Source organism: Methylobacterium sp. Leaf102, from assembly GCF_001422425.1.
Classification (GTDB): Bacteria; Pseudomonadota; Alphaproteobacteria; order Rhizobiales; family Beijerinckiaceae; genus Methylobacterium.
In genome coordinates this window covers 111,000-220,460 of the sequence record NZ_LMMX01000038.1, presented here as the reverse complement: position 1 = coordinate 220,460, position 109,461 = coordinate 111,000, and the positions used below count along the sequence as shown (strand labels likewise).

Sequence of the window (109,461 nt, the reverse complement as noted above, 5' to 3'; positions counted from 1 at the left end):
GCTCCGCACCCGTCTTCTGACCTCGCCGCATGTCCAGCTCCTTCGGTCCTGGCTGATCCTCTCAATCAGCCCGGTCCAAAGCCAGCCAGTCACGTCAGGATCGAACGCGAGGTCATGGAAGGCCTCATGGAGGAGACCTACGCGACGTCTGAAGCCGTGGCCCGCGAGAACGAGGCGCTCAAGAAGCGCGAGGCCGAGCTGAAGGAACGGGTCCTGGATCTCGGGACGCAGGTCTCGGAACTCCGCAAGGATGTCACGAGGCTAGAGCGAGCGGAGTTCTGGGATCGGGTCATCCGCGAGATCGCCGACGTCATGCCCGAGGATCGTTGGCTCGATGCCACGGAGATCATGCGACTCCTGCCCCCGAGCCTGGCCATGGAGGCGATCGCGTTGGACCGGGCGCTGACACCGGGTCGGATCCGGCGGAAGATGCTCATCCGCGTGGAGTGGGAGCGGTATTTCGAGCTCCGCGTGGAAAGCGGGACACGCAAGGAAGCGTATCGGCGGCTAAAGGGGTGGACCGGTGCCCTGGGGCCGCCACGCAAAACCGACGGTGGCGCCTAACGTGATTGCCCTGATCGACCCTCACCCTTCGTGGGTCTCGATCGACCCCAATGACGAACAAGCATACCGGCCGTCGGTCATATGTAATATTTTTGTAACTAGCAGGTAGTGGATGGAGGGAAGTGTTTCCCCCTACCCGCTACCCGCTACCCGCTACCCGCTACCCGCGGAGTCGCAATCCCTTGCCCCGGGATCGCGTCCAGGGGATAAGGATCGCCTGACCCAGGAGCCACCCATGAAACGCATAGGCTGTCCTTCGCCCCCCTGAAACACGGAGCGCGAGCGACCCACGCGTCGAGCCTCCGCAACCGCGCGAGGCCCGAAATGCCATCCCGAATTCTGTTCACCGCCGACGATCATTTCGGCCATCAGGGCATCCTGAGCCCCCGGATGGCGCTCCGCCGCCCGTTCGCGACCATCGAGGAGCACGACGAGACCCTCATCGCGAATTGGAATGCCTCCGTCCGCCCCGAGGATACGGTCTGGCACCTCGGCGATTTCTGCTACCGCTGCCCCGAGGCCCACGCCCGCGCGATCTTCTCACGGCTACGCGGCCGGATCTTCATGGTGCGCGGCAACCACGACCGCGTCAGCGTCCGGCTGCCGTGGGCCGGGCCCGTCGTCGACGTGGCCCGCGTCGTCGTTCAGGATTTTGACGGCCAACCTCAAGGACTCTTCCTGAGCCACTATGCCCACCGGGTATGGCCGCGGATGCACCGCGGCGACATCCACCTCTACGGACATTCCCACGGCACCCTGCCGGGCACAGCCGCCAGCACTGACGTCGGCGTCGACTGCTTCGATTACCGTCCCGTCACCCTCGACGAGATCAGAGTGCGCCTCGCCGAGAACGCCGGCGGCCGGCCGGACGGTTCCGGCCACGGCGGGCCATCGATGGAGACGGCGCCATGATCCGCGTCCTCCACACCGGCGACTGGCACATCGGGCAGACCCTCCGGGGGTATTCGCGCGAGCACGAGCACGCCCTGGTGTTCGATGCCCTGGTCACGCTCGTCGCCGAACGGGAAGTGGACGCACTGGTGATGGCCGGCGACGTCTTCGACAGCCAGAACCCGTCCGGCGAGGCCCAGCGTCAGTTCTACGAGCTGCTCGTGCGCCTGCACCGGGCCCGGCCCGGGATGACGATCGTGGTCACCGCCGGCAACCACGACGCCGCCGGTCGCCTGGAGGCGCCGCGCGCCCTCCTCGATGCCATCGGCGTCCATGTCGTCGGCAACGTCAGGCGGCCCGGCGGCGCCATCGACCTCTCGCGGCACCTCGTCCCGATCCTCAAGGACGGCGTGGTGGCGGGCCACGTGCTCGGGGTCTCGTATCCCACCGCCGCCTGCCTTCCCGGCCTCGCCGCCGGCCGCGTGCGCGACGAGGCCGGGTCCCCCATCGTTCGTGCCGTGCGCGATCTTTACGCCGCACTGCACGAGGCCGCCCGGCCGGAATTGGCCGGGTTGCCGTACCTCGTCACCGGTCACCTCCATGTCGCCGGCGGCCTGGAATCGGAGGGCGCGGAACGCCGGATCCTGGTGGGGGGCGAGCACGCTGTGCCACCCGATGTCTTCCCCTCCGATGCCGACTACGTCGCCCTCGGCCATCTCCATCGGGCCCAGGGAGTGGGTCGCCCGATCGTGCGCTATTCCGGGTCCCTGATCCCGCTCTCGGCCACCGAGCTGGCCTACCGCCACGGGGTCAGCTTCGTCACCATCGGGGACGGCCCGGCACGGAGCGAACACGTCGTCATCGACCGCCCCGTGCCCTTCCTGCGTCTGCCCGACACGGGCGACATGCCGCTGGGCGAGCTCGGCGACCGCCTGGCGGCCCTCGACCTCGATCCCGAACTGCCGCTGGAGGCCCGACCCTTCCTCCAGATCCGCCTCTCAAGGGACGGCCTTGCCGCGAGCCATCGCGCCGAGGTGGACCGCATCGCCGAGGGGTTCCCGGTGCGGGTGGTCGACGTCCGGGTCGCGAGCGTCGAGGGGATCGTGCCGGACTTGGTCCAGGCGGGTGTCCCGACGGTCCGCCTCGTCGAGCGCGACCCGGAAGATCTGTTCCGTCTCGCGTTCGCCCGTGCCCACGGCATCGATCCCGGTCCGGCGCACCTCGACATCTTCCATCGTGCGAGGGCCGGCGCATGACCCGTCATCACCGCCCAAACCGGTCCTGACCCATGCGGATCCTCGCGATCCGCGGCGAGAACCTCGCGAGCCTCGCCGCGCCGTTCGACATCGATCTCGACCAAGACCCCCTCGGAGCCACCGGCATCTTCGCCATCACCGGCGAGACCGGCGCGGGCAAGTCGACGATCCTCGACGCCTTATGTCTTGCGCTTTACGGGCTGTTTCCCCGCGTGAGCGCCGCGCGGCGCGAGGACGTGCCCGACCCGGGCGGGCAGACCCTGAACTCGGGCGATCCGCGCGCCATCCTGCGGCGGGGGGCCGGCAAGGGCTTCGCCGAGGTCGATTTCATCGGCCGCGACGGCGTCGGGTATCGGGCGCGCTGGGCGGCGTACAGGGCCCGAGGGCGGGCGGACGGCCGGCTGCAGAACGAGGGCCGCAGCCTGTCCCGGATCGGAGACGGCACCGCCGTCGCCACCGGTAAGACCGCGGTGCTGGCGGCCGTCGAGGCGGCGACCGACCTGACCTTCGAGCAGTTCCGGCGCACGGTGGTCCTGGCGCAGGGCGAGTTCGACACCTTCCTCCTCGCGAGCGAGGCGGATCGGGCGGAGCTCCTGGAAAAGATCACGGGGACGGCCGTCTATTCCGAGATCTCGAAGCGGGTCCATGCCGGCACGGACGCGCAACGGGCCGTCCGCGCCGGACTGTTCGCGCGGCATGAAGCCATCGGCCTCCTCGATGCCGAGGCGCGGGACGCGAAGCTCACGGAGCGCGCGGCGATAGAGGACGGGATGCCTGGGCTCCTCGCCGATCAGGCGGCCCTGGCGGCCGGGCTCGCCCATGCCCGCAGCCTCGCCGCCGCCGAGGCCCGGCTCGTCACCGCCTCAGCGCAGGTCGCCGAGGCCGCCGCTGCCGTCCAGGCCGGCCAGGTCGATGCCGCGAGGGTCGAGGAGCTCGAAGCCGTCGCGCCCCTCAGGCGATGGGCCGATGCCGCCGCCGCGTCGGAGGACATCCTCGCCGCCGCCGAGGAGCTTCGCGAGAGGGCTAAGGCGGATATCGCGGCCGCAGACATCGAGGTCGCTAAGGTACGGGCGGGGCATGCGATCGCCCTGTCGGCGAACGAGGCGGGGGAGAACGACCTTCGCACCTTCACGCCGGTCTGGAGCGCGGCGGACGCCCTCGATGCGCGGATAACCGAACTCGCGACTCAAGCCGATGCGGCCGCTGTCCGGGCGAGGGAGACGACGACCGTCCTCGCCACGGCCCGCACCCGGCGAGAGGACCTCGATCGCGTTTACGAAACGACGATGGCCTCGCGCGATGCGGCGGCCCGGCGGATCGCGGAGGACGCAGCCATCGAGCCCCTCGCCGACAGGGCCGCGGAGATCGCCGGACTGTTCGAGAAGCGGACGACGTTCGCAGCCGGTTCCGATGCCGCCCGTACCGCACTTGCCGACGCGGAGACCAGGATCGCCACCGCGGACGCCGCCACCGCCACCGCCCGGGCGACGGTCATGTCGGCCCGCGAGACCCGAGCCCTCGAACTTGCCGCCCGCACCGCTCACGAGCAGGAACTCCATGGGCTCGACGTCGAGGCCGCGGAGGAAATGCATGCCCATCTCCGAGCTCTCACGGAGCGGCTGTCGGTCGCCTTGGACCTTGGCCGGCGGCACGACCGGTCCGAGGCCGAGGTACTGCGTGCTCGTGCCGTCCAGGCCGAGGCCGGATCGGCACGGGACACGGCCGCCTCGCGGCGCACGACCGCGGAAACGGCACGGGGCGAGGCGGCACGTGCGCGGACAGAAATCGCCGCGCTGGCGGATCTCGCCGAGCGCGGTGCATCCGCGGAGGCCGCCCACCTGCGTAGTTTCCTCGTTCCGGGCCAGCCGTGCCCCGTCTGCGGTTCCGGGGATCATCCCGTCGGGGAGCATGGACACGGAACCGATGCGATGACCCGCCTTGTGGAGACCATGCGTGGGCGCAGGGGCGAACTCAACGACGAGTTCGCCCGGGCGGACGACGACATCGCAATGGCCGTCTCCGCAGGGGCAGATGCGACGGCCCGGTTCGACGCCGCATGGCGCGAGGAGGCACAAGCCCGGGCATCCCTGTCGGGCGACAACGACGCCTACACCGAACTCCTTCAGGGGCTGACCTCGGCATGCGAACTCGCGGTCGTACCGGTGGGGCCTCCGCGTGCCTTGGGACCCGACGCCCTCGACCGCCTCGCGGCGATCTCCGCCGCGACCGGAACCGCCCGTTCGGCGATCGCGGGAACTTTGGACAGGGCACGGGCCCTATCCGGCGAGATACGCATCCGGGAGACGACCATCGCAGCCGCGGATGTCGAGATCGCCGCCGCCGAGGAGTTCATCCTGGCCGAGGCCGACCCCCGCCAGGTCGCTGCACTGGCCGCGCAGCACCAGCGTACTCTCATCGCCGGGTTGTCGGAAAGGCTGGAATCCCTCGTGCGGGTACTGGGACCGTTCCTCGCCGCGGGCGGCCTGTGCGAGGCGGATCTCACCCGCGATGCGGACGGTACGGCGAACCGCATCGCAGGGCTCGGCGCCGCCTACCGTGACGTCCGCCATCATCATCGCGACCTAGAGATCGCCCTGAACGACGTCCTGCCACGCCGGGCCGTGGCGATCGAGACCGAGATCATCGCGCAGGCTGCCATGGAGGGGGCGGTGCTGGCGGCGCGCGAACGGTCGACGGCGTTGGACGATGCGCGGCAAGCGCGCGCTGGGCTACTCGGGGGGGAACCGACCAGTATCCACCGCGCCCGCGTCACGGCAGCCAGGGAGGTCGCCCGCGACAACTTACGGATGGCCCAGGAGGCGGTCGGCATCGCCGTCGCCCGCCACGCCTCGGCACAGGGCTCGGCGAAGCACGCCGAGGCACAGCGGCAGCGAGCCAAGGATGCCCTGATTGAGGCCCGCGCGCGTTTCCTCACGGCCTGCGGCGCCCGGGCGCCGGACACGGTGCTCACCCTGCTCGCGATCCCTTCCGAGACGCTCGTTGCCCTCCGCGATGGACGGGATCGTCTGTTGCGCGCCCATGAAGCGGCCGAGGCGGCCCTGGTTCCCCGTCGGGCGGATCTCGAAGTCCTACGTGCGATCCCCGTCGTCGACGTGACCGAGACAGAAGCCGCCGCGGCCCATGTCGCGGAACTCATCGCGGCCGATCAACGACGTCGAGGGGCCCTGGATGCGGATCTCGCCCAGGACGATGCGGCCCGCGGTAAGGTATTGAATCTCGCCGGGGAGATCGAGGCAGTCAAGGAAAGCCTCGCGCAGTGGGAGATGGTCGATGCGGCGGTGGGTTCGGCCAACGGCGACCGGTTCCGGCGCTTCGCCCAAGGCGTGACCCTTGAGCACCTCGCACAGCTCGCCAACGAGCAGTTGCGCCTCTTGAGCCCACGCTACGCTCTCGTGCGCAGCGAGGCGGCCGACCTATCTCTCCAGATCCTCGACCGGGACATGGGCGACGAGCTGCGTGGCACCCGCAGCCTCTCGGGCGGCGAGCGCTTCCTCGTGGCGCTGGCCCTGGCGCTGGCGCTCTCGGGCCTGGAGGGGCGTCAAAATTTCGTCGATACCCTGTTCATCGATGAGGGCTTCGGCTCGCTGGATGCCGACACCCTAGACGTTGCTGTCGATGCCCTGGAGACCCTTCAGGGCCAGGGTCGCCGGGTCGGGGTCATCACCCATGTTGCGGCGATGATCGATCGCATCGCGGTGCAGGTGCGTGTCGAGCGACGTGGCAACGGTCGTTCTACGGTGAGGGTCTCAGACGGTTCCATGCCGGGATGATTGGGTTCGTTGGATACCAGAAATTCGCATCGGATGAGATATAGAGTAAATCCAAGGCTTTGCATCTGCTTTGAATTTACGATTTGGGTGCCCAGCAAAAGCTCTATCGTCGCTCAGTTTATTTCAGGCTTGCGCCCGAAGCAGAAGTCCAGAGGGCCTATTTCGACATGCATAAGCCGAACCGGTCGAATAGCCCCAATTTAAGTCTAACCGTATCGGCGCGCGTCAGTATGCGCATAGCCTAAAAAAAGCACTATGGAGGCAATGGGATGGCAATCGACGCCAAGATTTTTCAGGACCAGTTTGAGGTCTTCAAAGAGCGGGTACTACGGAAAAGCAAAGTGCCCTTCACGTCGTTCCGCGAAGGGTTCGCCTCGGCCTGGGAGGGATACAAGCTCCCGCTGCGGAAGCGGGCGCTGGAACGGCTTGGTGCATCCTCATGGCCCCAGGGTTCGATCGGCAACGGCCAAATACTCAAGAAACTGATCTCCGCCATTGAAATCGCAGAAGAGGGGGGAGCCGCGTCGAATAACCTCGTTCGGTGGCCGAATGAATATGGGCATCGAAATCGCTCGCATTTCGCGCTGCTCGATGCGTTGGATGATCAAACGGCCTGTCGTCGAATTGAGCAGTGGGCGTTCGACTTCTTTCGTGGAGAGCCGGACTACGGTGATGCGTTCGAGGAGCTGCGGGCCCTTGTCGGGTCGCGGTACGATTTGCTCGCCTATCTGTTCTTTCTGCGCGAACCTGAAAGGTTCATGCCGATTGGCTCGCAGACCTTCGATCGCGCATTCGGGACCCTTGAGATCGGCGTGCGCACCGCGTGGCGCTGCTCGTGGGAGAACTATGCGGACTATACTGGTGCCCTGCAGGAAATCCGGGCGGCGCTGACCGAAATTGCGGGCTTGTCTGACGTCCGCCTTGTAGATGCGCACTCGTTCTGCTGGTTGCTCGTGCGGCCGGAGCTGGAACGGCCTGACGTGCTGCTCGTGAACAGCGCCAAGGGCAAGGCGTCTAACGCCACCATCTATGGAGGCGAGGATATTGCCATTCGCAACATGATCGACTCCATCGCGAACACGGTCAAACACGCCAATGGGCAGAAGGTAGAGGTTACCAAGAAGCTTAAGGAGCTAGGGCTGTCGCGCGACGAGTTGGCTGCGCACCTACGGGAGCTAATGAATCTCCAGCAAGGCAAGTGCGCCCTGACGGGCATCACAATCGATCTCCGGAAGGAAGGGTTCGATCGCGCATTGAGAGCGTCGCCGGACAGGAAGAACAGCGACGGCCACTATGAGTTGGGCAACATTCAAATCGTATGCGCCTTTGTGAACGGCTGGAAGGGCGCGATGCCTGACGAGGAGTTTCGTAGGCTACTGGAGCTAGTACGACGCCCGTCGGATGCAAACTAACCCATTTGCACGCGGACGCAAAATATATTGGCCGAAACAAGTTCAAAGAAATCGTCCATGATGGCCGTATCCCGAGCTCAAATTCTGAGAAAAATTGGGATCGGACGTCGGTTTGTCCATCAGCATTTAAAATCCATCACGCCATTTGACGCTCGCGCATCTTGATACTTCCGCCAAAAATTCAGATTGGGATCATGTGCTCACGTTGATTGCACGAAATTCGCCGGTTTCATCATTAAACTCCGTAATTTTCATCAAGAGTTTTAGCTGAGGATTGTAATCGGCATTGCCATTGATTTTCTGCAGTTTATCTTTCGCGTGCCCTATGACAACCCGAAAAAGGGAGCCGCACTCGCTTATTGAATGCCGTAGGTGAGCTTTGCGCGCGGTGTTTCCAGCAAGTCTTCCCCATTCCGCGTAGTCAGGACGATCAAAACAGTCGTAACTAATCGGAATAGTTTTGTAGTTTAATTCATCTCCCCACAAAGCCAGAACGACGACTTTCCCATCCGAACTTATGCCCGACCAATGACCGCGTACACTTTTAAGCTTTACCCCAAATGCGCCGAACGATTTGACCTTATCGACCATGTCCACCTCCTATTTGTTTAAATTATACGCTGTGTGAGAGGTTCGCGCGAAAGATAAGAACGGGAACGTCCGGCCAGACGGTCCGGGATTAGATCTCAAACAGAGGAAATACCGGACCAGACCTTGCCTTGACTTGCCTTCGTACTTAGGCTCACGGCAGCGTCCACATCTCCCCATCGATGAGCCTTCGGACAGCGCCGAACCCCGTCGCCTCGACGTCCCAATTCTCGCCGTGCACGGGGACGACCGTCTTCGCCGACACCGCAGCAGCGAAGGCGCGTAGGTCTGTCGGTCCGGCATGCCCGCTGGTGTGGAGACATTCGATCGCGGCGCCGGCCGTCCTGCACCATTCGAGGGGCTCCGCATGGTGCGGCGTACCGAGATAGCCGCGCCACATCAAGTGGACGAAGGCGTCGTCCGACGTCGGGGTCAGCCCTGCTCGGGTGTAATCCCGGATGAGTGATCGACGCAGCATCACGACGGCGTCGGAAGGCACCGCACGGGCGGCAACGCCATGGCGGGCCATGCGGGCGACGAACGCATCACGGCCGCGCTTGGCGTAGAGGCCACGGAGGCCCGCCGTGACGACCACCTGCAACCCGGGGAAGCCGGCACGCGGCAGCCGCGTTCCCTCCGCGATGCGGTCCATCACATCCGCCACGTACAGGTCAACGACCAGGGTGCGTCCTGTTCGCTTGGCGGCTCGATAGAGCGTCACGGTCCTGTCGACGTTCTGCCCGGACCACGCCACGAAGACCCGGCCGACGGTGCGTTCGAACAGGGCGGTGAAGTCGTCTTCCAACGCGTCCTCGGTGATCACCGACTTGTCGGTGCCGAGATTGGTCCCCTCGATGACCAGGACGTCAACGCCCGAGGGTGGCCTCGCCATGAAGGCGTCGACGAGCTTGCCCTTTCGCCCATGCCTACGGAAATCCCCGGTGTAGAGGATGCGGCGTCCGGCACCCTCGACGAGCAGCATGTAGGCATCGAAGGCGCTGTGATCCGTCAATATCGGCGTTACCGTGAACGGTCCCATGGTGATGGGTCCGGTCCGGCTGGCCCACGTCGATAGCGGACGGTCGAGGGGCGACCCGGAAACCTCACCCGTGATTGCGATGAGTTCGGCCGAAGCGGCGCCGGTCCAGACCGGCCAGTCCGACGGCACCTCGGCGACCAAGCCATGATGGTCCTGGTGGGGATGGCCGATGAGCACGGTCGCCGGCCGCGAAAGGTCGAGGGTGGCCGGGAGCAGCCCCTGGGCGCCCGCCGGGGCGTCGAGAGGGCGTCCCGCATCGAGGACGAGGCGTGCGCCGTCCGGATGGGCGATCTCGATGCAGCTGCCTCCGATCTGCTGCGTCCCGCGGTGGACGGTGAGCGTAAGGGCCATCAGAGTCGGACCTTCGCGGGATCCCCGACGTACTTCGTTCGACCGATGTTGATCTCCAGCTTGGAGCGGTGCGCGATCCATCGCGTCTCGTCGCGCTGCCCGGCGTCGAAGCCAAACACAACGAGCCCGACCGCCGGATCGTCGCCAAGGTGCAGCCGGGCCTCACCCTTGCCGACGGCCTGGATGAGCGGGGATAGCGGGCGGGTCCATCCCATCGCCTTGAACGCGACGAGGTTTGCAGCGACCTTGGCGTAGCTCGCCTCGACGTCATCGCGGTGCTGCGTAAGAAGCATGCGATAGCGCGCGACCTGGGCGCAGACCGGGGCGGACACCTTCTCGCTTTTCGCACGCAACTCGCCGTTGTCGTAGGTCTTCGCCTCCCAGAACACGAGGCGGGCGTCGGTTCCGTCGGTCTCGACCGCGGCCAGGTCGACGCGCGGTGCGGCCGTTTCCTTCCCCTCGAAGACGTACTTGCCCGGGAAGGCGATCTCGACGTCTATGACGTTGGGATTGCGAACCGCGATCTCGTGGCAGCCGGCCTTCTCCGCGTCGGCGAACACCCCGGCCGCCGACTTCATCTTTTTCAGCGTTTCGGGTCCCTCGTACCGCCCGAGGAAACCCTTCTGGAGCAGGGCGGCGATGTCGAAGGTCCCATCGCTCCGGAGCGGCACCTGTGCCGCAAGAGCGGGATCGAGCAGGAATTTTTCGTGCGTCGTGACGCGCAGGGCGTCCTGGACGAAAGATGCTTTGAAGAGGGACTGGCCCTTCCAGTAGACGTTCAGGGAACGTCCCCGGGTGGCGACCACGAGGGTCGGGTCGGCGAGGACATCACGCCACCAACCTTCGCGGTCCACCTCCTTACGAAGGGCGTCGACGAAGGGCTGCGAGAGTGCGTGATCGAATATCGTCATGGGCGTGCTCCTGAAATGGATCGATGCGGCGATGCGATGCGAGATCGTCCCGCGGCAGGCGGCGAGCCGAGCGTTGTCGGCGTCGAAGAGGTCACCGGCCATTTGCTCGATCCGGCCGCGCCAAGCCAGCCGGGCGAGCCACTCCTCAGGGATGGCGCTGGCGCCATACAGGGCCCCGGCAATCTGTCCGGCTACCGCGGCGGTGGTGTCAGCGTCCTCACCGAGGTTGGCCGCAAGAAGCACGGCATCCCGGAAGGTCGTGGTTCGCGAGACCGCCCAGAGCGCCGCATGCAGGGAGGCGACCACGTACCCCGACCCACGGACCTCACTGCGAGGCTGACCTATCCGGAAGCCGCGCACCTGTCCGGCGGCCGGGGAGGCGACGAGGTCCGACAGGGTGGCCCCCTGGATGGCCGCAGCGATCAGGTCGGCGAGGGTCTCGCATCCGTCGACCGCCTCCGGTGCGGCATGGGTGGTACGGGACTGATCTCTTGCGATGCGCAGCATCTCCTCCCGGTCCCGCCAATGACGCACCGCGACGGGTGCCAGACGCATGATGGAACCGTTGCCGGCCGTATCGGGGGCGTTCGACCCGGCGAAAGGGTCACCGGTCCGTTGGAAGCGGCGGAGCGCCGAGGCGGTGGTACCGCCGATGTCAAAGCAATCGCCGGTGCAGGAGTAGGCGCCGTCCCGGTGCCAGGACACGAAGCGACGCATCAGGTCGGACGGATCGAGGTCGGGGTGGGCGATGAGGCTATCGGCGAGCGCGAGGGCCATGGCGGTGTCGTCGGTCCACTGCCCGGGCTTCAGGCCGAAGGGGCCACCGCCGACCATATCGTCGAGAACGGCGTGGGTGGGCTTGGCGGAGAACTCGATGGTGGTACCGACCGCGTCGCCGACCGCCAGGCCGAGCAGCGCGCCCAAGGCCCGGTCGCGAGCCCCGGCCTCGTTCGGGCGGTCGTGATCCCGAGCGTGACCCTTTCGCACCCATGCTTCCTGAGCGATCGTCTCGATGGCCCGCGGGTCGCGGACGCGGCGGACGGTATCGATGGCATCAACCGGTGCGGTACCCATCTCGACCAGAAGCCGGGCGGCGACCATGCCGGCGCGACCGAGCCCGCCGCGGCAATGGACGAGCACGCGGTTGCCCGCGGAGAGAAGGGCACGCAAGCGGACGGACTGTTCGGGCCACTCTGCTTCGAAGGAGGCATTCGGCACGTCGACGTCCCGGATAGGCAGATGATGCCATTCCATGAAGCGCTCGCGTACCGCCTTCCCGATGCCGACGATGCCATGGAGGGCAAGCTCGTCGGTTCCCATCAGGGTGACCACCGCTGAGGCACCCCAATCGGCGACGGCATCGAGGTCTGCGTCCAGGTCACGGTCGTGGCTGCCGGTCAAACCGGTCGCCTGCTTCTTGCCCGGGGCGAAAGTCACACCGATCATGCCGCCGAGGGTCCCGGTGGGCAGTTCGGCGATGCGGAGTTCGTTCGACATGGTGTGCTCCCGTCGGTTGATGACGAGTTCACGGTAGCTCGGGACTGTCATCCGGACGGGTCGCGTCGGAATTTTCCGGATTCTAGCTGTTGGGGTTCACATGGGTGCGTTCGTCGGGTTTTACTGGACGTTCCCGGTCCGCTGGGCCGGCTTCCTCGACCTTCCCGACGACGCGGCCCGGGCGGCCGAGGCGAGCCGCACGATCGCCTATCAGCGCGCCGTCGTGCGGAAACAGGTGGACTGGGAGAACGGCGCCCTGATCGGGGAGGTCGTGGCCATGGAGGTCAGCCCGGACCGTGGCACCTCGGCCATCGAGGGGGATGTCGCCAGGGCTGGCCGGCTCTGCAGGGAGGCCAAGGCGACCTTGCTGCACGTGGACTTCCATCAGAACGGTGGCTGGCGCCCTCACCCGATCCTCTCCGAAGCGATGTCGGCCCTAAGTCGGATCGCCATCCCAGTCCTCGGGCTGCCGGCGGACGAGATCATGCTGGATAGGCGCAGGTTCGACCCTGCGGAGCACTTTTCCATGCGGCGCGTCCAGGAGGTCGAGGAGCGCGAACGCAGGCGTAGGGACGTGCCAGCGGCGCTGGCGGTGGCTTTATCCGAGGTCCCGGACAAGCGCGGCCGGTGGAAGGCCGTTGCCTCCCTTCTCAACGGACGGAAAGTCCCGACCCTCGGTGGCGGGACCAGTTGGACGGCGGAGAACGTACGGAAGGCTGCCAAGGTCGTTAAAGGGACTCCGGACACCAGAATGGAATGAGCGCGGATAGCCAGAGCCGGGTCCCATATCAAAGATGCCAAGCCAACCCGGCGCGTGAAACGGCGCGGCAACACCCTGGAGCAGCCGGGTTTGCCCCGAGACGATCATGGTCGACCAAGTTCGAGATGCGGTCCCCTTGCTACGTCACGAGGCTCGACGAGCTGCCGGTGGTCGCCGCCGCCTGAGACTGGAGAGCGAGGAGGCAGAATGAACCTGTACGCCCCGCCCCGCTGCAGTTTGCTTCTAGGTAGCAAATCCCTACGCGATCTAGTTTTTGCGGGTGACCCTCGAATGCGAAGGATGTTCCTTCGCTTTTCCAGCTCGGCAGGAATGCTTTCGTCGATGGCCACCGGCGAAATTCAGTGACGGCCTGGAAGTGTCAGGAATGCTTTTCGAATGACGCTCGGTGCGGTCGAAAAGCGGTTCAACGAGCACGGCCAAGCATGCCCGCGCCGGCTCGTGGCTGCCAGGCAAAATCTGGTAGTGCAGCGATGGTCCCGGCTATCGCAGTCGCGGAGCACCGATAGCAGTGGGTCACCATCCTTCGGGATGTGTTGGAAGGATCGATCGGGCCGTCTTTTACCGTCACCGCCATACCGACGATAGCGATCATCACTAGGGTAGACCCGCCCTCAAGCGAAAGCGCCACCAAAGACCGACCTTCTCCCCTCATACGACGCTGAGGCCGTCCGAGTACCGTCCGACCTACCTATCCGAACGGGGCATAAAGCCCTGATCCGAAGGTGGAATTCAATTTAAATATGATTAGAGCAGAACGCTTAGAAGGCGGCTGCTCTATCCAGCTGAGCTACGGAGTCGGGAGTGCCAGCGCCCGTAGAAGCCATGGGTCTCGCGGTCGGTCAACCCCGAGCGCTCGGCCTTTCGGGATGCGTGCTGCCCAGCGTCGCGGCTACACGTACATTGCCGGGAATGGCGAGGAGGCTGCCGAAGTGACAAGGCTGTGGCGCCGAGCTTCCGATGAAATACCCGGGGCCCGAATTCGAACCCAGATCGACCGCGCTCATTCGCCCTCCAGGGATACGACCATTCCAAAGCTCTCTTTCGGCTCCGCGGCGCGCGCTTTCTTCTCAATGACGAGGCATCGACCGACCGGAGGTGACTAGAATTTCTGTTTGTTCGATTGAAGATCTTTACCCGCGTTGATGCGATATCCTGCGATACACTGCGTGACGAACGGCGCCCTTAGTTTGTGCCGCATCCCATTCTGCTGGGCACGTCGCTCGCACTTTTCCCGCCAATCCGACTTCTGCGTCATCGCGCCAGCCATCGAAGGGTTCGCGCGTGCTGGGAGCCACGTCAAGGATAGGATGCAGAGGCTCGATAGGATGGTCACGCGAATCCGTCGTCCTTGCGACTTCGACCCCATGAAGCTGGAATCCGTCCTGCCGATCCGATGGGGCATGCTCAGACTGGAACGCCGAAGCGCTGGCCGAACAAGTAGAGTGCCAAGAAAACGACGGCGATCAGTACCACCAAAATTCCCAGGATTAACAGCAAGTTTTTCGATTTTCTCTTTTCCGCCGAGCCGTATTGATTACCATTGAGTGACATTTGTATAAACCTCGCCAATGTTTATATCAGATGGATCAAATATTCGTCATCCAGATGGAAATATAAATTCCTGATATTCGGGCGAGCCCGAACCACAGTAGAACACGCAGCATCGGGATGGGCACCTCACTCGTGTCATGAGTTCGCCCGATTCTGGACCTCGACCGGGAAGCGCGTAGGCAAACGATCCAAAACAAATCTCAGAAATTCGTTCCGCGGTAGATTTCACATAAGATTGATGGATTAAAGCTCGAACCTCGGTAGAGCACCGAACCATCGTCACGCAGTGATCTATTGGTCGTTCGGCGCTAAACTATACTGAAACATCTATAGCCGGCACGTTGTGAAATCTGGATTGGACATCACCGAGCAGCGATCGCATCGTGCCGTCGCAGGCCACGACGGATCGGAACCCTCTTTTTCTTCACGAACGTGCCTATCGGGCGAGCCGCCGTCGTCTACGCCTTGCTCAGCGAATCACATCTCACGTCTCGCGCGCGAAGGCGTGATCGGTGAAGGGCAAGTTGAGGCTACAGCGCAGACCGTCCGCATCATAGCTCAGTATCGTCTCGGCCTGGAGTTCATCCGCGAGTGTACGGTTCAGCATCTCGGTACCGAAGCCAGTGACGAGCGGTGCCGCCGCGATCCTCGGACCGCCGCGCTCCTGCCACGTGACCGCGAGCCAATGCGCATCGTGGGATAGTTTCAGGCGCCATGTCACGGATACGTGGCCGCCCCGGGCCGACAGGGCTCCGTACTTGATCGCGTTCGTAGTCAGTTCCTGGAATGCCAATCCCAGGCTCATCGCGGCCCTTGGTGCCAGCCGAACCGATGGCCCATCGAGGGAAACCTGATCGTCTTCACGGGCTTGGCCGGCCATGAACTCCGTCGCCAGAAGGGTGGCAAGGTCCACGCCTCCATCCGACGCGCAATCGATCGCCGACTGCGTACGGGTGAGCGCGTCGAGGCGACCTTCGATATGCAGGGCGAAGTCTTCGAGCGTCTCACTCGACTCGACCGTACGCCGGATGACGGAACGCATCATGCCCAGGACGTTCCGGCTTCGGTGTGGAAGCGCGATCGGGTGCGCTTCAGGCTCGGACCAACGACCCGCCAGATTGCCGTCCGGGGAAGGAGACCAGTCGTCCCCGTCATCGCTGCTCATGGAATCCTCGCATGGCGTGAACCTTCGACGGCTCATCCTCGTGCCCGAGGTGTCGACAACCGGACGTGAACAGATCCTAAGCCCACACGACGCCGACCTTGTCCCGAGTGCCTAGTCCGACCCAGGCGCACCTCCAGGCCCACCTGCAGGCCCACCTGCAACATGCAAGCCCCCTCGCAGGGATGCAGGCCCCATGAACGGCCCAGCGGATCGTAGGTGCACAACGAGAAGCGCACACCACCTGAAACCTATGTTGATGAAGCTTTCCTTTCGATGTCCGACACGTGTCGGTGTCGATCGGAGGAGTCGTACCTCATGCTAAGAAATCGCGCGAAAACCCCGGAATTCTGGGATACGGTGATCACGCATGTCACGGCTAAAGTCGAGCCCGTGATCGGCCGCACCGACACCATTCGCGAACCTGTGATCATCTACCTGCGAGACCTCGAGGCCGTCGCCCGGCGGGAGTGCTCCAGCCGAGACGCATTGCAAGTCATCGGGTCCGGACGCAGACTCCTCGGCGATACCACAGACATCGGTCCGGACCGCCGATCCCTGACGCGGAGATAGCGCGTCGAGCGATGCATGCGACATCGGTCCAGATGGGGCCAGCGGGAAATCAAGGCGCGCCCGGTCTGCAGACATGGCAGGCGCCCCTTACCTCGGAATGCAGCAGCCCCGTCGGACCGGAACCTTTGTGGACTGCGCTGACCGAGCGCATGCCTGACCGCCGGTTGTCGAGCTGCGGTGGGCCTCGCGGGTCCCAAAACCCCATCCTGGGCTCGCGATCTGTTCGGAGGGGCACGCCGTCCCAAGCCTGCGGATAAAACCAGCATCCATCATCGGCTTATCCTGAGTTATCTCGCTTTATCATAGATTATATCGACATATTTTTGGTTCGATACCACGATTTTTCTTGGAACATTGTTTTTAAGTCTGGAGTTCCTGGATCTCATCTACCGAACAATCAGGAGGGTGAGATGACACAATCCAACGGCAATCAGGGTCAGTCCGAGCATCGCGGTGGATCCGGCAACTTCGCCGAAGATCGGGAACGTGCCTCGGAAGCCGGGCACAAGGGCGGACAAGCCAGTGGCGGCAACTTCGCCAACGACCCTGAGCGGGCTTCGGAGGCTGGCCACAAGGGCGGACAGGCCAGCGGTGGCAACTTTGCCAACGACCGCGAGCGGGCTTCGGAGGCCGGCAAAAAAGGCGGCGAGGCGAGCCACGGCGGTCGTGGTTCCTGACCACTGAAGTCACATCAGGACACGGGTCGGCAGGCTAAAGCGCGAGATCTGCCTTCCTGGTCCTGTATTCGAGTCGGCCACGTCCGTTTCGATAAGGAGGCATGAGTCAAGTCCAGTTCCGTTTTACGGCGTTGCACTCGGCCCACACCCCCAAGTCCTCTCCTGCCGCGCATGCCGTGCGGTGGGACCGCGGTTCACCATCCATGCCGTCCCGGGCCGCAAGCATGGGGCGGCGATGCATTGAGGTGGCTTAAACCATGTACTATCACGACAAGCGTCTCCAATATCCCGTCAAGGTCGATTCACCCGATCCGGTTTACGCGCGTATGCTGCAACAGGCGATCGGCGGCATCGAAGGTGAGATCCGCGTCTGCATGCAGTACTTCTTCCAGGGTTGGGGCGCACGGGGACCGACAACGAAGTATCGCGACATGCTTCTTCACACCGCGACCGAAGAGATCGGCCACATCGAGATGCTGGCGACCGCCGTCGCGATGAATCTGGAGACGGCCCCGACGAAGGTTCAGGAAGCCGGTGTGGCGGACGCCGTGGTGGGCGCCGTCATGGGTGGTGAGAACCCCCGGCATCTCGTCGAAGGAATGCTGCACCGACATCTGCTGTCCACGGGGATGGCTGCGTTTCCGGCCAATTGTGACGGCGCTCCGTTCGACATGTCACACATCTATGCCAGCGGGAATCTCGCCGCCGACATGTACTGTAACGTGGCGGCGGAGGCGACGGGGCGGACATTGGCCGTCCGCCTGTTCAACGCCACGAACGACCCTGGAATGCGCGACATGTGGAGCTTCCTCATCGCGCGCGACACGATGCACCAGCAACAATGGCTCGCCGTCGTCGAAGAATTGGGGGGCCACGAGGGCGCCCTGCCGATCCCCAACAGCTTCCCGCAAAGCAAGGAGCACGAGAAGTTCAGCTATAGCTTCTTCGGAACGGCCGCGGACGGCACGGTGCCGCCGGAAGGCCGTTGGACGAGCGGTCCGTCGCTGGACGGCAAGGGAACCTACAACGTGGTGCAGAACGTACCCATGGGCGAAGAGCCGGTTCTGGGGCCCGCACGCCCCGACAGCGGCGCGCAAAAGGAACAGATCGCCTGATTTGAGGCGTTCCGAACCGGCGGTGTCGGAGCGGCTCGGGTCTTCTCGAGGTCGCTTCGCCATCCCCGTTCCCCGCATACCCGTCACCGGTGAGGTCGCATCCACGATGCGGCCTCGGTCGGCACGCGATCTCCCGGGTCGACGGGTCCAGGGTCAGTTCTGCAAGTGAACTTGTTCGACAGAAAAATTCGGCAAGGAAACCTCGTTCGCCATGACGCAATTCCCAAAGCCGCCGTTCGAGAATCAGCGCCCCCTCACACCGCCGGGGCGCGATGTGGATATGGATCCGAAACCTGATTACGGCGAGGCGCATTACAAGGGCTCGGGACGCCTCGCGGGCCGGAGCACGATCATCACCGGCGCCGATAGTGGAATAGGCCGCGCCGTGGCCCTGGCCTATGCACGCGAAGGGGCGGACGTACTCGTGAGTTATTACGACGAGCACGACGACGCTGCGGAAACGTGCCGCCTGGTCCAGTCCGCAGGCCGCAAGGCGATCCGGATGGCGGGGGATGTGAAGGATTCCAGCCAATGCCGCGCCATCGTCGACAGGGCCGTGGTGGAGTTCGGGCGAGTCGATGTTCTGGTCAACAATGCCGCTCACCAGAAAACCTTCGCGAACCCGGAGGAGATCTCCGACGCTGAGTGGGAAATCACCTTCGCAACGAACATTCACGCAATGTTCTACCTTGTGAAGGCTGCGCTCCCATATATGAAACCCGGCAGCGCTATCATCAACACCACGTCGGTCAATGCCGACTCGCCGAGCCCCCACTTGCTCGCATACGCCACTACGAAGGGCGCCATTCAGAACTTCACCGGCGGACTCGCTCAGATGCTGGCGGAGCGCGAGATTCGGGTGAATTGCGTCGCGCCGGGCCCGATCTGGACACCGCTCATCCCGGCGACGATGCCCGAGGAAAAGGTCCGCAGCTTCGGCTCGCAAGTACCAATGAAACGTCCGGGGCAACCCTGCGAACTCGCACCGGTCTACGTGATGCTGGCGAGTTCCGAAGCGAGCTACGTCTCAGGCGCCACGGTCGCGGTGACGGGTGGCAAACCGATCATTTAGACGCTCATTCGTACGCGCCGCACCCCACTCGCCTTTAAGGCGGCGTGACACCCGGTCATCTTCCGAGAAGATCGAGGCTTTGGTCGACTTACCGGCCCGAATGGTGCCGATGACTTCCCGGACAGCAGCCAACCTCGAACAGCTGTCTTACCTCAAATCGATCCGACCACAGGAGCGTGCAATGAAATCTAAAACTTCGGCCTATGCTGCACTCTGCTTTTTGACCGCCACCGGATCATTGGCCCTGGCGCAGACTCCGATCGGGCGCGGGGACACGCTCCCACCCGGAACCATCGTGCAGCAACAACCGAACACCACCGGCAACGACATCGACCTGGTGATCTCGCGGGGCCCGACGGGAGCCGACACGGTGACCACGGACTCGGCAGCGGGCGGGAATGCGAGCCTCCCCGAGCGGGCGATTCCGAACGGAAGTGCCGGTGGCGGCAGCGGCGGTGGGCGGTAGAGCGAGCGGACGCCTATTTGTTTCGTACGCGCGCCCGGACCAACCGTGCTGGCGTCAGAACCACACGGTTCTTCTGTGCATCGGCGCGATCGCGGGCGATCACTCGACCGATCTCGGCCAGTTCCCTCCGTTGATGCCTCGCCGGACATCGTTGGGCTTCACGGTATGGCCGATATGTCTCCGACCGACCGCGCAGCGATCACGTGTGCATTCGACCACATCGCAGCATGATCCAACCACCGATCAGCATGACACCGCCCCAGATCAGGAAACCCAGATCCCAATAGATCCACTGTGCACGTGGAACCGTCTCGTTGACGTGGTGCAGGCCCAGAAGGTGATGGTTGATCGTGCCCTCCGCGAGATTGAAGAGTCCGAAGCCCATCAGGATGCCACCCGGCAGCAGCCAGCCCGACCAGCGCAGGTGGTTCCGGCGTGCGTGGCGCCACAAAACGACGAGCCCCCCGAGGACGAACAGGTAGGTGCTTGCGTGAAACAGCCCATCCCACAGGGTGTTTATTTGAAGATTCTCCACACTGTCGGGCGGGTACCCGGCGCTCGTGAGCATGTGGTGCCATTGCAAGACCTGGTGCAGCACGATCCCGTCAAAAAATCCGCCGATACCGAGTCCGAACAGAATCGCTGCCGAGGTCGGAAAGTCCGCGAGGTCACTTCGATCGATCGTCATTGACGCACCCTGACATGCATTGCCGGAAGTCTACCGTCCGCCATCAGGTCTGGAGCAGATGGAGGCTGAACAAGCCTTGCGGATCGAGCCATACCCGCTCCGGATACCATCCCGCTTCCCTCGCGAGGGCTTGGAACTCGTCCGGTGAATACTTGTAAGAGACGTCCGTCAGGATGCTTTCGCCGGCCCGAAATCGAATCGCGGTGCCGCCGAGGCGGTAGATCGCGCTCGTGCGCGCCACGAGGTGCGCTTCGACTCGAAACGGATCGTGGTGCACCTGCACCGTGTGGTGGAAATTGTCGCTGTCGAGATCGGCATCGAACTCGCGGTTCAGGCGCGTCAGAAGGTTGATGTGAAATGCCGGCATCAGGCCGTCGGCGTTCCCATAGGCGCGCATCAGGCTCGCAACGTCGCGCGTCGGATCGGCCCCCACGAGGAAACGGCTCGGTCCGAGGGTGGCGCGGGCTCGCTCGAGAAACCGCTTCGCATCGTCGGGCAGGAAATTGCCGATGCTCGTTCCGGGGAAGAACCCCAGCACCGTGGTCCCGGAGAGATCGACGGGCACGTGCACCGGCGTCGTGTAATCGGCGTGCACCGGGATCATGTGGACGCCGGGATAGGACGGCGCGAGACCCGCGATGGCGGCGTCGAGGTAATCCCCCGAGATATCGAGGGCGATGTAGCGCGCCGGCCGATCAAGGGCGTCGAGCAGCGTACGGATCTTGCGGCTCGCTCCACTGCCGAACTCGACGATCGTGACACAGGAGCCGATCGATGGAGCAATTTCGGCCGAAACCTGAGTCAGAAGAGCAATTTCGGTACGGGTCGGATAGTAATCGACGCTCGCGCAGATCCGCTCGAACAGATCCGAGCCGTTCTCGTCCCAGAGGAGTTTACCTGGGAGGCGCTTCTGCGCTTCGGACAATCCCTGCAGGATGTTCGACAACACATCGGCTTGGGCCATCGACACGTCGACCACGGTCTCTGTCATGAAGCGGATCTTTCGGAATTTTCGTTGGACGTCAGGACGTCACGCGGGACGGGTCGCCGTGAGCACCACCAGGGCGATGCGGTCCGCTTCCGCATAGGCCGGGTCGTCGAGTTCCTCGCCGTAGGCATCCGGGTCGAATTCGCGGTACTGGGCCTGCAGACCGGCCCGTTCACAGAGATCCAGCGCAGCGTCGCGGAAACCATCGGTGCCGCCCACGATGACTGATCCGGTGAACAGCACGAGGCTGCCGCCGGGGGCGAGGCGTTCGGCGGCAGCCTCGACCACGGCCAGGGACAAGCCTTCGCCGAAGGCACCGCCGCCGTGGCGATAGGTGCGCCCGCTCCGGTCGATCATGAACGGCGGGTTGGAGACGATGAGGTCGAACCGACCCTCGATCTCCAGTAGCAGATTGCTCTGCCGGGGTACGATGCCGCCGACACCGGCCGCTCTGGCATTGATCCGGCCGGCGCACAGGGCGGCCGGGTTGATGTCGACCAGGACCACCTCGGCGCCCGGTGCGCGCTTCGCGATGGCGATGCCCGCAGCCCCGGACCCCGCGCCGATATCGGCGGCGCGGTGAATAGGCCGGTCACGCTCGGAGAGATGCATGATCACCGCAGAGACGAAGCGCGTGGTATCGGGCCCGAAGAAGACCGCATCGGTGGCGCTTGGCGGGTAGGCCGAGTGCAGGAAGAGTTCCCCATCGAGGCTCGAGACCCGGATGGTCGCGCGCGCACCCCCCTCCACGGTCTCGATCACACCCGCCCGGTACATGGCGCCGAGGAGATCCGGCGGCACGACCCCCTCGCGGAACGGGCGGCTCCAGCCGAGGACGTCGCCGAGATCGCGTGCCCAGTCTGCGCCCGGTCGCGCGTTGACACGGGCATGGCTCGCCGGCGTCACCGTAGTGAAAGCGTAACCCGTTGCCCGCACCGCCTGGATCAGGCCGACGAGCGCGTCCTCCGTCTCACGCCGTATCGGGTTCATCTCGCTCGTCTCCCTGTGCGACAATCGGATTCGTTTCGGAAGGCGGCGTCAGACCGCGAAGGCACCGCTCCGTAGATCCTCCACGATGCGTATCCCGTCCTGAGCATCCGGCCGTGGACGGGTCTCCGGCTGACGCGTGAACGGACAGGCCCAGGTCTCCTGGACGTGACGCCCGCTGTATTGGCAGGCTTCCGAACGTTCACCGTGCCGCGCCAGCATCGGGTTGACCGAACCTGCAAGCGCGATGTCGCGCTGAAGGATGGCGTCGCGCAGACCTTCGTAGCGACCGGCGGTCCAGAGGCGCTCGAACTGGTCGTGCAAGTTGAAGACGAGTGCCGGCCGCTCGAAACGTCGCGCCGGCCGGCTCGCCCGTGGATTCAAACCAAGGATGAAAAACGCTTCTCCCCCGAGGCTGAGAGAGAAGTGCGGATCCTCCGGATCGGGGCTGACGCGGGAATCGTAGGCGTGCCCCAAGCCGCTGTCCTGGTTCGACAACGCTTGGGCCCGCGTCCAGAGAAAACGCTCGAAGGCCACTTCAGTGAGGGATGCCGGCTGTTCGAAAAGCACCGCGAAGCTCTGAAACTGGTCGGGCCGGGCGCGATAGCGACAAATGAAGGCAAGCACTGCCGTATAGATCCGCACGTCGTCTGCGTGTGCCGTAATATCGCGCGCAACGAGAATCTTGAGCTGACTGCGCGCGAGGGCGGACTTTGCGCCAACGCATGGGAACGACACATCGCGAATGAAAGAACGAAAGCGCTCGGCGAGGGGGTGACTGGCATCGTCCGTCGGAAAGAGCATGCGGATCCGGTGCTTCTTGGCGTGGTTCGTATTGGATTGCTGTCGCCCGAGCATAGAGCGATCCGGGCGCTGACTTTGCCCGCGGCAGCACGGATTCAGGGGCGCGCCAGCTTGAGCGATGATGTTGGATCGACAACGCATGTATGATTCTATTGTTCCGATGTGCGATGATAAACCTAAATTAAACTATGTTAATTCTTGATTTTTATGCTTGGATAGCTTCGCTCTAGGCTATCGACCTTTCCGATAACCTCTTCATGGCATACACAATGGCTTCTCCGGGCACCGTGGACACCGTCCGGGCACATCCGGGGCGGGCCGCCGAGCGATCGGCCGATGGCGGTGCATCGGACGCACGGGAAGGTTTGATCGATGAATGCTCAGACCGGCCGACATCGCACGCATGTGGACCGGTCCCGTGAGCTGACCCTTCGTGGTCTGTTGCTCGGGGCCGCCATCACGGTCGTGTTCATGGCAGCCAACGTCTACATGGGCCTCAAGACGGGAATGACGTTCTCGTCGTCGATCCCAGCCGCGATGCTATCGATGGGACTGCTGCGGTTGTTCGGCGACAGCTCCATCCTGGAGAACAACATCGTTCAGACCCAGGCCTCGGCGGCAGGGACGCTGTGCAACGTCATCCTGGTCTTGCCGGGCCTGATCTTGATCGGACATTGGAACGGATTTCCCTTGTGGCAGACGAGCGGCGTGTGTCTCCTCGGCGGACTGCTCGGCGTCGCCTACTCGATCCCCCTTCGGCGGGCGCTCGTGGCCGAAGCGGGATTGCCGTTCCCGGAAGGGGCCGCCGCTGCCGAGGTACTGAAAGCCGGTGACACATCGGGCGATCACGGCGCCGGGGGCTCCGGCCTGCGCGACCTGCTCGGCGCCGGCGGCGCGGCGGCCCTGATCGCGTTCGGGACGAGCGGCCTGCGCCTTCTCGGTGAGGGCCTGCACACGACCCTGCAGGCGGGCCACGCCTTGTTTCGCGTCGGGACCGGCTTCTCCCTCGCCCTCGTCGGGGTCGGCTATCTCGTCGGCATCGGCGCCTGCCTCGCCCTGCTCACCGGCGTGATCATCGCCTGGGGCCTGGCCGTCCCGTTCATGACGGCGTTCGCGCCCGAGGGCGGGCTCGCGCCCGATGCCGCGGCGGAAGCGGTCTGGTCGGGGCAGGTGCGCTTGATCGGGGCGGGCATCATCGCGGTCGGAGGCGCCTGGACCGTGGCGACCCTGGTGGGACCGATCCTCGCCAGCGTCCGGGCCGCCCTGAAGGCCGCGCGCGGTACCGGCCGAGGACTCAGCGAACTGCCGCGCCAGGAGCGGGACATTCCCATCACCTGGGTCGTCGGAGCGGCCGCCGCGCTGACCGTTCCACTGGCCCTGCTGTTCGGGCAGTTCTCGATGGGTGCCGAACTCGCCGGCCTGCTTCCGGTGCTGATCCTCGCCGCGACGGTGTTCACCGTGTCATTCGGCTTTCTCATGGCGGCGGCGTGCGGCTACCTTGCGGGTCTCCTCGGTTCGTCGTCGAGTCCGATCTCCGGCATCGGCATCCTCACCACGATGTTGGTGGCCCTGTTGCTGCCCCTCGTGGTTGGCCGCGCGGCGGGACCCGAGGGAGACCGGTTCGTCATCGGCCTCGCCCTTTTCATCGCGGCGGTGATCGTCACCATGGCGTCCATCGCCAACGACAACCTGCAGGACTTGAAGACGGGCCAGCTCGTCGACGCGACGCCCTGGCGACAGGAGTCGGTGCTGATCGTCGGTGTCAGCGTCGGATCCCTGGTCATCGCACCCTTGCTGGCGCTCCTTTACAACGCCTACGGCTTCGTCGGCGCCCTGCCGCGGGAAGGCATGGACGAAGCCGCGGCCCTGCCGGCGCCACAGGCAGCCCTGATGACGCAGATCGCCAGCGGCATCGTTCACGGCGAGCTGCCCTGGGCCATGGTGCTCACGGGCATGGGGCTCGGCGCCTTGCTCGTGGGTTTCGAGGCTTGGTTGCGCCGAAGCGGACGCGTCTTTCCCGCTCTGACGGTGGGAATCGGGATCTATCTTCCGCTGAACGTCGTCGTCACGATCGCCATCGGGGGTGTCATCGCCTGGTTGAGCGAGCGGGCCTTTCGAAGCGGGTTCGAGGGTCGCACGTCGGCCACGGACGACGCTTACGAGGCGGTGCGCCGTCGCGGCGTGCTCCTGTCCTCGGGCTTCCTCGTCGGGGAGAGCTTCATCGGCGTACTTCTGGCCGGTGCGGACACCCTCACCGGCCGCAGCGCCTCCCTGGCGATCACAGGTCCCGGGGTCACCCCCTTCACCCCCCTCATCGGTCTGGCCGTCTTTGTGGTCGCGATCGGGACATTCTATCGTCTGGTCTCCCGGGCGCCGGGAAAGGGATCGAGCATCGCCCCCTGATCGGCGGCACCAGACACCGCTACCGCTCGCGCCACGCCTTGGCGACCTGATCGGAGAACGGCTTGAGCAGGTAGCTCAACACCGAACGATCCCCGAGCTGCACGAAGCTCTCCACGGGCATTCCGGGCACGAGGCGCACGCTGCCGAGCCGCTGCCGCTGGTCCTCGGGCACACGGATCCGGGCGGTATAGTAGCTCGAACCCGTCTTCGGATCGACGCTGACATCCGCGGAGACCCGGCTCACCACGCCGCCGATCTCCGGCGTGGTGCGCTGGTTGAACGCGGGAAAGCGAAGGACGGCCGGCTGGTCGAGGCGGACGTTGTCGATGTCCTGCGGCTGGATCTTCACCTCGACCGCGAGTTGGTCGGCCTCTGGCACGATGAGCATGGCAGGCTCGGAGGGCGTCACCAGCCCGCCGATGGTGTGCACGGTCATCTGATGCACGATGCCGGATTGCGGTGCGCGGAGGTCGACGCGTTTGAGCTGATCCTCTGCCGCGACCCGCTTCTCGACGAATTCCGACCACTTGCCCCGAATCTCGGCGAGATCCCTTCCGGTCTCCGTCCGCATGTCGCCATCGATCTGCAGGATCTGCAACTCGGTCTCGGCGATCTTGCCACGCGCGGAGGCCGTCGCGGCGATGAGCTGTCCGCGCTCGCCATCGAGCCGGGTGGCATCCCGCTCAAGGGCATTGACGCGGGCGAGGGGCACCAGGTTCTTGCTGTAGAGTTCGCGCACGCTTTGCAGCTCGCCGGTGATGAACCCGACCTCGCGCGCCTTGGCCGCGATCTGCTCGGAAAGGCCCTTGATTTCTTCGCGAAGTTGCTGTGCTCGCTCGCGCAGCTGCGCCTTCTGACCCGCGCGCCCGGCGACGCGGGCACTGAACAGCCGGGTTTCCCCATCGATCAGGTGGGCTACAGCCCGGTCGCTGCCGGCGCGCGCCAGCAACTCGGGCGGGAAGGTGATGTGGGTGGCGCCGTCGCGCTCGGCTTCGTTGCGGGCGCGGCGGCCGGACAGCTCGTCCAGCGCCTTCAGGATGATGTCGAGGTTGGCCCGGACCTGGGTCTCGTCGAGGCGGATGAGGATGTCGCCGGCCTGGACCCGGGCGCCCTCGCGTACCCGCAACTCACCGACGACACCGCCCGTCGGGTGCTGCACCTTCTTCAGATCGGACTCGACCACGAGTTGACCTGGCGCGATCACCGCACCCGAGATCTCGGTGAACGTCGCCCAGCCGCCGACCCCCACCACCAGGAGCAGACTGAGGACGAGGCCGACGACGAGATGGCGGCGGATCGACTCCCGCGCGATCGACTCCTCGGTGGCGGCAGGCGGCCCCGGGGAGGCGGGACCCGTGGAGGGGAGCGCGAGATCCATCAGGCACGCTCCTGCAGGGCGCCGGCCTTGGCGCGGGTGTCGGCGGGACGCGTCTCCACGAGAACGGGCGCCGGGCGCAGCACGCGCTTCAGCACTTCGTCCTTGGGGCCGAAGGCCTGGGCTCGCCCCTCCGCCATCATCAGGATGAGGTCGACGGCGGCGAGCGCGCTCGGCCGGTGGGCGATGACGATGCAGAGACCGCCGCGCCGTCGAACGCCGAGGATCGCCTCGGTCAGGGCATTCTCGCCCTCGGCGTCGAGGTTGGCGTTGGGCTCGTCCAGGATCACCAGGAAGGGGTCGCCGTAGAGCGCACGCGCCAGCCCGATGCGCTGGCGCTGGCCCGCAGACAGGCCCGCCCCGCCATCGCCGATCCGGGTGTCGTAGCCTTCGGGAAGACGCAGGATCAGATCGTGCACGCCCGCCGCCTGCGCCGCGGCGATCACCGCCCCGGAGGGGGGCTGCGGGTCGAAGCGGGCGATGTTCTCGGCGATGGTGCCGGCGAACAGCTCCACCTCCTGGGGCAGGAAACCGAGATGGACTCCGAGGTCGTCGGCCGACCACTGGTCGAGCGCCGCCCCATCGAGGCGGACCTTGCCGCGCACCGCCGGCCAGACGCCCGCGAGGGCGCGGACCAGGCTCGACTTGCCCGAGGCGGACGGCCCGATGATGCCGAGCCCCTGGCCAGCCGGGCGTCTCGGTCGTCCGGGTGCACGGTCTCGATGACCTGGGCGAGGCTCAGGCCTTCGCGTCCCACGGTGGGATCGAGGCCGAAACTGCGGGCGAAGAGCTCCGACAGGCGCGCCCAGGATTGCCGGGCTTGGACGAAACCCTTCCAGTTGGCGATGGCGAGTTCGGCCGGAGCGAGCGCTCGCGCCACCAGGATCGAGCTCGCGATGATGATGCCCGCACTGGCCTGGCCGTTGATGACGAGATAGGCGCCGATCGCGAGCACGCCCGATTGCAGGGCCATGCGGAACACCTTGGACGCAGCCGCGAACCCGCCGGCGACGTCGGAGGCGTGCTGCTGGGCCCGCATGTAGTCGCGGTTGGCCCCGGTCCAGCGTGCAGCGAGGCGTCCCTGCATGCCCATGGCGGCCAGAACCTCGGCATTGCGGCGCCCGGCCTCCGCGAGGCCGTTGCGGCGCAGGCCGTGGCCGGTTGCCGTCTGCGCCGGATGCTTCGTCGCCCAATCCGTCAGGAGGCCGAAGGTCGCGAGCACGGCCCCTCCCACCACCGCGGCGACCCCGATGAGCGGATGGAACAGGAAGCAGATCAGCAGATAGATCGGCATCCAGGGCAGATCGAAGAAGGCGGACGGGCCGGACCCGCCGAGGAAGGCGCGCAGGGTATCGAGGTCGCGCAAGGGCAGGAGGCCATCGCCGGGGGTGGCGCCCTTGAGGGGCGCGCGCACGACGATGTCGAAGACGCGCGCGCTGAGAGCCTCGTCCAGGGCCGCGCCGATCCGGATCAGCACCCGGGCGCGCAGGGTCTCGAGGAGCCCCTGGAAGCCATAAAGCACGAGAACGAGGGCACAGAGGCCGACGAGAGTCGGCACGGATCGGCTGGGAATGACGCGATCATAGACTTCGAGCATGAAGAACGAGCCCGTCAGATAGAGCACGTTCACGAAACCGCTCATGGCGGCCACGCCGAGAAATGCCGTACGGCACCGCGACAGTGCCGAAACCAACTCGGCGGAGTCCTTCTGCATCGTCACGGTCTTTCGCGAGGGGGTTGCCATCAAATACGTTCGACAGCGCGAGGCATCGGCGGTGTGCCTCGGTCGAGCGGATTCGGGCGCAAGTCTGGTCCCGCAGCCGCGAGAGCTGCGGGACCGTCGTCTGCCTACTGAAGCAAAAGCTCGAGGTCAGACGTAGATGCCGACCCCGGCCGCCTGAGCGAAGGCCCCATCCCCCGCAACCACGGCACGACCTTCGCCGGCGCCGTACTCGAGGAAATGCTGAAGCGGATTGAGCCCGGCTGCAGCGACGTCGCCGTTCTGCGCAAGGTAAGCCTTGGTATCGAAGTTCGCGGACGGGTCACGTCCCTCCTTCCAGCCATAGGTCAGGTAATGTTCGAGGGGATTGATCCCCGCAGCGGCGACGTCGCCGTAGGCGGCGAGATACCCCTTGGTGTCGAAGAAGGCATTTGGATCGCGTCCCTCACGCCATCCGTACTCGGCGAAATGCGCATCGGCATCGAGACCGGCGTCAAACACATCGCCATTCCGGCTGAGGTAGAACAGATCGTCCACGCCGGGCTGCCCATCGGCCTGCACGATGGTCCTGTCCTGAAACTCGAAAGCCTCCGTATTCTTGACCGTGTCAGAGCTGCCGGTTCCGGAGATCTTCGCCAGCGACCCGGCGGAGTCGATGACGCCCGCATCCCTGAAGTTGAAATTGAAGACCGCCGTATCGTACCCGGCCGCACCGTCGAGCGTGTTGGTGCCGGAGCCGCCCGACATTCTGTCGTCGCCAAAGTCGCCGAAAACCGTATCGTTACCAGCGGACCCCAACAACGTGTCGTTGCCAAGATCGCCATCGACGTAGTCGTCGCCATCACCGCCATCGACGAGATCGTCATCGTCCCCGCCGGCAACGAGATCGTTGCCAGCCTCGCCGAAGACCTGGTCTCGTCCCGCCTCGCCAATAAGGAAGTCGTTGCCGGCGCCCCCATACAGGATGTCGTCACCAGGATTGCCGGCGGCGTAATCATTTCCATCATCGGTGTAGATGGTGTCGTTGCCAGCCTCACCGATGATCTGGTCCGAACCGGCGCCGCCCCGGATCAGGTCGTCGCCGGGACCGCCAGCGATGTAATCCACGTTCGGCCCGCCGAAGATCGAATCGTTGCCGTCTTGGCCGTCGATCCGGTTGAAGCCACCCGGATCGGTGATCGTATCGTTCCCCAGCAAACCGAGGATGATGTCGTCCTCGGCCGTTCCAGTGAGCTGGTCGCCGATATTCGTACCCGAAATGCTAGCCACTGCGTATCCTCACATTTGATGGACCTGCCCATCCACTGTAATTCGCCACAAAAGAACACGATTTCGCATATGTTAATCGGTGTTATTACTATGGGAAAAAGCGCATCGATAAGCTTTCCTGTCGGGAGGGGATAGAGCCGCGGATCCGAATGTCGAGTTGTGGCATCAAGCCGCAAGATACAGCCTTCCTTCGTGAGAAATCCTGACTTTCGATGTCCATTCGCGTGCGGTTGTCGATCGTCCAGGGTGTTCCAGGCGCTCGTTGGGATTCGATTTGGCCACGAAAGGGCCCCCGCGTCCTCAATCCGCGACGAGCGACACCACGGGCGTCGCATGGCGGTGACACGGCGGGGGTCCATGCCCGCAGCGAACTTCGGCAAGTCTCCCGGTCACAAGCCTACCGGTCACTTGTACTCGATCAAGGCTGCCGAGCGTCGGCTCATTCGATTTGCGTAGAACGTCGCGATTCCGAAGACTTCCGGGAGTTTACCCAGGAGCGTGAAGCCCGCATAGGCCCAAGCCCCCCGCCCGGCGACGCTCCGGCGGCGCGCGATGCGGCAGAGCTGGACCGGGTAGAGCAGCGTGAGCAGGGCCGCAGCGGGGTGGAGGAACACGCCGAGGCCGCTCAGAACCGGCAGGCCCACGCCCCAGAAGACCGCCCGCGGCACCGCCGCCCGCCAGATGGCGTGGGGCGAGCCGCGATGGACCTGTGCGACCTGGGCGAAGGCATGGCCGCTGCGGACCATGCGCCACCACCACTGACGCAGGCTCGTGATGTTGGCGTCGTGCAAGGTCATCTCGGCGTCGAGGCGCCAGATCCGCCAGCCTCGCGCGCGCAATCGGACGCAGAGTTCCGGCTCCTCGCCGGCGATGAGGCCACCGTCGAAGCCGCCCACCGCCGCGAAGGCCTCGGTGCGAACCAGGAAATCGCCACCGCATTCCAGGGCTTCCCCGGGGGCGGTGTCCCATTCGAGATCGCACAGGCGATTGAACACGGAACGCTCGGGGTGGCGTTCCCGCCGTCGCCCGCAGACGACGGCGACATCGCGGCGTGCCGAGAGAGAGGTGTGGGCCTCGCCGAGCCAGCCCGGCGCGAGGGCGCAATCGCCATCCATGAACTGCACGAAGGCGAGGCTTGGCGCGAGATCCCGCAGCCTCGCGAAACCGGCGTTGCGCGCCCGGGCCGCCGTGAAAGGCCGGGCCGTATCGAGAACAACGACGGCGACGTCGAGGTTCTCCGCGAGGGCGACGCTGCCATCGGTCGAGCCGGAATCGACGTAGACCACGGGACCAATGGTGCGGTCGATCGATTCGAAACAGGCTCGCAGCCGCTCCCCCTCGTTGCGCCCGATCACGACGACACCCAGGATCGGGGTCCGGCACGCAGGCTCGATCATCGCGGCCCCCTCACAGGTGCCACAGGCCGTCGAAGGCCGTTCCGAGGGACAGCCCCGCGCGCAGAGCGGTCAGCATCAACAGCGTTGCGAGGAGCACAGCGGTGGCGAGAAGATCCTGCGCGCCGAAGCTGACGCGCGTTCGGACCTGCGCGACGAGGAGTACCGCGTAACGGACCGCGTCGGCGGTCACCAGGATGAGGATCGCTCCGAGCATGCCGCCGGCCGCGAACGCGAGCGGCAAGCCGATCACCAGATAGGCGAGCTTCACGCTGCTCGCAGCGGTGCCGTATTGCGGTTTGCCGCGTCCGATCAGAACGTATTCGTTCGTGGTGCAAAGCACCGTTGCCCAGGTGCCGAGCAGCAGCAGCGGCAGCATGGCGGCCGCGAGCGCGTAACGCGTGTCGTAGATCGCCCAGATGGCGAAATCGCCGCCCGCCGCCGCGGCCCCGATCCCAACCGCAGCGGCGAGCAGGAAACAGAGGCGGATCGAGCCGATCTCCCGTCGCAGCCGCGCGGGTGGCATCTCTCCGGCCGCGGACACCAGGGGAAAGACGAGGGAGTGGCCGAGCCGTCCGGCGAGGAGCGCCGGCAATTCGGCCATGGTGCGGGCGATGCCGTAGATGCCGAGCAGCGCCAGGGGTGCGACGCTGCCGAGATACAGACGATCGAAGTTGAGACTGAAGAACCCGAGCATCGACCAGAGGAAGATCCACTTCCCGAACGAGAAGATCTCGCCCACATGACGTCGGTCGAGCATTGGGCGGTTGCCGCCCTCGGGGAGCAGAAAGCTGCCACCGACGCGCAGCAGCGCGCTCAACAGGTTTCCGAGCAAGATCGACCAGATCGTCGGGCTCCAATAGACCAGGAGCAGCATCAAGGCGGTGCCGATGGTATCCTGGAAGAAATCGAACAGGGTGAGGGTCTGAACGCGCAAGCGTTTTTGCAGAAGGAACTGCGAGGTCGAGGTTATGCCGAGGACGGCCAGGGTGAGTGCCCCGAACTGGATGGCCGCCGCCGGCACCCCGTAGAGCTCGGCGAGCGGGCCCGCGAAGGCGCAGCACAGCCCGCACAGCAGCAGCCCGCGCAGCACCTGCAGGGTCCAGACCGTGTTGTAGAAGGCCGGCTGATCACCGCGGGGATTGGTGACCACGTTCTGACCGAGGCCGACGTCGGACAGGAGTTCGGCCCCCATCCGGATCGCCAGGATCACCACCACCATCCCGAAGATCTCCGGCGCGATGAGCCTTGACAGCAGGACGTTGGAGGCGAAGCGCACGATCACGCTGACGCCGTAGATGCCGATGATCCACGCGCTGCCGCTGAGGATCGCGCCACGCGAGATCGTCAGTGTGCTCATCGGGTACGCTCCTGGAACAAGTCACTCGCCGGAAATCAGACAGAACGGCCGGCCGGCCGGGATCACGCGTGCCGAGGGATCACGTGTCGCCCTGCCCGCCTGATCCGTTCGCCAGCCGGCCTCGGCTGCTGCGGCGGTCAGCCTAGAAGGGGTCCGGCGCCCGCGAACGCCGCCATTCGCAGGACGGCTTCTCCGAACCCGCGCCGAAGGGCGTAGGGCCTACCGACCTCGGGTGAGCCGGCTCCTCAGAACGACGCAGGCACGCCCCGTGAGCGTGGGCCGCTATCGTCGCGTCACGAATGTCAGGCATTCGATGGCATGAACGGGAACGAGCGACCGTGGTGAAAGAGCTGATCCTCGCCACCGGCCTCGGCATGATGGTGCCGTTCGCCGTCTGGGTCCGCGGCGGTGCTGTGCTCGGCAAGCGGCTGTGGATTCTGATGGGCCTGCTGCCGTTCCTGCAGCCGGGGCTGCCACAGCTCGATTTCGCAGTGCTGAGCTGGGGGGCGGACTGGCCCGGCCTCGTCAGCGGAATCGAGGTCAGCGCCTTCGATCTCCTCGGTCTGGCGATCTATGTCGGGCTTGCGCGGCCGCCCTTGCGCTCGCCCTTCTCGATCATTCTGGCGCTCTACCTCGTCGCCGTCCTGCTCTCGATCGGCCAGGCGGCGGAGCCCACGGCGGCCTTCTTCTACTTCTGGCAGATCTGCCGCGCCGCGCTCTTGCTCATCGTCGTGGCACGGGCGAGCACCGATCCGAAGGTGGCGGGCAACCTGCTGACCGGGATGGCGCTCGGCGTCGTCCTCGAATGCGCCCTCACGGCCTACCAACGCTTCGGCCTCGGCATCGTGCAAACCAGCGGAACCTTCGCTCACCAGAACACCCTGGGCCTCGTCCTCCACCTCGCGGTGCTGCCTCAAGTCGCGCTCTTGCTCGCCGGCCGTCGAAGCTGGGCCACCATCCTGGTACCGCTTACCGGCATGGCGACCGTGGTGCTCACGACGTCGCGGGCCGCGCTGCTCTACGCGGCTCTCGGCCTCGTGCTGATCTACTTGCTGTCGAGCCTGCGCCATCTGACCCTGCGCAAGGGCTTGCTCGGCATCGCCGGCTGCTGCGTCGCCCTGAGCTTCGCACCGCTCGCCGTCACCTCGTTCGAGAAGCGCTTCGAACGCGATCCCCTACGCGAGGAGGAATACGACGAGCGGGCGGCCTTCGAGCGGGCAGCGACCGCCATCCTGCTCGGCAACCCGCTCGGAGTTGGCGCGAACCACTACGTCTATGTCGCCAAGAACTTCGGCTACTCGGAACGCGCCGGCGTCATCGCCAACGAGGGCAACCGGAACAACCTCGTCCACAACGCCTACCTGTTGGCCGCCTCCGAGACCGGCTGGTTCGGCCTCGTCGCCTTCGTGCTTCTGCTGGGCTACCCTCTCGTCACCACCTTCCGGATCGGTTGGCCGAGCCGAGCCGGCCCGGAGGGCGATCTGCTCATCGGCCTCGGCGTCGGCCTCCTGATGGTCTGTCTTCACTCGACCCTCGAATACATCCTGCTGTTGCGCGATAGTCTGTACCTCCTCGCGGTGGCGATCGGACTGATCCTCGGCGTGGCCTATCAAGTGCAAGTGCGGGCACACATGCCGGCGTCGATGCCGGCGTCCATGCGATCCTTGTCGCCAAGGCCCGAACGCAAGGCGCTCCGGCCCGCGACGTAACCCGTGCGACACGAGGGGAGCAGGGATTACTTCGCTTCCGGTTCGGCCGAGCAGGGCAGGAGCGCTCGGCGGCCGCGGCGAGGGCTCGACCGGACCACCGGCCATCGTACCACTTCGGGACGAGGCCATGCGGGCACCGCGTACAAAGAAGGTGTTGTGCCGATCCTTACGCGTTCCTAGCGTCGTCGAGCCGATCTCCACCGGCAGGCGAACCGCAGATGTCCCACCGATCGGATTCCACGATTCTCGCACGAGACCCGCTCGCCGTCGCAGCGCGATCGCACACGAACGGCGACGGAGGTTTCGGTACGCACGGCGAAGCGATCGCCCTCCCGGCCTCCGACCCGGTCCCGGACAGCGTGCTTCTCGTCACCCACGTGCCGTTGCGGCGGATCGGGGGGCGGCTGTGCCTCGACGATCAGACCTGCGCGGGCCTCGATCGCTGGGGCGAGAACTTCGCTCGGATCACCTATACGGGCATCGACGCGGGCGCGGGTCCGCCCGCCGTTGGTGAGGCTTCCACCGCCTGGCGTCCGGTCGACGATCTCGCCTGCGCGGATCGCCTGTCCGTCGTCGCCCTGCCGGAGGCCTACCGCATCGCGACGTTCGCGGCGCGGTACGCCGGGACGCGCCGCCGCTTGACGGACCTCGTCCGGAGAAGCCGCTATCTCTGCTACACCCTCGGCTCACTCGCCGGAGACTGGGGCGGCGTCGCCGCCCTCGAATCGATCCGCCGACGGCGGCCCTACGCCGTCTGGTTCGACCGGGTCGAGCACGAGGTGATCCGCCGGACAGGGACGGATGCACCGCTCCGCAGACGCATGAAGAACGCGCTCACGCTGCCACTGATGGTACGCTACCATCAGCACCTGATCGCGCGCAGCCATCTCGGCCTGTTCCAGGGGCAGGATACGTTCCGGACCTACGCCCCCCATGCGCGGAACCCGTTCTGTGTCTACGACACCCACACCACCCGCGACGACCTCGTCACGGAGACCGCGCTCGCGGACAAATGCCGCGCTCTCCTGAAGGGCGAGCCGCTGAAGATCGTCTATGTCGGCAGGGCCGACGCCATGAAGGGGCCGCTCGACTGGCTGGACGCGCTCCATCGGGCTCGGCAGAGCGGGATGCGGTTCACGGCGACCTGGTGGGGCGATGGCCCCCTGCGCGAGACCATGCAGGCACGGGCGGGCGAACTCGGCCTCGCCGATTGTGTGGCGCTGCCCGGCTTCGAGGGTGATCGCCAGAAGCTTCTGGCTGCCATGCGCGCGGCCCACCTGTTCCTGTTCTGCCATCGCACGCCCGAATCCCCGCGATGTCTCATCGAGTCCCTCGTCTGCGGCACGCCGCTCATCGGCTACGGCAGTCCCTACTCGGAGGACCTGATAGGCCAGGACGGAGGAGGGCGCCTCGTTCTGATGGACGATGGGAATGCGTTGGTTTCCGGGCTCACGGACCTCGACCGCGACCGCGCGGGTCTCGCGGGCCTGATACGGGCCGCGGCCCGCACCGGCACGCGGTTCGACGAGGATACGGTCTATCGCACCCGCGCCGAACTCCTGCGGCGGTATCTCTGAACCGTGCCCGGCCGCGTCGTCCTCGCGCGAGTCACCCGCGCTCGATACTGGATTGGCCGGAACATCGGCTCGGGTTCCGGATGGCCGATGAAAGTGGGTAGCGCACGACTCACCCGCTCGATCCTCGCCAGCCTGCTCCTCGCGGCGGCCCCGAGCGTTCAACCCGCCCGGACCGAACCGGCTCCCGGCCTGGTGAGCGTTCAGGAGATCACGGTCGCCACCCCGGACATCCTGGCGGTGGAGGTGCGCGACCCGCCATTCGTGCCGGGCCGCATCCTCGCCCTCGATGCGCCCCGATCCGAGGCGCCCGGCACCTGGGTCCGGCACGGGGACGCGTGGGCCCAGGTGATCGGCCCCAAGCGCGACCACCTGCGTTCGAGCGACGCGCCGCCGGGTCATCACCTCGATCGAGGGGCGATCGACGCCGCTGCGGGCTACGGCCGGATCGGCGGCCGCCGGGTGGTGGCCGTCTACCGCAAATCGATGCCCTACGAATCGGGGATCTTTTACGATGAGGGCGGCGCGACCCGGACGGGCGCGAGCTTCCGCCATCAGATCTATCTCAAGCTCGACGGCCCGGTTCCGCGCGGAACCCACACCCTCGCGTGGCCCGGCAACCTGCTGCCACCGACGGCCTTCACCTACGACGACCGCACCACCCGGGCCCTCGCCCTACGTGGCACCCAACTCGGGCACGCCCCGGCCGACATCGCCAAGACCGCCTACCTCGCCCTCTGGCTGCCGGGTGGCCCCGACCTGGGGGCCGTGGATTTTCGCCGCTACGGGGTGAAGCGCTTCGCAATCCTGGATGAGAATGGCGCGGCGGCCTTCTCCGGCGACATCGGCCTGCGGGCCACACCCGACACACCGGAGCCCACCAACGGCCTGCCCAAACCCTTGGCCGACAGCGTGGACGCCGACGGCCTCCGTCGACCCATCGGCACGTTCCGGGCCCGCGACGGACAGGTCTCGGCCCAAGCCCATGGCTTGCGGGACGGCCAGCGGATCGCCCTCGAAGGACTCGGCGGCGACCGGATTCCGATCTTCGCCACGGTGGCGCAGCCGACCCCGGACGGCTTCGTGGCGGCAAGGCCGGACCGACCGCTCCCGGTCTCCGACCGCACCGGCGGCACCGTCGCGCCGGCCCATGCGGCGAACCGCGCCGGCACGTTCGTGTTCGAACTCGACTACTCGGCCTGGCAGCCGAAGCGCCCCGGCCGCTACCGCCTCTGGATCCCCGGGCTCGGTGTTTCCGATCCCTTCCCGGTCGGAGACGAGGTCTGGCTCGGCGCGGCGCGGGTCGCGATCGGGGGGTTGTACAATCACCGCAGCGGGATCGCCCTCGACGGACGCTTCGGCTATCGCCGCCCCGCCGCCTTCCGGCCGACGCCCGAGGCCCCGGTCCGCCGGAGCCGGATGCCGCTTGCCTGGTCCACGGAGGGACTGGACGGGTTCGCCTCGTCGGAGGTGGGGGCCGAGCCGGCATGGCTCACCGGGGGGAATGCCCCGTCGAACGTCTGGGGCGGCTACATGGATGCGGGCGATTGGGACCGCCGGATCCAGCACGTCGATGTGGCGACGCTCCTCCTCGAGGTGTTCGAGGGCCTTCCGCCACACCTCCGGACCACCGATTTCGGCCTGCCCCGTTCGAGCGAGGTGCTGGACGATCCGATCTACGCCACCGCCGACGCCCTGCCCAATCTCCTGCACGAGCCGATCTGGCTCCTCGACTTCTTCCGCCGTCTCCAGGGGCCGGACGGCGGCGTGAGCGGCGGCATCGAGAGTGCCCGCTACCCGCTCCTCGGCGAGCCGAGCTTTCTCGAACACCACCGGGTCTTCGCCTACGCCCCCGATCCCCTCGCCACCTACCGTTACGCCGGCGCGGCCGCCGGCCTCGCGCGGGTCCTGCGCGAGGCCGGGCAGGCCGCGTTGGCGGAGTTGTTCCGCGAAAGCGCATTGCGGGCGTGGCGCTGGGCCGAGGCCGGTTTCAACGACCCCGACACGGCCTATGCGGATGCCCTCGCGGTGGCACGGCGCACCGACCTGTTCGCGGCGGTGCCCTGGGAAACACGCCGGGCGACGCTGCAGCGGCTGACGGGGGAATTCCGCGTCGCCGCCGCCGCGGCCCTGTTCCGGCTGGGCGAGGGACGGGCGTTCGGGCAGCTCTTCGAGGAGGCCTGGAGCACGGGGTTCGGGATCGCCGAGCGCGGGGCGGATGCGGCCTGGGATTACGCCCGGGCCGCGCAGGCCGAACCCGAGATCCGCACACGGATCGACGTAGGCCTGGTCCGCGAGGCGACCGGGTTCGCGGCCGTTCAGCGCGGCGGGACCTATCCCAGCATGAAGCACCCCTATGCGCCCGCGGGCTGGGGCCAGGGCACCGCGCCGGGCGAAGGAATGACCCGCCTGTTCCTCCGCGCTCACCGGTTGAGCGGGAACCCCGAGCTGCTAGGATTGATGATGCAGACCGCGCAAGGGCTGCTCGGCACCAACCAGCTGGGCTTGAGCCTGACGACGGGAATCGGGGTCCGGCAGGTCCGGCATCCGCTTCACGAGGACCATCGTGCCATGGGCGTGCCGGTGCCACCCGGCATCACGATCTACGGGTTCGGGCCTCAATCGGCCTTCTCTCCGGAATGGCTGTTCGGTCCGGCCTGGGCTATCTTCCCGGAGGGCGATTCGACCGCGCCGGCCCATCGGCGCATTCATCCCGCCCGCTTCGCGATGCCCTATTTCGAATACCTGATCGAACACCCCGGGATGGTGATGCAGCAGGAATACACCGTACAACAAACCATCGTCACCACCGCTGCGCTGTGGCTCCATCTCGCGGCGCAGGCCAAGCTCGCGACACAGGCCCGGAGCCCGGCTCGATGACGCGCGCCTCCGATTCCAGCCGTCGGCCCATGGCCGACCCCGGTACGGCGGCGGGCGCGAAACTGCGGCTGTACTTCGACCTGACCGATGGCCAGACCATCCTGCGCGACGAGGAGGGCGTCGAGGTCACCGATCTCGACCATGCCCTCGCGGAAGCCGACGCGGTACTGGGGGAGCTGCACGGTTATGAAGTCGGCTGGTCGCTGGTGATCCGGAACCAGGCCGGCGCGGTCCTCGCGCAGCTCCCGGTTCGACCCTGAGCTGCGGGGCGGCGCGTACCGTCGGCGGCCGTCGCGCGTGACATGGTCTGTCCCTGCGGTCCGCTTGGCGCGCGCCCAGGGGCAACCCGGAGGTTCGAGGCCCGCGAGGGGCTTCGACCCGAGCCCGCGTGATCGGGATCAGTAGGCGTTCTGCGGAGCGAGCACCGCCCGGCAGGTCCGGACCATGATCCACAGATCGAGCCAGAAGCTCCAACGCTCGATGTATTGCAGATCCAACGCGATCCGGCGGGCGAGGGCGTCCTCGGTCCGGGTCTCGCCGCGATAGCCGCAGACCTGAGCCCAGCCGGTGATGCCGGGCCTGACATGGTGGCGCAGGGCGTAATCGGCGACCCGGAGGGCGAAGTCCCGCTCCTGATCGACCGCGTGCGGCCGCGGGCCGATCATCGACATGTCGCCTTTCAGCACGTTGAAGAGCTGCGGCAGCTCGTCGAGGCTGCTGCTGCGCAGGAAGCGACCGAGCGGCGTCACCCGCGGGTCGCCCCGCCGGGCCTGGACCACCGCCGTGCCGTTCTCCTGAACCGTCATCGTCCGGAACTTGTAGATCTCGAACGGGCGCCCGTGCAGGCCGCCGCGCGTCTGCCGGAACAGCACCGGTCCCTCCGAAGTGAAGCGGATCAGGAGTGCGACGGCGACGAGGAGGGGCGCCAGCAGGAAGACCAGCAGCGCCGCGACCACGAGGTCGAAGCCGCGCTTGAGCGCCAGATCGGTCTCGTCGAGCGGCGAGCGCGGCAGGGTGAGCCCGCACGCCTCGCCGGCCCCGGCGTCGAACAGTGCGGCTGGTCCGGCACTGGCGGGAAGCGCGTCGAGGATGGCCGCCTCGAGCGCGACCATCGTGCCAACCGGCCGGTCGAGGCCTATCGCCTCGCCGGCGGTCGGAAGACCCATTTGCTCGGCCCCGAGCAGCCAGGGCTGCGCCAGCGATGCGATGCCCTGTGACGTTGCGGCAGCCTGCGCGCTCATGACCGGCCTCGTTGACAACGAATGGACGATGGACGTTGCGGGAACATAGAAATAAATTCTAAATAAATAATCGTCTCACGTCTGAATATTAGACAGCTTGTTATTTATACTTTCAGACATCGCAGCTATATATGAATACTTACTATCGAGGTGACATCGAATATTTCGATCGAAACCACGGACTCGGACGTCAAACCTGATCAGCCAGTCCGGCCGACGATATGGTGCTCGCACCCGCGCGTTCGTCGGCGAAAGCGGGGCGACGGATTGCGCCGGCCTCCTCGAACAGCCGCCACAGGGTTCGGGCGAGGGCGCGGCGATCGTGCAAGCGCGCGACGCGCTCCCGTCCCACCGCACCCTTGGCGGTGAGTTCGTCGGGCGTCGCGAGGAGGGCCGCTTCCATCGCCTGCGTCAGCGCTTCGACGTCGCCGGGCGGGATCAGCCAGCCGCACCGCGCATCGAGCAGCTCCGGAATGCCGGCGACATGGGTCGAGATGACCGGGCGACCGAGGGCGAAGGCCTCCATGATCACGACGGGCAGGCCTTCGGCGAAGCTTGGGAGCAGAAGGGCTCGACTCGCGGCGACGAGGGAGCGTACCTCCGCGTTGCTCGCCCAGCCGTGCAGGATCACCCGGTCCGCGACGCCGTGGCGGCGGCAGGCCGCCTCGATCTCGGCCCGGCGATCGCCGTCGCCGACCAGGACGACCTTGAGGTCGGGGAAGCGTCCGCGCAGGGCCGCGACCGCCGCCGGAATCATCACCTGGCCCTTGGCGGCGCAGAGGCGTCCGACACAGACGAGGGTCTGGGTGTCGGTCCAGCGCGGGCGCACCGCCGCGAACTCCTCGAGGGCGAGCCCGCAGCGCGCCACACGGATCTTCGGACCGTCCTCCGGGCGGGCAAGTCCGATGAGGCGATCCTGGCAGTACCGCGAGATCGCCACCGCGAAGCGGGCCTGCGCGATCTTGTCGGAGAAGCCCAGCCGTTCCGGATCTTCGAATTCGTCCGGGCCATGGGCGGTGAAGCTGTAGCTCGGCCCGCCCATGAGCCGCGCCAGCATCGCCACGGTGGTGGCATTCGTGGCGAAGTGCACGTGGATGTGGTCGATCCCCTCGGCCGCCGCGCGCTGGCGAAGGTAGGCCGCCTGCAGGAGGTAGGCGACCGGCCGCACCGGCCCGTTGCGAGCGGCGCGCGCGAGCGTCAGCCACGGTCCGAGGCTCCGGGCGAGGCCGCGCGGATTGCCCAGCATCTCGCGCACGGCCGCGCCCAGCAGACCACGCAGGTTGCGGGTGAGCAGGTAATGCGTCGCCGCCCGCTCGGCGCGATCTCGGGGATCGACCAGGGCCTGCGGCCAGGCACGCACGGCATAGCGCCGGATCCGGTGCCCGAGTCCCTCGATCGCCTCGATCTCCCTCCGGATGAAGGTCGTGCTCGGCAACGGATAGGTGTTCATCAGGTACGCGATCTTCATCGCCGGCACGTCCTTCGATCCGTGGTTCCGATGGGGAGCGTCGGGTGCTCAGGACTTGACCGTCCGGGGCGGCAGGGCGCGCCGGGACGGCAGCCGCGCGAGACCCTCCTTCAGCAGGAGGCGTCCGAACGGCAGCACCGCGAGAAGGTAGCGACGCCAGAGCCTGTGCGGCTCGCTGGCGAGGCGATGAAGCCATTCGATGCCCGTCCGCTGCATCCAGAGCGGAGCGCGGCGCTTGCGGCCGAGCAGGAATTCCAGCGCAGCGCCGATACACAGGGCGGTTCCGCACGCGTCGGGATCGAGGGAGGCCTGGAAGGCGATCCGCTCGGAGCGCGGCGCGCCGATGGCGATGAAGGTGAAGCGGGTGCGGCTGCGGGCGACGAAAGCGACGCAGGTCGCGAAGGCCGCCGGATCGCCGTCGATGTCGGGCGGTGCCGTGAGGATCGCGAGATCGAGGTCCGGGAAGGCAACCCGCATATCCGCCGCGATGGCGTCGCTGGCGACCACCAGGGCGATGCGATCCCCCGGGCGGATCACGGTCCGGAACAGGATCTCGGTGAGCGTCGAGCCCGGAAGGTGCAGAAATCCGCCGCGGGTCAGCAACCGCGACATCACCAGGATCGGCTTGCTGTCGCAGAGCGAGAGCCAGGCGGCCTCGTAGCAGGGGGCGAGGGACGGGTCCGCGCTCAGGCGGACCACGTGGTCGACATTGGGGGTGACGACGTAGCGGAACGATCGCGCCTCGAAGTCTCGCGGCGGATCCTGAGCGAGCAGCGAGAGAACTTCGGACCGATCGAGACCGTCGAAGGGTGCATTGAGGAAATGTTCGCGCAGGCTGACTGCGCCGGCCAGACCGATCGGCATGGTTCCGCTCCACGAAGGACTCGAACGCGGTGCATGCCGACCACCCGCGTCGCGTTGGCCGGCCCCGCACCGAAGACTTCGCTGGACACAGATGCACGCAGCCGCAGGGTCACAAACTACGCATATCGGGCGAACATTCGCGGAAAACCGATCGAAATCGTCGGTATTTTATTGGAACAACAGATCTCCACTTCACCGTACGACTTCCGAATACCTCGAATTCTCGATGCTCGACTCCGGACGGTTCCATCGGGCGCGTTGCTGAACGGCTTCGATGCGCCCTCCGGAGAGGCCCGTCCCCGGAAGGTGGGCGAAGGGGTCGATGCAGGCGAACGGTCTCACGCGAAGGCGGTAGGGACGCCTTCCTTTTGAGGCACGACGAAGCCTTGGAGCGCGATTCGGATCGGCAAACCCTGAGGCGGGGCGCCCGCTCGGGGGCCGAAACGATGCGAGGCTCCGATGACCGTGCCGCTCTTCCTGCTGTCAGGCCTCCTCGGTCTCGTGGCGGTGATCCTGGCCATTCCCGCCGCCCTGTTCTGCCTGGAGATCGCGGCCGCCCATCGGCCGCGATCTCGGCCTTCGCCCCTGCCTCCCTCGCGGGATCGGCGCTCGCTCGCAGTGGTCGTCCCGGCGCATGACGAGGAGCGGCACCTCGGCGCGACCCTGGACAGCGTCCGGGCACAGCTGCTGCCGGACGATCGGCTCGTCGTCGTGGCCGACAATTGTACCGACCGCACGGCGGAGGTCGCGGCAGCGGCCGGCGCCGAGGTGGTGGTGCGGCAGAACCCGTTCGCGCGCGGCAAGGGCTACGCCATGGATGCGGGAATCCGGCACCTGGAGGCTGCGGCGCCGCACGTGGTGGTGTTCGTCGATGCCGATTGCCATCTCGGCACCGGTGCCCTCGACGCCCTCGCGGGGCAAGCGCTGGCCCACGGGCGTCCCGTCCAGGCGCGCTACCTCTGCCTCGCCCCGCCCGGTGCCCGTCCGGGCCTCAAAGTGGCGGAGTTCGCCTTTTTCGTGAAGAACGCGCTCCGGCCGCGCGGACTCGCCGCCCTGGGCCTGCCCTGCCAGCTCACGGGCAGCGGCATGGCTTTCCCCTGGCCGATCATCGCGCAGGCCCAGCTCGACAGCGGCGAGATCGTCGAGGACCTGAAGCTCGGCCTCGACTGCGCCCTGGCGGGGCACGCCCCGATGCTGTGCGACGCGGCGCTCGTGACGAGCCGGTTTCCGACGGCGCAACCCGCCGTCGCGAGTCAACGCGAGCGTTGGCAGCGGGGGCATCTGGGACAGATCCGCACGGCGCTGCCGCAGCTCATCACCGGTCTGCGCCGCGGCGACCGCGCATGCGTGGCCCAGATGCTCGACGCGATGGTGCCGCCCCTGACGCTGCTGCTTCTGGCCAATGCCGCCCTCGTGGCGATCGCCGCCGCGGCGGCCGTGGCGGGCGCTTCGCCGGTGCCGTTCGCCATCGGTGCGGCGAGTGCGGCGTCCCTTATGGTCGCGATCGTCGCCGGCTGGCGACTGGCGGATGCCGAGGGCCATGGCGGCGGCGGGCCACGTGCGCTCATGGCCTACCTCGCGGGCAACGCCGTCCTCTACCAGCGGCTCCTGGCACGGACGCCGGTCGCCTGGACCAGGACCGATCGCAGTGGAACGCCGTGACCGTCCGGGCCGGCGTCCGCGCCGTCTCGCGGCCGCCGGCCTCGCCGCTCACCTCCTGGCCGTGAGCCATTTCGCTCCGAGCACCGGACCGGCCCGGGCGGACGAGGCGGCCGCTCCGGCGCGAATCTTCATCTCGGGACACAGCCTGACCGACCGGCCGATTCCCGACGATCTCGTACGGATCGCCGCAAGCCTGGGACAGCCGCTCGCCTGGGGCCGGCGCCACGGCTCCGGATCGACGATCCGGCAGCGTGCCTGCCGTGACGTCGCGTTCGTGACCGACGAGGCCTCGGACCCGGACGGGCCAGGCGGGCTCTACGACACCCTCGTGGTGACCGAGCAGCACGACCTCATGGGTGCCTTCCTGTGGAACGACACCATCGGCGCGCTCGGTCGGCTGCACGACTGCGCCTCGGCCGCCAATCCGGGGATCAAGACATGGTTCTACGTTCCGTGGATGTCCCTCGACGACAAGGATGAGCCGAGCGCCTGGATCGCCTACGAGCGCGCGGCGGCTCCGCTCTGGCACTGCCTCGTCGCGGCGGCCAACCGGCGCTCGGTGGCCGCCCGGCGGGGCAACCCCATCGCCATCCTCCCCGCCGCCACCGCCCTCGTCACGCTGATCGAGCGGGCGGCGAACGGGTCCGCGCCTCCGGGATGGCCGGAAAAGGATGCCGGCCGAACCACTGCGCTGCTCATCCAAGACCAAGTTCATCCGACGCGCCTCGGCCACTACGCCCTGGCCCTCGTCACCTATGCGGCGATGACCGGGCGTGCACCGATCGGCGCCTGGGCTCCCGAAGGGATCGACCCACAGACGGCGAGGGCGTTGCAGGACTTCGCCGGTACCGTCGCCGCAACCGCCGCGCGTGAGCCGGAACCCGATCCGGCGGCTTGCGCGGCACGCTTGCGGAGCCAGGCGACGGAGATCTTCTGGCCCTACATGGAGCGCGCGCACTGGCGCCCGCAGGCGGGCCTCCTCGGCGCCCGGGTCGAGCGGCTGAGCAAGGCCCTGCGCTGGCGCTGGAAACTGTGGCGCGCACCCGGCTGGACGCCGTTCGACCCATCCTCCGACGGCACGGGCTGAAGGCAGCCCATCGACGACCGACGCTAACGGGAGGCCGACCGTACGAAAGCCCGGCCGCCTGTCCGGCGGCCGGGCTTTCGACGCCGCATCGGGCGTGGCCGATCAGGCAAGGGCCGCGGCGGGCGCGGATCGGGAGGGGTCGAAGCGGGAGGGCTCGGCCGGGGCCGCCTCGGCATCGGCGAGATGGCGGCGCATCCGGGCGGCGAGCACCCGGACGTTGGGCTCCAGCACCATGCTGTCGTGGTTGCCGGCGACGTGAACGATATCGAGGTCCGGCACGTAGGGCGCCCAGCCGTTGTCCTCCAGGATGAGGGAGCGGTTCACATCCAATCGGCGTCCTCCCGAGAGGCGGTGGGCGACCTGGACCTCCGGCCGGTAGAGGACGACCCGTCCGGAATACGGCTCCAGCACGAGCCGATCGAGGGCACGACGGAAGGCGGCCTCGATGGCGCCGTCGTGGAACTGCTCGGTCCCGAGTGTTTCGGGCGCCTGCATCCGTTCGCGCAGGCGCATCGCCTCCCAGCGGGCGCGCCGCTTGATCCAAGCGCCGAGGAAGCTCCCCCCCTGCGACCGGAATTCCTGCACCTTCATCGCGAGGCGGTCGGAGAGGGAGAGCGTCACCTGCTGGGGAACCGGCGTATCGAGGAGCAGGACGACCGGCACCGCCTCGCCTTCCTCCGCCAAGCGCCGGGCCATCGCCAGGGCCGCGAGGCCGCCGCCGGAGAAGCCGCCGAGCAGATAGGGCCCCCGCGGCTGGACCGCGCGGATCTCCGCGCAATAGTCCCGTGCCATGTCCTCGAAGGTCTCGTGGGGAGCGTGCTCGCCGTAGAGCCCGCGGGCCTGCAGGCCGTAGACCGGCCGCTCGCTCCCGAGCTGGAGCGCGAGGTGGCGCAGGTTGAGCACGTTGCCGAACATGCCGGCACAGAGGAAGAACGGCGTGCGCGCATCGTCCGCCCGCACCCGCATCGGCACGACGTGCAGCCGTCTGGGCGCCGCCTCCGCCGGGGCCGGAACCGCGTCGCCCGTCCCGGAAAGTGCCGCCGCCTCGGGCCGGTCTCCGAGCAGGGCCGCGAAGGCCGCGATCGTCGGCGCCTCGAACAGAACCGAGATCGGCAGATCGGTGGCGAAGCGCGCGCGGATCTTGCGCAGGAGGCGCACGGCGATCAGGGAATGACCACCGACGTCGAAGAAGTTGTCCTCGATGCCGACCCGGCCGATGCCGAGGAGTTCCGTCCAGAAGCCGGCGAGCACCCGCTCGGTCTCGGAGCGGGGCGCCACGTAGGCGGCTTCGTTCCCGGACCGTTCGAAGAGTTCGGTCCGGGCGGCGGCCTCGGCGGGCGGCGCGGCGGCGCGGGCGCGCAGGGCCTCGAGATCCATCGAGCTGACGATGACCTGCGGCCGTCCGGCCCCGATCGCCCGGAACAGCGCCTCGACGCCCTCCTCGGGGCGGATGCCCTGGCGGACCATCGCGGCGAGGGCCTGCACCGCCGGCGACGACGCCTGCGATGGATCGGCGCGCGGGGCCGCGAACTCGATGCCGGCATCGGACGCGCCCAGGGTGACGCCGCCGTCGAGGCGCTTCACGGTGAAGCCCTCGATCTCCAGCACGGGTTCGCCCGCCGCATCGGTGATCACCACGTCGAAGCTCGCGAAGCCCTCGCCGCCCTCGGCGACGCCGAGCCGGATCCGGCTCGTCACCTCGGCGGGCATCGAGGCATGCACCCGTACGTGTCCGTAGGAGACGGGCACCCAGAGGGCCGCGCCCGCATCGTAGGCCGGCACGAGGGCCATGGCGCAGCCGGTGGCGATGTCGGTGAGCGCCGGATGCAGGCGGTAGCCCGTGTCGAGATCGGCCCGGAAGGCCGGATCGAGGGCGAGGCGCGCCGTCGCGGTACCGTCCGCGATGGCAAGGTCGCGCAGGACACGCCAGCGCGGCCCGAAGCGCAGATGCGCCTCCTGTACGGAGGGAATGGCCGACGGCAACGTCCCGGTGGCCTGTGGCGCATCTCCGCGCGGGGATGCGGCAGGGAGCAGACGGATCCGGGCGCGCGCGTGGCGGCGAAACCCCGTCCGGGCGCCCGCCGACACGAGGCTGCGCACGTCGAGGCGGAAACCGTCCTGGTCGGGCTCCAGGCGCACCTGAACCCGGCAGGCTTCACCGTCCGGCACGTGCAGCGGGCGGAGGAAGATCAGATCCTCGAGGGCGAACCCGCCCTCGATGCCGTGCTCGCGCAGGGCCTGGGCGGCGATTTCCAGATAGCCGGTCCCGGGCCAGATCGCCTCGCCCGTGGCCATCCGGTGCTCGTCGAGAATCCAATGGTCCGTCGCGCTCCAGTGCCCTTCCAGACAAGTGCCGCCGGCCCCGTCCTCGGCCCAGGTCGTGAACAGCGGACCGCGCGGTGCCGGCCGCACCGGCGGCGTCCGCGCGGGCGCGACGGAGCGGGCGGCGAGGCCGATCTGGTTCCAGATGCCCCAGTGGATCGCCACCGTCCGGCAGGTGCCGTGCCCGGCGGCCGCCTCCGCGAAGGCGTTGAGGTAGGCGTTGGCCGCCACGTAATCGACCTGACCGGCCGGCGCGGTGTCGGCGCTGGTGGAGGAGAACAGCACGAACAGATCGAGGGGGTCGTCGCGCAGCAGGGCGTGCAGATTCTGCGTGCCCTGAATCTTCGGGGCGAACACCGCCTCGATGTCGGCCTCGGACTTCATGGCGACGAGGCCGTCCCGCACCAGGCCGGCTGTATGGATCACGCCGTTGATCGGCCCGAACCTGGCGTGGGCCCGCGCGATGATCGCGTGCAGTTCCTCCGGATTGCTGACGTCGGCGCACCCGTAGAGCACCTCCGCCCCAAGGGCTTCCAGCTGGCGGATCCGCGCGATCGAGCGGCCGGTCCGCCCCTCGATGCCATGGACCCGCAGGAGATCGTCCCACAGGTCGCGCTCGGGCAGGATCGAGCGTCCGACCAGCACGAGGCGCGCCCGGTACTGCCGCGCCAGCGCCTCGCAGATCGTGCCCGCGATGTCGCCGAGGCCGCCGGTGACGAGGTAGACGCCACCCTCGCGCAGACGCGCGCGGCCCGCCTCCGCCGCGTCGAGGGCGAGGGGGGCGAAACCTTGCGTCCAGCGCCGCGCACGCTGGTAGGCCACCGTCTCGGTGCCGGGCTCGGCGGTGAGATCGTCCCACAGCCGTTCGAGGTCGCCGCCTTCCGGCGCTGCGGGGCGGGGCCGCCGGCCGAGGCGTGCCGGAGCGGCGGGTTCGGGCCAATCCATGTCGATGGTGCGGATGGTGACGCCCGCCATCTCCTTCGGAATGACCAGGGCGGGCCCGAGCACCGTCGCCTTGTCCGGATGGGCGGGCACACGACCGCCGACGGCCTGCATGCCGTTCGTCACCACGGTGACGTGGACCGGCGCGGCCTCGCCCAACGCCTGCATCAGCCCGACGAGGCAGGAGAAGCCGCGTTCCAGGGTGTGGTGGAAGGCGCTCGACCCGGGCCGGACCCGCTCTTCCCGGGTCAGCAGCCACAGGTGGAGGATCCGGTCGGGCCGGCGTCCATCCGCGTCGAGGGCCTGGACCAGGGCTTCGTAGGCGGGCCGGCCCTCTTCGGCGCAGAGTGCGTAAGAGTCGAGGCCACGGCGGCCGAACTGATCGCCCGGCACCACCTCGGTGACCCTATGGCCGGCGGTGCGCAGGCGGGCGATGAGATCCGGGCCGACGCCCTCCCCATCGTGGAACACCAGCCACGTGCGGGGCAGGGGATCGCACTGTGCCTCCAGGGGCGCCGCCGACTGGCGCCAGACCGGTCGGTAGCCCCATTCGGCGATATCGGGCCGGCGCGTCGGCACCGCCTCGGCCGGGTCGGACGCACGCCGTGCCACGGCATCGAGGAAGTAGCGCTTGTGCTGGAACGGGTAGGTCGGCAGCGCGACGCGCCGGCAACCGCGCCCGGCCCACAGCCGGCCCGGATCGAGCGTCAGGCCCGTCGCCCACGCCCGGCCGAACGCGGCGAGGAACGACAGGCGGACATCCGTCGCCTCGTCGGGATGCGGCAGCGTGTTGAGGATGGCATCGGCCGGGATCGTCCCCTGTGCTTTCACGAGGGACGACAGGGCGCGACCGGGGCCGACCTCGACGTAGACGCGTGCCCGGTCGGCGGCGAGGAGCGCGAGCCCGTCGGCGAAGCGCACCGTCCCGCGCAGGTGCGAGACCCAGTAGTGCGGATCGCGGGCCTGGGCATCGGTGAGCCATGTTCCGGTGAGGTTCGAGACCACCGGGATCATGGGCGTGCGCAGGTCCAGCGTGCGCAGGTAGGCTTCGAAGCGCGGCAGGATCGGGTCGAGCATCCGCGAATGCGCGGCGATGGCGATGGCGACGGGGGCCGCCTCGACGCCCTCGGCGGCGAGCGCCGCGGCGAACGCCGCGAGCGCGGCCTCGGGCCCCGAGACGACGCACAGCCCCGGCCCGTTCACGGAGGCGAGGTCGAGGTCCGCCGGCAGCCGGGTGCGCAAGAGGCTGGCGTCGAGGGCGACGCTGAGCATGCCGCCGCCCGTCACCGTATCGAACAATTCGCCGCGCAGGCGCACGAGACCGACCGCCTCGCGGAAGGTCATGACCCCGGCGACGCAGGCGGCGGCGTTCTCGCCCATGGAATGGCCGATCAGCGCCGCGGGCGTGAGGCCCCGGCTCGACCAGAGCCGGGCGAGGGCGACCTCGCAGATCAGGATCGCCGGAAGCTGGCGGGAGGGGCGCAGCAGCCACGCGGCGGCCTCCGCCCCGTGCGACGACGCGCCGAGCCAATGCGCTCGGATTTCGGAAGCGACCGCCGGCGGCAGGTAGCCGAGGCCCTCGTCGACGGCGGCACGGAAGACCGGCTCGCCGTCGTAGAGGCCGCGCGCCATGCCGGGGTGCTGCGCACCCCCGCCCGGAAACAGGAACACGGCGCCGGACGCCTCCGGCACCACCGTATGGGTGTGGCTGCGGCGGCTGTTCCCACCGGTCAGGAGCGCGATCGCCTCGGCCCGGTCGGCGACCGCCAGGACCCGGCGGTGCTCGAAGTGCCGGCGGCCCGAGAACAGCGTGTAGGCCGCGTCTCTGAGCAACAGTTCGGGCCGGCGTTCGAGCTCGGCCGCGAGGTCGCGGCCCGCCGCGTCGAGGGCAGCGCGGTTCCGGGCCGAGAGCAGGATCAGCTCCGGGCCGCCGGACCCGGCGGGTGACGCGGCGATCTTGGGAGGGGCTTCGAGGATCGCATGGGCGTTGGTGCCGCCGACGCCCAGGGCGTTCACGGCGGCCCGGCGCGGCCCCGTGATCCGCGGCCAGGGCGTCAACCGGTCGGCGACCGCGAACGGGCTGCCGGCGAAATCGATGGACGGGTTCGGCCGCTCGAAGCCGAGGCTCGCGGGGATCTCCCCGTGCTGCAGGGCGAGCAGGGCCTTGATCAGGCCGACGACACCCGCCGCCGTGTCGAGATGCCCGATATTGGTCTTGACCGAGCCGACGCGGCAGAAGCCGCTGCGCCCGGTGCTCTGGCGGAATGCCTGGGTGAGCGCCGCGATCTCGATGGGATCGCCCAAGTAGGTACCGGTGCCGTGGCACTCGACGTACTGGATCGCGTCGGCGCCGATCCCGGCGAGGCCCTGCGCCTCGACGATGGCGCGGGCCTGCCCGTCGATGCTGGGGGCGAGGTAGCCGGCTTTCTCGGCACCGTCGTTGTTGATCGCCGTCGCCTTGATGATGCCTTGGATCGGGTCCCCGTCGCGCAGGGCGTCGGCGAGCCGGCGCAGCACCACGACGCCGACGCCGGAGCCGAAGACGGTGCCGGCGGCCCGATGATCGAAGGCGCGACAGACACCGTCCGGAGCGAGGATCTCGCCGTCCTGATGGAGGTAGCCGCGCCGGTGCGGCAGCTCGATGGTGACGCCGCCGGCGAGCGCCATGTCGCATTCGCGGGCGAGCAGGCTCTGGCACGCGGCGTGGACCGCGACGAGAGAGGTCGAGCAGGCCGTCTGCACGCTCACGCTCGGCCCCTTCAGGTCGAACAGGAACGAGGCGCGCGTGGTGAGGAAGTCCTTGTCGTTGCCGGTGTGCCGCAGCAGGAACAGGCCGGTCTGCTCGACCAGATCGCGATGGCTGAGGACGTTGTCGTAGAAGTAGCTGCCCATGCCGCAGCCGGCGAAGGCGCCGACCGGCCCGGCCTCGCACTCCGGCGGTCGGGCGGCGCTCTCCATCGCCTCCCAGGCACATTCGAGGAAGTGGCGGTGCTGGGGGTCCATCACGGCGGCGTCCTTCGGGCTCATCCCGAAGAAGTCGGCGTCGAACATCTCCATGTCGGGCAAGTCGGCGGAGACCGGCACATAGTTCGGCAGGCTATAGCGGGCGGGCGATTCGCCGGCGGCGTCGAGCTCCTCCGTCGAGAGCCGGCGGATCGAGGAGACGCCGCCGCGCAGGTTCTCCCAGAATTCCCGCGTGTTGCGGGCCCCCGGGACCCGCAGCGCCATACCGATGACGGCGATGTCGGTCTCCGAGCTGTCGACGTCGTGGATTTCGGCTTCCGGTGCCTGCTGCGTGAACGCGGACATGGGACGTACGGGCTCCCTTGCGACGTGACCCTGGTTCCGGCTCCTCCTCGCGGCGGGGCACCGGGCATGGACCTCACGCTAGCGAGGCCGGCCCCATGGGCGGTCCGGCCAAAAAGGCGGCCTGCCCGTTCCCCATGCGGTGAATCCCCCTGTCCACAAGGCGTAGGCGTCGCCCGATTGAAGGCGTGGAGCCTCGCTCGGCCCCCGACCTAGACCGGAGGCGGCCCGGCTCGAAAAAGGCCCCGGACACGGGCCGCAGCCGTTTGGGCCAGCGCATTCCGAACCGAGGTGACGTGCGATGAGGGCTCCCTCCGAAATCCGGCTCGTTCTCATGGGCGACCAGTCGCTGCTCGTGCAGTGCGGCGCGATCGCGCTCCACCGCGGGTACCGCGTGATGGCGGTGGTCACGGGGAGCGATGCGGTCGCGCGCTGGGCCGAGGGCGTCGGGTTGAGCGTCGTCGGCGCCGAGGGCGAGGTCGCGGCCTCGCTGGCCGAGTTCGACTACGACTGGTTCCTCTCCATCGCGAACCTGCGCATCGTGCCCCGCAGCGTCTGGGGCAGAGCCCTGGAGGGAGCGGCGAACTTCCACGACGGTCCGCTACCGCGCTACGCCGGCGTCAACACACCGGCCTGGGCGATCCTGAACGGCGAGACGGCGCACGCGATCACTTGGCACGCCATGACCGACACGATCGATGCGGGCGGTATCTACGTCGCGCGCCACTTCGACATCGCCCCGGACGAGACCGGTTTCACCCTCAACAGCCGCTGCTTCGAGGCCGGGATCGAAGCTTTCGGCGAATTGCTCGACGGGATCGAGGCGGGCGGGCTCGTACCCCGGCCGCAGGATGCGGGCGCCCTCACGATGTACCGCCGGCATCGGCGCCCGGCCGCCGCCGGTCTGCTCCGGTTCGACCGGTCCGGAGCCGATCTCGCCAGGTTCGCCCGCGCCCTCGATTTCGGGCCCGGATACGCCAATCCCCTGGTTACTCCGAAGATCCGCATCGGCGCGGACGCCTACGCGGTCGCCTCCGTGGCGCCCACCGGCGCATTGACGCTGTCCCCCCCCGGGACGGTGCTGGGCGTCGATTCGGACGGGCTCACGGTGGCGGCCCTGGACCAGGCCATTCGGATCGAGGGTTTGACCGATGGGGACGGCGCACCCGTGAATCCAGACACACGGTGTGCCGTCGGCGATACCCTGGCGGTGCCGGATGCCGACGAACTCGAACGCCTCGCCGCCATGACCGAAGCGGCGGCCCGCAACGAGGCCTGGACGCGGGCACGCCTCGCCGGTCTGGCACCGCTGGCACTGCCGGAGATCCGGCCCCCGGGGACGGGAGCGGCGGTCATGCGGAGCCTGCCGCTCGCGCTGCCGCCGGAGCTGTCGGGCGTCCGCGCCATCGCGGCGCTCGCCGCCTATCTCGCCCGCGTCTCCGGGGAGCCCCGCTTCGACGTCGCCTACGCGGACGCGACGGTGGGGGCGGCCGGGCGCACCGATCCGGGGCTGTTCGCCGCCGTCCAGCCGATGCGGATCGAGGCCGAGGGCGTGTCCGGGGTGGCCCTGGAACGCGCGGTCGCGGCCGAGATCGCCTCCCTGCGGGCGCATGCCACCGCTTTCGCCGACCTGCCACGGCGTACCCCGGGGCTCTCCCCCTCGCGCTACGGGATCGGCCTCGTCGAGGCCACAGCCCCCGCGCCGGAGCACGCGCTCCCGGATTGTCCGCTCACCCTGGTGGCGGGCACGGGGGAGGCCTTGATCGTCTACGATGCCGGTCGCCTGCCGGCGGCGGAGGCCGAGGCCCTGGCCGAGCGTCTCGAGACATTGGCGGCCGCCTACGCGGCCGAACCCGATCGTCCGGTGGAGGACCTTCCGCTGATCTCGGAGGCGTTGCGCGAGCGGATGCTGTTCGACTGGAACAGCACCGGGACGGCGTACGACGAGACCGCCTGTCTCCACACGCTGATCGAGCGCCAGGTCGATCGCACGCCCGATGCCACCGCCCTCGTGTGCGGTACGCAGACCTTGCGCTACCGCGACCTCGACGCGCGCGCCAACCGGGTCGCCCACGCGCTTCGGGCCCACGGCGTCGGACCGGACCAGCCCGTCGGGCTCTACGTCGCCCGGGGGCTCGACCTCGTGGTCGGGGCGCTGGCGATCCAGAAGGCCGGCGGCGCCTACGTGCCCCTCGACCCCGACTACCCGCGCGAGCGCCTCGCCCTGATGATCGCGGATAGCGGCCTGTCCGTCGTCCTCACACAGGAGGCCCTCGCCGGTCTGGTGCCGGGCACGCCCGGGACGGTTCTGTCCATCGAGGACGCCGACGCGACGGATCTCCCGGAAACTCGCCCCGAATCCGGCGTCACGGCGGCGCACGCCGCCTATGTCATCTACACCTCGGGTTCGACGGGGCGTCCGAAGGGCGTGGTGATCGAGCATCGCAACGTCGCGAATTTCTTTACCGGCATGGATGCGCGGATCGCACACGACGAGGCTGAGCCGACTTGGCTCGCTGTGACGAGCCTGTCCTTCGACATCTCGGTGCTGGAATTGTTCTGGACCCTCGCGCGCGGCTTCAAGGTCGTCGTCGCCGCGGCCCCGACCGGTGCGGCACGGGCGCGAACTGCCGGTCCGATGGCCTTCAGCCTGTTCCACTGGGGCCAATCGGACCGGTCCGACGCGCAGATGTATCATCTGCTCCTGGAGAGCGCGCGCTTTGCCGACGCCCACGGCTTCACGGCGGTCTGGACCCCCGAGCGCCACTTCCACGATTTCGGTGCGCCCTACCCGAACCCGGCGGTGACCGGTGCGGCGGTGGCGGCGGTGACGCGGCGGGTCGAGATCCGGGGCGGCAGCTGCGTCCTGCCCCTGCATCATCCGGCCCGCGTCGCCGAGGAATGGGCGGTGGTGGACAACCTCAGCGGGGGACGTGCCGGCATCGCCTTCGCGTCCGGCTGGATGCCCGAGGATTTCGTGCTGCGGCCCGAGAATGCGCCGCCGCGCAACAAGGAGGCCCTCCTGCGCGATGTCGAGACCGTGCGGCGCCTGTGGCGCGGCGAGGCCGTGCCGTTCGAGGCGCCCGGCGGAGGAACGGTCGACGTGGTGACGCAGCCGCGCCCGGTCCGGAGAGAATTGCCGGTCTGGATCACCACCGCCGGCAACCCCGAGAGCTTTCGCGAGGCCGGACGCCTCGGCGCCAACCTGCTGACCCATCTGCTCGGGCAGTCCATCGACGAACTGGCCGAGAAGATCGCCCTCTATCGCGGCGCCCTGGTCGAGGCCGGCCACGACCCGGCCGCCCACACCGTCACGCTGATGCTCCACACGTTCCTCGGTGAGGACCGGGACGCCGTGCGGGCGCTGACGCGGGAACCGATGCGGGACTACCTGCGCAGTGCCGCGGCCCTCATCAAGCAGTACGCCTGGGCATTCCCGGCCTTCAAACGCCCGACCGGCATCACCCAGCCGATGGCCATAGACCTGCGGGCCGTCGCCCCGGAGGAGATGGACGCGATCCTCGATTTCGCCTTCGAACGCTACTTCGAGGACAGCGGCCTGTTCGGAACCGAGGCCGACGCCCTGGCGCGGGTGGCGCAGATCAAGGACGTCGGCGTCGACGAGATCGCCTGCCTCATCGATTTCGGCCTCCCGACCGCGACCGTGCTCGACGGCCTCCGCCCGCTCGCCGCCGTGGTGGCCGCCTGCAACGTCCCTTCCACGGCAACGAGCGAGCCCGAAGGGCTCGGCACACAGATCCGGCGGAACCGGGTCACGCACCTGCAATGCACGCCGTCCATGGCCGGCATGATGCTGATGGCGCCCGAGGACCGGGCGGCGCTGGCGGGCTTGTCCCACCTCTACGTCGGCGGCGAGGTGCTGTCCGGGGATCTGCTCGCCGATCTGCGGGCGGCGGGCATTGCCGAGATCACCAACATGTACGGCCCGACCGAGACGACGATCTGGTCCGCGACGCAGGAGGCCGTGGCCTGCGCCGGGACGGTGCCCCTCGGCCGCCCCATCGCCAACACGCGGCTCTACGTCCTCGACGCGCGGATGCGGCCCATGCCACCCCGCTGCCCGGGCGAACTCTACATCGGGGGCGCCGGGGTCGCGCGGGGCTACCTCGATCGCCCGGACCTCACGGCCGAGCGCTTCCTCGACGATCCCTTCGTGTCGGGCGGACGGCTCTACCGGACCGGCGATCTGGCGCAGTTCGAGGCGGACGGCACCCTGCATTTCCTCGGACGCCTCGACCATCAGGTGAAGCTGCGCGGCCACCGGATCGAACTCGGGGAGATCGAGGCGGCCCTGCGGGCCTGTCCGGGGGTGCGTGAGGCGGTTGTCACCGTGCGGGAGGACAGGCCGGGCGATCAGCGCCTCGTCGGCTACCTCGTCCCGGACGGGCCGGCCCCGGCGGCGGAGACGTTGCACACAGCGCTTGGCCGCACCCTGCCGGAGATCATGGTCCCGACCCATTTCGTCGCCCTCGACCGCCTTCCGCTGACGCCCAACGCCAAGATCGACCGCAAGGCGCTGCCGACGCCCGTCGCGGCGATGGTGGCGCCCGCGGTCGCGGAGGCCGGCGAGCCGGGCAACGCCCTCGAAGTCGCGATCGCCGAGATCTTCCGCCGGGTGCTCGGCCTGGAGCGGGTCGGTCCGGGCGACAGCTTCTTCGCCCTGGGCGGTCACTCGCTCCTCGCGGTTCAGGCCCATCGCGACCTGAAGGCCGGCCTCGCGCCCCGTCTCGCCATCACCGACCTGTTCCGCTTCCCCACGGCACGGGCGCTGGCTCGCCACCTCGCCGACGGCGCCGCCGCCGGAGCGGCGCTGGCGAGCGTCTCCGACCGTGCCGCCCAGCGGCGCAACGCGCTCCGGGCCCGCGCGGGTTCGGTGCGCGATACGGCATCCGGCTGAAGCGGCCGGACGCCGTATCGCCGAACCGGCGGAGCGTCCCAAATCACCGGGGCGTCTCAGGTCGGCGGCGTTCCCGAGCGAAGGGGGCACGCCGGGTTCCGACGACACCCGCGATGCCCATCGACGGCACGCGGACCGGCCATCACGGGGCCGGCTTCACGGCGAGCGATTCGCCGGGGGCCGGCCCTACGCCGTCCCGGAGATCCCGGCTGGAAGTCACCGTGCGACCGCCCCGCGCCGGGCCCTCAGTCCAAGGGGGTAGTCCCGGCCCCATTGGACGGATCCCTGTCCCACGGGTGATCCGTCCTTTGCGCTCCGATCCTCGAATGGCCGAGTCCGGGCCCGATCTTGGCCGCAGCTATGATCCTCCGGCGACCGGCAGCGATGGGTTGGCCATGTTCCCCTCAAGCATCACCTCGTCCGTCAATCACCTGCGCGCCGCCCTGTGCCTCGGGCTGTGCGTCATCGGATCGACCCCGCTTCGGGCCACCGATGCCGTGCAGTACCGGCTCGGCGCCCAGGACCGCCTGCGCATCCACGTCTACGAATGGCCGGCCCTCACCGGCGAATTCACCGTCGGCGCGGACGGGCTGATCTCGCTGCCGCTCATCGGCGACGTGCCGGTCTCCGGCCTCCAGCCGGCCGACCTCGCCCAGGAGATCTCGACGCGCCTCAGGACGCGAGCCGGCCTGTCGGAACCGCCGAACACCGCCGTCGGGGTGGCGCAGTACCGCCCCTACTACATCATCGGAAGCGTCGAGCGCTCGGGCGAGTACGCCTATCGGCCGGGCATGCTGGTGCTCAACGCCGTCAGCATCGCCGGGGGGGCCTACCGCCGGCCGGACGCAATGACCTTCTCGGTGGTCCAGGAGCGGCTGAAGACCGAGGGAGAGCTGCCGATCCTCGCCCAGAGGAGCCGGGAACTCGCCGCCCGCGAGACGCGGCTCAAGGCCGAGATCGCCTGGCTCGAGAAACCGGCCGCCGCCATCGGTGGGGCGGAAGCCGCGCCTGAGACCGCGCCGGGCCTTTCCGGCAGCGAACAGTCGATGCTGCGCGCTCAGCGCGGGCACCAGCAGAGCGAATTGCGGGCCCTGCAGCAGTCCATCACCCTGCATCAAGACGAGATCGTCTCCCTCAAGGGACAGCGCGAGGCGACGGAGAAGCTCCGGCAGTCGGTCCTGCGCGAGCTTGCCGAAGTGCGTGATCTCATCGTCCGCGGCCTGACCGCGACGTCGCGCGTCCTGCCGCTGGAGCGCACCCTGGCCCAGATCGAGCGCGAGCAGAAGGAGTTCGACACCCTGGCCCTGCGGGCCCGCCAGAACATCAACACCGCCGAGCGGACCCTCGCCACCGTTCGCTCCGAGCGTACGGTGGCCGCCCTGCGCGACCTTCTGGAAACCCAGACGCAGATCACCGAGACCAACGGCCGGATCGCCTCGGCGGAGCGCATCGTGCGCGAAAGCCTCGCTCAGGCCGGCGAAGGCACCTTGAGCGCTCGGGGCGAGCCCACCGTGCACTTCACGTTCTCGGTCGTGCGGGTCGAGGATGGCGAGACCCGGGAGTTCGAGGCGTTCGAGACGACGCCCGTGCTGCCCGGGGACATCCTCAAGGTGCAGCTGCAGCGCCGCGAGGGATCGACGCCCGCCATGGCTCAGACCCGCCCCCCGGTCCCGCGCGTCGCCGAGGAGGCGCGGGCGAAGCGCACCGCCGACGTGGTGCGCTGAAACCGCCGAGGGAGAGCCGGGCGCCGGACGCTCCGCGGCAGGTATTCATACGGGCAACCCGGGGCGAAACGGCCCTGACGCCCCCGACGAAACCCGCTTCAATCGAAGGCCGAGAACGATGCTGCACGTCAAGGGAAGTCCCGCCAGCCTCGTGGGCAACCCGCTCTTCCTCGGGGGGGAGGGCGAAACGATCGACTGGCGCTGGATGATGAGCGCGGTCCACCGCCGGCTCGGTCTCATCGTCAAGCTGGCGCTGGTCTGCGCGGCGCTGGCGGCGGTCTACGTCGTCATGCGACCGGTGATCTACAAGTCGCACACCCAACTCCTGCTGACGAACCTGAAGCTGACCTTCAGCCGGGACGACGCGCTCTTCGCCGAATCGCTGCCCGATCCGTCCTTCCTCGAGACGCAGATGCAGATCGTGCGCTCCGAGAGGATCGCCCTTGCGGTGGTCGATCGTCTGCGGCTCGCCGAGAGCAGCACGGAGATGCCCGGTCTCGTCGAGCGGCTCCGTGAAGGCGCCGCGAGCTGGGTCTCCGGGCTCATCCCCGAAGAACCGGACGGTGCGGCACGCAGCCCCCTCGACGGCGCATTGCGCGGCATCGCGGAGGCGCTCCAGCCCGCCGCGGCGGAGGGGCCCCGCAACCCGGGGGAGATGCGTCGCGCTGCCATGCGACGGCTGCAGCAGGATTACAGCGTCGAACGGGTCGGCATGAGCAACATCGTGATGATCGTCGCCACCGCCCCGGATCCCGAAGAGGCGGCGCGGATCGCCAACGAGATCGCCCGAGCCTATGTCGACGATCAGGTCGCCGCGCGGATCGAGGCGGCGCAATCGGCGAGCATCTGGCTGCGCGAGCGTCTGCGCGATGTCGGGCCGAAGACGCGCATCATCGCCCAGGGCGCCCCTCCCACCGACAAGAGCAACCCGCGCGGTCTCCTGATCGTCGCGCTCGCGGCCTTGGCCGGATGCGCCTTCGGGGTCACCTACGCCCTGCTGCGGCAGATGCTCGACCGCACCGTGCAGAGCCCCGAGCAGATCGTGCGGGCCACCGGGGCCGAATGTCTCGGCATCGTGCCGCGGCTGCACCGTGTCGCGCGGTTGCGCAGCTGGCGCGAGCGCCTGCGCCGCAAGGGCCCGTTGCTGCGGCAGCTTCCGCTCAGCGGCTACGCCGCGAAGCATCCGTTCTCGGCCTTCGCCCAGACGATGAGCCACGCCAAGGTCGCCATCGACGCGGGCCTCGCCGGCCGGGCTCCGCGCTGGATCGGTGTGACTTCGACCTTCCCGGGGGAGGGCGCCTCCACGGTGGCCGCCAACCTCGCGCACGTCATCGCGGCGTGCGGCGAGCGGGTGCTGCTCATCGACTGCAACGCCACGGATTCCGGGCTCACGAAGCGGCTGCTGCGCCAGTCGCAGGACGGCCTGATCGAATGCCTCGCCGTCGGCAAGGCGCGGCCCGCCGACCTCGTGCAGACCGACCCCGCGGACGGGCTCCACTTCCTGCCCATCGGCCACGCCGCGTCCCACTGCAGCGCGCCGATCTGGACCGAGGCGATGCACACCCTGCTCAAGGGGACGAAGAAGGATTACGATTACGTCATCTGCGACCTCGCCCCCCTCGCGTCCGGCGCCGAGGTGCGAGCGGCGGTACAGTATCTCGGCGGCGTCATCCTGGTCGCGGGCTGGGGACAGGTCGAGGCGGAGCATCTGGGTATCGGCGTCGCGCAAGCCGGCCTGCTTCGGGACAAGCTGCTGGGTACCGTCCTCAATCGGGTGAACGTCGCCGCACTCCGCCGTGCGGGCTCCCCGGCCGCCGCCTTCCTGTACCGCGCGAGCGGCCGGGCCGGTGCTCGCGCCTGATCGGTGCATTGGATCGGACCGGCGGACCCGGTCTCATTTCCCCGGTGCTTCCGGGGCAGCGGATTGCCGTCCATGCCGGGCGGTCAGGCGGATGCCCAGCGGTCAGGCGGATGCCGGGGCTCGGCCTGCCTGATGGGCGATGTCGCTCAGACCGGCACACGCTTCCTGACGATGCCGTCCGCGTCCCGGACGACGAGGAACCAGCCCCGGCCGGCCCCCTCCAATTCACCGGAGGCGCGCATCTCCTCGACGCCGGAAACGACCTGTTCGAGTGCGCACGCAAGATCGGCCGCCAGAACGCCCTCCTCGTCGCGGATCGCCTCACGCTTGTTCTCGAGGTCGAAGTGAAAGCGAGACTGCAATTCAACCTCCCATGGATGCAGGCTGCATCTCGACAACGGGAAGAATACCTTCGTATCCGGAGAAGACTCCCGTACCAAATCCGACCGATACTCATCAGATCATATAAATTAATTTACTGCCTGACATTGATCAGGCCGATATCATTGCAATATACTTCCGAGGCATGCACTTTGGAGGTACGGACCGGTATCACGGTCTCATCCCGATCGACGTGCGTCGGTAGGCCCACCCTGCACGATCCACGCGCAAGCTGCACCGGAGAACGCGCATCGAGATCGCGATGCACATCGGATCCCGTCGTTCCCCAAGGCGAGCCGCAGGCGGTTCGGCCCGAGTATGGACATCGATCCTGTCGCCCCGGAGGCGAGACTTATACGAGCCAGGCCAGTGCCTTCTACCCCGGAAAAGGGGCTCGAGTGCGCGATCTATTTGCGGAGATCCAGTGCCGTCGAGCGGCACAGGCGACGCGCCATGGCATCTAGGGCTGATTGTCGTTCGATTTCCCGCTCCGCGACAGGCGCTTCAAAATCTTGCGGAGATGCGCGCGCACCGCTTCCCGCTCATCGGCGATGGGGTCCGGTGTGGAACTACCATTGTCATGAACGAGGGCCCACATCGGCTCAGACCTCCCTTGAAATCTGTCGTCGGGATTAGAACACCCGGGATATCCGTACGTCCAAAAGCAGACATCAAATGCAGCGATGTTTCGCCGTAAGACGGACACTATCATCTCGCACCGGAGAATTTAAGTCTCAAGGCGAGCGAATCCCAAGCCCGCCGCCGGATGCGGCATGTTTCGGGTGCGGATGATTACTGACTTCGTCTCTGCATGCGGGCGATCGGCTGTTCAGCCCACGGTGACGCCGGCCACTGGGGCGCGGCGAAACCGGATGAGGCCCGCCGTCGACGGTGCCTCGGCGAAGCCTTGCGCGAACGTGGAGGCGATACGGCAGATGAGGACCGCCAGGGTGGCCCCCAGCCGTAGCGGTCGCTCGCGCCCACCGCCACGAGGGCGGCGAAGGCGAGATCGAGTATGAGGTTGTGGAGCAGGCAGAGAGCGTAGGAGCCGTCGCCGAAGGGCGGCAGGCGGTGCACGATGCGCGGCAGGTGCCCCCCCTGGCGCTCCCCAGGACCAGGACAGCCCTGGGGAGCGCCCTTCAGGCCCCCGTCGGGATGCCGGGGAAACCCAGCAACGCCCTACACAGGAAGCCGGCGATCGCGACGGTTGGAAGCGGGGGCGGCAGTGGACGACCCTTGCGTCATCAGTATCGCCGTCGACTGCCGCCCCCAGGAACTCGAACTGAAGCGTATGGGTCTGCCCCGCGAAGGACGATCCTTTTTCCCGATGATGAGAAACCGACAGAAGACATGGCTCCTACGAATGGGTTTGTCGTCCGCGGCTGGAGAAATGCGATAGGCACCATTCCATCGAAAACACGGCCGAGACTGCATTCGGTGATTCCATCCCAAGGCATTGGACCAGACGAACACCAGGACAAGGACGCGAATACGCCAAAAGGGGTAATGAGTTAGCTTGACAAATCCGTTAAGATTTCACTAACATCTCTCATCGCCGATGGCGTGTCGGACCGTGGAGATGGGTACGAGCGTCAAGGCTCGGGCAAAAAATAAAAATTGTTAGAAAATAATATTGGTATCTAAATCGATATTAAGAGAGGGGCTTTATCATGAGCAATATTGATATTGTGCGTGCCGGCCTCTCGTCCGGACAAAATTTCAAGTTCGAAAGTCACTTGAATCGTCATCATACGCTCCCCTCGGAGAATGACCTGACGGCGGCCGGCGTGGTTCTGGCCAACGCGATCGGCAACACGATCATTCTAATCGATCGCCGTCCTCTGGTCGGACAGTGCCTCCTCGCCTCGCTTCGCACTGCCGACAAGATCTCGACCTTCGAACTGTATCCGAGTCTCGACCAATGGAAGAGCGAGGTCTCGCGTCTGGCTGCCTGCCTCGTGGTGTTCTGCCTGCCTGGACACCAGGCGGCGGACGCGGACCTCGCCGCCATCAGCCACGACCTGGCCGAGCTCGGCGCCTGGAACGAGACGATCCCGACCATGGTGATGTCGGACAGCGAGAGCCCCGAAACCATCGTCAAGATTCTTCAGTTGGGCGTGAAGGGCTATATCCCGACGACCAGCTCCCTCGACGTTGCCGTGCAGGCCCTGCATCTCGTCCGTGCCGGCGGCGTCTATGTGCCCGCGGCCTGCATGCTGAACGCCCTGGCCAACGCTTCCGCGAAGCCACAACCGGTGAGGACGGACGATGAAGCGTTTTCCCCGCGACAGATGAGCGTCGCCCGCGCCCTGCGGAAAGGCACGCCGAACAAGATCATCGCCTACGAACTCAACATGTGCGAGAGTACCGTAAAGGTTCACGTTCGCAACATCATGAAGAAGCTCAAGGCCAAGAACCGCACCGAGGTCGCCTACCTCACGAACAAATACTTTACCAACGAATAGCTGTCGGTGACGATACCCTCCGGGTGTTCGTCTCGGAGCGTCCGAGGTCGTTGCGCGGTGCAAGAACCGGCTGCGGCGACGTTCGGCGCAGACACTTCGGGGTTTGGCCGCGCACCACCTCCGTCCGCCGGCAATTTCCGCGACGGCCCGGCGGACAGCGCGCTTGACTTTGCCGCAACGCAGCAATCCGGGAACGCGCGGCGATCCCGTACGGTTTGAAATCCCAGCAGAGGGATCAAGCCCATGAAGATCGTCACCGTCGCAGACCTTATCGTCGAGACCCTCGAGCAGGCGGGCGTCGCCCGGATCTACGGCCTCGTCGGCGACAGCCTGAACGCCCTGACGGAATCCCTGCGGGCCCGCGACACCATCGAGTGGGTGCATGTGCGCCACGAGGAGGTCGCGGCTTTCGCGGCCGGAGCCGAGAGCCAGATCACCGGCGCACTCTCCGTTTGTGCCGGCTCGTGCGGCCCGGGCAACCTGCACCTCATCAACGGCCTGTTCGATTGCCATCGCTCGCGGACGCCGGTGCTTGCCATCGCGGCCCACATCCCGTCTGCCGAGATCGGCTCCGGGTACTTCCAGGAGACCCACCCCGAAAACCTGTTCCGCGAATGCAGCCATTACTGCGAGATGGTCTCGGACCCCTCGCAACTGCCACAGGTTCTGGAGAACGCCATGCGGGCGGCCATCGGGCTGTCCGGCGTCGCCGTGGTGGTGATCCCGGGCGATGTCACCCTGAAGGACGCGCCGGAGCGGGACATCGCGCCGAATGCCGGCCTGATTCCGAGAAAGCCGATGGTGCGCCCCGCCACCCGGGAACTCGACGCCTTGGCCGACCTCCTCAACGGTTCGCGCCGCGTCACACTCCTGTGCGGTCGGGGCTGCGCCGGAGCGCATGCCGAGTTGCTGCAGCTCGCCGAGACCCTGAAGAGCCCCATCGTCCACGCGCTCGGCGGCAAGGAGTTCGTCGAGTACGACAACCCCTACGATGTCGGCATGACGGGCCTCATCGGCTTCTCGTCGGGCTACGCCGCCATCATGGGCTGCGATACCCTGCTGATGCTCGGCACCGACTTTCCCTACCGGCAGTTCTACCCGACGGATGCGAAGATCGCCCAGGTGGATCTCCGCCCCGAACAGCTCGGCCGCCGGTGCAAGCTCGATCTCGGCCTCGTCGGCGACGTGAAGGACACGATCGCGGCCCTGATGCCGAAGCTCGCCCCGAAGGACGACCGCAAGCACCTCGACGCGGCGCTCAAGCACTACGCCAAGGCCCGCGAGGACTTGGACGACCTCGCCACCGGCGCCCCGAAGAAGGGCTGGTTCGGACTGAAGGCCGGAACGAACCACATCCACCCGCAATACCTCACCAAGCTCCTGAGCGAAGCGGCCGCCGAGGACGCGGTCTTCACCGCCGATGTCGGCACGCCGACGATCTGGGCGGCGCGCTACCTCAAGATGAACGGCAAGCGCCGCCTGCTGGGCTCGTGGGTCCACGGCTCCATGGCCAACGCCATGGCGCAGGGCATCGGTGCGCAGGCGGCGCAGCCGGGGCGGCAGGTGGTCTCGCTCTCGGGCGACGGCGGCTTCACCATGCTGATGGGCGACCTGCTGACGCTGCGACAGGAGAAGCTCCCCCTGAAGGTGGTGGTGTTCAACAACGGCACGCTGGGCTTCGTCGAGATGGAGATGAAGGCTGCCGGTTACATCGAGACCGGGGTCGCCCTCGACAATCCGGACTTTGCCGCCATGGCCCGGGGTGCGGGCATCCATGCCGTGCGGGTCGAGGACCCGGCCGAACTGGAGGGCGCCTTGCGGGAGGTGCTGGCCCATGACGGCCCCGCGCTCCTCGATGTGGTGGTGGCCCGCCAGGAGCTGTCGATGCCGCCCAAGATCGACGGTCAGCAGGTCAAGGGGTTCAGCCTCTACGTCATGCGTGCGGTCATGAGCGGGCGCGGCGATTCCGTCCTCGACCTCGCCAAGACGAACTTGCTTCGCTAGAACCGGAACCATCGTTTCGAATGTTTCCAGGGTGGGCGGCGCTCCGGCGCCGCCCACGAAATGAAGAAAAACGCCATGCGCATCGGACTGTTCGTGCCGTGCTACGTCGATGCCTTCGAGCCGGAGGTGGGCATCGCCACCCTCGAACTGCTCGAACGCTTCGGCCTCGACGTCCATTACCCGTTCGACCAGACCTGCTGCGGCCAGCCGATGACCAACACCGGCTGCCATGCCGAGGCGGCCGCCACCGAAGCCTTGTTCGTGAAGAACTTCACCGGGTTCGACTATGTCGTCACGCCGTCGGGCTCGTGCGCGCATCAGGTCCGCGAGCACCTGACCGCCATCCCGCAGACGGACGACGTGAAGGATGTCCGGGCAAAGACCTTCGAACTGGTGGAATTCCTGCACGACATCCTGAAGGTCGAGGAATTCCCCTGGGCCTCCTTCCCGCACAAGGTCGGCTACCACTCGAACTGCAACGCCCTGCGGGGCATCCACCACGCCCGGCCGTCCGAGCTGAACAAGCCCTACTACTCCAAGCCCCTCGACCTCCTCAGCAAGGTCAAGGGCATCGAGATCGTCACGCCCGCCCGCCCCGACGAGTGCTGCGGCTTCGGCGGCACCTTCTCGGTGTTCGAGCCGGCCGTCTCGGCCAAGATGGGCTACGACAAGGTGACCGACCACGCCCAGGCCGGCGCCGCCTACGTGGTCTCGGCCGATTCCTCCTGCATGATGCACCAGAAGGGCTGCGCCGCCCGGCTCGGCACGCCCCTGAAGTTCATCCACATCGCCCGCATCCTCAACGGAGCCGCCGCATGAGCATCGAGGATCAGGGCCTGCGCGAGACGGCTCCCGAGAGCGACCACGGCCAGGACGGCCGGCGCCTCCAGCACGCGGAAGCCGCGACGAAGCCTGTGGCGGTGAAGGCGCCCCGCGAACCGCAGCCCCGCGGCGCGAAGATCCGCGGCGACCGGCCCATCGACCAGGCCGAGGCCGCCGAGCGCTTTCTGGCCGCCCCCCTGCACCAGAAGGCGCACGATGCCCGCCTGTGGGACCTGCGCGGCAAGCGCGATGTCGCGGCCTTCGGCATTCCCGAATGGGAGGAGCTTCGCGAACTCGCCTCCCAGATCAAGACCCACACCCTGTCGAACCTCGACAGATACCTCGAGGAGTTCGAGGCGAACGCCCGGGCCAACGGTGTTCACGTCCACTGGGCGGCGGACGGGGCCGACCACAACCGCATCGTCCACGGCATTCTCAAGGATCACGGCGCGAAGACGCTGATCAAGTCCAAATCCATGCTCACGGAGGAGTGCGGCTTTCGCCATTACATGGCCGGCACCGGCATCGAAGTGATCGAGACCGATCTCGGCGAGCGCATCCAGCAACTCGACAACGAGGAGCCGAGCCACGTCGTCGTGCCGGCGGTGCACAAGACCCGGTTCGACGTGGCGGAAGTCTTCGCCCGGACCATGGGCACCGACCCGGAGAACGACGACGCTCACTACCTGGCCGAGAGCCAGCGCATGCACACGCGTCCCCTCATCCTGGAGGCGGATGCGGGAATGACCGGCTGCAACTTCGCCATCGCGGAAACCGGCACCGTCGTCACCTGCACCAACGAGGGCAATGCCGACCTCTCGGGCAACGTGCCCAAGCTTCAGATCCACTCCATCGGCATCGAGAAGCTGATCCCGCGCATCGAGCATCTCGGCGTGTTCATCCGCCTGCTGTCGCGCTCGGCGCTGGGCTCGCCGATCACCCAGTACACTTCGCATTTCAGGGGGCCGCGTGAAGGCACCGAAATGCACATGGTGCTGGTCGACAACGGCCGTTCCGAGCGCCTCGGGATGGAGGAGTTCTGGACATCGCTCAAATGCATCCGCTGCGGCGCCTGCATGAACACCTGTCCGGTCTACCGGCGCTCGGGCGGCCTGTCCTACGGCGCCACCTATTCGGGACCCATCGGGCTCATCATCGACCCGACCTTCAACAAGCGCAAGTATTCGACCCTGCCGTTCTCCTCGACCATGAACGGCTCCTGCACCAACGTCTGCCCGGTGAAGATCAACATTCACGAGCAGATCTTCGCGTGGCGCAAGGTCCTGGCCGAGGAGCACCAGATTCCGCTCCTGAAGCAGGGAATGATGAAGGCGGCGGGTCAGGTGTTGAGCCGGCCGGCCGCCTACCGCGCCGCCATCGGGGCGGCCGATTCCGCCCTCAGGGCCCTGCCGCGCTTCGCCGTCTACAACCCGCTCAACACCTGGGGGAAGGGCCGCGAGATGCCCGAGACCCCGCGCCAGAGCTTCCATAGCTGGTACAAGCAGAACCGGATGACCAAGCAGGACGGCGCCAAATGAGCGCCCGTGACGACACCCTGGCCCGCATCCGGAAGAACCGCCCGGCGGGCGACCATCCCCTGCCGGAGGTGCCGGTGTTTCCCCCCCTCGTGGGCGACGACCACGTGGCGGAGTTCGGCGAGCGCCTGAAGCGCATGGGCGGCCGCATCGCCGCCCCGGTCCCAGGCGCCGATCCGTTCGCCGCCGTGCGCGAGCGTCTCGACACGGCGGCCGTCATCGCCTCCGCCGTGCCGGAGATCACGGGAAACCGTGATCTCGGAGCGGTCGCCCGCCCGCAGGACCTCGCCGACGTCGATGTCGCCATCGTGCGCGCGGTGTTCGGTGTCGCCGAGACCGGCTCGGTGCTGTTCACCCAGGACGAGTTGCAGGTGAACGCCGTGGCCTACCTCGCCCAGCACCTCGTGGTGTTGCTCGATCCGGCCGATATCCTGGTCAACATCCAGGCGGCCTATCGCCGGCCCGATTTCGGCCGCGCCGCCTACGCCGTGCTCCATACCGGCCCTTCGGCCACCGCCGATATCGAGGGTGTGCTGATCCATGGGGCGCAGGGCGTGCGCTCCCTCACGGTGATCCTGCTGCCCCGGGCCTGAGCGATCCGCGCATGGCGCGCGGGAAGGGCAGCGGTGGCTCGATCGCGGAGCTTTTCCGTCCGAACGGGCGTAAACCTTGCACCCGTGCGGGCACAAAGGCTTGCACCCGTGCGGGCACAAAGGAAGGAGCTTCCATGCGCTACACCCTCGGCTGCAGCCTGTCGTACAACATCCTCTCGGACACGACCTTCATCTTCAACCTGGAAGTCGCCAAGCTGCGGAGCCTGGAGATCCTCAGTGAATCCCTGGTGCTGACCCCCAATCTCAAGCGCGACATCTACACGACGCCCGATCTCCTGAACCGCTATCTCGGCGTCAACGTGCCGATGGGGCAGTTCGCGCTGGAATACAACGCCGAGGTCGAACTCACCGTCCACCGGGCCGACCCGGCCACCATCAACGAGACGCCGATCGGCCAACTGCCCCTCGACATCCTGCCCTTCCTGCTGCCGAGCCGCTTCGTCTCGTCGGACCGCCTGACACCCTTCGCCCAGGCCGAGTTCGGCGCCCTGCCCAAGGGCCATGCCCGCGTGAACCAGATCTGCAACTGGATCCACGACCACCTGACCTACCAGCCCGGCACCAGCGACGGCGAGACCACCGCAGACGAGAGCCTGCTGAAGCGCGCCGGCGTCTGCCGCGACTTCGCACATATCGGCACGGCGTTCTGCCGGGCGCTCGGCATCCCCGCCCGCTTCGTGAGCTGCTACGCCCACGGCCTCGTGCCGAGCGACTTCCACGCGGTTTTCGAGGCCTATCTCGACGGGCGCTGGTGGCTGTTCGACGCGACGCGACAGGCCGACCTCGACGGTCTCGTCCGCATCGGCGTCGGCCGGGATGCCGCCGAGATCGCATTCTCGACGCCCTACGGCAACATGCAGCCCATCAACCAGCAGATCCGCATCGTCCGCTCGGACGGCCTGGGCAGCCCGCCCCAGCGAACGGTGGACGCCATCTCGACGGAGGTGCCGGCGCCGCATGCGGGTGCCGCCTGACGTTCATCGGAGCGCCGACGCGGCTGGTCGCCCCGCCGGAGCGTGACCGAGCCACAGATTCAGTACCGGCCGAAATCCCGATCGCGCCGGGGACGCTCGTAGGCATCCGAGCCGCGCCGGTCGTAGCCGTCCGACCGGCGCTCGGAATCGCCCCGCCCGCGGACGCGATCATCACGGTCGTCGTCGCGCTCGTCCCGGCGATTGTCGCGGCGGCCACGCCCGTCGTCATCGCGAAGATCCCGTCCCCGGGGCTCCTCGCGACGGCCGGAGGCGGCCAGCGGCGCGTACCAGCACATCTTGCTGAGGCCCGGAGCCGGATCGCCGAAGGTCGAGACGGCGCACAGGATCGAGCCGCCCTGCGGGAAGGGGCGCCCGTTCGTGCGGCCGGTGACGCCGAAATAGACGTTGGTCGCGTGGGGCATGCGGCAGACCTGCCCTTCCTGCGCGCAGGGAACGAGATCGTCGATATCGAGCTGCGCCCGGGCCGGAACCGAACCGAGGAGGGCCGCCCCGAGGAGGGCGCCGAGGAAGACGGCAAGTCCAGAACGCACGATCTCGATCCTTTCCGATGGTGCCGATCGCCGACATGGATCGGCCGCACCTGCGCAACGCGGGCAGCACTCCGCCGCCGACGTGCCGATGTCCTATCACGTCCGCCGGCCCGCGCCAGCGATCCGCCGAGGGCCCACGCAAAGCAGCGGCACGGCCCGTTTCACGGACTCTTAAAGGCCTATCGGCAAGGGTCGGCGCACGATGACGGGGTTCGGCTCGCCGCCGGTCCCAACCGAGACGAAGATCATGCGCACTGCCCTGGCCGGAGCCTCCGACGATCCGGCCGTCGCCCGATCCGTCGCGGGTCCGATCCGGTCGCCCCTGCTGCAAAGGGTGATCTTCTCTCTCCTCTTCGTGCTGCTGGTCACGAAGGCGATCGAGCTCACCTGGCCACCGCTCGGGCGGATCACGGTGCTCATCGATTTCGACGCGTTCCTGATCGCGGGCCGCCTAGTCTGGCGCGGAGAGGTCGAACAGGCGTACCATTTCACGACGCTGCTTCTGGCACAGCGCACCCTCGGGGCGCCCGATACCTTCCTGCCCTGGACCTACCCGCCCGTCTTCAACCTGGTGGTGGCGCCCTTCGCGCTCCTCCCCCGTGGACTGGCCTACCTGCTGTTCACGGGCGGCACCCTGGCGGCCTATCTGATGGTCCTGCGGCGTCTGGCCCCACAGCATCTCGGCGCGCTCCTCGCCCTCGTGTTTCCCACCTTGATCGTCACCATCGCCTGCGGCCAGAACGGGTTCCTAAGCGGCAGCCTCATCGGCCTGGCCTGCCTCCATCTCGCGCGCCACGACCCGCGCGCCGGGCTGCCCCTGGGCCTGATGGCGATCAAGCCGCATCTCGCCGTCGGCTTCGCGCTCCAGGCCGCGATGACCCGCGACTGGCGCACGGCACTCATCGCCGCAGGCGTGGCGGGCGCATCGGCCGCGCTCGCCACCCTGGTGCTCGGCCCGTCCGTCTGGAGGGCGTTCCTCGGTGGTGTCGCCGAGGCAGGGGCCTTCTTGGAACAGGGGCTCTATCCCCTGTTCCGGATGATCTCGGCCTATGCCGTCGTGCGGACCCTCGGCGCGTCCGCCGCGGTGGCCATGGCGGTTCAGGCCTGCGTCGCATTCCTCGCCCTCGGTCTCGTGGCCCTCGCCATCCGCCGCCGGATGCCGACCCGCCAGGTGATCGGGCTCACTGCCGTCGCGAGCCTTCTGGTGAGCCCCTACGCCTACGATTACGATCTTCCGATCCTCGGTGTCGGCTTGGCGCTCCTCGCCCCCGATCTCATGGCGCGCACGACGGCGCGCGAACGGACGGCCGTCTTCACCCTCGCCTGGATCGCCTCCGGATGGGGCTTGGCCATGACGGGTGCGTTGCGTGTCAGGTACGGCGAAGAAGGCCTCGCCCTCGGGGCGATGCCCCTGTCTCTGGCCGGTGTTGGACTGGTGGGACTGGTGGGACTGATCTGGCGGGTGCTCCAGCGCCCGCCCGCACAGGCCGTACCGGAGATGTTGTGAGACCGGCGCTGCGGTTCACGCGGCCCGGGAACCGGAGCGGTCGGATATGCCGAGCCTTCGCGCGTGAGGCGTGCCGTCTTCGCTGTAGAGCGCTTCGACGATGCGAAGGCCGGTTGTTCGGAAGGCGCGTGACCCACATCCCCGATCCGGCTCGAAACGAGCGGGCAGAAGCCTAGAACGCCGAGATACCGCGTGCGCGCCGAAGGCCCCCGGACGAGGGCGTGCTCTGCGGCTCGTTCACGGGCGGGGTAGGGGTAAGCACCGGCGCCTCCACCGGGGCGGCCGGCGTCGGCACCTTGCCGACACGCTCGATCCGCACGCCGACGTAATCACCCCGGCGCCAGGCCAGACGGACGAGGCAGAGGAAATCGCGGCCGATGATCCGCAGCATGAAGACATCCGGCAACGCCAAACTCGCCGGAACGCCGATCCTCGCACCCGATTTCGATACGTCCTTTACGGTGCACGGAACCTCTGTGCCGTCGCGAAACCGAATCGTCGCGATCCAGTTCGTTTCGCTGCGCACTTCGCGCCGCGCCAATTCCGTCGCGCTCTCGGCACTCGCTGTCACGCGCATCGTCCTTCGCTGAACTCCTCACCAAGCACAGTGAGCGGGAGAGATTTACGAAGCGATACCGTACAAACGCCTCGCGATCACAGACCCGTGATCGCAAACAAGTTCGATGGAATTCCACCCCCAGCCGCCGTCGCGAGTCTAGTTCGGACGGGGCACTCCGGGAGAAATCGGTCCAGGGGTCGAAGCCTGCTTCTCTGGATTCTTGATCTGACTATAGGCGACATTCGAAAAACTTCCGATGACTGCATGCCAGCCGGTTTTCCGGTAGGCCGGATCGTCACGGCTCGCCTTGCAGAAGGCCGTGGTGACCGCGTTGACGATGTCGTCGTCCTTGGCTCCCGGGGCCGCCGCCTTGATGCGGGGCAAGAGAGCGTCGAGACGCGGAATGAAGTCGGCCGGCGTCAGGCCTTTCAGAGCTTCGTCAGCCCCGGCTTCGTCGAGGGCCTTGGCGACCTCGGGCTGTGCGACCTCGGCGCATGGCGCGCTTCCGGCCAGCATGGTCTGCGTCTTCTCCCGCGCCGCGGCCACCACGCCGCGTTCGGTGATGACGGGGGCGCTGTTGCCCCAGGCATTGCGGATGTAATCGGTGACGTCGGCCACCTCCGCATCGGTCATGCCGGCGCCGATGGCGGGCATCGGGGCGTAATCGTTCTGGGCGGCGAGGCCGCCCAGGATGACGCGGATCACCGTCTCGGGCCCTTGTGCCTGAACCGAGGTGTTGCCGGCAAGAGCCGGAATCGCGCCCTCGACACCCTTGCCGTCCGGTTTATGACACGAGGAACAGTAGCTCAGGTAAGTCCCGGCGCCCGGCGCTCCAGCCGCGTTGAAAGCCTGGAGATCCTTGGTCTTGTAGGTTTCCTTGGCCTTCTGTGTGCGCAGATACGCGACCATCGCCTTAAGGTCGGCATCGGTCATCTTGGACAGGGATTCCTGGATCGTCTGGCGCATGGGGCCAGCGGCGACGCCGGGGCGGTCACCCGGAGCGGTTCCGGTCTTGAGATAGGTCACCACCTGCTCATCGGTCCAGGCGCCGATGCCCGTGTGGTCGTCGGGCGTGATGTTGGGCGCATACCAGCCGTCGATGACGCCACCGCCGAGCTTGCCCGCCAAGCCGCTGTTGCCGACGATCTTGTTGGCGTTGTGACACATGCCGCAATGGCCCAACCCTTCCACGAGGTAGCCGCCCCGGTTCACTTCGGCGGACGATTCAGGGTCGGGCTTGAACTCCCCCGGCGTGAAGAACGCCGTGCGCCACGTGATCAGAGCCGTGCGGATGTTGAACGGAAACGGGATCTCGGAAGGCTTGCGGACCTCGCGCACGGCTTCGAGGGACTGGAGGTAGGCGAAGATCGCGTCGGCATCCTCCCGGGTGACCTTCGTGTACCAGGCGAAGGGGAACGCCGGGTAGAGATACGATCCGTCCTTGGTGATGCCGTCGTGGAAGGCGCGGTAGAACTCGTCGGCACTCCAATTGCCGAGCCCCGTCTCCTTGTCGGGTGTCAGGTTGGGCGTGCGGATCTTGCCGATGGGCGTATCGAGGACGTAGTTGCCGGCGAACGGCTTGCCGCCGGGAGCGGTATGACAGGCGACGCAATCGCCCGCGGTGGTGAGATACTCGCCGCGCTTAATCAACGCGGCCTGGGCGTCCTGGGCGGCTGCCGGCTCGATCGCGGAGCATAGGAGAAGGCCAGGGCCGAGGCCGAGGGCGACGAGGCGATGCATCACACCTGTTCTCCACACGATCAGAAATCTGGAACTATATTAACTCATGGCTCGGGAACGCGACGGTTTTCGGCATTGTTCCGCCAGCCGATCCGGGTGCGTTGCCGCAGGCGGCGCACGCTTTGGTGGCAGTTCGCAGACGCAGTCCGAGCTCCGTCGCGTGCGCCAGGAACGAGAGGAACAGGCACGCGGCAGTCGTCCACCACGGGCCGCCCGTCAGCGCCGTCCGGACGGCGAGCATCAGGGCCGCGCCCGAGGCGAGGTTGAACAGGAGGGGGCGCAGGGCGAGCCGGCGCCCCCATGCCACGAGGACGAGGGCTTCGCAGGCGACGAGGACGAGGATGGCGTCGACGACGTGCCCGGAAGCGAACAGCCAAGCCATCGCCTCACGCCGCCCCGAACGGGCCGTTGAGGCGCACGATGGCGCGGTTGAGCACGGCCGCGATGCCGACCCAGGCGAGGTAGGGCAGGAGGAGCACAGCCCCGAGGGTGGAGACCCGCAATGTCACGAGGATCAGGGCGAGGATCGACAGCCACAGCAGCACCACCTCGGCGAGCGCCCAGTCGGGTCGGCGCATCCGGAAGAAGATCGCGCTCCAGGCGATGTTCAGGACGGCATTGACCGCGTAGGCGACCAGGAGCGCGCTGCGCCGCTCCGGGCTCGCATCGGCGTTCCAGGCCAGGACGGCCGAGATCGCCGCGAGGGTGAAGATCGTGGTCCAGATCGGCCCGAACGCCCAATCCGGCGGTTTCCAGTCCGGGCGGCGCAGGCTTTGGTACCAGGGACCGATGGTGGTGAGCACGCCGCCGGCCACCGCGACCACGAGGGCGATGCCCGCCGCCACGGCGATCGGCGTCCAGTTCCACTGGCCGGATTCCATCACGGTGAAACCCACCGGAACAGATGGGCGAGGTCCTTGAAGAAGATCCGCACGTGGGCGACGGGCTTGGCGCGGACCAGCTCCTTGTTCATGTAGGAATCCCAGGTCAGCTGCTGGACGTCCTTGTCGCGGCAGATGGCGACGAAGCGCTCGCGCAGGGAATCGTTGCGATACCAGACGCCCTGCATGATGCGCAGGATGAAGAAGATGCGGCCATGCAGGCGCATGAACCGCTTACGGGCCAGGGCCAGGGCCGAGGCCTTGCCGGTGACGAGGAAACGCTCGGCGGCCTCCGCCGCCAGCCGCCCGCCGAGCATCGCGTAGTAGATGCCCTCGCCCGAGGCCGGGGCGACGATGCCCGCGGCATCCCCCGTCAGCAGCACGTCGCGACCATTGTCCCATTTGCGCAGGGGCTTGAGGGGCAGCGGGGCTCCCTCGCGGCGCACGGTCTGCCCGGCATCGAGACCCGTGGACGCCCGCAATTCGCGGATGGCGCCGCGCAGGGAGAACCCCTTGCGGGCGCTGCCCGTACCGATGCTGATGGTATCGCCGTGGGGAAAGACCCAGGCATAGAAGTCGGGCGAGAGCTTCCCCTGATAATAGACGTCGCAGCGCGTCGCCTCGACGTCGCCGCCCTCGGGCGGCAGGCGGACGATCTCGTGATAGGCGAAGACCTGTTTCATGGCGGCGTGACCGGGGATCTCGGCCCGCCCCACCGTGGAACTCGCCCCGTCCGCCCCGATCACGAGGCGGGCTCGCACCCGGCGCGGCGCGTTGCCCTGCCGGTAATGGACCGTCGCCAGCCCTTCGGCATCGCGGTCGATCCGGTCGAACGTTGCCGCGCGCAGGTCCGCCCCGGCGAGGACGGCGCGATTGCGCAGCCAGGGATCGAAATGCTCGCGATCGACCATGCCGACGAAGCCGTCGCCGATCGGCATGTCCACCCGCTGGTCCTTCGGCGAGATCATCCGGGCGGAGCGGACCTTGGCCACCAGCAGATCGTCGGGGATCGCGAAGTCGCGGATCAGGCGCGGCGGGATCGCACCGCCGCACGGCTTGATCCGGCCCGGCTTGTCGAGAAGGAGGACCCGCCGTCCCGCCCGGGCGAGATCGGTGGCGGCCGTGGCCCCGGCGGGACCGCCGCCCACCACCACCACGTCGAAGGTTTCCGGCTCGGACATGCTGAACATGGACGTCACCTCGTGGACAGGCTCGGCGCGAAGGGAGCGTGATCGGAGCGGGGCGCGCGGCGCGCGGCCGGGGTGTGGGCGACGCGCAGGGCGAGGGCTGCGCCGACGAGGAACAGTGCGGCCTCGGCCGCGAACACGCCGGCATAGGCCTGAACCGGCGGCAGGACGAGGCGGGCTGCGTCCACCGCCACGGTGCCGAGAAAGCCACCGGCACCGAAGGCGACGCCTTGCGCGGCGCCCCACACGCCCATCCGGGTGCCGCGCTCGGCCTCGCCGCCGGCTCCGGCGAGCCCCATCATCGACCCGATGGCAGCCACCGCGAAGACGCCGTTGGCGAGCCCGAGGGCGAACACGGCGGCGCGCAGCGGGAAGTCCGGGCCGACGAGACCGCCGCCCGCGATGGCGAGGAGCGCCGCCGCCGAGCCGACGCACCCGAGCGTCGTCCAAACCTTGAGGGAGCCGAGGACGGGGCCGCCGATCCCCATGGTGAGCCCGGCCACCAGCAGCATGCCGGCGAGCACGCCGCCGTGCTGGAGCCCCGCGAGTTTGGTGGTTCCCCCAGGCGTCATCGCGAACACGTGGCCGGCGAAGGGTTCGAGGATGAGTTCCTGCGCGCTGTAGGCGAGCATGGCCACGAAGATGAACACCGTGAAGCGCCGCGAGGCCGGCTCGGCCCACACCTGGGCGAGCACCGCCCGGAACGGCTTCTTCGTCGTGGCGTCCCGCGTGTCGCGGGCCGCTCCGACGGGCTCGACACCGCGCACGGCCAGGGCCGCGACGCAGAAGGCGATGGCCGAAACCGTGCCGGAAACGGCGACGAGGCGCGCACCGGAGAACGGATCGAGGAAATGGCCGGCGAGCGGTGCGGTGATGGCGAAGCCCGCGATCATCATCACCCAGACGACGGTGGCGGCCGCCCCCCGGCGCCGGTCCTCGACCCCGGTGGCGAGGAGAACGAGAAGCGAGGTGCCGGCCGCGCCCGCCCCCATGCCGACGGTGAGGAAGGACAGCACCGCGAGGGCGAGACCGGCCGTCTGATGCGTCTCGGCGAGGGCCGTGGCCACGGCGGCGCCGAATCCGCCGAGTGCCAGGGCGGCCATGCCGCCGACGATCCATGGGGTACGACGGCCGTGCACATCGGAACCGTAGCCCCAGCGCGGCCGGAGAATCTGGACGGCGTAGTGGAGGGCGACGAGGCCGCCGGGGACGATGGCCGGCAGGGCGAGTTCCACCACCATCACGCGGTTGATGGTCGAGGTCATCAGGACGACCACCGAACCGAGCGCAGTCTGGACCAAGCCCAGGCGAACGATCTGCCACCAACTGAATGCGAACGGTGCCATCCACCGGCCTCCCTGGCGCCATCGGCACTTCGGCCGAGGCCGACACCACCCGGGAACGCTAGTGACCGACACCGATCGGTGTCAAGTTTGATTTACACACTCGGCATCACGATTCCGGTGCCGGAGCGCTCACGCCTCGTCGGTGGTATCCGGTCCGTCGAGGTCCCCGATCCCGTAGCGGCGCAGCTTGGCGTAGAGGCCCTGCCGGCTGAGGCCGAGCATCTCCGCCGCGGAGGCGCGATTGTCGCGTGTGATGCGCAGGGCCGCTTCGATGCACAGACGCTCGATGAGATCGGTGGATTCCCGCACGAGGTTCTTCATCGAGACCCGCCCGACGAGTTCGGTCATCTGCTCGACGGAGCGCGGCAGTTCGCGGCCACCGGACGCCACCGGCGTCGTGCGTCGCGGGGCGCTGCGAATGGTGAAACCGAGGCAGGGCTGCGCACCACCCGGGACCGAGACGGCGGCCACCTCGACATCCTCCACGGCCCCGTACTCGCCACGAAAGCTCGTCGCATAGTGCCGGACGGAGCCGTGTTGGACCAGCGTCGCGAACAGGGCGGCGGCCTCGGTCTCCTCGCGCCCGAGCCAGCGGTCGAGGGGCTCGCCCCGCACCTGCTCCTCCGTGGCGAGCTGCGCCAGATCGAGGAATGCCGGATTGGCCGCGAGGATGCGCCGCGCCGGATCCGTGACCACGAACCCCTCGGGCAGGTTGTGGAGAACGTCGAGGGTGCCGGCACTGGAGCGGCTCGGTCCGGCCTCGGAGGCATGATTCGCGTCGGGCGTGAGACGCAGGAGGACGCTCGTCGCACTCTCCTGCCGGAACAGGGAGGCGGAGAGCCGCACGGCGCCGCGCGCATTGCCCAAACGGGCATCGAGATCGCCCGCCTGGCCCGTGACCCGCAGGCCGGCGAACAGCGATTCGAGGTCGCGGGTGCTGGTCGCGTCGAACAAGTCCACGGCATCGTGGCCGACGATGCGCTTGTCGGCCTTGCCGAGCAGGCGTGCGGCGGCCGGATTGACCTCGGTGACCCGACGGGTCGACGCATCGACCACCAGGACCGGTTCGGCGCCGAGTTGGAACAGCAGTCGGTAGCGCGTCTCGGCTCCGCGCATGCGCAGGTAGTCGCGTTCGAGGGCCTGCTGGGTCTCGGCCAGGGTGCGCTGGAGCGAGGCCATCGCCCGCAGGTTCCGCCCGATGACGATGACCGGGCCGTCGCTCTTCAGGCGCATGGCGGCGTAGCGCACGGGCAGATCGATGCCCTTGGCCGACATGTGATTGACCTGCCGCCAGCGGGTCACGGAACCCGGTTGCGCATCCTTCAGCAAGGCGGCGATCTTGGGCCGACTCTCGATGGTGACGGTATCGGCCCAGCGCTGGCCGAGCCAGGTCTCGCAGCCCTCGCCCACGAGATCGCTACTGCCGAAGGCCGCGTCGCAGATCACGCCTTCACCGTCGACGACGAGGGACAGATCCGTCGCGGCCGCGACGAGGAGCCCGGCGGCTTGAGCGTCGAGGGGGCCGAGGGTTTTGTGAAGCGCCGCGAACGCGTCGCTCGCGGCTGGAAGCGCCAGGCTATTCAAGGTGCACCACGTGGTAATGTGGTCGGGCGGGTCTTTCAGCAGGGTCTGGCCGGAAGATCAAGCAAGCTTTCGGCGATGCTGATCGCTTGGCGAGCGTCACCTGCGGTTGCATCCGCACCAACGCATTTGCAGGAATCCGGAGCGGCCGTGAAGACCGGTCCACCGACCATGACACGAACCCCACGATTCTGCGAATTCCGCCGCAGGCCGGCGACGGCGTCGTTCAGACTCGGCAGCAGCGCCTCGCAGGCCAGGGACAGGCCGATGACATCGAACCATGTGGTCCGCACCCGCGCGAAGGGGTCGCCCTCAGGATCGCGCGCGGTGCTGGTGACGTCCCAGCCGGCATCGCGGAAGAACTGCTCGACCACGGCGAGACCGAAGCTGTGCATCTCGCCCGGGCACGGCAACAGAAGGATGCTGCGCCCGTGCCGATGCTGCGGGGTCTCGCCGCCGAAGCGCCGGGTGACTTCGTGCATGATCCGCTGCAGCCGGCCCATGGCCACGGTCACTTCGGCGAAATCGCACAGGTCCTCTTCCCAGAGGACGCCGAGGTGGCGTGCGGTCGGCGCCAGGAGGTCGAGGAGTAGGCTTTCGGGCGTGAGCCCCTCTTCGATCAGCGCTGCGATCCGAGCCTCCACGGCGTCGCCCGCGGGTGCGAGCATGAGCGTGCTGAAGGTCTCGATCTGCTCAGCGCTAGGCAATATACTACATACTTCACCGCGCGGCTCGGGCCGGTGAACGATCATCAGGCGGGGAATGATCTCCGCTTCGACGAGGCGTGCGAGCTCATCGCCCCAGTGTCCCCCTTGGGCGACGCGGCTGAGCCTGGACTCGAGGCTCGATCGACAGAGATCCGGCATGTCGCCGCCAGATCCCTCGTAAGCGAAGCCCTCAACGGACTGCCTCATCTCATCCATTGGAATCTCCCAATGTCGCTGACGGCATTCTTGCTTCGCTACGATCTTGATCGTCGAGCTTCCGCGTCCTCAAGCACGTCTTTTCGGGGGCTTCTCAAACCCTCGACAGCGACCGTGGCCGTGTCGGTGCAGGCCGCGACGATACGCTTCGGAACCATTTTGACAATCCCAAAGCTGTAACTATTCTGCATTCAATCAGTAAATCTCCATTGACGTAAAGCCAGCTTGACACTCGTCCTGGCCGTTCCTAACCTCCCCTCAGCGACCCCCCTGTGAGGGGTCGGACGGGTGGAACAGGGGTGCGGGCGATGAGCCAGAGAGAGGGCCGGCACAGAAAGCCTCTCTACGACGCCCAGCAAAGGGCGCGCCGCGACGCCACGGCCTGGACCCTTGTCCAAGGCATTCTGGCCCCGCTTCAATTTCTCGTGTTCCTGGTCAGCCTCGCCCTCGTCCTGCGCACCCTGGCCACGGGCGAGGGGGCTTTTGCGGCCAATGTCTCGATCGTCGCCAAGACGGGGCTCCTCTACGCGATCATGGTCACGGGCTCGATCTGGGAGAAAGTCGTCTTCGGACGCTACCTGTTCGCCCCGGCCTTCTACTGGGAAGACATGGTCAGCATGCTGGTGCTGGCCCTGCACAGCGCCTACCTCGTGGCCCTGGCGACGGGCTGGATCGAGACCAACGGCCTGATGCTCCTGGCGCTTGCCGCCTATGGCTCCTACGCGATCAACGCGACGCAGTTCCTCCTGAAGCTGCGGGCCGCGCGTCTCGATGCCGGACCCGCCTCCCGCCTCGCCGCGGAGGGCGCCCGATGAACGCCCACGCTCCGATCCCCACGGCCGATGCGGGCTGCGGCGTCACCATCCGCCAGGAACGCGGGCAGCGCGCGGTGTTCTGCGGGCTCACGGGTATCGTCTGGCTGCACCGCAAGATCCAGGACGCGTTCTTCCTCGTGGTCGGCTCGCGCACCTGCGCCCACCTCATCCAGTCGGCCGCAGGCGTCATGATCTTCGCCGAGCCGCGCTTCGCCACCGCCATCATCGACGAGCGCGATCTCGCCGGCCTCGCCGACATGAACGAGGAGCTCGACCGGGTCACCCGCCGCCTCATCGAGCGCCGGCCGGACATCCGGCTCCTGTTCCTCGTGGGCTCGTGCCCCTCCGAGGTGATCAAGCTCGATCTGCCCCGCGCCGCCCAGCGCCTGTCGCAGAGCCTCAGTCCGGACGTGCGGGTGCTGAGCTATTCCGGCAGCGGCATCGAGACGACGTTCACGCAGGGCGAGGATGCGTGCCTCGCAGCCCTCGTCCCCGAACTGCCGCGTACGGAGGCCGAGGCCGTCCCCTCGCTCCTCGTCGTCGGCGCCCTCGCGGATGTGGTGGAGGACCAGTTCGCTCGCCTGTTCGCCGAGATGGGCCTGGAGCACGTCGCCTTCCTGCCCGCGCGGCGGGCGGGCGCGATGCCGGCCGTTGGGCCGAACACCCGCATCCTGCTGGCCCAGCCCTTCCTTGCCGACACCGCACGGGCGCTCGAAGCGCGCGGCGCGACCCGGCTGCCCGCCCCGTTCCCCCTCGGGGCCGAGGGCACCACCGCATGGCTGCGGGCCGCGGCCGACGCGTTCGGAGTCGATCCCCGGCGCTTCGCCGAAGCCACGGCGCCGGGCCTGCGCCGGGCCGAGCGGGCGCTCGCGCCCTATCGAGCGCTGCTCGGGGGCCGCCGGGTGTTCTTCTTCCCCGATTCCCAGCTCGAGCTACCGCTCGCCCGCTTCCTGTCGCGGGAAATGGGCGCCACGCTCATCGAGGTCGGAACGCCCTACCTGCATCGCGGCCACATGGCCCCGGAACTCGCCCTGCTGCCGGCGGGCACCGAGGTCGTGGAGGGTCAGAGCCTCGACGCGCAGATGGACCGCTGTCGCGCGGCCCGGCCGGACCTCACCGTGTGCGGCCTCGGCCTCGCCAACCCGCTGGAGGCCGAGGGGCTCGCCACCAAGTGGTCCATCGAGCTGCTGTTCACCCCGATCCAGGGCTACGACCAGGCCGGTGACCTCGCCGAGCTGTTCGCCCGCCCCCTCGTTCGCCGCACCCGGCTGGAGGTCTAGGACCATGCAGCTGACGCTCTGGACCTACGAGGGACCGCCCCATATCGGCGCCATGCGGGTCGCCACCGCCATGCGGGGCCTGCACTACGTGCTGCACGCCCCCCAGGGCGACACCTACGCCGACCTCTTGTTCACCATGATCGAGCGGCGCGACGCCCGCCCGCCGGTGACCTACACCACCTTCCAGGCGCGCGATCTGGGCGCCGACACCGCCGCGATCTTCCAGAACGCCGTGTCGGAGGCCTATGCCCGGTTCCAGCCCGAGGCGATGATCGTCGGCGCCTCGTGCACGGCCGAACTGATCCAGGACGATCCGGGCGGCCTTGCCCGTGCCCTCGACCTGCCGATCCCGGTGATCCCCCTCGAGCTGCCGGCCTACCAGAAGAAGGAGAACTGGGGCGCCTCCGAGACCTTCTATCGGCTGGTGCGGGCGCTCGCCGGCCCCAAGGCCGAGCCCGCACCGCGCGCGGGCCGGCGCCCGCTCTGCAATATCCTGGGTCCGACGGCGCTCGGCTTCCGCCATCGCGACGACCTCGTCGAGATCGAGAAGCTCCTGGGCGCCCTCGGCATCGACGTGAACGTCGTCGCCCCGTGGGGCGCCAGCCCGGCCGATCTCGGACGCCTGTCGGCGGCGGACTTCAACGTGGTGCTCTATCCCGAGATCGCCCGCGCGGCGGCCCAGCACCTCCAGAAGACCTTCGGCCAGCCCCTGGTCGAGACCGTGCCCATCGGGGTCGGGGCCACGATCCGATTCGTCGAGGAGGTGGCGGCGCTGGCGAACGTCGATCCGGCCCCTGTCCTTGCCGGCGCCCCCTCGCGCCTGCCGTGGTACTCGCGCTCCGTCGATTCGACCTACCTCACCGGCAAGCGGGTCTTCATCTTCGGCGATGCCACCCACGCGCTGGCCATCGCGCGGGTCGCGGCGGCGGAACTCGGCTTCAAGGTCGTGGGACTCGGCACCTACACCCGCGAATTCGCCCGGGAGGTACGGGCGGAAGCCGCACTCCACGGCATCGAGGCGACGATCACCGACGACTACCTCGACGTCGAGGCGGCGATCCAGGCCGCCCAGGCCGAACTGGTCCTGGGCACCCAGATGGAGCGCCATATCGCCAAGCGCTTGGGCGTGCCCTGCGCGGTGATCTCGGCCCCGATCCACGTACAGGACTTTCCCGCCCGGCACTCGCCGCAGATGGGGTTCGAGGGCGCCAACGTCCTGTTCGACACCCTCGTCCACCCCCTGATGATGGGACTGGAGGAGCACCTCCTCGGCATGTTCCGCGAGGATGCCGAGTTCCACGACGGCGCCGCGCCCTCGCATCTCACACGACACGGAACGGCCCCCTCCGTGCCCGAGGCACCGGAGCCCGCCGCCCCGGTGATCGACACGCCACCGCAGACCTCGGTTCCCGACGACGCACCGGCCGCCTGGGAGGCTTCGGCCGAGAAGGAACTGAAGAAGATCCCGTTCTTCGTGCGCGGCAAGGCCCGCGCCAACACCGAGCGGTTCGCCCGCGAGCGCGCCCTGTCCCGCATCACCGTCGAGACGTTGTACGATGCAAAAGCGCATTTCGGCCGCTGAGGCCATTCCCATGCGTGTCGTCATCGTGACGATGGACACGCATCTCGCCAGTTCCGTCGAGCGGGCGGGCAGGATCCTGCGCCGCGAGGCCCCGGGCCTCTCCATCGTCCTGCACGCGGCCACCGAGTTCAGCACCGACCCCGAGAAGCTCGCGCGCTGCCGGGCCGACATCGCCACGGCCGACATCCTGCTCTGCGCAATGCTGTTCATGGAGGACCATTTCCAGCCGGTCCTGGCCAATCTCGCGGCCCGGCGTGCCAACTGCGACGCCCTCGTCTGCATGATGAGCGCGACACCGGCCACCCGGCTCACCCGCATCGGCGCCTTCAGCATGGACGGCAGCCAGACCGGGCCGATGGCGCTGCTGAAGCGCCTGCGCGGCTCGCCGAAGACGCGTGCCGCCAGTTCGGGCGCCGAGCAGATGAAGATGCTCAAGCGCCTGCCCAAGATCCTGCGCTTCATCCCCGGCACCGCCCAGGACGTGCGGGCCTACTTCCTCACCCTGCAATACTGGCTCGCGGGCTCGGACGAGAACGTCCTCAACATGATCCGCGCCCTGGTGGACCGCTACGCCGACGGTCCGCGCCGGATCTATCGCGGCACCCTCAAGGCCAGCCCGCCCGTCGAGTACCCCGAGGTCGGCGTCTACCATCCGCGCCTGCCCGGCCGGATGGGCGAGGATGCCGGCGCGCTGCCGGGTCACCAGGGTCGGGGGAACCGCGGCACCGTCGGCGTGCTCGGCCTACGCTCGTACATGCTGGCGGACAACGCCGCCCATTACGACGGGGTCATCGCCGCCCTGGAGGCACGCGGCCTCGCGGTGATCCCCGCCTTCGCCAGCGGCCTCGACGCGCGCCCGGCCATCGAGCGCTACTTCCTGAAGGATGGCGTGCCGGCCATCGACGCCCTTGTCTCGCTCACCGGCTTCTCCCTCGTCGGCGGCCCGGCCTACAACGACGCGGCCGCCGCCCAGGACATCCTGGCCCGCCTCGACGTGCCCTACATCGCCGCCCATCCGGCCGAATTGCAGACCCTGGAGCAATGGGGCGCCTCCGACCGCGGGCTGCTGCCGGTGGAATCCACCATCATGGTGGCGATCCCCGAACTCGACGGCGCCACCGGACCGATGGTGTTCGGCGGCCGGTCCGACAAATCGGGCGCGCCCTGCCAGGGCTGCCACGTCGCCTGCGTCTTCCCCGTGGGCGAGGACGACCGGGACATGCATTCCTGCGTCGAGCGCGCCGGGATGCTCGCCGCCCGCGTCGAACGCCTCGTGCGCCTGCGCCGCTCCGAGCGGGCGGAACGCAAGATCGGCCTCGTGCTGTTCAATTTTCCGCCCAACGCCGGCAACACCGGCACCGCCGCCTACCTGTCGGTGTTCGAATCCCTTCACCACACCCTCGTGGCCATGAAGGCGGCGGGCTACGACGTCGCGGTGCCGGGCGGCGTCGCGGCGCTCCGCGAAGCCGTGGTCACGGGAAACGCGGCCCGGTTCGGGGCCACCGCCAATGTCCACACCCGCATCCCCACCGACACCCATGTGCGGCGCGAGCGCCACCTCGCCGAGATCGAGGCACAGTGGGGGCCGGCTCCGGGCCGGCAGCAATCGGACGGCGCCTCGATCTTCGTGCTCGGCGCCCAGTTCGGCAACGTCTTCGTCGGCATCCAGCCCGCCTTCGGCTACGAGGGCGATCCGATGCGGCTCCTGTTCGAGAAGGGGTTCGCGCCGACCCACGCGTTCTGCGCCTTCTACCGCTGGCTGCGCGAGGACTTCAAAGCCCACGCCCTGATCCATTTCGGCACCCACGGCGCGCTCGAATTCATGCCCGGCCGCCAGACCGGCCTCTCGGCCGCCGACTGGCCCGACCGCCTCATCGGCGACGTGCCCAACATCTACCTCTACGCCGCCAACAACCCCTCCGAGGGAGCACTCGCCAAGCGCCGCTCGGCCGCGACCCTGGTCAGCTACCTCACTCCGCCCATCGCCCATGCGGGGCTCTATCGCGGCCTCGTCGACCTCAAGGGCTCCATCGAGCGCTGGCGCGGCCTGGATCCGGAATCAAACCGTGAGCGCGGCGACCTCGCCACCCTGATCCAGGCGCAGGCCGCCCTGGTGGAACTCTCCCCGGCCGAACCGGCCTGGACCGACTCCAGGGCCGAGATCGCCCGCATCGGCCGCGCGGTGCTGGACCTCGAATACACCCTGATCCCCCACGGCCTCCACGTGGTCGGCGCGCCGCTCTCGACGGAAGCGCGGGTCGACATGCTCATCGCCATGGCGGATTCCATCCACGGGGTCCGGCTGGAGCGCGCCAGCATCGCCGCCCTGGTGGCGGGGGCGAGCCCGGAGGCCGCCCTAAGGGCCGGCAGTCCGATCCCGCGGGCGGCCGACCTCGCCATCCTTCGCGAGCTCGGGGCCACCGACGCGCTGCTCGGGCAGGACCACGAGATCCCCGCCCTCCTGCGGGCGCTCGATGCCCGCTTCATCCGCCCCGCCCCCGGCGGCGACCTCCTGCGTACCCCGGCGATCCTGCCGACGGGGCGCAACCTCCACGGCTTCGATCCTTTCCGCATCCCCAGCGCCTTCGCGGTCCAGGACGGCGCCGCCCAAGCCGAGCGCCTCCTCGACCGCCACCGCGCCGACGGCCTGCCCCTGCCGCGCTCCATCGCCATCGTGCTGTGGGGCACGGACAACCTCAAGAACGAGGGCGGCCCCATCGCCCAGGTCCTGGCGCTGCTCGGCACCCGGCCCCGCTTCGACGGCTACGGCCGGCTCGCCGGCGCCGAACTCATCCCCCTCGAAGAGCTCGGCCGACCGCGCATCGACGTGGTGGTCACCCTCTCGGGCATCTTTCGCGACCTGCTGCCCCTGCAGATCAAGTTGCTGGCCGAGGCCTGCCTGCTCGCGGCCTCGGCCGACGAGCCGGTGGAGCGGAACTTCGTCCGCCTCCACACCCTCGAATACCAGCGCGTCCACGGCGGCGACTTCGAGACGGCCGCACTCCGGGTCTTCGGCAACGCCGAGGGCGCCTACGGCTCCAACGTCAACCACCTCGTCGAGAACGGCCGCTGGGACGCGGAAGACGAACTCGCCGAGACCTACTCCCGGCGCAAGGGCTTCGCCTATGGCCGCGACGGGCGCCCGGTGCAGCATTCCGCGCTCCTGAAGAGCGTGCTCGCCGACGTCGATCTCGCCTATCAGAACCTCGATTCCGTGGAACTCGGCGTCACCACCGTGGACCATTACTTCGATACGCTCGGCGGCATCAGCCGGGCGGTGAAGCGGGCGAAAGGCGGGGTCGAGGCACCGGTCTATATCGGCGACCAGACCCGGGGCGAGGGCTGCGTCCGCTCCCTCAACGAGCAGGTCGCCATCGAGACCCGCACCCGCATCCTCAACCCGAAATGGTACGAGGGCATGCTCGCCCACGGCTACGAGGGCGTGCGCCAGATCGAGACCCACGTCACCAACACCATGGGCTGGTCGGCCACCACCGCGCAGGTCGACCCGTGGGTCTACCGCGAGATCACCGCCACCTTCGTCCTCGATCCGGCCATGCGCGAACGCATGGCGGCCCTCAATCCGACCGCGTCGGCCAAGGTCGCCAACCGCCTGATCGAGGCACACGAACGCGGCTTCTGGAAGCCCGACGCCGCCATGCTCGATGCCTTGCGCGAGGCCGGCGACGAGCTCGAAGACCGTCTCGAAGGCATCACCGCAGGGGTCGCAGCATGAACATCGCCATCCGCAATCCGGTCGCGTCGCGGCAACCTGAAGGAAGCGTTCAGGTCGAACTCGACCCGAACCTCAAGATCGGCACCGCCAAGGTGTTCGCCGTCTACGGCAAGGGCGGCATCGGCAAGTCCACCACCTCGTCGAACCTCTCGGTGGCGTTCTCGAAGCTCGGAAAACGCGTCCTGCAGATCGGGTGCGACCCGAAGCACGATTCGACCTTCACGCTGACGAAGCGGTTGGCCCCGACCGTGATCGACGCCCTCGAGGCCGTGCAGTTCCACTCCGAGGAGCTGCGCATCGAGGACTTCGTGGCGGAGGGCTACAACGGCGTGATGTGCGTCGAGGCGGGGGGGCCCCCCGCCGGCACGGGCTGCGGCGGCTACGTCGTCGGCCAGACGGTCAAGCTTCTCAAGGAGCATCGCCTTCTCGAGGACACCGACGTCGTGATCTTCGACGTGCTCGGCGACGTGGTCTGCGGCGGCTTCGCCTCGCCGCTCCAGCACGCCGACCAGGCCCTCATCGTCACCGCCAACGACTTCGACTCGATCTTCGCCATGAACCGCATCGTCGCGGCGATCCACGCGAAATCGAAGAACTACCCCGTGCGGCTCGGCGGCGTCATCGCCAACCGCTCGGCCAAGACCGACGAGATCGACCGCTTCAACGCCGCGGTGGGCCTGGAGCGCATCGCGCACTTTCCCGACCTCGACGTGGTGCGCCGCTCGCGCCTCAAGAAGTCGACCCTGTTCGAGATGGAGCCGACGCCCGAACTCATCGCCGTCACCGACGAGTACATGCGGCTGGCCGCCCATCTCTGGGCTGGCGGCAAGCCGCTGGCCGCGATCCCGATGAAGGACCGCGACCTGTTCGAATTCCTCGGCTTCGATTGAGGGGAGGGCGCGCCATGACCAGCTACGCGACCCGCCGCTCGCAGCTCACCACCTACTTCGACCGCACGGCGGTCGACGCCTGGGCGCGCCTGACCTCCGACGCGCCGGTGTCGAAGATCCGCGCCACGGTGCGCGCCGGGCGCGACGCCATGCGGGCGAACCTCCTGTCGTGGCTGCCGGAGGATCTCACCGGCCGGCGCGTCCTCGATGCCGGCTGCGGCACCGGGGCGCTCAGCCTCGAGGCGGCGCGGCGCGGCGCCGCGGTGGTGGCCATCGACGTCTCGCCGACCCTCGTCGGCCTCGCCCGCGAGCGCCTCGCCGAGCACCCCGAAGCCGCCCGCATCGACTTTCGCGTCGGCGATATGCTCGACCCCTGGCTCGGGCGCTTCGACCACGTTGTGGCGATGGATTCCCTGATCCACTACGCCACTCCCGACATCGTCCGGGCGCTCGCCGAACTCGCCCTGCGTACCGACGGCTCCGTGGTCTTCACCGTGGCGCCGCGCACGCCGCTCCTCACCCTGATGCACTGGACAGGCCGGGCCTTCCCCCGTGCCGACCGGGCCCCGGCCATCGTGCCGGTGGCGGAGGCGACCCTGCGCCGCCGCGTGGCGGCCGAACCGGTCCTGTCCGGTTTCGGCCTCGCGCGGACGCACCGGGTCAACAGCGGCTTCTACCTGTCGCAGGCCTTCGAGCTCGCCCGCACGCCCGCCGCCGGGACGGCGGCACGGTGACCCGCCTCGGTGACACCATGGCCCGGGGCCTCATGCGGCTCGGACCCGGCATCCTGCCGTTCGCGGATGCGGCCACCGCCGAGCTGCCCCTGGGGCGCCTGCTCCGGCTCGCCCTGTTCCAGGTCACCGTCGGCATGGCCGCCGTGCTGCTCATCGGCACGCTGAATCGCGTGATGATCGTCGAGCTCGACGTGCCGGCCTGGATCGTCGCCGTGATGCTGTCGCTGCCCCTGATCTTCGCGCCGTTCCGGGCGCTGGTGGGCTTCCGCTCCGATACGCACCGCTCGGTCCTGGGCTGGCGCCGGGTCCCCTACATCTGGTTCGGCACCCTGCTGCAGTTCGGCGGGCTCGCCATCATGCCGTTCGCCCTCCTGATCCTGTCGGGCGACACCACGGGGCCGACCTGGCCGGGGCATGTGGCGGCCGCGCTCGCGTTCGTCCTCGTGGGCGCCGGCCTCCACACCACCCAGACCGTGGGTCTGGCCCTGGCCACCGACCTCGCGCCCGCCCACGTCCGCCCGAAGGTGGTGGCGCTCCTCTGCGTGATGCTGCTCCTCGGCATGCTGGTCAGCGCCGTGGTGTTCGGCCTGCTGCTCGCCGACTTCTCGGCCTTGCGCCTCATCAAGGTGATCCAGGGCGCGGCGGTGGTCACCATCGTGCTCAACGGCATCGCCCTGTGGAAGCAGGAGGCGCGCGATCCGTCGCGCACCGACAGGCACGCCCCGCGCCAGACCTTCTCGGAGTCCTGGGCGGCCTACGCCAACAGCGGCCTCGCCCGCCGGCGCCTCGTCGCCACGGGGCTGGGCACCGCCGCCTTCTCCATGCAGGACATCCTGCTCGAACCCTACGGCGGGCAGATCCTGCACCTGCCGGTGGCGGCGACCACGGCGCTCACCGCGATGCTGGCGGCCGGCGGCGGCCTCGGCCTTCTGCTCGCCGCGCGCTGGCTCGGCCGGGGCGGCGACCCCTTCCGGGTGGCGGCGGCCGGCACCGGCATCGGCATCCTCGCCTTCTGCGCGGTGATCTTCGCCGCGCCCCTCGGTTCCATCCCGCTCTTCGCGCTCGGCGTCACCCTCATCGGCCTGGGCGGCGGCCTGTTCGCCCACGGCACCCTCACGGCCTCCATGGCCAAGGCCGGGCCGGAGGAGACGGGTCTCGCGCTCGGCGCCTGGGGCGCCGTGCAGGCGAGTGCCGCCGGCGTCGCCATCGCGGCGAGCGGCATCCTGCGCGACCTCGGCTCCTATCTCGCCACCTCGGGCGCCCTGGGGGAGGGGATGAACCAGGCCTCCACCGGCTACCTCATGGTCTACCACCTCGAGATCGCCCTGCTGTTCGCGACCCTCGTCGCCATCGGCCCCCTCGTGCGCGATCCCGACGCCCGACGCCGCGCGGACCGTTCCGCCACGGCCGAAACCCCGTCCGCCCTGCCCAATCCATCCGTCTGAGAACCGGGAGACACGCCATGTCGAGAGGTGAGATCACAGGCTATGTCGACGTCGCGCAGGTGGTCCTCTACGCGTTCTGGATCTTCTTCGCCGGCCTGATCTTCTACCTGCGCCGCGAGGATCGGCGCGAGGGCTACCCCCTGGAGGCCGAGGGGCTGCCGGGCCGGCGCGCCACCCCGGACCCCATCCTGATCCCGACGCCGAAATTCTTCCACCTCTCCAACGGCGAGGTGAAGACCGCTCCGCCGCACGAGGGTCCCAACACCTGGAACTACCGCGGCCACAAGCACGAGGTCTGGCCGGGCGCCCCCCTGGAGCCCGACACCGACGGTCTGCACGACCAGATCGGCCCCGGCTCGTTCGCCGACCGAGACGATTCCCACGACCGCACCTGGGACGGCGACAAGCGGATCGTTCCCCTGCGGGTGGCCGAGCATTTCGTCGTCCACGAGGACGGCCCCAACCCCATCGGCATGACCGTGTTCGGCGCCGACCGGCAACCCGCCGGCACCGTCTCCGACCTCTGGGTCGATCGGGGAGAATCCATGGTGCGCTACTACGAGGTGGAACTCGGTGCCGGCGGTCGGCGCGTGCTGATGCCCAACACCTTCTGCCGCACGGGCCGCTTCTCGCGCACCGTGAAGACCGAGGCGCTGCTGGCCCACCAGTTCGCCGACATCCCCGCCCACAGGGACCCGGATTCGGTGACCCTTTACGAGGAGGAGCGGATCATGGCCTTCTTCGGTGCCGGCACCCTCTACGCGACCCCCGGACGACAGGAGGCCTTCCTGTGACCCGAGCCCTCAGCCAGACCCACGGCGTCCCCGCCAACCGCTTCGACGCGCCGCCCGGCCTGCCGGCCCCGCTGCCCGCTGGCGAACACATCCTCTGGCAGGGCCGCCCCGGCGGCCTCGCCATCGGACTGCGCGCCCTGCACATCCGCCTCGTGGCCCTGTGGTTTTTCGGATTGGCCCTCTGGGCGGCCGTCCCCCTCGCGGCGGAGGGCCGGCTCGTCGAGGCCGCGATCGCCGCCGGGCCGACGCTCGCCATCGGCACCGGCGCCGTGGCGCTCCTCGGCTTCCTCGGCTGGCTCTCGGCGCGCTCGACCACCTACACCATCACCAACCGCCGGGTGGTGATGCGGGTCGGCATCGCCCTGCCCATGACCCTGAACCTGCCCTTCGGCCTCGTGGACGGCGCCGGCTGCCGGCACTTCTCCGACGGCACCGGCGACCTCGCCCTGCGGGTGAAGCCCGGCAACCGCATCGCCTATCTCCACCTCTGGCCCCATGCCCGACCGTGGCACGTGACGGCCCCCGAGCCGATGATGCGCTCGGTGCCCGACGCGGCCGATGTCTCGGCCATCCTCGCCCGCGCCCTCGCGGCGGCCCGGGAGGTCGAAGAGGAGGCCGCCACCCCAGTGATCCGGCCCCGCGCCCGCGGCCCCCGTCTCGCCACCGCCAGCTGAAGGAGCCATCCCGTGAGTGGACGCACTCTGAACGCCCCCATGGGCCGAGCGAGCTGGTTCCCCGTCGGCGCCGGCCTTCTCCTCGCCTTCGCCCTCGGGACCATCGGCATCGCCCGGTACGAAGGGGTCGGCCTGACGCGAATGCCCCCGGCACAGCCTGTCCGTACCCTGCGCCTGACCGCCGAGGACCGGGCGGACGGGGCGATCCTCCTGCGCGACGCGGTGAAGGGCACCCTCGTCGCCACCGTGGAGCCGGGCCAGGACAACTTCATGCGCGCCACCCTGAGGGGCTTCGGCCAGGCTCGCCTGCGTGCCGGGTTCGGCCGTGAGGCACCGTTCCGCCTCACCCATTTCGACGACGGCAGCCTTGCCCTCGACGACGAGCTCACCGGCCGCGCGGTCAATCTCGGCGCCTTCGGTCCGTCGAACTTCGTCGCGTTCGCCCGCCTGCTGCCCGAGCCCGGAGCCCCCCGATGATCGCCTGGCTGAACGGCCGCCGCACCGTCGAGGTGCCCTGTACCGTGGAGATCGAGCAGACGCCCGAGAGCCTCCATGCCCACGTGACCCTCGACGCCGACTTCGACATCGAGCCCGGCGACGAGGTCCTCGTCCACGATTCCCCCGTGAGCGTCCCCTACGGCGAGCGTCTCACGGTCCGCCGCACCGCCACGGTGATCCGGGCCGGACGCCTGGAGCGGTTCTGGACCAAGCTCGCCGGGCACCTCGAACTCACCGAACTCTACGAAGTCAGCTTTTCCGAGAGGAGGCGCCTGTGACCGTCTCGATCCAGCACCAGACCGTGAAGCCCAAGCTGCCCATGAATGAGGGCACCAAGGCCGCGCACGAGACCACCTTCCTGTCGCCGCGCTTCTACACCACGGACTTCGAGGAGCTCGACCGCACCGACGTCGAGCCCGTGCGCGCGGATTGGGACAAGCTCATCGCCGAGCTGCGCGAGGACCCGAACAAGCGCCACTTCACCCGCAATTCCGACTTCGACGCCGACATGTCCGGCCTCGATCCGGACCTGCGTAAGGAGTTCATGGACTTCCTCGTGTCGTCCATCACCGCCGAGTTTTCCGGCTGCGTGCTCTACGCGGAGATGCGCAAGCGCGCCAAGAACCCCGATATCCGCGAACTGTTCGGCTTCATGAGCCGCGACGAGGCTCGCCACGCCGGGTTCATCAACGACGTGTTGAAGGATTTCGGTATCGGCGTAGACCTGGGCTTCCTGACCAAGTCCAAGAAATACACTTTCTTTCGCCCAAAATTCATCTTCTACGCCACCTACCTCTCCGAGAAGATCGGCTACGCCCGCTACATCACCATTTTTCGCGAATTGGAGCGCCATCCCGAGCGGCGCTTCCACCCGATCTTCAAGTGGTTCGAGAAGTGGTGCAACGACGAGTTCCGCCACGGCGAAGCCTTCGCCCTGCTGATGCGCGCCAACCCGAAGTTGACCACGGGCGTGAACCGCTACTGGATCAAGTTCTTCCTGCTCGCCGTGTTCGCGACCATGTATGTGCGTGACCATTGCCGCCCGGCCTTCCACAAGGCGCTCGGCGTCGATCCGACCGATTACGATTTCAAGGTGTTCCGCATCACCTCGGAAATCTCGAAGCAGACCTTCCCGCTCACCCTCGATCTCGAGAGCCCGAAGTTCAAGCGGGCCCTCGACCGGCTGCTCGCCTGCTCCAACGGCATCGCCGACGCCAAGGCGCAGGGCGGACTGATGGGCAAGCTCAAGCACGGCGCCTGGATCGCGGCCTCGGCGGTGAACTTCGCCCGGCTCTACGCACTGCCGACCCTCGACAATCCGATGCCGGCCGAAATCCGCCTCGAGCCGGTCTGGTAGGGCGATGGCCGCCTACGCCGTCCCCGCCCTCTACGCGGTGGTGATCTGGTGGTTCTCCACCGGGCTCATCATCCTGCTCGATCACCGCCCGCGCTCCACCCATCCCTGGAGCATGGCGGGCGGCACCCTGGTGCTCGCCGGAGCCCTGTGGGCCATCGGCACCAGCGCGGCGGACACCACCGAAGCGGGGGCCTACACCGCCTTCACCGGCGCGCTGCTCGTCTGGGGCTGGCAGGAGATGAGCTACTACATGGGCTTCGTCTCCGGGCCACGCACGGTGGCGTGCCCACCGGGCGCACGCGGGTTCGCCCGCTTCCGGGCGGCGCTGGCCACCAGCCTCTGGCACGAAGTCGCCATCATCGCCGGCGGCCTGGCGATCCTGTGGCTGACCTGGGGCGGCCCCAACCGCTTCGCGCTGTGGACCTACCTCATCCTCGCGGCCATGAACCTCTCGGCCCGGCTCAACATGTTTCTCGGCGTGCGCAACCTCAACGCCGAGTTCCTGCCCGCCCACCTCGCCTATCTCGCCGGCTTCCTGCGCAACCGGGCGATGAACCCGCTGTTCCCGCTCTCCGTCGCGGCGGCCGCGTCCGGCACCCTCTGGCTGGCCGCCGCCGCCCTGGGGGAGGGCATCGGCGCCCACGAGCTCGTCGGCTTCACCGTCGTCACGACGCTCATGGCACTCGCCACCCTGGAGCACGGCTTCCTCATGCTGCCGCTGCCCTCGGCCGCCCTGTGGCAGTGGAGCCTGCCGGGGAAGAACGCCGCCCCGCGCGCAGCCCCCATGGGCGGTGGGGCGGATTACGGCGCGGTCGCTACGCCACCCCTCACGGCCCGGAGCCGGGAGGCGCACGAAACCGTCGGCTGAGCGTCGCCTCGCGACCTTCGCCACAAGAACGGGCAAAGACCACTGCAGAGAACGGGAAGGGGACAGGCCATGAACTACGAAAACTTCTTCGCCGCCGAACTCGACGGCCTCCACCGCGAGGGCCGCTACCGGGTGTTCACGGACCTGGAGCGGCACAACGGCCGCTTCCCCCACGCCACGCATCACACCCCCGGCGGCACCCGCCCGGTCACCGTGTGGTGCTCCAACGACTATCTCGGCATGGGCCAGCACCCGGTTGTGCTCGATGCCATGCACGAGGCCCTCGACCGCTGCGGCGCCGGGGCCGGCGGCACCCGCAACATCTCGGGCACCAACCATTATCACGTGCTGCTGGAGCAGGAGCTCGCCGACCTCCACGGCAAGGAGGCCGCGCTCCTGTTCACCTCCGGCTACGTCTCCAACTGGGCGGCGCTCGGCACCCTCGCGGGCAAGCTCCCGAACTGCGCGGTGTTTTCCGACGCCGAGAATCACGCCTCGATGATCGAGGGCATCAAGGCGAGCCGGGCCGAGCGCCACATCTTCCGCCACAACGACCCGGAGGATCTCGACCGCAAGCTGCGTCTGGTCGACCCCTCCCGCCCGAAGCTCGTGGCCTTCGAGTCCGTCTACTCCATGGACGGCGACATCGCCCCCATCGCGGAGATCTGCGACGTGGCGGAAGCCCACGGCGCGCTCACCTACCTCGACGAGGTCCACGCGGTCGGCCTCTACGGGCAACGCGGCGGCGGCATCTCCGAGCGCGACGGCCTCGCCCACCGCCTCGACGTCATCGAGGGGACGCTGGGCAAGGCGTTCGCGGTGCATGGCGGCTACATCACCGCCTCGGCGAAGCTCTGCGATTTCGTCCGCAGCTTCGCCTCGGGTTTCATCTTCACCACCTCGCTGCCGCCCGCCGTGGCGGCGGGCGCGGCGGCCAGCATCCGTCACCTCAAGGCCAGTGGATCGGAGCGCACCCGGCATCAGGAGCGGGTCGCCACCGTCCGCGCGCGCCTCGACGCGGCCGGCATCCCGTACCTGCCCAACGACAGCCACATCGTGCCGGTGATGGTCTGCGACCCCGTGCTGTGCAAGGCGATCAGCGACACCCTGCTCGACACGTTCGGCATCTACGTCCAGCCGATCAACTATCCCACGGTCCCGCGCGGCACCGAGCGCCTGCGCATCACCCCGTCCCCGCTCCACACGGATGCCGACATCGACCACCTGGTGAATGCGCTCAGCACCATCTGGGGCCGGATGGGCGTCGAGCGCGCGGCAGCCGAGTAGACCCTGCTCCCCATCACACGGGGAGATGCGAACGACGCGTCGAGACAAGGTGAAATCGGCCCCATGATCGTCAACGGATCGACCCACGCGGTGCATCGTAAACCGGCCTCCGTCGCACCCCCGAACGCGGAGACCGGCGTGATCCGGGCGGCGGGACGGGCGAAGCCGGCGCGTCCGGACACGGCGCCGTACGCGCCAGCCCCGAGCTTCCCGTTCTCGGCCATCGTCGGCCAGGACGAGATGCGCCAGGCGCTCCTCATCGCGGCCGTGGACCCGTCCGTCGGCGGCGTCCTCGTCTTCGGCGATCGCGGCACGGGCAAATCCACGGCGATCCGGGGGCTCGCCGCCCTCCTGCCGCCCATGCGGGCGGTGGCCGGGTGCCCCTATGCCTGCGATCCCGCACGGCCGGGCGATCTGTGCCACGTCTGCCGCGACCACGCCGGCGGCCTGAAGGTCCACACCGTCCCGGTGCCGGTGGTGGACCTGCCGCTCGGCGCCACCGAGGACCGGGTGGTGGGCGCCCTCGACCTCGAACGGGCGCTCGCCCACGGGCAGAAGGCGTTCGAGCCGGGGTTGCTGGCGCGGGCCAACCGGGGCTTCCTCTACATCGACGAGGTCAATCTCCTAGACGATCACCTCGTCGACCTCCTCCTCGATGTCGCAGCGTCGGGGATCAACACCGTGGAGCGCGAGGGCCTGAGCATCCGCCATCCCGCCCGCTTCGTGCTGGTGGGCAGCGGCAACCCGGAGGAGGGCGAGTTGCGCCCACAGCTCCTCGACCGCTTCGGCCTCGCCGTCGAGGTGACGACGCCGACGGACCTGCCGACCCGCATCGACGTAGTGCGTCGCCGCGACGCCTACGAGCGCGATCCGGAGGCGTTCTGCGCCGCCCATGCCGGGGCGGACGCGGCGATCCGCGAGACCCTCACCCGCGCCCGCGCGCACCTGCCGTCGCTCACCGTGCCCGACGCCACCCTGGAGGCGGCCGCCCGGCTCTGCCTCGCACTCGGGACCGACGGACTGCGGGGCGAACTCACCCTCATGCGCACGGCCCGGGCGCTCGCGGCCCTGGAGGCGGCCGACACCGTCGGCGTCGATCACCTCGCCCGCATCGCCCCGGCGGCCCTGCGCCATCGCCTGCGCCGCAATCCGCTCGACGAATCCGGGTCCACCGCCCGCGTCACCCGGGCCGTGGCGGAGGTTTTCGCCCCGTGACCACCTGGGCCGACGCGGTGCTGGTGGCGCGCCTCGCGGCGGCCGATCCACACGGGGTCGGCGGCGTGGTCGTGCGTGCCGGCGCGGGCCCCGTACGCGAGGCCTGGCTCGCAGCCCTGCGCGTAGCCCTTCCGAGCGACAGGCCGATGAGGCGGATGCCCGGCAGCATCACCGATGCGCGCCTGCTCGGCGGCCTCGATCTACCCGCCACCCTCGCGGCCGGACGTCCCGTGGCGGAGACCGGGCTTCTGGCCGAGACCGATGGCGGCCTCCTCGTCGTTCCCATGGCCGAACGCCTGTCACCCGGGCAGGCGGCCCGTCTCGCCGCGATCCTCGACACCGGCACCGTACGGGTGGAGCGCGACGGCCTCGGACGATGCCACCCGGCACGCCTCGGGGTGATCCTTCTCGATGAGGGTCAGGGCGACGACGAGGCCGTGCCGGACGCCCTGGCCGACCGCCTCGCCCTGCACATCGATCTCACGGACGTCCCCTGGCGCGATGCGGTCCCGGTGGACGACCCGTCCCACGCCGAAGCGTCCGATCCGGGGGCAGAGGACGTTCTCGGCGCCCTGTGCCGGGCCGCCGACGCCCTCGGGGTGGTGTCGCTCCGCGGTCCGCTCCTGGCCGCCCGAGTCGCGCGGCTGCTCGCCCGTCTCGAGGGGCGTGCGGTTCCGGGCGAGAACGATACGATCCGGGCCGCACGCCTCGTCCTCGGCCCGAGGGCGACGCGGATGCCCACAGCCGAACCGACGCCCGGGGCCGCCGTGCCCGAGGAGTCCGCGCCGGAGGAGACCACGCCCGAACCGGATACCCCCACCGAGCACGAGGAGACCTCCGCCTCCCTCGACCAGCGCATGGTCGAGGCCGCGCGCAGCGCCCTTCCGCGCGATCTTCTCGCCGGGCTCATCGCGGCGGGAGCACGCCCGCGCCAACCGCGGGCCGGCAAAGCGGGGGCCGCCGCCGCGTCGCCGCGCGCCGGACGGCCCCTGGGCGCGCGCGCCGGCGATCCGCGCCAGGGACGCCTCTCCCTCATCGACACCTTGCGCGCCGCCGCACCCTGGCAGCGTTTGCGCCGGACGGCGGGCGAGCCCCAGGGCATCCGGATCCGCCCGGAGGATCTACGCGTCACGCGCTTCGTCCAGCGCACGCAGACCACGACGATCTTCGCCGTCGATGCCTCGGGTTCGGCCGCCCTCGAACGCCTCGCCGAGGCCAAGGGCGCCGTGGAGCTGCTCCTGGCCGAAGCCTATACTCGCCGGGACCGCGTCGCCGTCCTGGCGTTTCGCGGGCTCGGGGCCGAGTTGATCCTACCACCCACCCGCGCCCTGGCGCGGGCGCGGCGGGGTTTGAGCGCGCTGCCCGGAGGCGGGGGCACGCCGCTGGCTGCGGGCCTCGATGCAGCGGCGGCACTCGCCCGGAGCGTGCACCGGGGCGGGGGAACGCCGGTGGTGGTGGTGCTCACGGACGGACGCGCCAACATCACGCGCGCGGGTGCGGCCGGCCGTACGCAGGCAGGCGCCGACGCCCTCGCGGCAGCCACGGCCCTGCGGGCCGACGGGGTCCGCACCATCCTCATCGACACGGCGGCCCGGCCGCAGGACACCGCCCGCCGCATCGCCGAGGCCATGGGTGCGCGCTATCTCCCCTTGCCCTACGCCGATGCGGGGGCGATGCGTGCCGCCATCCGGGCGGCGACCTGAGGGAGCGATCATGTCCGCGCCGAGCGATCGACCCGCCTGGGAGCGCGAAGGCGCGGATTGGCCCCACCGCGAGGCCAGCCGTTTCGTCGAAGCCTCTGGCCTGACCTGGCACGTCCAGACCTTCGGCGACGCCGCTGCTCCGGTGCTCCTGCTCCTGCACGGCACCGGCGCGGCCACCCATTCGTGGCGCGGCCTCGCTCCCCTGCTGGCGCAGGATTTCTTCGTCGTGGCGCCGGATCTCCCCGGCCACGCCTTCACCGATCCGCTGCCCGCGAACCGCCTGTCCCTGCCCGGCATGGCGGCGGCGATCCGTGATCTCCTCTCCGCCCTCGGGGTGGTCCCGGAGGTGATGGTCGGCCACTCTGCCGGCGCCGCGCTCCTCGTCCGGCTCTGCCTCGACGGCCTCGCCCCCCGCCACCTCGTCGCCCTCAACGGGGCGTTGACGCCGTTTCCCGGCCTCGCATCCGTGCTGTTCCCGAGTCTCGCCCGGATGCTGTTCCTCAATTCGGTGACGCCGCGAATCTTCGCCTGGACCGCCGACCGCCCGGCGGTGGAGCGCCTCATCCGCGGCACCGGCTCGCGTCTCGATGCCGGGGGGCTCGATCTCTATCGGCGCCTGTTCCGCTGCCCCGGCCACGTCGCCGGAGCACTCGGCATGATGGCGAACTGGGATCTGGCGGCGCTGGACCGCGCCATCACCCGGCTCACCGTGCCGACGACCCTGGTGGTGGGCGGCGACGACCGGGCGATCTCGCCCGACACCGCCTTCGCCCTGCAGAAGCGCCTGCCCCATGCGCGGGTCGAATTGCTGCGCAACCTCGGCCACCTCGCCCACGAGGAGGCGCCCGCGGCGGTCGCCGGGATCATCCGCCAGCTCAGCCCGGCACGGGCCGCGGCAGAGGCGTAAAACAGCGCTTGCGTCCCGTCGCGGACGCGGATTAGTGTCACCTTATGTTGACACTCGCCGACATGCCGAACCCTGTGACGAGCTCCGATCCGCGCGCCCACGCGGTGGTGATCGGCTCCGGCTTCGGCGGTCTGGCGGCGGCGATCCGCCTCGGCGCCCGGGGTTACCGGGTCACGGTGCTGGAGCGCCTGGAGCAGCCCGGCGGTCGCGCCCGCGTCCACCGCCAGGACGGATTCACCTTCGACGCCGGCCCGACCATCGTCACGGCGCCGTTCCTGTTCGAGGAGCTGTGGCGCCTGTGCGGCCGGCGCATGGACGACGATGTGACGCTCGTGCCCATGCGGCCGTTCTACCGCATCCGCTTCGACGACGGCGCCACCTTCGACTACAGCGGCGACATCGCCGCCATGCGGGCCGAAGTCGCGAAGTTCTCATCCGCCGATGTCGCCGGATACGAGGCCTTCATGGCCCGCTCCGAGGCGATCTGCCGGGTCGGGTTCGAGGAACTCGGCCACGTGCCGTTCTCGTCGGTCACCGACATGCTGCGGATCATGCCGAGCCTGCTGCGCCTCGGTGGTCACCGCTCGGTCTACGACCTCGTCGCCAGCTACATCCGCGACGAGCGCCTGCGGACGATCTTCTCCTTCCACCCGCTGCTCATCGGCGGAAGCCCGTTCCGGGCGAGCGCGATCTACTGCCTCATCGCCCATCTCGAGCGGCGCTGGGGCGTCCACTTCGCCATGGGCGGCACTGGACGCCTCGTCGACGGCCTATGCGACCTCATCCGGGGGCAGGGCGGGGCGCTACGCTGTGGCGCCGACGTCGCCCGCATCACCGTGGCGGGTGGAAAAGCCACGGGCGTCACCCTGGCGAATGGCGAAGCGATCCCGGCCGAGATCGTGGTGTCGAACGCCGATTCGGCCTTCACCTACGGGACTTTGCTCGGCGGCACCGCCAAACGCTGGAATGCCCGGCGCCTCGGGCGCGCGCATTCCTCCATGGGCCTGTTCGTCTGGTACTTCGGCACCAGCAAGAAATTTCCCGATGTCGCCCACCACACCATCCTGATGGGCCCGCGCTATCGCGGCCTCATCGAGGACATCTTCACCAAGAAGCGTCTGGCGAAGGATTTCAGCCTCTACCTGCATCGGCCCACCGCCACCGACCCGATGCTGGCCCCGCCCGGACACGACGCGTTCTACGTGCTGTCGCCGGTGCCGAACCTAGACGGCGGCCAGGATTGGGCGGCGCTCGCCGAACCCTACCGGGAGGCCATCGCGCGGCATCTGGAAGCCACGGTGATGCCGGGGCTCTCCGAGAGCCTCGTTACGTCGAAAGTCACGACCCCCAACGACTTCGCCAGCGATTTCCTGAGCTATCGCGGATCCGGCTTCGGCCTCGAACCCGTGCTGACGCAATCGGCGTGGTTCCGGCCGCACAATGCGTCCGAGAACGTGCGCAACCTCTACCTCGTCGGGGCCGGCACCCATCCGGGCGCCGGACTGCCCGGCGTCCTCTCCTCTGCCCGAGTCCTCGATTCCGTGGTGCCGGATGCGCGCGTCTTCGCCTGAGGCCGTCAGGCCGTCCTTCTGGGCAACCCCCGAGCCCGACAGGCCGCCCCTCTGGGCGACGCCGCACGCCGACGCCGCCGACCGGGCCGCGTGCCGGAACGCGATCCGGGCGGGCTCGCGCAGCTTCTTTGCCGCCTCCGCCCTTCTGCCGGCCCATGTCCGGCGCCCGGCCTACGGGCTCTACGCGTTCTGCCGCCTGTCCGACGACGCCGTCGACGACGTGGCGCCCGTCGCCCGGACAGCGGCCGCGGCCCGCCTGTCCGCCCGCCTGACCCGCGCCTATGACGGGCGCCCCGCCGACGCCCCCGCCGACCGGGCGCTCGCCGACCTCGTCGTCGCCCACGCCATCCCGCAGGCCCTGCCCATGGCGCTCATCGAGGGGCTGGCCTGGGATGGGGAGGGCCGGCGCTACGCGACGCTCTCCGACCTCACCGCCTACGCCGCCCGGGTCGCCGCCAGCGTCGGCGTGATGATGACCCTGATAATGGGGTCACGCGATCCGGCCGTCCTCGCCCGGGCCTGCGACCTCGGAATCGCCATGCAGTTCACCAATATCGCCCGCGACGTCGGTGAGGATGCCCGTGCGGGCCGGCTCTACCTGCCCGTCGACTGGCTGAGAGAAGCCGGGATCGATCCGGAGGCCTTCCTGACCGACCCGCACCCGAGCCCGGCCCTGGCGGGCGTCGTCGCCCGGCTGCTCGCGGCGGCGGACCTCCTCTACATCCGCTCGGAAGCGGGCCTCTCCGGCCTGCCGCGCGCCTGCCGGCCGGCGATCCGCGCGGCCCGGCTCATCTACGCCGAGATCGGACGGGAGTTGGAGCGCCAGGACCTCGATCCGGTGACCACCCGGGCTCGCGTCGATGGCCGGCGCAAGGCGGCGCTCCTGGCCCGCGCCACCCTGACGCCCACCTTCGCGCCCGCGCAGGATCGCCATGCGCCGCCCCTGGCCGAGGTCGCGTTCCTCGTCGCGGCCGTGGCCGCACAGCCGGTGCCCGCCGGTCCGGCCTGGTGGGACGTGCCCGGCCAGATGGCCCGGGTCCTCGACCTCGTCGAGACCCTGCGCGAGCGCGAGACCTTTGCGGGACCCGCCTTCGCGCCCGAGGGGTCCTCGCACGCCGTCCCGTGAGCGACCCGTTCTTCGCCGCCCTCGACATCGGCCTCGTGTTCGGCCTGGCGCTCGGTCTCGCCCTCTGGCAGCTCGTGGCGCTCAAGCGCGGCATCCGCCGCGACCGGGAGGCGGCCGCCCGCGCGAAGGCCGAGGCCGGCGATTCGTGAGCGCGACCGACCATCCGTCGGACACGAAGGCCCGCCTCACCCGAGCGGACGCGGCATCCGGAACGGCAGCATCCAGCGCACCAGGGGGTTCTTGAACCGGTCGAGCGACAGGCTCTCGTGGACCGGGCGCACCCGTTGCCCGCAGAGGGTCGTCTCCAGCAGGGAGCGGGCATAGAACGGCGTGTCCTCGAAGGTCCGCACCACCCGGGCCGTGCCATCGTCGCTGCGGGTCGAGCGGGGAATGCGCCACAGGCGAGTCGCCGGCAGGGCGGCGGGGCGGGGTGGATCGATGTCGCGCGGCGCGCCGGTGGCGTCGAAGCGCAGGGACAGGTTCTGAACGGTGCCGTCGCGGCGCCGCACGTCGTAGAGAATCGCGGCGCCGTCCGTGAGATCGGCCCGGCACCAGGTCCAATCCGTGAAGGCGTCCTCAAGGGGCGTATCGCCGTGGTTGGTGTCGAAGTAGGCCGTCCCGGTCCAGGTCAGCGACGGCTCGGTGAGGGCGACCTCCACGGGCGAGGACGGCGCCATCGGCCACCAGCGATGCCGGCCCTGTCCATCGAGGCTGAACGGGCCGGGGGTGAGGCCGGTGGGGCGAACCCGCACGGTGCCGCGGACCCGTGAGGGGATCGGTGCCGTCACCTCGTCGAGGTTGATGGTGAGGGTGGTGCCGTCCCAGGCGAGATCGCTCGGACCGATGGCGAGATGCGTCGCGTCCCGCGACACGGCCCGGCGCCCGCGCTCGGTCATGCAGAAGCGGTTCGACCGCTCCCCGTAGAGCACCACGTTGACGGCGCAGTGCCGGAACGGGTCGCGGCTCCTGTCCCAGGCGTAGTAGGGCGAGAACACCGAGCCGATGAAGGCGATGATGGTCAGCCCCTGGCGCCCATCGGCACTCAGGGCATCGACGTACCACCAGACGTAGCCGCCGCGGCCGACCGGCGTATCGAAGCGCGGGCGGTGCTCCGGTCCGCCAGCAGGCTGTCCGCCGCGAGCCGGCCCGATTGCGCCGCCATCGGCACCCCCGGCCCCGGATGGACGCTGCCCCCGGCGAGGTACAGCCCCGGAATCGCCGTCCGTGCCCCCGGACGCTGGAACGAGGCCATCCAGCCGTGCGAGGCCCGCCCGTAGAGGGCGCCCCCCGTCCCCGGAAACAGCGCCCCGAACCCCGCCGGCTCCGTCGTCACCGTCGCGGGCGTATCCGTCAGTGTCAGCCCGGAGGCCCCCAGGCGGCGATGAAGGGCGCTCGTGCATGTGGCGATCTCCGTAGGCGTGAAGGTGCCGCCCGCAGGCGCGTTGACGAGGCAGAGCAGGCGCTCGGCCCCGGACACGTCAGGGGCCGTGTCGCCCCGGTCCTGGGCGCAGACATAGACCGTGGGGTCGGTGGGCAGCCGCCCCCGGGCGATGGCGTCGAACTCGGCGGCATAGTCGCCGGAGAAGAACACCGTGTGGCGCAGGAGCGGGAAGCCTTCGGCGCGGGCGTTCATGCACAGGGTCACGGCCGAGAGCGAGCGCTCGGCTCCTGGAACCCGCTCGGCCCCCCGGGCGACATCCGCACCGAAGAGCCCATCGCCCAGCGCCGCCGCATCGGCGTTGCAGACCACCGCGTCCGCCGGGATGCGCTCGCCATCGGCGAGGTCCACGCCGGTGACGCCGGTGCGGTCGGTGACGATGCGTGCCACGTGGGCGCCATAGCGCAGGCGCGCACCGCGCTCGGCGGCCAGATCCGCCACCGCCCGGGCGAGGGCGCTGAGGCCGCCCGCGACATGCCAGACCCCTTGCGATTCGACATGGGCGACGAGCATCAGGGTGGCGGGCGCCCGGTAGGGCGAGGCGCCGCAATAGGTGGCATAGCGCCCGAAAAGCTGGCGCAGGCGCGGATCGGCGAAATAATCCCCCAGCGCCGACCACAGGGTGGTGAAGGGCTGGATGCGCCAGAGATCGCCGAGCCCCGACAGACCGGCGCGGCGGGTGAGGGCGAGGGGACTCGGCCGCTGCCCCCGGATGAACGGGCCTTCGAGGGTCCGGTAGACCGCCTCGGCGCGGGCGCGGAAGCGGTCGTAGCCCTCGGCCTCGCGGGCGCCGGCAAACGCCCCGATGGCGTCGCGGGAGGCGCGCGGGTCGGCGAACAGGTCGAGGTGGCCGTCCGGCCCCCAGGTATGCCGCGCCAGGATCGCCGCCGGGCTGAGCGCGACGCGCCCCTCGAGGCTCGCGCCGCATTCCGAAAAGATCTCGTCGAGGACCCAGCGCATGGTGAAGACCGTGGGGCCGGCCTCCACGGCTTGGCCGTCGACGGGGACGCTGCGCATCTTGCCGCCCGGGTGCGCGGCGCGTTCGAGCACGGTCACGTCGAGGCCCGCATGGGCCAGCCGGAGGGCCGCCACCAATCCACCGATCCCCGCTCCGATGACCACGACCCGCACGCGCCGACTCCTCCGCCACCCAAACCAATCCTTGACGAGTGTCAATATTATCTGACACTTTCAGTTGGCAAGTCAAAAAGACAGATGCTTCCGCCGGGAGAGACGTTAGATGGATGCCAACCGTCGCATCGAGCGCACCCTCGACACCGCCGTGGCCCACGCGGAAGCACCCGGTGCCCCGCCGCGCCTCGCCGAGGCGATCCGCTACGCCGTGTTCCCGGGCGGTCACCGTATCCGGCCGCGCCTGTGCCTGTCCGTGGCGCGGGCCTGCGGCGACGACGACCCGGCGGCCTCGGACGCGGCGGCCGCCGCCATCGAGCTGCTGCACTGCGCCTCCCTCGTCCACGACGATCTGCCGTGCTTCGACGACGCCCCCCTGCGCCGGGGCCAGCCCTCCGTCCACGCCGCCTTCGGCGAGCCCCTGGCGGTGCTGACCGGGGACGCCCTCATCGTCTCGGCCTTCGAAACCCTGGCGCGGGGGGCGACGCGCTCGCCGCACCGCCTCGCCGCCCTCGTCGGCCTCGTCGCCCGCGCGGTGGGCTCGCCCAACGGCATCGTGGCGGGCCAGGCCTGGGAATCGGAGCCGACCGTGGCGCTCACCGAGTACCAGCAGGCCAAGACCGGCGCCCTGTTCGCCGCCGCCACCGTGACGGGGGCGGCGGCCGCCGGTGCGCCGGCCCTGCCGTGGCGCCTGCTGGGGGAATGCCTCGGCGAGGCCTATCAAGTCGCCGACGACCTGCGCGACGTCGCCTGCCGCCAGGAGGAGGTCGGCAAGCCGGTGGGCCGCGACGCGACCCTGGGCCGGCCCAACGCCGCCGCCCTGCTGGGCATGGGCGGCGCCCTCGCCCGCCTCAAGCGCCTCGCCCGCGAGGCCGTCGAGGTGATCCCGGCCTGCCCGGGTGCCGATGCCCTCCGGGCCGAGATCGAAGCGCAGACCCGGCTGTTCCTGCCGGCCCATCTCGTGCGGGAACTGGCCTGACGGCGGGCGGCCACCATGGCCACCCCACCGGTGACGGCGTCGGCGGCGGGCATGGACAAGCTCCCCGGCGGTAGCGCGCCGCCGAAAGACTCTTGGCGCGCGCGGTGGCGCGCCTTCCGCACCCGCACGATCGCCAAGCCGGGCTTCCAGCGCTGGGCCGCCGGCTTTCCCCTCACGCGCAACATCGCCCGGGCGAACACGAAGGCCCTGTTCGATCTCTGCGCCGGCTTCGTCTACGCGCAGACCCTGTTCGCCTGCGTGCGCCTCGACCTGTTCCGCATCCTGTTCGACGGCCCCCTGGCGCCGGACGTCGTGGCGGCGCGCGTCGGCCTCACACCGGACCGGGCCGAACGCCTCCTCAAGGCCGCGGCCGCCCTCGATCTCCTCGCCCGCCTGCCCGACGGCCGCTTCGCCCTCGCCGACCTCGGCGCGGCGCTCATCGGAAACCCCTCGGTTGCGGCGATGATCGAGCATCACGCGCTTCTCTACGCGGACCTCGCCGACCCCGTCGCCCTCCTGCGCGGGGAAGCCGGCCCCACCCACCTGTCGCGCTACTGGGCCTATGCGGACGCCGCCCGCGGCGATCCCGCGAGCGCTGAATCGGTCGCGGCCTACAGCACCCTGATGGGCGCGTCCCAGTCCCTGATCGCGCAAGACATCGTCGAGGCCTATCCACTCCGTGACCATCGCCGCATCCTCGATGTCGGCGGTGGCGAGGGCGCTTTCCTGCGGGAGGCCGCCCGCCACGCCCCCGGCCTCGGCCTGATGCTGTTCGACCTGCCGGCCGTGGCAGCCCGGGCGGAGAAGGCCTTCGCCGAAGCGGGCCTGAGCGCGCGCGCAAAAACCTTCGGGGGCGCCTTCCCGGACGATCCCCTGCCGAGCGGGGCCGATCTCGTCTCGCTGGTACGGGTGGTCCACGACCACGACGACGGCAAGGTCCGCGCCCTCCTGCGTGCGGCTCACGCGGCTTTGCCCCCGGGTGGCACGCTTCTCATCGCCGAACCCATGGCGGGCACGCCCGGAGCCGAGGCGATGGCCGACGCCTATTTCGGCTTCTACCTCCTCGCCATGGGCACCGGCCGCTGCCGCACGGCCGCCGAGCTGACGCAGCTGCTCGCCGAGGCCGGTTTCGGCGGGGTCCGCGAGGTCCCGACCCGCCGCCCCCTCCTGACCCGACTGCTCGTGTCCAACCGATTAGACAGCACCAATCGTAAGTAATGCTTGACGAATAAAAGTGTCTATCTAGGATGACACATACGGGCCGCACGTCGATGGCCCCACGGACAAGGGGAGGGCCAGAACCATGCAAGCGCGTGCCATCGTCCTCCACGAACCGGAACGGATCGCCCTCGACACCCTCACGCTCGATACCCCCGGCCCGGCCGACGCCTTGGTCGCGGTCGCCTGGAGCGGCATCAGCACCGGCACGGAGCGCCTGCTCTGGTCCGGCCGGATGCCGGCGTTTCCCGGGATGGGCTACCCCCTGGTGCCCGGCTACGAATCCGTCGGCACCGTGATCGAAGCCGGCGCGGAATCCGGCGTCGCGGTCGGGCAGACCGTGTTCGTACCGGGGGCCCGCTGTTTCGGCCCGGTGCGCGGCCTGTTCGGTGGCGCCGCCTCCCATCTCGTCAGCGCCGGCGCACGCCTCGTCCCCCTCGACCCGTCCTTGGGCGAGCGCGGCATCCTCTTCGCCCTGGCGGCCACCGCCCAGCACGCTCTGGGCGCGGTCCCGGCCGGTCCTTCGCTCATCGTCGGGCACGGCGTGCTCGGGCGCCTGCTGGCCCGCCTCACCGTGGCCGCCGGCGGCACGCCGGTGGTGTGGGAGACCAATCCCATCCGCGCCGAGGGGGCCGACGGCTACGCCGTGCTCCACCCCGATGCCGACGCCCGGCGCGACTACGCCACGATCACGGATGCCAGCGGCGATGCCGGCCTCCTCGACACCCTGATCGAACGCCTGGGGGCCGGCGGCGAGATCGTGCTGGCGGGGTTCTACGAGGCGCCGCTCGCCTTCACCTTCCCACCCGCCTTCCTGCGCGAGGCCCGCATCCGGGTCGCGGCGCAGTGGAAGCCGGAGGATCTCGCCACCGTCACGGCGCTGGTCGCGTCGGGGCACCTGTCGCTCGACGGTCTCGTCACCCATCGCCAGCCGGCCGCCAACGCGGCGCAAGCCTACCGCACGGCCTTCGGCGAGCCCGCCTGCCTCAAGATGATCCTCGATTGGAGTGCCGCATGAACATGCAGCTGAACGGCGCCGCCCTGAAGGCATCGGAAGCGCTTCGCGCCGAGGCCGGCATCGAGCCCGATCCCGTGCCGGTGAAGGCCACCAAGGAGACGCAGATCATCGCGATCTACGGCAAGGGCGGCATCGGCAAGTCGTTCACCCTGGCCAACCTCAGCTACATGATGGCCCAGCAGGGCAAGAAGGTCCTGCTCATCGGCTGCGACCCCAAGAGCGACACCACCTCGCTGCTGTTCGGCGGCCGCGCCTGCCCGACCATCATCGAGACGTCCACCAAGAAGAAACTCGCGGGCGAACAGGTCGCCATCGGCGACGTCTGCTTCAAGCGCGACGGCGTCTACGCCATGGAGCTCGGCGGGCCGGAGGTCGGGCGCGGCTGCGGCGGGCGCGGCATCATCCACGGCTTCGAACTCCTGGAGAAGCTCGGCTTCCACGAATGGGGCTTCGACTACGTGCTCCTCGACTTCCTCGGCGACGTGGTCTGCGGCGGCTTCGGCCTGCCCATCGCCCGCGACATGTGTCAGAAGGTCATCGTCGTCGGCTCGAACGACTTGCAGTCGCTCTACGTCGCCAACAACGTCTGCTCGGCGGTGGAATACTTCCGCAAGCTCGGCGGCAACGTCGGCGTCGGCGGCCTCGTCATCAACAAGGACGACGGCACCGGCGAAGCCCAGGCCTTCGCCGCCGCCGTCGGCATCCCGGTCCTGGCCTCGATCCCGGCCGACGACGACATCCGCAAGAAGAGCGCGAACTACGAGATCATCGGCCGGCCCGAGAGCCCGTGGGGCTCGCTGTTCGCCGATCTCGCCCAGAACGTCCACGACGCGGCGCCCAACCACCCGACGCCGCTCTCCCAGGACGGGCTGCTCGGCCTGTTCAAGGGCGAGGCGGTCGGCAGGGGCGTCACGCTCGTACCCGCCACCTTCGAGGACATGTGCGGCACGGCCCACGTGGTGAAGCCGTCCCTCGAAGTCGTCTACGACGAGGTCTGACGCGCATGGCCGTCACCCTCGACATCGCCGATCTGCGCGCCCGTAAGGAGCGCCCCGCTTCGAGCCTCGCGGCCCCGGCCGTCCCGGCCGAGGTGGTGCTCGCCGCCACGAAGGGCGACGGCCTCGGCTGCCATTCGGGCAAGGCGACGATGCGGGCGGCGGCCGAGGCCGCCGGGATGTCCGACACGCTGGAGCAACTGCGAAAGGATTATCCGCAGGGGCCGCACGACCAGCCCCAGAGCATGTGCCCGGCCTTCGGGAGCTTGCGCGTCGGCCTGCGCATGCGGCGCACGGCGACGATCCTCTCGGGCTCGGCCTGCTGCGTCTACGGGCTGACCTTCACGTCGCATTTCTACGGGGCGAAGCGGAGCGTGGGCTACGTGCCGTTCAACTCCGAGACCCTGGTCACCGGCAAGCTGTTCGAGGACATCCGCGAGGCGGTGTTCGACGTGGCCAAACCCGCCGATTACGACGCCGTGGTGGTGATCAACCTGTGCGTGCCGACCGCCTCGGGCGTGCCCCTGCGGCTGCTGCCCAAGCAGATCGACGGCGTCCGCATCATCGGCATCGACGTTCCGGGCTTCGGGGTGCCGACCCATGCCGAGGCCAAGGACGTTCTGGCCGGCGCCATGCTGAAATTCGCCCGCACCGAAGCCGAGCAGGGTCCGGTCCAGGCCCCGCGGGCGGGGCGGGCCGAGCGCCCGACCGTGGCGCTGCTCGGCGAGATGTTCCCCGCCGACCCGGTGGTGATCGGCGCTCTCCTCGAACCCCTGGGCCTCGCCGCCGGCCCCGTCGTGCCGACACGGGAATGGCGCGAACTCTACGCGGCGCTGGATTGCACGGCGGTGGCGGCGATCCACCCGTTCTATACCGCCTCCATCCGC

General features: G+C 68.7%; 83 protein-coding genes and 2 pseudogenes (1 of these 85 cut by a window edge). 55 read left to right on the top strand and 30 right to left on the bottom strand.

The annotated features are described in order from the left end of the window. Positions 1-126 precede the first annotated feature (126 nt). The 5 genes from ASF27_RS18860 to ASF27_RS18840 all read left to right on the top strand — a co-directional run bounded on the left by ASF27_RS18860 (position 127) and on the right by ASF27_RS18840 (position 7,914). On the top strand, positions 127-564 hold the full coding sequence (locus ASF27_RS18860) for a hypothetical protein (protein WP_156467583.1): 438 nt from the start codon (positions 127-129) through the stop codon (positions 562-564). A 324-nt stretch (positions 565-888) separates the two neighbouring features. Then, the gene (locus ASF27_RS18855; RefSeq protein WP_056362456.1) at positions 889-1,476 is read left to right on the top strand and encodes a metallophosphoesterase; all 588 of its coding nucleotides are present in this window, start codon (positions 889-891) and stop codon (positions 1,474-1,476) included. Beyond that, a complete protein-coding gene (locus ASF27_RS18850) occupies positions 1,473-2,711 on the top strand; it encodes an exonuclease SbcCD subunit D (RefSeq protein WP_056362453.1) in 1,239 nt (412 codons plus the stop codon). The genes ASF27_RS18855 and ASF27_RS18850 overlap by 4 nt, the downstream gene beginning before the upstream one ends. A 32-nt stretch (positions 2,712-2,743) precedes the next feature. Continuing rightward, a complete protein-coding gene (locus ASF27_RS18845) occupies positions 2,744-6,502 on the top strand; it encodes an AAA family ATPase (RefSeq protein WP_056362450.1) in 3,759 nt (1,252 codons plus the stop codon). Between the two features lie 269 nt (positions 6,503-6,771). After that, positions 6,772-7,914, top strand: a complete 1,143-nt coding sequence (locus tag ASF27_RS18840) for a hypothetical protein (RefSeq protein ID WP_056362447.1) — start codon at positions 6,772-6,774, stop codon at positions 7,912-7,914. A 192-nt stretch (positions 7,915-8,106) separates the two neighbouring features. Here the strand turns inward: ASF27_RS18840 and ASF27_RS22495 are convergent, their stop codons facing one another. The 3 genes from ASF27_RS22495 to ASF27_RS21860 form a co-directional block, all read right to left on the bottom strand. Next, positions 8,107-8,505 (bottom strand): hypothetical protein, encoded by a 399-nt coding sequence (locus tag ASF27_RS22495; protein ID WP_156467582.1) that lies wholly within the window; start codon positions 8,503-8,505, stop codon positions 8,107-8,109. A 151-nt stretch (positions 8,506-8,656) separates the two neighbouring features. Further along, positions 8,657-9,892 (bottom strand): MBL fold metallo-hydrolase, encoded by a 1,236-nt coding sequence (locus tag ASF27_RS18835; RefSeq protein ID WP_056362444.1) that lies wholly within the window; start codon positions 9,890-9,892, stop codon positions 8,657-8,659. Then, entirely contained in the window at positions 9,892-12,204 is a 2,313-nt protein-coding gene (locus ASF27_RS21860; RefSeq protein ID WP_244481053.1) for an ADP-ribosylglycohydrolase family protein, read from the bottom strand. Before ASF27_RS21860 ends, ASF27_RS18835 begins: the two co-directional genes overlap by 1 nt. Before the next feature lie 196 nt (positions 12,205-12,400). On the opposite strand from ASF27_RS21860, the gene ASF27_RS18825 reads away from it, so the two are divergent. Beyond that, positions 12,401-13,060, top strand: coding sequence for a hypothetical protein (locus tag ASF27_RS18825; RefSeq protein ID WP_056362441.1), 660 nt, complete (start codon positions 12,401-12,403; stop codon positions 13,058-13,060). A gap of 74 nt (positions 13,061-13,134) precedes the next feature. Then, positions 13,135-13,245, top strand: a pseudogene (locus ASF27_RS21855) (DUF4113 domain-containing protein); the annotation flags it as partial. A gap of 1,871 nt (positions 13,246-15,116) precedes the next feature. On the opposite strand, the gene ASF27_RS18820 reads toward ASF27_RS21855, so the two are convergent. Next, positions 15,117-15,797, bottom strand: a complete 681-nt coding sequence (locus tag ASF27_RS18820; RefSeq protein WP_162238656.1) for a sensor histidine kinase — start codon at positions 15,795-15,797, stop codon at positions 15,117-15,119. Between the two features lie 216 nt (positions 15,798-16,013). On the opposite strand from ASF27_RS18820, the gene ASF27_RS18815 reads away from it, so the two are divergent. From ASF27_RS18815 to ASF27_RS18795, 5 genes are all read left to right on the top strand, one after another. Beyond that, positions 16,014-16,367, top strand: coding sequence for a hypothetical protein (locus tag ASF27_RS18815; RefSeq protein ID WP_244481052.1), 354 nt, complete (start codon positions 16,014-16,016; stop codon positions 16,365-16,367). 410 nt (positions 16,368-16,777) lie between these two features. After that, the gene (locus tag ASF27_RS21850; RefSeq protein WP_056267398.1) at positions 16,778-17,044 is read left to right on the top strand and encodes a general stress protein; all 267 of its coding nucleotides are present in this window, start codon (positions 16,778-16,780) and stop codon (positions 17,042-17,044) included. A gap of 257 nt (positions 17,045-17,301) precedes the next feature. Continuing rightward, on the top strand, positions 17,302-18,159 hold the full coding sequence (locus ASF27_RS18805; RefSeq protein ID WP_056167237.1) for a manganese catalase family protein: 858 nt from the start codon (positions 17,302-17,304) through the stop codon (positions 18,157-18,159). A gap of 211 nt (positions 18,160-18,370) precedes the next feature. Next, positions 18,371-19,231 (top strand): SDR family oxidoreductase, encoded by an 861-nt coding sequence (locus ASF27_RS18800; protein ID WP_056362438.1) that lies wholly within the window; start codon positions 18,371-18,373, stop codon positions 19,229-19,231. A 295-nt stretch (positions 19,232-19,526) separates the two neighbouring features. Then, positions 19,527-19,697, top strand: a complete 171-nt coding sequence (locus tag ASF27_RS18795) for a hypothetical protein (protein WP_244476718.1) — start codon at positions 19,527-19,529, stop codon at positions 19,695-19,697. A gap of 199 nt (positions 19,698-19,896) precedes the next feature. Here the strand turns inward: ASF27_RS18795 and ASF27_RS18790 are convergent, their stop codons facing one another. From ASF27_RS18790 to gntA, 4 genes are all read right to left on the bottom strand, one after another. After that, complete coding sequence (locus ASF27_RS18790) at positions 19,897-20,385, bottom strand: DUF2243 domain-containing protein (RefSeq protein WP_056362434.1); 489 nt, start codon at positions 20,383-20,385, stop codon at positions 19,897-19,899. Positions 20,386-20,428: 43 nt separating this feature from the next. Beyond that, the gene (egtD, locus tag ASF27_RS18785; RefSeq protein ID WP_244481056.1) at positions 20,429-21,349 is read right to left on the bottom strand and encodes an L-histidine N(alpha)-methyltransferase; all 921 of its coding nucleotides are present in this window, start codon (positions 21,347-21,349) and stop codon (positions 20,429-20,431) included. A 66-nt stretch (positions 21,350-21,415) separates the two neighbouring features. After that, positions 21,416-22,363 carry a methyltransferase gene (locus ASF27_RS18780; RefSeq protein WP_056362427.1) on the bottom strand — a complete coding sequence of 316 codons (948 nt, stop codon included), beginning with the start codon at positions 22,361-22,363 and terminating at the stop codon, positions 21,416-21,418. A 48-nt stretch (positions 22,364-22,411) separates the two neighbouring features. Then, entirely contained in the window at positions 22,412-23,164 is a 753-nt protein-coding gene (gntA, locus tag ASF27_RS18775; protein ID WP_056362479.1) for a guanitoxin biosynthesis heme-dependent pre-guanitoxin N-hydroxylase GntA, read from the bottom strand. 372 nt (positions 23,165-23,536) lie between these two features. On the opposite strand from gntA, the gene ASF27_RS18770 reads away from it, so the two are divergent. After that, on the top strand, positions 23,537-25,567 hold the full coding sequence (locus ASF27_RS18770; RefSeq protein WP_056362422.1) for an oligopeptide transporter, OPT family: 2,031 nt from the start codon (positions 23,537-23,539) through the stop codon (positions 25,565-25,567). 19 nt (positions 25,568-25,586) lie between these two features. Here ASF27_RS18770 and ASF27_RS18765 read toward each other — a convergent pair whose 3' ends face one another. The 6 genes and pseudogenes from ASF27_RS18765 to ASF27_RS18745 form a co-directional block, all read right to left on the bottom strand. Beyond that, a complete protein-coding gene (locus tag ASF27_RS18765; protein WP_082479341.1) occupies positions 25,587-26,945 on the bottom strand; it encodes an HlyD family type I secretion periplasmic adaptor subunit in 1,359 nt (452 codons plus the stop codon). Then, positions 26,945-27,580 (bottom strand): ATP-binding cassette domain-containing protein, encoded by a 636-nt coding sequence (locus ASF27_RS23275; RefSeq protein ID WP_244481055.1) that lies wholly within the window; start codon positions 27,578-27,580, stop codon positions 26,945-26,947. The genes ASF27_RS18765 and ASF27_RS23275 overlap by 1 nt, the downstream gene beginning before the upstream one ends. Before the next feature lie 302 nt (positions 27,581-27,882). Further along, positions 27,883-28,539: pseudogene (locus tag ASF27_RS23270) on the bottom strand (ABC transporter transmembrane domain-containing protein); the annotation flags it as partial. A gap of 273 nt (positions 28,540-28,812) precedes the next feature. After that, a complete protein-coding gene (locus tag ASF27_RS18755; protein ID WP_056167260.1) occupies positions 28,813-29,931 on the bottom strand; it encodes a calcium-binding protein in 1,119 nt (372 codons plus the stop codon). Between the two features lie 404 nt (positions 29,932-30,335). Beyond that, entirely contained in the window at positions 30,336-31,328 is a 993-nt protein-coding gene (locus ASF27_RS18750; protein ID WP_056362418.1) for a glycosyltransferase, read from the bottom strand. Between the two features lie 10 nt (positions 31,329-31,338). Then, positions 31,339-32,685 carry an oligosaccharide flippase family protein gene (locus ASF27_RS18745; protein WP_056362415.1) on the bottom strand — a complete coding sequence of 449 codons (1,347 nt, stop codon included), beginning with the start codon at positions 32,683-32,685 and terminating at the stop codon, positions 31,339-31,341. A 341-nt stretch (positions 32,686-33,026) separates the two neighbouring features. Here ASF27_RS18745 and ASF27_RS18740 point away from each other — a divergent pair, with 341 nt between their 5' ends. The 4 genes from ASF27_RS18740 to ASF27_RS18725 all read left to right on the top strand — a co-directional run bounded on the left by ASF27_RS18740 (position 33,027) and on the right by ASF27_RS18725 (position 39,108). Then, on the top strand, positions 33,027-34,394 hold the full coding sequence (locus ASF27_RS18740; protein ID WP_162238655.1) for an O-antigen ligase family protein: 1,368 nt from the start codon (positions 33,027-33,029) through the stop codon (positions 34,392-34,394). Positions 34,395-34,753: 359 nt separating this feature from the next. Then, complete coding sequence (locus tag ASF27_RS18735; protein ID WP_162238654.1) at positions 34,754-35,971, top strand: glycosyltransferase; 1,218 nt, start codon at positions 34,754-34,756, stop codon at positions 35,969-35,971. An 87-nt stretch (positions 35,972-36,058) separates the two neighbouring features. Next, the gene (locus tag ASF27_RS18730; protein WP_056362407.1) at positions 36,059-38,848 is read left to right on the top strand and encodes a glycoside hydrolase family 9 protein; all 2,790 of its coding nucleotides are present in this window, start codon (positions 36,059-36,061) and stop codon (positions 38,846-38,848) included. Further along, positions 38,845-39,108: a hypothetical protein gene (locus ASF27_RS18725; protein WP_244474349.1), complete on the top strand. Its 264-nt coding sequence runs from the start codon at positions 38,845-38,847 to the stop codon at positions 39,106-39,108. Before ASF27_RS18730 ends, ASF27_RS18725 begins: the two co-directional genes overlap by 4 nt. 138 nt (positions 39,109-39,246) lie before the next feature. On the opposite strand, the gene ASF27_RS18720 is transcribed toward ASF27_RS18725, so the two are convergent. The 3 genes from ASF27_RS18720 to ASF27_RS18710 form a co-directional block, all read right to left on the bottom strand. Then, positions 39,247-40,089 carry an exopolysaccharide biosynthesis polyprenyl glycosylphosphotransferase gene (locus ASF27_RS18720; protein ID WP_056362404.1) on the bottom strand — a complete coding sequence of 281 codons (843 nt, stop codon included), beginning with the start codon at positions 40,087-40,089 and terminating at the stop codon, positions 39,247-39,249. A 190-nt stretch (positions 40,090-40,279) separates the two neighbouring features. Next, a complete protein-coding gene (locus ASF27_RS18715; RefSeq protein WP_082479335.1) occupies positions 40,280-41,557 on the bottom strand; it encodes a glycosyltransferase family 4 protein in 1,278 nt (425 codons plus the stop codon). A 48-nt stretch (positions 41,558-41,605) separates the two neighbouring features. Continuing rightward, on the bottom strand, positions 41,606-42,421 hold the full coding sequence (locus tag ASF27_RS18710; protein ID WP_056362402.1) for a WecB/TagA/CpsF family glycosyltransferase: 816 nt from the start codon (positions 42,419-42,421) through the stop codon (positions 41,606-41,608). Positions 42,422-42,454: 33 nt separating this feature from the next. On the opposite strand from ASF27_RS18710, the gene ASF27_RS22490 reads away from it, so the two are divergent. The 3 genes from ASF27_RS22490 to ASF27_RS18700 all read left to right on the top strand — a co-directional run bounded on the left by ASF27_RS22490 (position 42,455) and on the right by ASF27_RS18700 (position 45,170). Further along, complete coding sequence (locus ASF27_RS22490; RefSeq protein ID WP_156467581.1) at positions 42,455-42,793, top strand: hypothetical protein; 339 nt, start codon at positions 42,455-42,457, stop codon at positions 42,791-42,793. 87 nt (positions 42,794-42,880) lie between these two features. Next, on the top strand, positions 42,881-44,083 hold the full coding sequence (locus tag ASF27_RS18705; protein ID WP_056362399.1) for a glycosyltransferase family 2 protein: 1,203 nt from the start codon (positions 42,881-42,883) through the stop codon (positions 44,081-44,083). Next, positions 44,070-45,170, top strand: coding sequence for a hypothetical protein (locus ASF27_RS18700; protein WP_056362396.1), 1,101 nt, complete (start codon positions 44,070-44,072; stop codon positions 45,168-45,170). Before ASF27_RS18705 ends, ASF27_RS18700 begins: the two co-directional genes overlap by 14 nt. 102 nt (positions 45,171-45,272) lie before the next feature. On the opposite strand, the gene ASF27_RS18695 is transcribed toward ASF27_RS18700, so the two are convergent. After that, positions 45,273-51,743: a type I polyketide synthase gene (locus tag ASF27_RS18695; RefSeq protein ID WP_056362392.1), complete on the bottom strand. Its 6,471-nt coding sequence runs from the start codon at positions 51,741-51,743 to the stop codon at positions 45,273-45,275. Positions 51,744-52,041: 298 nt separating this feature from the next. Between ASF27_RS18695 and ASF27_RS18690 the strand changes: the two genes are divergently transcribed. The 3 genes from ASF27_RS18690 to ASF27_RS18680 all read left to right on the top strand — a co-directional run bounded on the left by ASF27_RS18690 (position 52,042) and on the right by ASF27_RS18680 (position 60,243). Further along, positions 52,042-56,658 (top strand): MupA/Atu3671 family FMN-dependent luciferase-like monooxygenase, encoded by a 4,617-nt coding sequence (locus ASF27_RS18690; protein WP_082479333.1) that lies wholly within the window; start codon positions 52,042-52,044, stop codon positions 56,656-56,658. A 395-nt stretch (positions 56,659-57,053) separates the two neighbouring features. Next, positions 57,054-58,382 carry a polysaccharide biosynthesis/export family protein gene (locus tag ASF27_RS18685; protein WP_162238653.1) on the top strand — a complete coding sequence of 443 codons (1,329 nt, stop codon included), beginning with the start codon at positions 57,054-57,056 and terminating at the stop codon, positions 58,380-58,382. Positions 58,383-58,500: 118 nt separating this feature from the next. Beyond that, positions 58,501-60,243, top strand: a complete 1,743-nt coding sequence (locus ASF27_RS18680) for a tyrosine-protein kinase domain-containing protein (RefSeq protein ID WP_056362386.1) — start codon at positions 58,501-58,503, stop codon at positions 60,241-60,243. A 146-nt stretch (positions 60,244-60,389) separates the two neighbouring features. Here the strand turns inward: ASF27_RS18680 and ASF27_RS18675 are convergent, their stop codons facing one another. Further along, positions 60,390-60,605: a hypothetical protein gene (locus ASF27_RS18675; RefSeq protein ID WP_056167296.1), complete on the bottom strand. Its 216-nt coding sequence runs from the start codon at positions 60,603-60,605 to the stop codon at positions 60,390-60,392. 1,689 nt (positions 60,606-62,294) lie between these two features. Between ASF27_RS18675 and ASF27_RS18670 the strand changes: the two genes are divergently transcribed. From ASF27_RS18670 to ASF27_RS18645, 6 genes are all read left to right on the top strand, one after another. Continuing rightward, entirely contained in the window at positions 62,295-63,089 is a 795-nt protein-coding gene (locus tag ASF27_RS18670) for a response regulator transcription factor (protein ID WP_082479327.1), read from the top strand. A 243-nt stretch (positions 63,090-63,332) separates the two neighbouring features. After that, positions 63,333-65,093 carry a ubiquinone-dependent pyruvate dehydrogenase gene (gene poxB, locus ASF27_RS18665; protein WP_056362382.1) on the top strand — a complete coding sequence of 587 codons (1,761 nt, stop codon included), beginning with the start codon at positions 63,333-63,335 and terminating at the stop codon, positions 65,091-65,093. Positions 65,094-65,168: 75 nt separating this feature from the next. After that, positions 65,169-65,912 carry a (Fe-S)-binding protein gene (locus ASF27_RS18660; RefSeq protein WP_056167303.1) on the top strand — a complete coding sequence of 248 codons (744 nt, stop codon included), beginning with the start codon at positions 65,169-65,171 and terminating at the stop codon, positions 65,910-65,912. Continuing rightward, positions 65,909-67,453, top strand: coding sequence for a lactate utilization protein B (locus ASF27_RS18655; RefSeq protein ID WP_056267334.1), 1,545 nt, complete (start codon positions 65,909-65,911; stop codon positions 67,451-67,453). Before ASF27_RS18660 ends, ASF27_RS18655 begins: the two co-directional genes overlap by 4 nt. After that, positions 67,450-68,043: an LUD domain-containing protein gene (locus tag ASF27_RS18650; protein ID WP_056267332.1), complete on the top strand. Its 594-nt coding sequence runs from the start codon at positions 67,450-67,452 to the stop codon at positions 68,041-68,043. The genes ASF27_RS18655 and ASF27_RS18650 overlap by 4 nt, the downstream gene beginning before the upstream one ends. Positions 68,044-68,177: 134 nt before the next feature. Further along, positions 68,178-69,038: a transglutaminase family protein gene (locus ASF27_RS18645; protein WP_056167310.1), complete on the top strand. Its 861-nt coding sequence runs from the start codon at positions 68,178-68,180 to the stop codon at positions 69,036-69,038. Between the two features lie 59 nt (positions 69,039-69,097). Here ASF27_RS18645 and ASF27_RS18640 read toward each other — a convergent pair whose 3' ends face one another. Then, complete coding sequence (locus ASF27_RS18640; protein WP_056362379.1) at positions 69,098-69,589, bottom strand: hypothetical protein; 492 nt, start codon at positions 69,587-69,589, stop codon at positions 69,098-69,100. 247 nt (positions 69,590-69,836) lie between these two features. Here ASF27_RS18640 and ASF27_RS18635 point away from each other — a divergent pair, with 247 nt between their 5' ends. Beyond that, positions 69,837-71,096: a glycosyltransferase family 87 protein gene (locus tag ASF27_RS18635; RefSeq protein ID WP_056362473.1), complete on the top strand. Its 1,260-nt coding sequence runs from the start codon at positions 69,837-69,839 to the stop codon at positions 71,094-71,096. A 172-nt stretch (positions 71,097-71,268) separates the two neighbouring features. Here ASF27_RS18635 and ASF27_RS21845 read toward each other — a convergent pair whose 3' ends face one another. From ASF27_RS21845 to ASF27_RS18590, 8 genes are all read right to left on the bottom strand, one after another. Beyond that, a complete protein-coding gene (locus ASF27_RS21845) occupies positions 71,269-71,673 on the bottom strand; it encodes a PilZ domain-containing protein (RefSeq protein ID WP_082479325.1) in 405 nt (134 codons plus the stop codon). Positions 71,674-71,811: 138 nt separating this feature from the next. Beyond that, positions 71,812-73,395, bottom strand: a complete 1,584-nt coding sequence (locus ASF27_RS18620) for a cytochrome c (protein WP_056362372.1) — start codon at positions 73,393-73,395, stop codon at positions 71,812-71,814. A gap of 34 nt (positions 73,396-73,429) precedes the next feature. Then, positions 73,430-73,777: a hypothetical protein gene (locus ASF27_RS18615; protein ID WP_082479323.1), complete on the bottom strand. Its 348-nt coding sequence runs from the start codon at positions 73,775-73,777 to the stop codon at positions 73,430-73,432. A 4-nt stretch (positions 73,778-73,781) separates the two neighbouring features. Next, a complete protein-coding gene (locus ASF27_RS18610) occupies positions 73,782-74,276 on the bottom strand; it encodes a TspO/MBR family protein (RefSeq protein WP_056168846.1) in 495 nt (164 codons plus the stop codon). Then, on the bottom strand, positions 74,276-75,457 hold the full coding sequence (locus ASF27_RS18605) for a geranylgeranyl diphosphate reductase (RefSeq protein ID WP_056168843.1): 1,182 nt from the start codon (positions 75,455-75,457) through the stop codon (positions 74,276-74,278). Before ASF27_RS18605 ends, ASF27_RS18610 begins: the two co-directional genes overlap by 1 nt. 14 nt (positions 75,458-75,471) lie before the next feature. Continuing rightward, entirely contained in the window at positions 75,472-76,809 is a 1,338-nt protein-coding gene (locus tag ASF27_RS18600; protein ID WP_056306626.1) for a BCD family MFS transporter, read from the bottom strand. 129 nt (positions 76,810-76,938) lie between these two features. Further along, positions 76,939-78,393 carry a transcriptional regulator PpsR gene (gene ppsR / locus ASF27_RS18595; RefSeq protein WP_082479319.1) on the bottom strand — a complete coding sequence of 485 codons (1,455 nt, stop codon included), beginning with the start codon at positions 78,391-78,393 and terminating at the stop codon, positions 76,939-76,941. Between the two features lie 35 nt (positions 78,394-78,428). Further along, positions 78,429-79,142: a cobalamin B12-binding domain-containing protein gene (locus ASF27_RS18590; RefSeq protein ID WP_056267550.1), complete on the bottom strand. Its 714-nt coding sequence runs from the start codon at positions 79,140-79,142 to the stop codon at positions 78,429-78,431. Between the two features lie 479 nt (positions 79,143-79,621). On the opposite strand from ASF27_RS18590, the gene bchF reads away from it, so the two are divergent. From bchF to ASF27_RS22770, 20 genes are all read left to right on the top strand, one after another. Then, complete coding sequence (gene bchF, locus ASF27_RS18585) at positions 79,622-80,128, top strand: 2-vinyl bacteriochlorophyllide hydratase (protein ID WP_056362369.1); 507 nt, start codon at positions 79,622-79,624, stop codon at positions 80,126-80,128. Further along, positions 80,125-81,408 carry a ferredoxin:protochlorophyllide reductase (ATP-dependent) subunit N gene (locus ASF27_RS18580; RefSeq protein WP_056362366.1) on the top strand — a complete coding sequence of 428 codons (1,284 nt, stop codon included), beginning with the start codon at positions 80,125-80,127 and terminating at the stop codon, positions 81,406-81,408. Before bchF ends, ASF27_RS18580 begins: the two co-directional genes overlap by 4 nt. A 4-nt stretch (positions 81,409-81,412) precedes the next feature. Then, the gene (gene bchB, locus ASF27_RS18575) at positions 81,413-82,990 is read left to right on the top strand and encodes a ferredoxin:protochlorophyllide reductase (ATP-dependent) subunit B (protein WP_056168796.1); all 1,578 of its coding nucleotides are present in this window, start codon (positions 81,413-81,415) and stop codon (positions 82,988-82,990) included. After that, on the top strand, positions 82,965-86,726 hold the full coding sequence (locus ASF27_RS18570; protein WP_056362356.1) for a magnesium chelatase subunit H: 3,762 nt from the start codon (positions 82,965-82,967) through the stop codon (positions 86,724-86,726). Before bchB ends, ASF27_RS18570 begins: the two co-directional genes overlap by 26 nt. Further along, the gene (gene bchL / locus ASF27_RS18565; protein ID WP_056362352.1) at positions 86,723-87,616 is read left to right on the top strand and encodes a ferredoxin:protochlorophyllide reductase (ATP-dependent) iron-sulfur ATP-binding protein; all 894 of its coding nucleotides are present in this window, start codon (positions 86,723-86,725) and stop codon (positions 87,614-87,616) included. The genes ASF27_RS18570 and bchL overlap by 4 nt, the downstream gene beginning before the upstream one ends. 14 nt (positions 87,617-87,630) lie before the next feature. Further along, on the top strand, positions 87,631-88,350 hold the full coding sequence (gene bchM, locus ASF27_RS18560; RefSeq protein WP_056362350.1) for a magnesium protoporphyrin IX methyltransferase: 720 nt from the start codon (positions 87,631-87,633) through the stop codon (positions 88,348-88,350). A 17-nt stretch (positions 88,351-88,367) separates the two neighbouring features. Then, a complete protein-coding gene (locus ASF27_RS18555) occupies positions 88,368-89,795 on the top strand; it encodes a PucC family protein (RefSeq protein ID WP_056362470.1) in 1,428 nt (475 codons plus the stop codon). A 17-nt stretch (positions 89,796-89,812) separates the two neighbouring features. Then, a complete protein-coding gene (puhA, locus tag ASF27_RS18550) occupies positions 89,813-90,589 on the top strand; it encodes a photosynthetic reaction center subunit H (protein WP_056362347.1) in 777 nt (258 codons plus the stop codon). After that, positions 90,586-91,263: a photosynthetic complex putative assembly protein PuhB gene (puhB, locus tag ASF27_RS18545; protein ID WP_056362344.1), complete on the top strand. Its 678-nt coding sequence runs from the start codon at positions 90,586-90,588 to the stop codon at positions 91,261-91,263. Before puhA ends, puhB begins: the two co-directional genes overlap by 4 nt. Before the next feature lie 12 nt (positions 91,264-91,275). Then, positions 91,276-91,740 carry a photosynthetic complex assembly protein PuhC gene (gene puhC, locus ASF27_RS18540; RefSeq protein ID WP_244474348.1) on the top strand — a complete coding sequence of 155 codons (465 nt, stop codon included), beginning with the start codon at positions 91,276-91,278 and terminating at the stop codon, positions 91,738-91,740. Continuing rightward, complete coding sequence (locus ASF27_RS18535; RefSeq protein ID WP_056267295.1) at positions 91,737-92,039, top strand: hypothetical protein; 303 nt, start codon at positions 91,737-91,739, stop codon at positions 92,037-92,039. Before puhC ends, ASF27_RS18535 begins: the two co-directional genes overlap by 4 nt. A 23-nt stretch (positions 92,040-92,062) precedes the next feature. Next, the gene (gene acsF / locus ASF27_RS18530) at positions 92,063-93,118 is read left to right on the top strand and encodes a magnesium-protoporphyrin IX monomethyl ester (oxidative) cyclase (RefSeq protein WP_277996080.1); all 1,056 of its coding nucleotides are present in this window, start codon (positions 92,063-92,065) and stop codon (positions 93,116-93,118) included. Positions 93,119-93,122: 4 nt separating this feature from the next. Further along, positions 93,123-93,986: a putative photosynthetic complex assembly protein PuhE gene (gene puhE, locus ASF27_RS18525; protein ID WP_082479315.1), complete on the top strand. Its 864-nt coding sequence runs from the start codon at positions 93,123-93,125 to the stop codon at positions 93,984-93,986. A 69-nt stretch (positions 93,987-94,055) separates the two neighbouring features. Continuing rightward, positions 94,056-95,273, top strand: a complete 1,218-nt coding sequence (gene hemA, locus ASF27_RS18520; protein ID WP_056267292.1) for a 5-aminolevulinate synthase — start codon at positions 94,056-94,058, stop codon at positions 95,271-95,273. A gap of 63 nt (positions 95,274-95,336) precedes the next feature. Next, complete coding sequence (gene bchI, locus ASF27_RS18515) at positions 95,337-96,488, top strand: magnesium chelatase ATPase subunit I (protein WP_082479313.1); 1,152 nt, start codon at positions 95,337-95,339, stop codon at positions 96,486-96,488. Then, positions 96,485-98,191: a magnesium chelatase subunit D gene (locus ASF27_RS18510; RefSeq protein WP_056362341.1), complete on the top strand. Its 1,707-nt coding sequence runs from the start codon at positions 96,485-96,487 to the stop codon at positions 98,189-98,191. The genes bchI and ASF27_RS18510 overlap by 4 nt, the downstream gene beginning before the upstream one ends. Before the next feature lie 10 nt (positions 98,192-98,201). Continuing rightward, positions 98,202-99,098, top strand: coding sequence for an alpha/beta fold hydrolase BchO (bchO, locus tag ASF27_RS18505; RefSeq protein ID WP_056306616.1), 897 nt, complete (start codon positions 98,202-98,204; stop codon positions 99,096-99,098). A 44-nt stretch (positions 99,099-99,142) separates the two neighbouring features. Beyond that, positions 99,143-100,669 carry a phytoene desaturase gene (locus ASF27_RS18500; RefSeq protein WP_056168763.1) on the top strand — a complete coding sequence of 509 codons (1,527 nt, stop codon included), beginning with the start codon at positions 99,143-99,145 and terminating at the stop codon, positions 100,667-100,669. Beyond that, positions 100,650-101,795 carry a phytoene/squalene synthase family protein gene (locus tag ASF27_RS18495; protein WP_056362338.1) on the top strand — a complete coding sequence of 382 codons (1,146 nt, stop codon included), beginning with the start codon at positions 100,650-100,652 and terminating at the stop codon, positions 101,793-101,795. Before ASF27_RS18500 ends, ASF27_RS18495 begins: the two co-directional genes overlap by 20 nt. Then, on the top strand, positions 101,792-101,944 hold the full coding sequence (locus tag ASF27_RS22770) for a hypothetical protein (RefSeq protein ID WP_200918887.1): 153 nt from the start codon (positions 101,792-101,794) through the stop codon (positions 101,942-101,944). Before ASF27_RS18495 ends, ASF27_RS22770 begins: the two co-directional genes overlap by 4 nt. Before the next feature lie 36 nt (positions 101,945-101,980). Here ASF27_RS22770 and ASF27_RS18490 read toward each other — a convergent pair whose 3' ends face one another. Both ASF27_RS18490 and crtD read right to left on the bottom strand, forming a co-directional pair. After that, positions 101,981-102,841 (bottom strand): carotenoid 1,2-hydratase, encoded by an 861-nt coding sequence (locus tag ASF27_RS18490; protein ID WP_056306644.1) that lies wholly within the window; start codon positions 102,839-102,841, stop codon positions 101,981-101,983. After that, positions 102,838-104,364 (bottom strand): 1-hydroxycarotenoid 3,4-desaturase CrtD, encoded by a 1,527-nt coding sequence (crtD, locus tag ASF27_RS18485; protein ID WP_056362335.1) that lies wholly within the window; start codon positions 104,362-104,364, stop codon positions 102,838-102,840. The genes ASF27_RS18490 and crtD overlap by 4 nt, the downstream gene beginning before the upstream one ends. Positions 104,365-104,473: 109 nt before the next feature. Between crtD and ASF27_RS18480 the strand changes: the two genes are divergently transcribed. From ASF27_RS18480 to bchY, 5 genes are all read left to right on the top strand, one after another. Next, positions 104,474-105,343: a polyprenyl synthetase family protein gene (locus tag ASF27_RS18480; protein WP_056168751.1), complete on the top strand. Its 870-nt coding sequence runs from the start codon at positions 104,474-104,476 to the stop codon at positions 105,341-105,343. A gap of 51 nt (positions 105,344-105,394) precedes the next feature. Continuing rightward, positions 105,395-106,561, top strand: coding sequence for a methyltransferase (locus ASF27_RS18475; protein ID WP_056168825.1), 1,167 nt, complete (start codon positions 105,395-105,397; stop codon positions 106,559-106,561). Between the two features lie 85 nt (positions 106,562-106,646). Beyond that, positions 106,647-107,579, top strand: coding sequence for a chlorophyll synthesis pathway protein BchC (gene bchC / locus ASF27_RS18470; RefSeq protein ID WP_056168747.1), 933 nt, complete (start codon positions 106,647-106,649; stop codon positions 107,577-107,579). Next, a complete protein-coding gene (locus ASF27_RS18465; protein ID WP_056168743.1) occupies positions 107,576-108,577 on the top strand; it encodes a chlorophyllide a reductase iron protein subunit X in 1,002 nt (333 codons plus the stop codon). The genes bchC and ASF27_RS18465 overlap by 4 nt, the downstream gene beginning before the upstream one ends. A 5-nt stretch (positions 108,578-108,582) precedes the next feature. Next, positions 108,583-109,461, top strand: partial view of a chlorophyllide a reductase subunit Y gene (gene bchY, locus ASF27_RS18460; protein ID WP_056362332.1) — the 5' portion only. It continues 696 nt past the right edge of the window; 879 of the gene's 1,575 nt are visible here — the first part of the coding sequence; its start codon is at positions 108,583-108,585; its stop codon lies beyond the right edge, outside the window.

What these genes read in the sequence shown, in the direction of transcription:
- ASF27_RS18635 (WP_056362473.1), top strand. Translation starts at nt 69,837, where the DNA reads ATGCGCACTGCCCTGGCCGGAGCCTCCGACGATCCGGCCGTCGCCCGA.
- puhE (WP_082479315.1), top strand. Translation starts at nt 93,123, where the DNA reads ATGGCCGCCTACGCCGTCCCCGCCCTCTACGCGGTGGTGATCTGGTGG.
- ASF27_RS18820 (WP_162238656.1), bottom strand. Translation starts at nt 15,797, where the DNA reads ATGAGCAGCGATGACGGGGACGACTGGTCTCCTTCCCCGGACGGCAAT.
- puhA (WP_056362347.1), top strand. Translation starts at nt 89,813, where the DNA reads ATGTCGAGAGGTGAGATCACAGGCTATGTCGACGTCGCGCAGGTGGTC.
- bchM (WP_056362350.1), top strand. Translation starts at nt 87,631, where the DNA reads ATGACCAGCTACGCGACCCGCCGCTCGCAGCTCACCACCTACTTCGAC.
- ASF27_RS18685 (WP_162238653.1), top strand. Translation starts at nt 57,054, where the DNA reads ATGTTCCCCTCAAGCATCACCTCGTCCGTCAATCACCTGCGCGCCGCC.
- ASF27_RS18825 (WP_056362441.1), top strand. Translation starts at nt 12,401, where the DNA reads ATGGGTGCGTTCGTCGGGTTTTACTGGACGTTCCCGGTCCGCTGGGCC.
- ASF27_RS18600 (WP_056306626.1), bottom strand. Translation starts at nt 76,809, where the DNA reads ATGGCACCGTTCGCATTCAGTTGGTGGCAGATCGTTCGCCTGGGCTTG.
- ASF27_RS22495 (WP_156467582.1), bottom strand. Translation starts at nt 8,505, where the DNA reads ATGGTCGATAAGGTCAAATCGTTCGGCGCATTTGGGGTAAAGCTTAAA.
- ASF27_RS22490 (WP_156467581.1), top strand. Translation starts at nt 42,455, where the DNA reads ATGCCGACCACCCGCGTCGCGTTGGCCGGCCCCGCACCGAAGACTTCG.
- ASF27_RS18750 (WP_056362418.1), bottom strand. Translation starts at nt 31,328, where the DNA reads ATGATCGAGCCTGCGTGCCGGACCCCGATCCTGGGTGTCGTCGTGATC.
- bchL (WP_056362352.1), top strand. Translation starts at nt 86,723, where the DNA reads ATGAACATCGCCATCCGCAATCCGGTCGCGTCGCGGCAACCTGAAGGA.
- ASF27_RS21845 (WP_082479325.1), bottom strand. Translation starts at nt 71,673, where the DNA reads ATGCGCGTGACAGCGAGTGCCGAGAGCGCGACGGAATTGGCGCGGCGC.
- ASF27_RS18800 (WP_056362438.1), top strand. Translation starts at nt 18,371, where the DNA reads ATGACGCAATTCCCAAAGCCGCCGTTCGAGAATCAGCGCCCCCTCACA.
- ASF27_RS18655 (WP_056267334.1), top strand. Translation starts at nt 65,909, where the DNA reads ATGAGCATCGAGGATCAGGGCCTGCGCGAGACGGCTCCCGAGAGCGAC.
- ASF27_RS18690 (WP_082479333.1), top strand. Translation starts at nt 52,042, where the DNA reads ATGAGGGCTCCCTCCGAAATCCGGCTCGTTCTCATGGGCGACCAGTCG.
- ASF27_RS18850 (WP_056362453.1), top strand. Translation starts at nt 1,473, where the DNA reads ATGATCCGCGTCCTCCACACCGGCGACTGGCACATCGGGCAGACCCTC.
- ASF27_RS18480 (WP_056168751.1), top strand. Translation starts at nt 104,474, where the DNA reads ATGGATGCCAACCGTCGCATCGAGCGCACCCTCGACACCGCCGTGGCC.
- ASF27_RS18860 (WP_156467583.1), top strand. Translation starts at nt 127, where the DNA reads ATGGAGGAGACCTACGCGACGTCTGAAGCCGTGGCCCGCGAGAACGAG.
- bchF (WP_056362369.1), top strand. Translation starts at nt 79,622, where the DNA reads ATGAGCCAGAGAGAGGGCCGGCACAGAAAGCCTCTCTACGACGCCCAG.
- bchI (WP_082479313.1), top strand. Translation starts at nt 95,337, where the DNA reads ATGATCGTCAACGGATCGACCCACGCGGTGCATCGTAAACCGGCCTCC.
- bchB (WP_056168796.1), top strand. Translation starts at nt 81,413, where the DNA reads ATGCAGCTGACGCTCTGGACCTACGAGGGACCGCCCCATATCGGCGCC.
- ASF27_RS18590 (WP_056267550.1), bottom strand. Translation starts at nt 79,142, where the DNA reads ATGATCGTTCACCGGCCCGAGCCGCGCGGTGAAGTATGTAGTATATTG.
- ASF27_RS18790 (WP_056362434.1), bottom strand. Translation starts at nt 20,385, where the DNA reads ATGACGATCGATCGAAGTGACCTCGCGGACTTTCCGACCTCGGCAGCG.
- egtD (WP_244481056.1), bottom strand. Translation starts at nt 21,349, where the DNA reads ATGGCCCAAGCCGATGTGTTGTCGAACATCCTGCAGGGATTGTCCGAA.
- ASF27_RS18745 (WP_056362415.1), bottom strand. Translation starts at nt 32,685, where the DNA reads ATGAGCACACTGACGATCTCGCGTGGCGCGATCCTCAGCGGCAGCGCG.
- ASF27_RS18855 (WP_056362456.1), top strand. Translation starts at nt 889, where the DNA reads ATGCCATCCCGAATTCTGTTCACCGCCGACGATCATTTCGGCCATCAG.
- ASF27_RS18840 (WP_056362447.1), top strand. Translation starts at nt 6,772, where the DNA reads ATGGCAATCGACGCCAAGATTTTTCAGGACCAGTTTGAGGTCTTCAAA.
- ASF27_RS18465 (WP_056168743.1), top strand. Translation starts at nt 107,576, where the DNA reads ATGAACATGCAGCTGAACGGCGCCGCCCTGAAGGCATCGGAAGCGCTT.
- ASF27_RS18500 (WP_056168763.1), top strand. Translation starts at nt 99,143, where the DNA reads ATGTTGACACTCGCCGACATGCCGAACCCTGTGACGAGCTCCGATCCG.
- ASF27_RS18710 (WP_056362402.1), bottom strand. Translation starts at nt 42,421, where the DNA reads ATGCCGATCGGTCTGGCCGGCGCAGTCAGCCTGCGCGAACATTTCCTC.
- gntA (WP_056362479.1), bottom strand. Translation starts at nt 23,164, where the DNA reads ATGCTCTTTCCGACGGACGATGCCAGTCACCCCCTCGCCGAGCGCTTT.
- ASF27_RS21850 (WP_056267398.1), top strand. Translation starts at nt 16,778, where the DNA reads ATGACACAATCCAACGGCAATCAGGGTCAGTCCGAGCATCGCGGTGGA.
- ASF27_RS18495 (WP_056362338.1), top strand. Translation starts at nt 100,650, where the DNA reads ATGCGCGCGTCTTCGCCTGAGGCCGTCAGGCCGTCCTTCTGGGCAACC.
- ASF27_RS18695 (WP_056362392.1), bottom strand. Translation starts at nt 51,743, where the DNA reads ATGTCCGCGTTCACGCAGCAGGCACCGGAAGCCGAAATCCACGACGTC.
- ASF27_RS18650 (WP_056267332.1), top strand. Translation starts at nt 67,450, where the DNA reads ATGAGCGCCCGTGACGACACCCTGGCCCGCATCCGGAAGAACCGCCCG.
- ASF27_RS18780 (WP_056362427.1), bottom strand. Translation starts at nt 22,363, where the DNA reads ATGAACCCGATACGGCGTGAGACGGAGGACGCGCTCGTCGGCCTGATC.
- ASF27_RS18570 (WP_056362356.1), top strand. Translation starts at nt 82,965, where the DNA reads ATGCAAAAGCGCATTTCGGCCGCTGAGGCCATTCCCATGCGTGTCGTC.
- ASF27_RS18730 (WP_056362407.1), top strand. Translation starts at nt 36,059, where the DNA reads ATGAAAGTGGGTAGCGCACGACTCACCCGCTCGATCCTCGCCAGCCTG.
- ASF27_RS18725 (WP_244474349.1), top strand. Translation starts at nt 38,845, where the DNA reads ATGACGCGCGCCTCCGATTCCAGCCGTCGGCCCATGGCCGACCCCGGT.
- ASF27_RS18845 (WP_056362450.1), top strand. Translation starts at nt 2,744, where the DNA reads ATGCGGATCCTCGCGATCCGCGGCGAGAACCTCGCGAGCCTCGCCGCG.
- bchO (WP_056306616.1), top strand. Translation starts at nt 98,202, where the DNA reads ATGTCCGCGCCGAGCGATCGACCCGCCTGGGAGCGCGAAGGCGCGGAT.
- ASF27_RS18475 (WP_056168825.1), top strand. Translation starts at nt 105,395, where the DNA reads ATGGACAAGCTCCCCGGCGGTAGCGCGCCGCCGAAAGACTCTTGGCGC.
- ASF27_RS18715 (WP_082479335.1), bottom strand. Translation starts at nt 41,557, where the DNA reads ATGAAGATCGCGTACCTGATGAACACCTATCCGTTGCCGAGCACGACC.
- ASF27_RS18615 (WP_082479323.1), bottom strand. Translation starts at nt 73,777, where the DNA reads ATGGCTTGGCTGTTCGCTTCCGGGCACGTCGTCGACGCCATCCTCGTC.
- ASF27_RS18610 (WP_056168846.1), bottom strand. Translation starts at nt 74,276, where the DNA reads ATGGAATCCGGCCAGTGGAACTGGACGCCGATCGCCGTGGCGGCGGGC.
- ASF27_RS18605 (WP_056168843.1), bottom strand. Translation starts at nt 75,457, where the DNA reads ATGTCCGAGCCGGAAACCTTCGACGTGGTGGTGGTGGGCGGCGGTCCC.
- bchC (WP_056168747.1), top strand. Translation starts at nt 106,647, where the DNA reads ATGCAAGCGCGTGCCATCGTCCTCCACGAACCGGAACGGATCGCCCTC.
- ASF27_RS18645 (WP_056167310.1), top strand. Translation starts at nt 68,178, where the DNA reads ATGCGCTACACCCTCGGCTGCAGCCTGTCGTACAACATCCTCTCGGAC.
- ASF27_RS18720 (WP_056362404.1), bottom strand. Translation starts at nt 40,089, where the DNA reads ATGAGCGCGCAGGCTGCCGCAACGTCACAGGGCATCGCATCGCTGGCG.
- ASF27_RS18670 (WP_082479327.1), top strand. Translation starts at nt 62,295, where the DNA reads ATGAGCAATATTGATATTGTGCGTGCCGGCCTCTCGTCCGGACAAAAT.
- poxB (WP_056362382.1), top strand. Translation starts at nt 63,333, where the DNA reads ATGAAGATCGTCACCGTCGCAGACCTTATCGTCGAGACCCTCGAGCAG.
- hemA (WP_056267292.1), top strand. Translation starts at nt 94,056, where the DNA reads ATGAACTACGAAAACTTCTTCGCCGCCGAACTCGACGGCCTCCACCGC.
- ASF27_RS18765 (WP_082479341.1), bottom strand. Translation starts at nt 26,945, where the DNA reads ATGGATCTCGCGCTCCCCTCCACGGGTCCCGCCTCCCCGGGGCCGCCT.
- ASF27_RS18705 (WP_056362399.1), top strand. Translation starts at nt 42,881, where the DNA reads ATGACCGTGCCGCTCTTCCTGCTGTCAGGCCTCCTCGGTCTCGTGGCG.
- ASF27_RS18620 (WP_056362372.1), bottom strand. Translation starts at nt 73,395, where the DNA reads ATGCATCGCCTCGTCGCCCTCGGCCTCGGCCCTGGCCTTCTCCTATGC.
- ASF27_RS18535 (WP_056267295.1), top strand. Translation starts at nt 91,737, where the DNA reads ATGATCGCCTGGCTGAACGGCCGCCGCACCGTCGAGGTGCCCTGTACC.
- ASF27_RS18555 (WP_056362470.1), top strand. Translation starts at nt 88,368, where the DNA reads ATGGCCCGGGGCCTCATGCGGCTCGGACCCGGCATCCTGCCGTTCGCG.
- ASF27_RS18770 (WP_056362422.1), top strand. Translation starts at nt 23,537, where the DNA reads ATGAATGCTCAGACCGGCCGACATCGCACGCATGTGGACCGGTCCCGT.
- ASF27_RS18680 (WP_056362386.1), top strand. Translation starts at nt 58,501, where the DNA reads ATGCTGCACGTCAAGGGAAGTCCCGCCAGCCTCGTGGGCAACCCGCTC.
- ASF27_RS18835 (WP_056362444.1), bottom strand. Translation starts at nt 9,892, where the DNA reads ATGGCCCTTACGCTCACCGTCCACCGCGGGACGCAGCAGATCGGAGGC.
- ASF27_RS18580 (WP_056362366.1), top strand. Translation starts at nt 80,125, where the DNA reads ATGAACGCCCACGCTCCGATCCCCACGGCCGATGCGGGCTGCGGCGTC.
- ASF27_RS18660 (WP_056167303.1), top strand. Translation starts at nt 65,169, where the DNA reads ATGCGCATCGGACTGTTCGTGCCGTGCTACGTCGATGCCTTCGAGCCG.
- ASF27_RS18805 (WP_056167237.1), top strand. Translation starts at nt 17,302, where the DNA reads ATGTACTATCACGACAAGCGTCTCCAATATCCCGTCAAGGTCGATTCA.